This is a genomic window from Mycoplasma todarodis, from assembly GCF_965212735.1.
GTDB lineage: Bacteria > Bacillota_I > Bacilli_A > Mycoplasmatales > Metamycoplasmataceae > Mycoplasma_K > Mycoplasma_K todarodis_A.
Window position 1 is genome coordinate 57,672 of the sequence record NZ_CBDBYJ010000002.1, and the last position, 115,343, is coordinate 173,014.

The 115,343-nt window shown below is 30.5% G+C and carries 113 protein-coding genes and 14 tRNA genes (2 of these 127 cut by a window edge); 109 read left to right on the forward strand and 18 right to left on the reverse strand.

Annotation, left to right across the window (positions count from 1 at the left end; translation table 4 throughout):
- Together ftsH and ACOMC1_RS01610 are read left to right on the forward strand one after the other, a co-directional pair.
- Positions 1–375, forward strand: partial view of an ATP-dependent zinc metalloprotease FtsH gene (ftsH, locus tag ACOMC1_RS01605; RefSeq protein ID WP_420330902.1) — the 3' end only. It extends 1,809 nt beyond the left edge of the window; 375 of the gene's 2,184 nt are visible here — the last part of the coding sequence; its start codon lies off the left edge, out of view; its stop codon occupies positions 373–375.
- A 73-nt stretch (positions 376–448) separates the two neighbouring features.
- Complete coding sequence (locus tag ACOMC1_RS01610) at positions 449–952, forward strand: cob(I)yrinic acid a,c-diamide adenosyltransferase (protein WP_420330903.1); 504 nt, start codon at positions 449–451, stop codon at positions 950–952.
- Positions 953–984: 32 nt separating this feature from the next.
- On the opposite strand, the gene ACOMC1_RS01615 is transcribed toward ACOMC1_RS01610, so the two are convergent.
- Together ACOMC1_RS01615 and ACOMC1_RS01620 are read right to left on the reverse strand one after the other, a co-directional pair.
- Positions 985–1,560, reverse strand: coding sequence for a DUF402 domain-containing protein (locus tag ACOMC1_RS01615; RefSeq protein WP_420330904.1), 576 nt, complete (start codon positions 1,558–1,560; stop codon positions 985–987).
- A gap of 19 nt (positions 1,561–1,579) precedes the next feature.
- Entirely contained in the window at positions 1,580–3,451 is a 1,872-nt protein-coding gene (locus tag ACOMC1_RS01620; RefSeq protein ID WP_420330905.1) for an MYPU_1760 family metalloprotease, read from the reverse strand.
- Positions 3,452–3,597: 146 nt separating this feature from the next.
- On the opposite strand from ACOMC1_RS01620, the gene trmB reads away from it, so the two are divergent.
- The 5 genes from trmB to ACOMC1_RS01645 all read left to right on the forward strand — a co-directional run bounded on the left by trmB (position 3,598) and on the right by ACOMC1_RS01645 (position 9,300).
- Complete coding sequence (trmB, locus tag ACOMC1_RS01625) at positions 3,598–4,206, forward strand: tRNA (guanosine(46)-N7)-methyltransferase TrmB (protein ID WP_420330906.1); 609 nt, start codon at positions 3,598–3,600, stop codon at positions 4,204–4,206.
- A gap of 42 nt (positions 4,207–4,248) precedes the next feature.
- Positions 4,249–5,562 (forward strand): low temperature requirement protein A, encoded by a 1,314-nt coding sequence (locus ACOMC1_RS01630; RefSeq protein WP_420330907.1) that lies wholly within the window; start codon positions 4,249–4,251, stop codon positions 5,560–5,562.
- An 87-nt stretch (positions 5,563–5,649) separates the two neighbouring features.
- Complete coding sequence (locus tag ACOMC1_RS01635; protein ID WP_420330908.1) at positions 5,650–7,419, forward strand: hypothetical protein; 1,770 nt, start codon at positions 5,650–5,652, stop codon at positions 7,417–7,419.
- Between the two features lie 75 nt (positions 7,420–7,494).
- Positions 7,495–7,881 carry a tRNA (adenosine(37)-N6)-threonylcarbamoyltransferase complex ATPase subunit type 1 TsaE gene (tsaE, locus tag ACOMC1_RS01640; RefSeq protein WP_420330909.1) on the forward strand — a complete coding sequence of 129 codons (387 nt, stop codon included), beginning with the start codon at positions 7,495–7,497 and terminating at the stop codon, positions 7,879–7,881.
- Between the two features lie 102 nt (positions 7,882–7,983).
- Positions 7,984–9,300, forward strand: a complete 1,317-nt coding sequence (locus ACOMC1_RS01645; RefSeq protein ID WP_420330910.1) for a hypothetical protein — start codon at positions 7,984–7,986, stop codon at positions 9,298–9,300.
- Positions 9,301–9,326: 26 nt separating this feature from the next.
- On the opposite strand, the gene ACOMC1_RS01650 is transcribed toward ACOMC1_RS01645, so the two are convergent.
- The gene (locus tag ACOMC1_RS01650; RefSeq protein ID WP_420330911.1) at positions 9,327–10,721 is read right to left on the reverse strand and encodes a sulfatase-like hydrolase/transferase; all 1,395 of its coding nucleotides are present in this window, start codon (positions 10,719–10,721) and stop codon (positions 9,327–9,329) included.
- Positions 10,722–10,846: 125 nt separating this feature from the next.
- Between ACOMC1_RS01650 and tsaB the strand changes: the two genes are divergently transcribed.
- From tsaB to ACOMC1_RS01665, 3 genes are all read left to right on the forward strand, one after another.
- Positions 10,847–11,380: a tRNA (adenosine(37)-N6)-threonylcarbamoyltransferase complex dimerization subunit type 1 TsaB gene (tsaB, locus tag ACOMC1_RS01655; RefSeq protein ID WP_420330912.1), complete on the forward strand. Its 534-nt coding sequence runs from the start codon at positions 10,847–10,849 to the stop codon at positions 11,378–11,380.
- A 177-nt stretch (positions 11,381–11,557) separates the two neighbouring features.
- On the forward strand, positions 11,558–13,978 hold the full coding sequence (locus ACOMC1_RS01660; RefSeq protein WP_420330913.1) for a DEAD/DEAH box helicase: 2,421 nt from the start codon (positions 11,558–11,560) through the stop codon (positions 13,976–13,978).
- Positions 13,971–15,491, forward strand: coding sequence for a hypothetical protein (locus ACOMC1_RS01665; protein WP_420330914.1), 1,521 nt, complete (start codon positions 13,971–13,973; stop codon positions 15,489–15,491). Before ACOMC1_RS01660 ends, ACOMC1_RS01665 begins: the two co-directional genes overlap by 8 nt.
- Before the next feature lie 176 nt (positions 15,492–15,667).
- On the opposite strand, the gene ACOMC1_RS01670 is transcribed toward ACOMC1_RS01665, so the two are convergent.
- A complete protein-coding gene (locus tag ACOMC1_RS01670; protein ID WP_420330915.1) occupies positions 15,668–16,618 on the reverse strand; it encodes a glycosyltransferase family 2 protein in 951 nt (316 codons plus the stop codon).
- Between the two features lie 76 nt (positions 16,619–16,694).
- Here ACOMC1_RS01670 and ACOMC1_RS01675 point away from each other — a divergent pair, with 76 nt between their 5' ends.
- Positions 16,695–17,405, forward strand: a complete 711-nt coding sequence (locus tag ACOMC1_RS01675) for a LicD family protein (RefSeq protein WP_420330916.1) — start codon at positions 16,695–16,697, stop codon at positions 17,403–17,405.
- Between the two features lie 161 nt (positions 17,406–17,566).
- On the opposite strand, the gene ACOMC1_RS01680 is transcribed toward ACOMC1_RS01675, so the two are convergent.
- Positions 17,567–18,481 carry a glycosyltransferase family 2 protein gene (locus ACOMC1_RS01680; RefSeq protein WP_420330917.1) on the reverse strand — a complete coding sequence of 305 codons (915 nt, stop codon included), beginning with the start codon at positions 18,479–18,481 and terminating at the stop codon, positions 17,567–17,569.
- A 195-nt stretch (positions 18,482–18,676) separates the two neighbouring features.
- Between ACOMC1_RS01680 and ACOMC1_RS01685 the strand changes: the two genes are divergently transcribed.
- From ACOMC1_RS01685 to ACOMC1_RS01745, 13 genes are all read left to right on the forward strand, one after another.
- Complete coding sequence (locus ACOMC1_RS01685; RefSeq protein WP_420330918.1) at positions 18,677–20,095, forward strand: polysaccharide biosynthesis C-terminal domain-containing protein; 1,419 nt, start codon at positions 18,677–18,679, stop codon at positions 20,093–20,095.
- Positions 20,095–21,699 carry a hypothetical protein gene (locus tag ACOMC1_RS01690; RefSeq protein ID WP_420330919.1) on the forward strand — a complete coding sequence of 535 codons (1,605 nt, stop codon included), beginning with the start codon at positions 20,095–20,097 and terminating at the stop codon, positions 21,697–21,699. Before ACOMC1_RS01685 ends, ACOMC1_RS01690 begins: the two co-directional genes overlap by 1 nt.
- Before the next feature lie 59 nt (positions 21,700–21,758).
- Positions 21,759–22,130: a glycosyltransferase family 2 protein gene (locus ACOMC1_RS01695; RefSeq protein WP_420330920.1), complete on the forward strand. Its 372-nt coding sequence runs from the start codon at positions 21,759–21,761 to the stop codon at positions 22,128–22,130.
- Positions 22,131–22,247: 117 nt separating this feature from the next.
- Positions 22,248–22,526, forward strand: a complete 279-nt coding sequence (locus ACOMC1_RS01700; protein ID WP_420330921.1) for a hypothetical protein — start codon at positions 22,248–22,250, stop codon at positions 22,524–22,526.
- Positions 22,510–23,037: a hypothetical protein gene (locus tag ACOMC1_RS01705; RefSeq protein WP_420330922.1), complete on the forward strand. Its 528-nt coding sequence runs from the start codon at positions 22,510–22,512 to the stop codon at positions 23,035–23,037. Before ACOMC1_RS01700 ends, ACOMC1_RS01705 begins: the two co-directional genes overlap by 17 nt.
- A gap of 141 nt (positions 23,038–23,178) precedes the next feature.
- Entirely contained in the window at positions 23,179–24,279 is a 1,101-nt protein-coding gene (locus ACOMC1_RS01710; RefSeq protein ID WP_420330923.1) for a pyridoxal phosphate-dependent aminotransferase, read from the forward strand.
- Positions 24,263–24,946 (forward strand): sugar phosphate nucleotidyltransferase, encoded by a 684-nt coding sequence (locus ACOMC1_RS01715; RefSeq protein WP_420330924.1) that lies wholly within the window; start codon positions 24,263–24,265, stop codon positions 24,944–24,946. The genes ACOMC1_RS01710 and ACOMC1_RS01715 overlap by 17 nt, the downstream gene beginning before the upstream one ends.
- 51 nt (positions 24,947–24,997) lie before the next feature.
- Positions 24,998–27,142 (forward strand): hypothetical protein, encoded by a 2,145-nt coding sequence (locus tag ACOMC1_RS01720; RefSeq protein ID WP_420330925.1) that lies wholly within the window; start codon positions 24,998–25,000, stop codon positions 27,140–27,142.
- A gap of 73 nt (positions 27,143–27,215) precedes the next feature.
- Positions 27,216–28,244: a CDP-glycerol glycerophosphotransferase family protein gene (locus ACOMC1_RS01725; protein ID WP_420330926.1), complete on the forward strand. Its 1,029-nt coding sequence runs from the start codon at positions 27,216–27,218 to the stop codon at positions 28,242–28,244.
- 43 nt (positions 28,245–28,287) lie between these two features.
- Positions 28,288–29,970, forward strand: coding sequence for a polysaccharide biosynthesis C-terminal domain-containing protein (locus ACOMC1_RS01730; RefSeq protein WP_420330927.1), 1,683 nt, complete (start codon positions 28,288–28,290; stop codon positions 29,968–29,970).
- Positions 29,954–30,661, forward strand: coding sequence for a LicD family protein (locus tag ACOMC1_RS01735; protein WP_420330928.1), 708 nt, complete (start codon positions 29,954–29,956; stop codon positions 30,659–30,661). Before ACOMC1_RS01730 ends, ACOMC1_RS01735 begins: the two co-directional genes overlap by 17 nt.
- Before the next feature lie 36 nt (positions 30,662–30,697).
- Positions 30,698–31,765: a glycosyltransferase gene (locus ACOMC1_RS01740; RefSeq protein ID WP_420330929.1), complete on the forward strand. Its 1,068-nt coding sequence runs from the start codon at positions 30,698–30,700 to the stop codon at positions 31,763–31,765.
- A 17-nt stretch (positions 31,766–31,782) separates the two neighbouring features.
- Positions 31,783–33,720 (forward strand): hypothetical protein, encoded by a 1,938-nt coding sequence (locus ACOMC1_RS01745; protein WP_420330930.1) that lies wholly within the window; start codon positions 31,783–31,785, stop codon positions 33,718–33,720.
- Positions 33,721–33,864: 144 nt separating this feature from the next.
- On the opposite strand, the gene ACOMC1_RS01750 is transcribed toward ACOMC1_RS01745, so the two are convergent.
- A complete protein-coding gene (locus ACOMC1_RS01750) occupies positions 33,865–35,334 on the reverse strand; it encodes an alpha/beta hydrolase (protein ID WP_420330931.1) in 1,470 nt (489 codons plus the stop codon).
- 136 nt (positions 35,335–35,470) lie between these two features.
- On the opposite strand from ACOMC1_RS01750, the gene ACOMC1_RS01755 reads away from it, so the two are divergent.
- From ACOMC1_RS01755 to ACOMC1_RS01795, 9 genes are all read left to right on the forward strand, one after another.
- Positions 35,471–36,304, forward strand: coding sequence for an MAGa7180 family putative nuclease (locus ACOMC1_RS01755; protein ID WP_420330932.1), 834 nt, complete (start codon positions 35,471–35,473; stop codon positions 36,302–36,304).
- Positions 36,305–36,369: 65 nt separating this feature from the next.
- Positions 36,370–36,948, forward strand: coding sequence for a YaaA family protein (locus ACOMC1_RS01760; protein WP_420330933.1), 579 nt, complete (start codon positions 36,370–36,372; stop codon positions 36,946–36,948).
- 150 nt (positions 36,949–37,098) lie between these two features.
- Entirely contained in the window at positions 37,099–38,928 is a 1,830-nt protein-coding gene (locus ACOMC1_RS01765; RefSeq protein WP_420330934.1) for a GDSL-type esterase/lipase family protein, read from the forward strand.
- An 82-nt stretch (positions 38,929–39,010) separates the two neighbouring features.
- Positions 39,011–40,297 (forward strand): hypothetical protein, encoded by a 1,287-nt coding sequence (locus tag ACOMC1_RS01770; protein ID WP_420330935.1) that lies wholly within the window; start codon positions 39,011–39,013, stop codon positions 40,295–40,297.
- Positions 40,298–40,344: 47 nt separating this feature from the next.
- Complete coding sequence (locus tag ACOMC1_RS01775; RefSeq protein WP_420330936.1) at positions 40,345–42,087, forward strand: DUF2779 domain-containing protein; 1,743 nt, start codon at positions 40,345–40,347, stop codon at positions 42,085–42,087.
- A 196-nt stretch (positions 42,088–42,283) separates the two neighbouring features.
- Positions 42,284–42,360: transfer RNA gene (locus ACOMC1_RS01780), tRNA-Pro, on the forward strand.
- Between the two features lie 3 nt (positions 42,361–42,363).
- Positions 42,364–42,440 (forward strand) — tRNA-Ala (locus ACOMC1_RS01785).
- A 1-nt stretch (position 42,441) separates the two neighbouring features.
- A tRNA-Met gene (locus ACOMC1_RS01790) sits at positions 42,442–42,518 on the forward strand.
- 23 nt (positions 42,519–42,541) lie between these two features.
- A tRNA-Ile gene (locus ACOMC1_RS01795) sits at positions 42,542–42,618 on the forward strand.
- A 120-nt stretch (positions 42,619–42,738) separates the two neighbouring features.
- Here ACOMC1_RS01795 and ACOMC1_RS01800 read toward each other — a convergent pair.
- Positions 42,739–42,831: transfer RNA gene (locus ACOMC1_RS01800), tRNA-Ser, on the reverse strand.
- 142 nt (positions 42,832–42,973) lie between these two features.
- On the opposite strand from ACOMC1_RS01800, the gene ACOMC1_RS01805 reads away from it, so the two are divergent.
- The 4 genes from ACOMC1_RS01805 (at position 42,974) to ACOMC1_RS01820 (ending at position 46,481) form a co-directional block, all read left to right on the forward strand.
- Entirely contained in the window at positions 42,974–43,291 is a 318-nt protein-coding gene (locus ACOMC1_RS01805) for an FKBP-type peptidyl-prolyl cis-trans isomerase (RefSeq protein ID WP_420330937.1), read from the forward strand.
- Positions 43,292–43,433: 142 nt separating this feature from the next.
- Positions 43,434–43,868: a MarR family winged helix-turn-helix transcriptional regulator gene (locus ACOMC1_RS01810; protein ID WP_420330938.1), complete on the forward strand. Its 435-nt coding sequence runs from the start codon at positions 43,434–43,436 to the stop codon at positions 43,866–43,868.
- 107 nt (positions 43,869–43,975) lie between these two features.
- Positions 43,976–45,583 (forward strand): hypothetical protein, encoded by a 1,608-nt coding sequence (locus tag ACOMC1_RS01815; RefSeq protein WP_420330939.1) that lies wholly within the window; start codon positions 43,976–43,978, stop codon positions 45,581–45,583.
- Between the two features lie 67 nt (positions 45,584–45,650).
- Complete coding sequence (locus ACOMC1_RS01820) at positions 45,651–46,481, forward strand: DegV family protein (RefSeq protein WP_420330940.1); 831 nt, start codon at positions 45,651–45,653, stop codon at positions 46,479–46,481.
- Between the two features lie 87 nt (positions 46,482–46,568).
- Here ACOMC1_RS01820 and ACOMC1_RS01825 read toward each other — a convergent pair whose 3' ends face one another.
- Positions 46,569–47,120 carry an inorganic diphosphatase gene (locus tag ACOMC1_RS01825; RefSeq protein ID WP_420330941.1) on the reverse strand — a complete coding sequence of 184 codons (552 nt, stop codon included), beginning with the start codon at positions 47,118–47,120 and terminating at the stop codon, positions 46,569–46,571.
- A gap of 130 nt (positions 47,121–47,250) precedes the next feature.
- Between ACOMC1_RS01825 and hrcA the strand changes: the two genes are divergently transcribed.
- From hrcA to ACOMC1_RS01875, 10 genes are all read left to right on the forward strand, one after another.
- On the forward strand, positions 47,251–48,246 hold the full coding sequence (gene hrcA / locus ACOMC1_RS01830) for a heat-inducible transcriptional repressor HrcA (protein ID WP_420330942.1): 996 nt from the start codon (positions 47,251–47,253) through the stop codon (positions 48,244–48,246).
- A complete protein-coding gene (locus tag ACOMC1_RS01835; protein WP_420330943.1) occupies positions 48,246–48,770 on the forward strand; it encodes a hypothetical protein in 525 nt (174 codons plus the stop codon). The genes hrcA and ACOMC1_RS01835 overlap by 1 nt, the downstream gene beginning before the upstream one ends.
- Entirely contained in the window at positions 48,763–49,290 is a 528-nt protein-coding gene (locus ACOMC1_RS01840) for a DUF4231 domain-containing protein (protein ID WP_420330944.1), read from the forward strand. Before ACOMC1_RS01835 ends, ACOMC1_RS01840 begins: the two co-directional genes overlap by 8 nt.
- Positions 49,277–49,723, forward strand: coding sequence for a hypothetical protein (locus tag ACOMC1_RS01845; RefSeq protein ID WP_420330945.1), 447 nt, complete (start codon positions 49,277–49,279; stop codon positions 49,721–49,723). Before ACOMC1_RS01840 ends, ACOMC1_RS01845 begins: the two co-directional genes overlap by 14 nt.
- 67 nt (positions 49,724–49,790) lie before the next feature.
- A complete protein-coding gene (grpE, locus tag ACOMC1_RS01850; protein WP_420330946.1) occupies positions 49,791–50,447 on the forward strand; it encodes a nucleotide exchange factor GrpE in 657 nt (218 codons plus the stop codon).
- Positions 50,448–50,476: 29 nt separating this feature from the next.
- Positions 50,477–52,264: a molecular chaperone DnaK gene (dnaK, locus tag ACOMC1_RS01855; RefSeq protein ID WP_420330947.1), complete on the forward strand. Its 1,788-nt coding sequence runs from the start codon at positions 50,477–50,479 to the stop codon at positions 52,262–52,264.
- Positions 52,265–52,340: 76 nt separating this feature from the next.
- Complete coding sequence (locus tag ACOMC1_RS01860; protein ID WP_420330948.1) at positions 52,341–53,591, forward strand: MHO_1580 family protein; 1,251 nt, start codon at positions 52,341–52,343, stop codon at positions 53,589–53,591.
- Positions 53,584–54,006, forward strand: a complete 423-nt coding sequence (locus ACOMC1_RS01865) for an MHO_1590 family protein (RefSeq protein ID WP_420330949.1) — start codon at positions 53,584–53,586, stop codon at positions 54,004–54,006. The genes ACOMC1_RS01860 and ACOMC1_RS01865 overlap by 8 nt, the downstream gene beginning before the upstream one ends.
- Positions 54,007–54,013: 7 nt before the next feature.
- On the forward strand, positions 54,014–54,241 hold the full coding sequence (locus ACOMC1_RS01870; RefSeq protein WP_420330950.1) for a phosphopantetheine-binding protein: 228 nt from the start codon (positions 54,014–54,016) through the stop codon (positions 54,239–54,241).
- Between the two features lie 88 nt (positions 54,242–54,329).
- Positions 54,330–54,405: transfer RNA gene (locus ACOMC1_RS01875), tRNA-Trp, on the forward strand.
- 41 nt (positions 54,406–54,446) lie between these two features.
- On the opposite strand, the gene ACOMC1_RS01880 is transcribed toward ACOMC1_RS01875, so the two are convergent.
- The gene (locus ACOMC1_RS01880) at positions 54,447–55,271 is read right to left on the reverse strand and encodes a DegV family protein (RefSeq protein WP_420330951.1); all 825 of its coding nucleotides are present in this window, start codon (positions 55,269–55,271) and stop codon (positions 54,447–54,449) included.
- Positions 55,272–55,357: 86 nt separating this feature from the next.
- Between ACOMC1_RS01880 and tapR the strand changes: the two genes are divergently transcribed.
- From tapR to tyrS, 4 genes are read left to right on the forward strand one after another with little or no spacing between them, the layout of a single operon-like run.
- Complete coding sequence (gene tapR, locus ACOMC1_RS01885; protein ID WP_420330952.1) at positions 55,358–55,933, forward strand: TyrS-associated PheT N-terminal domain-related protein TapR; 576 nt, start codon at positions 55,358–55,360, stop codon at positions 55,931–55,933.
- A gap of 27 nt (positions 55,934–55,960) precedes the next feature.
- The gene (locus tag ACOMC1_RS01890; RefSeq protein WP_420330953.1) at positions 55,961–56,308 is read left to right on the forward strand and encodes a hypothetical protein; all 348 of its coding nucleotides are present in this window, start codon (positions 55,961–55,963) and stop codon (positions 56,306–56,308) included.
- Complete coding sequence (locus ACOMC1_RS01895) at positions 56,308–56,778, forward strand: hypothetical protein (protein WP_420330954.1); 471 nt, start codon at positions 56,308–56,310, stop codon at positions 56,776–56,778. Before ACOMC1_RS01890 ends, ACOMC1_RS01895 begins: the two co-directional genes overlap by 1 nt.
- Before the next feature lie 49 nt (positions 56,779–56,827).
- Positions 56,828–58,054 (forward strand): tyrosine--tRNA ligase, encoded by a 1,227-nt coding sequence (gene tyrS / locus ACOMC1_RS01900; RefSeq protein WP_420330955.1) that lies wholly within the window; start codon positions 56,828–56,830, stop codon positions 58,052–58,054.
- 83 nt (positions 58,055–58,137) lie between these two features.
- On the opposite strand, the gene rpsD is transcribed toward tyrS, so the two are convergent.
- Positions 58,138–58,743 (reverse strand): 30S ribosomal protein S4, encoded by a 606-nt coding sequence (gene rpsD / locus ACOMC1_RS01905; RefSeq protein WP_420330956.1) that lies wholly within the window; start codon positions 58,741–58,743, stop codon positions 58,138–58,140.
- A gap of 186 nt (positions 58,744–58,929) precedes the next feature.
- Here rpsD and ACOMC1_RS01910 point away from each other — a divergent pair, with 186 nt between their 5' ends.
- From ACOMC1_RS01910 to ACOMC1_RS01995, 18 genes are all read left to right on the forward strand, one after another.
- Positions 58,930–60,657, forward strand: a complete 1,728-nt coding sequence (locus tag ACOMC1_RS01910) for a septation ring formation regulator EzrA (protein WP_420330957.1) — start codon at positions 58,930–58,932, stop codon at positions 60,655–60,657.
- Positions 60,635–61,774, forward strand: a complete 1,140-nt coding sequence (gene thiI, locus ACOMC1_RS01915) for a tRNA uracil 4-sulfurtransferase ThiI (RefSeq protein WP_420330958.1) — start codon at positions 60,635–60,637, stop codon at positions 61,772–61,774. The genes ACOMC1_RS01910 and thiI overlap by 23 nt, the downstream gene beginning before the upstream one ends.
- A 42-nt stretch (positions 61,775–61,816) precedes the next feature.
- A complete protein-coding gene (gene dnaE, locus ACOMC1_RS01920) occupies positions 61,817–64,729 on the forward strand; it encodes a DNA polymerase III subunit alpha (protein WP_420330959.1) in 2,913 nt (970 codons plus the stop codon).
- A complete protein-coding gene (locus ACOMC1_RS01925) occupies positions 64,722–65,852 on the forward strand; it encodes a 5'-3' exonuclease (RefSeq protein ID WP_420330960.1) in 1,131 nt (376 codons plus the stop codon). Before dnaE ends, ACOMC1_RS01925 begins: the two co-directional genes overlap by 8 nt.
- Positions 65,853–65,885: 33 nt before the next feature.
- Positions 65,886–66,422, forward strand: a complete 537-nt coding sequence (locus tag ACOMC1_RS01930; protein ID WP_420330961.1) for a dephospho-CoA kinase — start codon at positions 65,886–65,888, stop codon at positions 66,420–66,422.
- Positions 66,423–66,472: 50 nt separating this feature from the next.
- On the forward strand, positions 66,473–67,357 hold the full coding sequence (locus ACOMC1_RS01935; protein WP_420330962.1) for a hypothetical protein: 885 nt from the start codon (positions 66,473–66,475) through the stop codon (positions 67,355–67,357).
- A gap of 6 nt (positions 67,358–67,363) precedes the next feature.
- Positions 67,364–68,191 (forward strand): ATP-binding protein, encoded by an 828-nt coding sequence (locus tag ACOMC1_RS01940; RefSeq protein ID WP_420330963.1) that lies wholly within the window; start codon positions 67,364–67,366, stop codon positions 68,189–68,191.
- Between the two features lie 140 nt (positions 68,192–68,331).
- The gene (gap, locus tag ACOMC1_RS01945; protein ID WP_420330964.1) at positions 68,332–69,324 is read left to right on the forward strand and encodes a type I glyceraldehyde-3-phosphate dehydrogenase; all 993 of its coding nucleotides are present in this window, start codon (positions 68,332–68,334) and stop codon (positions 69,322–69,324) included.
- An 80-nt stretch (positions 69,325–69,404) separates the two neighbouring features.
- Entirely contained in the window at positions 69,405–69,956 is a 552-nt protein-coding gene (yihA, locus tag ACOMC1_RS01950; protein WP_420330965.1) for a ribosome biogenesis GTP-binding protein YihA/YsxC, read from the forward strand.
- Positions 69,957–70,221: 265 nt separating this feature from the next.
- The gene (locus tag ACOMC1_RS01955) at positions 70,222–70,839 is read left to right on the forward strand and encodes a rhodanese-like domain-containing protein (protein WP_420330966.1); all 618 of its coding nucleotides are present in this window, start codon (positions 70,222–70,224) and stop codon (positions 70,837–70,839) included.
- A gap of 128 nt (positions 70,840–70,967) precedes the next feature.
- Complete coding sequence (gene rpsF, locus ACOMC1_RS01960; protein ID WP_420330967.1) at positions 70,968–71,390, forward strand: 30S ribosomal protein S6; 423 nt, start codon at positions 70,968–70,970, stop codon at positions 71,388–71,390.
- On the forward strand, positions 71,390–71,857 hold the full coding sequence (locus tag ACOMC1_RS01965) for a single-stranded DNA-binding protein (RefSeq protein ID WP_420330968.1): 468 nt from the start codon (positions 71,390–71,392) through the stop codon (positions 71,855–71,857). The genes rpsF and ACOMC1_RS01965 overlap by 1 nt, the downstream gene beginning before the upstream one ends.
- Positions 71,858–71,866: 9 nt before the next feature.
- Entirely contained in the window at positions 71,867–72,121 is a 255-nt protein-coding gene (gene rpsR, locus ACOMC1_RS01970) for a 30S ribosomal protein S18 (RefSeq protein WP_420330969.1), read from the forward strand.
- Positions 72,122–72,191: 70 nt separating this feature from the next.
- Entirely contained in the window at positions 72,192–74,156 is a 1,965-nt protein-coding gene (locus ACOMC1_RS01975) for a DHH family phosphoesterase (RefSeq protein ID WP_420330970.1), read from the forward strand.
- Entirely contained in the window at positions 74,137–74,574 is a 438-nt protein-coding gene (gene rplI / locus ACOMC1_RS01980; RefSeq protein ID WP_420330971.1) for a 50S ribosomal protein L9, read from the forward strand. Before ACOMC1_RS01975 ends, rplI begins: the two co-directional genes overlap by 20 nt.
- Entirely contained in the window at positions 74,567–75,901 is a 1,335-nt protein-coding gene (dnaB, locus tag ACOMC1_RS01985) for a replicative DNA helicase (protein ID WP_420330972.1), read from the forward strand. The genes rplI and dnaB overlap by 8 nt, the downstream gene beginning before the upstream one ends.
- Positions 75,901–77,115: a hemolysin family protein gene (locus tag ACOMC1_RS01990; RefSeq protein ID WP_420330973.1), complete on the forward strand. Its 1,215-nt coding sequence runs from the start codon at positions 75,901–75,903 to the stop codon at positions 77,113–77,115. Before dnaB ends, ACOMC1_RS01990 begins: the two co-directional genes overlap by 1 nt.
- Before the next feature lie 38 nt (positions 77,116–77,153).
- The gene (locus tag ACOMC1_RS01995; RefSeq protein ID WP_420330974.1) at positions 77,154–78,143 is read left to right on the forward strand and encodes a YitT family protein; all 990 of its coding nucleotides are present in this window, start codon (positions 77,154–77,156) and stop codon (positions 78,141–78,143) included.
- Between the two features lie 21 nt (positions 78,144–78,164).
- On the opposite strand, the gene trpS is transcribed toward ACOMC1_RS01995, so the two are convergent.
- On the reverse strand, positions 78,165–79,154 hold the full coding sequence (gene trpS, locus ACOMC1_RS02000) for a tryptophan--tRNA ligase (RefSeq protein ID WP_420330975.1): 990 nt from the start codon (positions 79,152–79,154) through the stop codon (positions 78,165–78,167).
- Between the two features lie 74 nt (positions 79,155–79,228).
- On the opposite strand from trpS, the gene ACOMC1_RS02005 reads away from it, so the two are divergent.
- Entirely contained in the window at positions 79,229–79,579 is a 351-nt protein-coding gene (locus ACOMC1_RS02005) for a hypothetical protein (RefSeq protein ID WP_420330976.1), read from the forward strand.
- Between the two features lie 10 nt (positions 79,580–79,589).
- Here ACOMC1_RS02005 and ACOMC1_RS02010 read toward each other — a convergent pair whose 3' ends face one another.
- Positions 79,590–81,437 (reverse strand): ribonuclease J, encoded by a 1,848-nt coding sequence (locus ACOMC1_RS02010; protein ID WP_420330977.1) that lies wholly within the window; start codon positions 81,435–81,437, stop codon positions 79,590–79,592.
- Between the two features lie 161 nt (positions 81,438–81,598).
- On the reverse strand, positions 81,599–82,150 hold the full coding sequence (gene def, locus ACOMC1_RS02015) for a peptide deformylase (RefSeq protein WP_420330978.1): 552 nt from the start codon (positions 82,148–82,150) through the stop codon (positions 81,599–81,601).
- A gap of 39 nt (positions 82,151–82,189) precedes the next feature.
- On the opposite strand from def, the gene rsmD reads away from it, so the two are divergent.
- The 6 genes from rsmD (at position 82,190) to ACOMC1_RS02045 (ending at position 86,647) form a co-directional block, all read left to right on the forward strand.
- Positions 82,190–82,735, forward strand: coding sequence for a 16S rRNA (guanine(966)-N(2))-methyltransferase RsmD (gene rsmD / locus ACOMC1_RS02020; RefSeq protein ID WP_420330979.1), 546 nt, complete (start codon positions 82,190–82,192; stop codon positions 82,733–82,735).
- A gap of 168 nt (positions 82,736–82,903) precedes the next feature.
- Positions 82,904–83,476 carry a guanylate kinase gene (gmk, locus tag ACOMC1_RS02025; RefSeq protein ID WP_420330980.1) on the forward strand — a complete coding sequence of 191 codons (573 nt, stop codon included), beginning with the start codon at positions 82,904–82,906 and terminating at the stop codon, positions 83,474–83,476.
- A complete protein-coding gene (locus tag ACOMC1_RS02030) occupies positions 83,477–84,208 on the forward strand; it encodes a PP2C family protein-serine/threonine phosphatase (protein ID WP_420330981.1) in 732 nt (243 codons plus the stop codon).
- Entirely contained in the window at positions 84,208–85,176 is a 969-nt protein-coding gene (locus ACOMC1_RS02035) for a protein kinase domain-containing protein (RefSeq protein ID WP_420330982.1), read from the forward strand. The genes ACOMC1_RS02030 and ACOMC1_RS02035 overlap by 1 nt, the downstream gene beginning before the upstream one ends.
- Positions 85,161–86,009 carry a ribosome small subunit-dependent GTPase A gene (gene rsgA / locus ACOMC1_RS02040; protein WP_420330983.1) on the forward strand — a complete coding sequence of 283 codons (849 nt, stop codon included), beginning with the start codon at positions 85,161–85,163 and terminating at the stop codon, positions 86,007–86,009. The genes ACOMC1_RS02035 and rsgA overlap by 16 nt, the downstream gene beginning before the upstream one ends.
- Entirely contained in the window at positions 85,997–86,647 is a 651-nt protein-coding gene (locus ACOMC1_RS02045) for a ribulose-phosphate 3-epimerase (protein ID WP_420330984.1), read from the forward strand. Before rsgA ends, ACOMC1_RS02045 begins: the two co-directional genes overlap by 13 nt.
- A 54-nt stretch (positions 86,648–86,701) precedes the next feature.
- On the opposite strand, the gene rpmB is transcribed toward ACOMC1_RS02045, so the two are convergent.
- The gene (rpmB, locus tag ACOMC1_RS02050) at positions 86,702–86,896 is read right to left on the reverse strand and encodes a 50S ribosomal protein L28 (RefSeq protein WP_420330985.1); all 195 of its coding nucleotides are present in this window, start codon (positions 86,894–86,896) and stop codon (positions 86,702–86,704) included.
- A 175-nt stretch (positions 86,897–87,071) separates the two neighbouring features.
- Here rpmB and ACOMC1_RS02055 point away from each other — a divergent pair, with 175 nt between their 5' ends.
- From ACOMC1_RS02055 to ACOMC1_RS02090, 8 genes are all read left to right on the forward strand, one after another.
- Positions 87,072–87,386 (forward strand): Asp23/Gls24 family envelope stress response protein, encoded by a 315-nt coding sequence (locus ACOMC1_RS02055; RefSeq protein ID WP_420330986.1) that lies wholly within the window; start codon positions 87,072–87,074, stop codon positions 87,384–87,386.
- The gene (locus tag ACOMC1_RS02060; protein ID WP_420330987.1) at positions 87,386–89,002 is read left to right on the forward strand and encodes a DAK2 domain-containing protein; all 1,617 of its coding nucleotides are present in this window, start codon (positions 87,386–87,388) and stop codon (positions 89,000–89,002) included. Before ACOMC1_RS02055 ends, ACOMC1_RS02060 begins: the two co-directional genes overlap by 1 nt.
- Before the next feature lie 16 nt (positions 89,003–89,018).
- The gene (plsX, locus tag ACOMC1_RS02065) at positions 89,019–90,005 is read left to right on the forward strand and encodes a phosphate acyltransferase PlsX (protein WP_420330988.1); all 987 of its coding nucleotides are present in this window, start codon (positions 89,019–89,021) and stop codon (positions 90,003–90,005) included.
- A 24-nt stretch (positions 90,006–90,029) separates the two neighbouring features.
- Positions 90,030–90,686: a ribonuclease III gene (rnc, locus tag ACOMC1_RS02070; protein WP_420330989.1), complete on the forward strand. Its 657-nt coding sequence runs from the start codon at positions 90,030–90,032 to the stop codon at positions 90,684–90,686.
- Positions 90,686–93,613, forward strand: a complete 2,928-nt coding sequence (locus ACOMC1_RS02075; protein ID WP_420330990.1) for an AAA family ATPase — start codon at positions 90,686–90,688, stop codon at positions 93,611–93,613. Before rnc ends, ACOMC1_RS02075 begins: the two co-directional genes overlap by 1 nt.
- A 37-nt stretch (positions 93,614–93,650) precedes the next feature.
- Positions 93,651–94,091 (forward strand): pantetheine-phosphate adenylyltransferase, encoded by a 441-nt coding sequence (coaD, locus tag ACOMC1_RS02080; protein ID WP_420330991.1) that lies wholly within the window; start codon positions 93,651–93,653, stop codon positions 94,089–94,091.
- A 61-nt stretch (positions 94,092–94,152) separates the two neighbouring features.
- Positions 94,153–94,836 (forward strand): winged helix-turn-helix domain-containing protein, encoded by a 684-nt coding sequence (locus ACOMC1_RS02085; RefSeq protein ID WP_420330992.1) that lies wholly within the window; start codon positions 94,153–94,155, stop codon positions 94,834–94,836.
- 37 nt (positions 94,837–94,873) lie between these two features.
- Positions 94,874–95,098 (forward strand): Smr/MutS family protein, encoded by a 225-nt coding sequence (locus tag ACOMC1_RS02090; RefSeq protein ID WP_420330993.1) that lies wholly within the window; start codon positions 94,874–94,876, stop codon positions 95,096–95,098.
- Positions 95,099–95,121: 23 nt separating this feature from the next.
- Here ACOMC1_RS02090 and ACOMC1_RS02095 read toward each other — a convergent pair whose 3' ends face one another.
- On the reverse strand, positions 95,122–95,895 hold the full coding sequence (locus ACOMC1_RS02095; protein ID WP_420330994.1) for a potassium channel family protein: 774 nt from the start codon (positions 95,893–95,895) through the stop codon (positions 95,122–95,124).
- A gap of 83 nt (positions 95,896–95,978) precedes the next feature.
- On the opposite strand from ACOMC1_RS02095, the gene ACOMC1_RS02100 reads away from it, so the two are divergent.
- The 7 genes from ACOMC1_RS02100 to ACOMC1_RS02130 all read left to right on the forward strand — a co-directional run bounded on the left by ACOMC1_RS02100 (position 95,979) and on the right by ACOMC1_RS02130 (position 98,250).
- Positions 95,979–97,586 carry a TrkH family potassium uptake protein gene (locus ACOMC1_RS02100; RefSeq protein WP_420330995.1) on the forward strand — a complete coding sequence of 536 codons (1,608 nt, stop codon included), beginning with the start codon at positions 95,979–95,981 and terminating at the stop codon, positions 97,584–97,586.
- Positions 97,587–97,746: 160 nt separating this feature from the next.
- Positions 97,747–97,821 (forward strand) — tRNA-Asn (locus ACOMC1_RS02105).
- Positions 97,822–97,823: 2 nt separating this feature from the next.
- Positions 97,824–97,899, forward strand: a tRNA-Glu gene (locus ACOMC1_RS02110).
- A 4-nt stretch (positions 97,900–97,903) separates the two neighbouring features.
- Positions 97,904–97,979 (forward strand) — tRNA-Val (locus ACOMC1_RS02115).
- Positions 97,980–97,982: 3 nt separating this feature from the next.
- Positions 97,983–98,058: transfer RNA gene (locus ACOMC1_RS02120), tRNA-Thr, on the forward strand.
- Between the two features lie 3 nt (positions 98,059–98,061).
- Positions 98,062–98,137, forward strand: a tRNA-Lys gene (locus tag ACOMC1_RS02125).
- 28 nt (positions 98,138–98,165) lie between these two features.
- Positions 98,166–98,250: transfer RNA gene (locus ACOMC1_RS02130), tRNA-Leu, on the forward strand.
- Between the two features lie 86 nt (positions 98,251–98,336).
- On the opposite strand, the gene ACOMC1_RS02135 is transcribed toward ACOMC1_RS02130, so the two are convergent.
- Positions 98,337–98,828, reverse strand: a complete 492-nt coding sequence (locus ACOMC1_RS02135) for a hypothetical protein (protein ID WP_420330996.1) — start codon at positions 98,826–98,828, stop codon at positions 98,337–98,339.
- 277 nt (positions 98,829–99,105) lie between these two features.
- Between ACOMC1_RS02135 and rpsB the strand changes: the two genes are divergently transcribed.
- The 14 genes from rpsB (at position 99,106) to ACOMC1_RS02205 (ending at position 110,193) form a co-directional block, all read left to right on the forward strand.
- A complete protein-coding gene (gene rpsB / locus ACOMC1_RS02140; RefSeq protein WP_420330997.1) occupies positions 99,106–100,134 on the forward strand; it encodes a 30S ribosomal protein S2 in 1,029 nt (342 codons plus the stop codon).
- Between the two features lie 9 nt (positions 100,135–100,143).
- Positions 100,144–101,016 carry a translation elongation factor Ts gene (gene tsf, locus ACOMC1_RS02145; protein WP_420330998.1) on the forward strand — a complete coding sequence of 291 codons (873 nt, stop codon included), beginning with the start codon at positions 100,144–100,146 and terminating at the stop codon, positions 101,014–101,016.
- Positions 101,017–101,206: 190 nt separating this feature from the next.
- Positions 101,207–102,454 (forward strand): serine hydroxymethyltransferase, encoded by a 1,248-nt coding sequence (glyA, locus tag ACOMC1_RS02150; protein ID WP_420330999.1) that lies wholly within the window; start codon positions 101,207–101,209, stop codon positions 102,452–102,454.
- A 169-nt stretch (positions 102,455–102,623) separates the two neighbouring features.
- Positions 102,624–103,085 (forward strand): hypothetical protein, encoded by a 462-nt coding sequence (locus ACOMC1_RS02155; RefSeq protein ID WP_420331000.1) that lies wholly within the window; start codon positions 102,624–102,626, stop codon positions 103,083–103,085.
- On the forward strand, positions 103,069–103,833 hold the full coding sequence (locus tag ACOMC1_RS02160) for a F0F1 ATP synthase subunit A (protein ID WP_420331001.1): 765 nt from the start codon (positions 103,069–103,071) through the stop codon (positions 103,831–103,833). The genes ACOMC1_RS02155 and ACOMC1_RS02160 overlap by 17 nt, the downstream gene beginning before the upstream one ends.
- 48 nt (positions 103,834–103,881) lie before the next feature.
- Positions 103,882–104,205: an ATP synthase F0 subunit C gene (gene atpE / locus ACOMC1_RS02165; RefSeq protein WP_420331002.1), complete on the forward strand. Its 324-nt coding sequence runs from the start codon at positions 103,882–103,884 to the stop codon at positions 104,203–104,205.
- Positions 104,206–104,209: 4 nt separating this feature from the next.
- Positions 104,210–104,758 (forward strand): F0F1 ATP synthase subunit B, encoded by a 549-nt coding sequence (gene atpF / locus ACOMC1_RS02170; protein ID WP_420331003.1) that lies wholly within the window; start codon positions 104,210–104,212, stop codon positions 104,756–104,758.
- The gene (locus ACOMC1_RS02175; protein ID WP_420331004.1) at positions 104,758–105,300 is read left to right on the forward strand and encodes a F0F1 ATP synthase subunit delta; all 543 of its coding nucleotides are present in this window, start codon (positions 104,758–104,760) and stop codon (positions 105,298–105,300) included. Before atpF ends, ACOMC1_RS02175 begins: the two co-directional genes overlap by 1 nt.
- A complete protein-coding gene (atpA, locus tag ACOMC1_RS02180; RefSeq protein WP_420331005.1) occupies positions 105,300–107,045 on the forward strand; it encodes a F0F1 ATP synthase subunit alpha in 1,746 nt (581 codons plus the stop codon). The genes ACOMC1_RS02175 and atpA overlap by 1 nt, the downstream gene beginning before the upstream one ends.
- Positions 107,045–107,896, forward strand: coding sequence for an ATP synthase F1 subunit gamma (atpG, locus tag ACOMC1_RS02185; protein ID WP_420331006.1), 852 nt, complete (start codon positions 107,045–107,047; stop codon positions 107,894–107,896). Before atpA ends, atpG begins: the two co-directional genes overlap by 1 nt.
- A gap of 14 nt (positions 107,897–107,910) precedes the next feature.
- Complete coding sequence (atpD, locus tag ACOMC1_RS02190; RefSeq protein WP_420331007.1) at positions 107,911–109,311, forward strand: F0F1 ATP synthase subunit beta; 1,401 nt, start codon at positions 107,911–107,913, stop codon at positions 109,309–109,311.
- An 11-nt stretch (positions 109,312–109,322) separates the two neighbouring features.
- The gene (gene atpC / locus ACOMC1_RS02195; RefSeq protein WP_420331008.1) at positions 109,323–109,739 is read left to right on the forward strand and encodes an ATP synthase F1 subunit epsilon; all 417 of its coding nucleotides are present in this window, start codon (positions 109,323–109,325) and stop codon (positions 109,737–109,739) included.
- Between the two features lie 282 nt (positions 109,740–110,021).
- A tRNA-Ser gene (locus tag ACOMC1_RS02200) sits at positions 110,022–110,114 on the forward strand.
- 3 nt (positions 110,115–110,117) lie between these two features.
- Positions 110,118–110,193, forward strand: a tRNA-Thr gene (locus ACOMC1_RS02205).
- 57 nt (positions 110,194–110,250) lie between these two features.
- On the opposite strand, the gene ACOMC1_RS02210 is transcribed toward ACOMC1_RS02205, so the two are convergent.
- Complete coding sequence (locus tag ACOMC1_RS02210) at positions 110,251–110,958, reverse strand: PQ-loop domain-containing transporter (protein ID WP_420331009.1); 708 nt, start codon at positions 110,956–110,958, stop codon at positions 110,251–110,253.
- A gap of 166 nt (positions 110,959–111,124) precedes the next feature.
- On the opposite strand from ACOMC1_RS02210, the gene ACOMC1_RS02215 reads away from it, so the two are divergent.
- The gene (locus ACOMC1_RS02215; RefSeq protein WP_420331010.1) at positions 111,125–112,081 is read left to right on the forward strand and encodes a phosphotransacetylase; all 957 of its coding nucleotides are present in this window, start codon (positions 111,125–111,127) and stop codon (positions 112,079–112,081) included.
- Between the two features lie 18 nt (positions 112,082–112,099).
- Here the strand turns inward: ACOMC1_RS02215 and ACOMC1_RS02220 are convergent, their stop codons facing one another.
- Entirely contained in the window at positions 112,100–112,822 is a 723-nt protein-coding gene (locus ACOMC1_RS02220) for a phosphotransferase (RefSeq protein ID WP_420331011.1), read from the reverse strand.
- A gap of 84 nt (positions 112,823–112,906) precedes the next feature.
- Between ACOMC1_RS02220 and ACOMC1_RS02225 the strand changes: the two genes are divergently transcribed.
- From ACOMC1_RS02225 to ACOMC1_RS02235, 3 genes are all read left to right on the forward strand, one after another.
- Positions 112,907–113,935 (forward strand): 2-hydroxyacid dehydrogenase, encoded by a 1,029-nt coding sequence (locus ACOMC1_RS02225; RefSeq protein ID WP_420331012.1) that lies wholly within the window; start codon positions 112,907–112,909, stop codon positions 113,933–113,935.
- A 225-nt stretch (positions 113,936–114,160) separates the two neighbouring features.
- Positions 114,161–115,087, forward strand: coding sequence for an aquaporin (locus ACOMC1_RS02230; protein ID WP_420331013.1), 927 nt, complete (start codon positions 114,161–114,163; stop codon positions 115,085–115,087).
- Between the two features lie 59 nt (positions 115,088–115,146).
- Positions 115,147–115,343, forward strand: partial view of a low temperature requirement protein A gene (locus ACOMC1_RS02235; protein ID WP_420331014.1) — the 5' portion only. It continues 1,072 nt past the right edge of the window; only the first 197 of its 1,269 coding nucleotides appear in the window; the start codon lies at positions 115,147–115,149; its stop codon lies off the right edge, out of view.

A 115,343-nucleotide genomic window follows, 5' to 3' on the forward strand; every position in this document is an offset into this window, starting at 1 on the left:
ACAATTAATGAAAACATGGATCTTCTAAAAGCAATCGCAAGTGCGTTATTAGAAAAAGAAACAATCGTTGCTGAAGAAATTGAGTACATTGTTGAACATGGAAAACTTCCTGAAAAAGTTGATGTTGTTGAAAAGAAAAAAACTGAGAAAAAATCACTTAAAGATTTAATCGCAGAAGTTAAACCTTCAAAAGCTAAAAAAGCTGCTCCTAAAAAAGAAGCTGAAGAAAAAGAAGAAGTTGTAGAGAAAAAAGAAGTTGCAAAAGCTACACCAGCTAAAAAAGCACCTGCTAAAAAATCTACAACAACTAAAAAAGCTGCTCCTAAAAAAGAAGTTGCTAAAAAAGACACAACTAAAGACAAAGAAGAAAAATAATTATTTAAATACAACCTAGTGTTGTATTTTTTTCTAACAATAAAACATTTTTAAATGATTTATAATTTAACAAATGATACATATATACTACGGATTTGGGAGAGGTAAAACCTCAACATTAAATGGAACTGCTTTAAGAGGACTTTCAGCAGGTAAAACAGTCGAATACATTAGATTCCTTAAAGGAAGACCAACAGGAGAAGATGAACAATTAGAGAAGTTAGGTATTAAGATTAAGTATTTCCATCATACAAGTAAGTTTGTGATGGAAATGACCCCCTCAGAGAAACAAGAAACAAGACGTATAGTCATTAATGGTTTAAATGCAATAGCAGCCTCTAAAGCGGACTTAATCCTTATTGATGAAGGATTAGACCTTATTGAAACAGGGTTAGCAACGGAAGATGAGTTAATTCTTGCATTACAAAAGCCTTTTAACAATAATGCGGATATATTAATATCTGGACACTATGTATTAAAAGACTTATTTGAAGTTGCTGGATTGATCACTCACTTTGAACCTGAGAAACATTATTACAACGAAGGTGTAAAAGCCAAAAAAGGAATTGAGTTCTAATATTGAACTCTTTTTTAATATAAAAAAAGCGCTTAGTACGCTTTTTTATCTTTATTAATTTTTAGACCAGTTTTTAACATCTTTTGTTCTTTAAGTTGTTCAACATAAGTATTGATAACATCATAATTAAAGATACCATCTCTTTGTTTTATATCTCTTAGAACATTCTTAATTGTTGAATCAATCTTATTAATTAGTTCTTGAGGATAATTCATTTTAATTTTATGTCTTTCATATTCTTCTTTATCAACAACTCTAGTCTTTTTATTTGGATACATTTTTACATCTAAATCGTAATCAATGTATTTGATAGTTCCATCTTCAAAGTGGAATGGACTAGAAAGGTTTGTGTAGAAGTAAGAACCTGATTCTCTTAATAAAACATTCGTATTGAAGAAATCATCTTGTGAAAAGAATCATAACATTGGTTCACGAATAATTCAACGTTGACCATTATCTTCAGCTACTTTTGTTTTAAAAGCAAATAACACAGTTACAAATGGAGAAGCTTCAATAACTTTTAATCCATTTCATTGTCTATATAATCTTCCATCGTGTTTAAATGCTTGCACATTAACAATTTCACCTAGTAAAGGTATTTTTTTCATAATTTCTCCTATTCAAATTCTAGTATAGTCTAATAACTAGTTTTTTACGACCCTTTTCAATATCTGTTAGATAACGGATACGAGGGAAGATATCCCCTTCATTTCAAGTTTGTCTAAATGTTGAAATAGGAAGAACCCTATTAATAACATCACTGTTTCTTACGCTTGAATGTTTATTGATGATTTCACTTGTTGTCTTCATCTCACCATCATCAACACTACCATTATTATTTTTATCTTCTCATCATCTAAATTCTAAGTTAGGATCATATAATCCACCTCTTGATTCTAGATATTTGTTAGTAGAGAATGGTAATCATTCTTCTCCTTTTTTTGAGAAAGGATTTGAATCTATTGTACTTTGTGCAAATACTGAATCTTTTCTATCGAAACTTCAAAGTTTTTTACGCTTCTCATCGGAATCAAACTTCATAAGTTCAGTATCTAAATCACTTGGGTCAATTTTACCATTATTATCTACATAACCATAATAAAGACCTTTAACACCTTTAGGGGTTCAACCAGTTATCTTAAATTTATGTTGATCTAAACCACCATCATCATAATTAGCGTATTTATCACCAGTCTCTTTATCAACGAAGGCATGAGTTTTATTCATCCCATAAATATTACTTATCATTTTGTGATAACCCATTGATTCACGGAAAGCATCGTATATATCTTCGGCTTTTTTTGTATTTGAGAATATTGAATCTCTATAGAATGCTTTACTTTCAAATCTATCATGATAACTATCGAAACGAATCTTTGCAGAAGCGGTTGCGTCAAGCACGAAAGAATCTTGATGTATTGTCATACCGCTATTTCGTTTAAGCATATTTCTAAAAGCATTAGAATCATTTAAGTATCCAGGTTCATAATCATAAACATGCATTAATTGTCCTAGTTGTCTAGTAACTATTTCATCAAGTGAGTATCTATAGTCAACATAACCTCTATTACCAGCACCATTACCAGCAAAATCATTTTTGTAACCAGGTAAACCAAATACTTGATGTTTTTCATTGTAGTGTATTTTGTTATCGGGGTTATTAGAGTTTGCGTTTCAGAATAAGTGATTTAAACTCACGCTAGATGCAATTGAAGTTGCTTTATATTCATCTATTCAACCTTGGTGGATAGAACCTTCTCTTGGAACATCAGGATCATTTTCTAATAAACCACCCTTACCAAATAAAAGTGTTTTATCATCATAGTGCAATGTTCTATAGAACTTCTCTGTAAATTCAGAGTTTCAGTTTGTTAAATCTCATGACCCATCAGCTTTTTGTGCTTCGGGAACATTACCATCATCACCATCTCATGCTTGGTTAGAATAAGAAGTAGTGAGGTACATGTTAGCTATATGGTGTCCATATTCATGTGTAACCGTAGAAATAATTCCATCAATCTTTTCTTTGTTTGTTAGTTCTGGATGATTTTCTCAAATACTAATATTGTAGAAAGTTTCTTTAGTAAGAGGGAAGTAAAGACCGTTACTATCTTTACCAATCATATTAACATCACCAAACACCATACCATCTAGAGTAGTTATCTCTTGTCCGTGATAAAGTTTTTTATGAATTGATTCTCTCAACTCTTTAATCCCATTATCATCAAGTCAGTATTTACCATTTTGATAAGGGTAAACTTTTATTTGGAAATCTCAACTAGGGTCAGCTGCATTATCGTCATTAAGGACACCCGAGTTATATCAAATTGTTTTTGGAGTTCCGAGTTCTACATAACCTTCAAAATTACCAGAATCTTTATGAATGGCTTTGTAGATGAAGTAAGAACCAAAACCAATTGAAGAGGCTGCAAGAAGCCCGACGGGAATGTATACAAGGAGGTTTAGTTTTGATTTCTTCGATTTCTTCGATTTTTTCATATCAATCAGCCTCCTTTTTTCTTAAAAATTATATCATTTAATATTTTATTTATTGGGAAATAAGAGTATAAATCACATATAAAAGACTAAGTCTTTAAGTATGGGGGTATGTTTCTTTGTGTTGTTAATAGTGTAAAATATCTTTTATGAGATTAAGAAACAACCCAAACGCACAAGTAGAACTTGATGCTTCAAAATATACAGTAAAAGAATATCCGTTTAAAGTAAACAAAAATGTAATCATAGAATTAGGAATGGGAAAAGGAGAAATGATTACTGAATTAGCGGCACAAAACCCTGATAAATACTACGTTGGAATTGAAAAATTTGCAACAGTAGCTCACAAAGCAATGAAGAGAGCTGAGAAATTAGAATTAAATAACTTCTCAATCATTGATAAAGATATAAAAGATCTTCCAGAATTAATTGAAGGAACAGTGGAAACTATTTGATTAACTTTTTCAGATCCTTGACCAAAAGCAAGACACGAAAAGAGGAGATTAACATACAAATCATTCTTAGATCACTATAAGAATATTCTTTCAGAAGATGGAGTGATTAACATGAAGACTGATAATGATAAATTATTCCTGTATTCACTTGAATCAATGCAAGAATATGGAATGGAAATTCTAGCAGTAACAAGAGACTTCCATAATTCAAAATGAATTGAAGGTAATGTGATGACTGGTTATGAAAAGAAATGATCTGAATCAGGTAAGAATATTAACTTTTTAAGAGCAAGGTTTAAATAACCTTCTTTTTTATTTTGCTTTTCCATGTGTTAAAATATATACATGATTTTAGGAAACGCATCAAGCTTTTGAAATAAGCCAAAACTAATTAAACAACAGCGTCCAGCTTCTTTACTGGAACTGTTCTTTGATATTGTTGTTGTTGCCTTAATAGGTGGTATTGGGCATAAGTTAATAACTGAATTCCAAGCACATGAATATTCATGACATTCGATTTCATTTGTTGTTCTTCAAACGCTTTCGGTATTACTAATTTGACGTACTATAACAATGTACAGTATTAAGTTCGAGGTTCATGATTTAAGACATAGACTAGTAATAATTTCTTGTATGTTGCCGATGTCATTAATGGCTACAGCGGGTTATGTGCACAACTCTCATAATGACTCTTATACAATTTACTTAAATACAATCTCATACGCAGTGTTGATGGTTGTAGTAGCTTATACATTACTATCTGCAGCACACTTTAATAAAGAAGATAAATTCTTCTATTGACACTTAATGATTAAAGGTCTAGCAAGAGTTGTTGCATTCATATTAATAATGATAAAAATAATAGTTCCAATAATTTCAGAAGGTCCAAGTTCATTGGGTGATGCAAAATGAACAGAATTCTTTGTTGCTATGTGGGCTTCCGAGTTCGTTGTTCAAATGGTTGCTGACATGTATTCATTTACTAAAAAATATATGTGTCACTTCCCAACTATTAGTCGTCACTTATTAAAAGAAAGATACTCAATTCTTTATATAGCTTTCCTTGGAGAAATGCTTATACAAGTTATTTCATCATTTGCTGGAGAAAAATCTCATAGTGCGAATTCATTTGTATTTTTATTAGGATCAATATTCCAAATATTCCTAATGTTCTGATTATATTTTGATTTATTAAATTACAACCACTTGAAGAAATCATATAAGTCAATGTGAATCTATACATTCGTAATGCTACTTCACTTCTTCTCAATGTTATTCATATCAGCTGGATTATCGTTAATTATTCAGAAACATGCAAGACCAGCCATCTTACTTCTAGCTGTTGGTAATGCAATCCACTGAACAACTTCAAAACTTGTTTTATACTCATTCAAAAGTTTCAACAGAGACACAAGATACTTGAGACCTAAATGATTCCATACTGTATTAATTGGAATGTTTATGATTGGTATTATTGCATCATCTGCATTAGCTTACACATACACATCCCCACACATTCTTATCTGAACTGTTATAGGGTTACAAATAAGTACTATTTTATTATTGGTTGTTACACTTAAGATTTCTATTAAGAAATATAAAAGTATGACTTTAGAGGAATTTGATAAAATCGTTCCAACTATAAAACAAGATTGATAAACAACCGATTAAAGGTTGTTTTTTTCTTTATAATTTATAAATTATAAATTTAAAAGTATGAAGTTTATTTAAGCAGAAAAAGGAGAAATGATGGAAATAGAAATATTAAATAATGAATTATATTCAAAGCAAAAAATAGAATTTAAAAAATTCACCTATATTTATGGGAGAAATGGTATGGGTAAAACAACTTTAGCTAAATTATTAGAGAGAGTTTTAGGGGAACACGAGGTGGAAGAAAAAGTATATATTGAAGATATGCCAAAATCAAAATTTATTGCGAAACTTAATGATGGTTCTATGGAGGAAAAAGTTTTTTTGAGTAAAAACGGATATGTGCGTTTTGATAAAACGGGCAATATAATTCAAAAAAGTAATTTGGGTAAATTTTATTTTATGTATGAAAAGGATTACACTGAACATTCAATTATTTCTTTACCGGATATGAGTAAAATGAGGGTAAAACTGAATTTATTGAAATACTCAAAATTCCTAATTGAAAAAATACCAGAACTTATAAAATCCATTCATGAAAATAAAACAAATAATTTGCTTGTGATTATTGATATATTAAAAAAATATAAAATAAATATTGAGGAAAAAATATTGAAAGAAAAATATAGGGATTTTTTAACTAGTTTATGATTTGATCTCGGCTTCCGTAATAAAAACTGATTTCAAACTATTAATAAAATCAAAAAATGGAATATTAGAAAATTAGAAAATTTAATTATAGATCTTAAATGTAGTACCTTTTCAACAATGTTTATAAAAAGCAAAAAAATATCTGAAGAATTAGCGGATAAAGAAATAAAGACGATAAGAGTTTTATTTTTATTCTTGCTCATTGCAAATGCTATGGGAACTGAAGAATACGGTAAAAGAAATAAAAAAAATGAGATATCTAGAGAAAATACTTTTTATTGGCATGAATTCATTAGTGATGAAATAAGTGAAAAAATATTTTTTGAAAGAGTATATGATGAAGAATGGGTTGAATTAAAAACACGCAGGCTTAAATTGAAATATAAAGAAATGATTGAAAATAGACAACAAAACGAAGAATTATCAAAAGATATATTGGCGGCTTTTGATTTAGGTGAAAAATATAAATACAACGATTCTGGATCATTGGTTTTGAAAGCTAATAATAAGAGAATTATTATGTTGAGTAAATCAGAACAAAAAGTATTTGATTTTATCAAAAAGATATCTGAAGCAAAAACTTCAAAACATAAACAAATAACATTTATTTTTGATGATCCTGTCGATTCTTTTGATGAAGAAAAAGCATTATTATGATCTCATTTATTGCCAAGGATAGAAAATATTATTAATAATAATTCATCGCACCAGAAAGAGGTTAATCTAATTGTTTTATCAAATCGTTGAACTTTTATTAATAATTTATTGAAAAATGGTTGAATTTCTGCGGAAGAAAAAAATAAAATACAAACTTTAACTATAGCGAAAAGACGAACAAAATCTTATTTAAAGAGTTTTAATTGTACAAGAAATGCAATTCCCGTTTTTCACTTTGAAATAATCGACAAAATAGCAAAGGATAAATACAAAAAAGAAATCCCGGCCAATTTCCCGAATTCTTTAAGAATATTCTTGGAATACTTGAAAATTCTTCTGAGTGAGAAACAAATTATTGAAGATATTTTCAAAAACCATAACAGTGAATATATTCATTTCTTATTAAATAGAGGGTCTCACGGTAGTATAAATGATTTTTTAGATTCACCTTTTATGGATGAAGAAAAGATGAGGTGGATAGCTCAAAGAATTACTGAATATGTCCAACAAAACTTCAAAAACTTCTACAATAATGCATTTACAAAAATGATATAGTTTCGCATAAAGATGAAGAATCATTTCAAACCTTTATTTTTTAAATATTAAATTGTTTTTCTTTATAATTCTTACATGAAACATATATCAACATCATTACAAGAAACAAAAACTATTGCTTATAACTTAGTTGAAAAAATGAAAGAAACAAAAACAAAGTTTATTTTATTCAATGGACAAATGGGTGCTGGTAAAACAACTCTTATTAAGTTTATGGCTGAAGCCTTGGGAGAAAAAAGTGTAGTAACTTCCCCGACGTTTAATATTATGAAAGTGTACGAAAAATTCATTCATATAGATGCTTACAAGATATCTGGAACGTTAGAAGAATATGAGGATTATTTTGAAGATAAATTTGTTTTTATAGAATGATCTAAGAATCTAGATGAAGACTTTGATGATTCAATAATGGTAGCTGCATCAATGAATGAAAAAAATGAACATATTTACGAGATAAAATAAAACAACTGATTAGGTTGTTTTTTAATCACATCTTAACCCTTAGAATTGAATATCCTAAGTCATAGGAGTATAATTTAATAGAGAGGGTTATAAGGTGAGAATATGAAGAAACTTAATAAAACTTGAACAATGATAGGTGTTGGAGCATTGGTTGTGGGAGTTGCAGCAGGAACTTCTACTGGTATTTGATATGCTTTAGATTCTAAAAAGGTTAATGATTCAACTGCTGAACAATTACAAAATGAAATTGATAATCTAGAAAAAGAAAAACAACAATTAGAAGCTGATGCCAAAGCTAAAGAGAATGAAATTGCTAAAAAAGAAAAAAGAATTGATGAACTTAAAAAGAAATTAAGTCAATACATTCCTATGAAGAAACTAGTTGCAACAGCTGATAAGAATGAATGAGAAAACTCATTAGTCTTTGAATTTAAACCAATTGTTAATGGTAAGCATACAAGTGATATTTCACTTTGAACAAGAACTATTGGTAATAAAGATGGATTGAATACTTTTGATAAAGTAACTGGTAAATTAATTCATCGTCCAGAATGAGATGTGGCTGGAGATTTTACTGGTGGCTTCATGTATCAATGACCAGATAAAACAACTCTTTTTGCAGGAACTAAAAACGGATTATTCATGGAAACAAAAAGAAAAGTTGAAAAGGTTCTTGATGGAGATTTTAGAGGATCTGCAATGATAAGATTCAATCAAAAAGGTAAAGGTGAAACTTTTGCTATTTATAAGAAGGGTGGTTTCTACACATTCGATCCAAATAAACCTGGATCAATTAGTTCAAACCCAATCTTATCTGTTGGTCACACTGTAAAAACAGCATTAATAATACCGGACCAAGCATTGGAAGATCGTTTACTACTTGGAACTGATAATGGATTGTTCTGAATTGAACCCGACATACAATCTAATTATGGATTAAAGAAAACTAAAATCTCAGAAGGAAGTTATCAGTTTATTTCTCAAGTTCCTCAATGAGAAAATGGGAAACTAAACGGTAAGATTGATTTATATATGGGTAGAAAGAAAGGGTTGGTTAAGACAACAATTTCTGATTCTGATAAACCATTGGAATTAAAAACAATTAATAAAAAAATTGACTTAACAGATGGTTTCGTTGGATATGTAGTTCCAACATTAGATGTCCCGGGTATTGTGTATGTTGGTACAGCAAGTACTGGACTTATGGAATTGGATGGAGAAAACTTCGAAGAAGTATGTATCAAACCTGATTTTTCTCCTGACTTATCATATGTAAAAGGTGGTTTCTTAGCTACTTCAGATGCAGGTACAATCATTGGTACAAAAACCGGTATATATGAACTTAAGAACACAAACCTATTTGGATTTAAACCTGATATCATACAATACAACCAATCAAGTGAATTGATATATAAATAATTAAAAAATGGCTTTGCGCCATTTTTTTAAAACATCTTCATTCAATTGTTTTGATTGTAATCGCTATATTCTCAATTTTCTTTTTTGTAAATATTATTAGTTACTCTAATTTGATCTTTTAAATGAGAATGGTTTTTCTTGTCATATTCAGGGTGTCATTGACTTCCTTGCACCGGGTATAAAGTAATTGTTCTATCTGTTGTTTGTTTTAAGGGTTTTTCCCTGTAAGAAACAAAATCTGCGCCATTTTTATTTGCAACATTAAAATCAAATGATTTATCGTATTTTTGTATTGCATTCTTAATTATTGCTGGAACATCATAATTAGAAAGTAAAAGTTTATTATTGAATTGTAAGGGGTGGCTTGCTTCGCCGTTATTCTTAAAAGGTTTAATCATCAGCGTAGGGTTCATTCTAGAAAGGTGAACATCTACGGTATTAGTCATATCATTAAATAGTCATTGGTTGTTCATATAATCTTCTTTATTCAAATCAGTCATTTCTTTTGAATTATTTTTTGTTAAACCATCTTTTTCTCTTGCTGATCCATGATCTGAAACAAAAATAACCATAGTATTATCTCATGCTTTTTGACTCATGTTCTTCACTTTCTTTGCGAAATCGCCAACATAATTGACGGCACTTATCGTTGCTTCATCGGATGTAGCTTTATCTGTGACTAATCCTGTTTTTGGATCTACACCAGCAAAATGAGAATGTGTAGCTTCATTACCTAAAAACTTGAACATAGGTTTTTTAGTTTTTTTAACCACTAAGTGTTCTTTTATTTCAAGAGAAGATTTTAAGTGTTCCTCCACTCAGGAGTATTTATTGGTATCTTTGTAATATTTATTTATCATTTGAGGATAAGTAACACTTAAATCCTTTTGGTTTGGATATCAATGTTTTACATCTTCTGGGTGTGCCGCGGCTTCATTCACATCTTTTGTGGCGTATTGCATAGAATGTCATTGTTGTGAATATCCAGCTTTCGACATCATATTCATCATTCTTTGATGTGCAGAATGTATAGATTCTCAATTAGTTTTATCCTTAAAGGTTCCAATGTCTTGATTTTTTAAGGTAAAATCTCAACCCCCTAACATAGCTGGTATTCCAAAGTTTGTAAATTGATTTGTGATTGTATTTTTGTATATTGTGAAATCCTGCAATTTATCTTGGATGTCTTTTCTTTTATTTAGCATTTCATATGCTGTATCCCCTGTAACCTCATCATTAAAAAACATAATTATATTTTTATGATTTTCTGATAAAGTTGAAATTCTTTTAATTGATTTTATTTGTTCTTCATCGCTTATTTTTAATTCTTTATTTGTGTTCTTTCCGCAAGATACAACACTCAAAATAGGTACTGCTGAAATTGCTAAAATACCCACACTTATTTTTAATTTCTTTTTCATTTTACATCCCCTTTAAAATAACTTTATATTTAAATTATACTTATTATTATATTGAATTTAATATATAAAAAAAGTGTATTTTGCAAAAGGTATTTCGTTGCAGGATTTAAATGTATAATATTTTTATGAAAATAATAATTGATACATCAAATAAAGATTTATATGTTGCACTTATCGATAATGGTAAAACTCTAAGATATAAATTACATGAAAATTTAGTAAAAAAAGCCGATGCACTTCCAGAAGTATTTCTTGAAGTTATGGGTGATATAAAAACAAGGGAAATAACAGATTTTTACATTACTTTAGGACCAGGTTCATTCACTGGCGCAAGAACAGGGTTGGTATTTGCAAGATCTATTTGCCAAATAACAAAAGCTAACCTTCATACAACAAGTTCTATCCAACTTATAGCGGGACCAAAAGACACTAAGAAAATTTATATTGATGCACGTAGTAAAAAGTCATATTTTGCAGAGGTAAAAGATGGTAAATTACAAAGCGAAATAACTTTAGTTCCTTTTGAAGAATCAACAATTCAAACATTTGATGAATTAATTGAAAACCCTAACTCATACCTTCCTTTATTTAAGCAAGAGGAAGATATTTTCCAAGTACACCCATATTACATAAAAGATGCCAAAATAGGTGGAAACTAGCCCTAAAAGGGTTATTTTTATACACTTTTTAGCTTTATGTGTTAAAGTTAATTAAAGTTAGTTAGATTTAAAAAACGCGTGATTGATAGAAATACTTTATACCTTAATAAAATAATTAGACAGATTGCAAATGAATAGAATCATTTAAAGACTACGAATAACAGGAAAGCAGGACAGATGAAGATATATTTAAATAAGATAATTTTAAATAAGAATTTTACAAAAAGAATTAAGCCAGAAATGCAAGAATTGATAGAAAAATTCAATGGTAATCCAACAGGAAGAGCGATGTTGGCATCTAATATTGGGTTGGTAACTAAAAAGAGTTCCGCAAACGAAGAGTTAAATGAAGGTGTTAATAACGTCATTATCTCTTTCAAGATAAATAAAAAGTTCCTTACTTTAGGGGGGAATTTATCTTACTCACCAGAAACAAAAACAGGTGTATTATTGTCGTTTTTTGGACATATCAATGAATCAGAATCATTCGAAGGTATTGAAGTTGAAATAGATAGAGAAACTGCAACTGAAGAACAATACTCATTTAACATAAAACAAATCATGGATCAATCAGATAAGATAAATGCAGATTTATCAGATCACAATATCGTAAAAGCACTTAGTGTTTATTCAGAGATTTTATCTAAAGAAGAGGAAGTTACTTCTATGGACATTCCAACCAATAAAATAAGATTAATTAATGGATTCTTAGTTGATAACTCAATATCAAAAGAAAGAGATAAAAGAAAATTAAGTTTCATTAGACACTTAGGAAGAAAAAGATATGTTGAACAAAAAGATGTTAAGCATGTTGATAGACAATACCTTTCACATGAAATTACAGTTATGGTTATTGAAGTAACTGGAGTTAAAAATGTTGGTGTAACAATTAAAGATGTTATTAAATCAAAAGGTCAATTACCAATGAGTGATAGAAAGAAATTTATCGCAACTGGCGATTACTCTGGAGTCTCTCCTCTTGACTTTGCTATAGCTGAATCAATTACAAGAAGACCATCGTTTAAAATCATGATTGATGGAAGACATACTTCTTTAAATAAATCACACTTACACATCATTAATGTTGCAAGTACAATCAAAAATAGAACAATCTTAAAAGTTGTTACTGACATTGAAAACGATACAGTAAGTAATAATGAAGTTTTCCAATACTTATTTAATAAAGGAAGATGAGATAACATCAAACCTTTACAAAAATGAATTCCTGATTTTAAAGCTAAACAATTCGCAAAAACAACTAATTTAAATGAATCACAAAGAAAAGCATTTAAAATCTGTTCAGACAATACACCTGTTGCTTTTGTTCAAGGTCCTCCAGGGACTGGTAAGACGCACTTAATTGAAAAGTTAGTGGACTTTTATGCTTCTAACAAAAAAAAGGTTCTAATAGCCTCTCAAACAAACGTAGCAGTAGAAAACGTACTAGACAAACTACACAAGAACAAAGAATTTCCATATTTACCTATAAAAGTTGAATATAGAAACAAGAGTTTATATTCCGAAGAACAAATTGGTGAACAAATTAGTAAGAAGATTGAAGATATCACAGGTTGAAATCTTAATGGTATGGATATTCCAAACATCAAAGAGATTCATGCACCTAGAGACTTTAGAGTTGTAGGTTCAACAACAACATCTTCAGCTATTGAAAATAAGAGATGAAAAGATTGATTGAAGCATCTTGATGTTTTGATTATTGATGAAATTTCTAAGTCAAATGTTCCTGAAATAATAAGGTTTACAACAATGGCTAAAAAAGTTATCTTCATTGGGGATCAAAAACAACTTGACCCAATGTCAGAAATCAATTGAAGTACTTTCGGCAGTGACTTTAAAAAAGAAAATGAAGACATTATTGCCAAATACATAAGTCTTTCAATCTTCGAAAACAAATACGAAGATATGAGAAAAAGAAAAAGAGCAGTTATGTTAAATATTAACTATCGTTCTGTAGAGCCAATCGCTAGACAATATGCTATGTTCTATAACAATAAACTTGAAATCGGTAGACAGACAGAATCTGTTATTAAATACAAGGGTGAACCAGCATTCAAACCATTTACATTTATTTCAGCTTCAGGTTCAAAAGAAGCATTTACTGGACCTTCAAATTCAAGATATAACTTACGTGAAATTGATATCATAAATGAAACACTTGAAAAACTACTAGGAACACTAGATGATCCTAAGAAATATTCGGTAGCAGTTATAACAACTTATGGTGCTCAAACAGAACAAATTCAAAAAAGTATAAACACGCACATGATGAGAGAACAATTCCAATCATTCAAAGTTAATACTGTTGATGCATTCCAAGGAGATCAAGCTGACATTGTAATTCTTTCAACTGTTGTTGCTGATAACTCTGGAAGTAAAGGGTTTATTAGTGACTTTAGACGTCTTAATGTTTCTATCTCAAGAGCGAGAGACTTACTAATTGTTATTGGTAGTGAAAATAAACTATCTTCAATTATGTATGAAGTGCCAGAATGTGAACCAAGAGCTTACCTAGCGGAAATGATTGAGTACGCAAAAGAAAACGACTCATTTATTAAACCGGAGGTGGACAATGATTAAATACTTATACAAAACTAAAAGGATGCAAACAACATTCAATTACACATATGAAATAGGTGCATCATTAGATCCGCTTACAAGGGAAGTTATTGCGTTAATAATGAAACAACCTAATGTTCAACTCAAAACTCTTTTAGAAGAGGTTGGTCTTATTGGGGATCTTGCTACATTCATAGAAAGAAGATTCAGTTCGATGATGAAAGGTTTCAACAGAAACACAACATTCAATTCTTACAAAAATAAGGACTTCTTAAAAAGAGTTTTTGAAGAAGAAGCAATGATTGAATTAGAAGATCAAAAATTTGTTATGGATGTTTATGAAGATCTTGGAGTAATCAAAGTTAATGGTGACCTAATCACTATGCCTGATAACCTAAGAAGATTTGTTTCACAACACCTTCAAGCTGATGGTGGAGTAAAAAGACTTAAGAATGTATCTGAAGGATATCCTGAAGGGAAGGTAGAGTTTATTAATGTAGGAATAGACTTTAGATTCAATGGTCAAATTGAAATTGATGGAGTGATGATTGAAACTAAGCACGAAGCTTACAATCAAATAGCTAGACAATTAAAGAAAACTGCATTCGATGCAAAAGAATTTAATGAACCACAAGTTACTGAAGAGGATATCGATTGTAAAGTTCTTACAAAAGAAGCGTTGAAAGAAATCTTTGCAGAAGAAGTTCTTTATAATGGTTGAAAAGAAGGTGCTAAAGATGGTGTCATCACTATTTCAATAAAAGATAAGCACTTTAAATCAACACACTTGCTAGTTTGAGATAAAACACCTTTATTCTATGAAAAAGTTTGACAAGAAAAAGAAATTATTACCAATGAATACAAGGATAGAATTTTAGAAGCTGCATTCTTAAATAATAAACTTGTAGATTCATTAACAAATAGTTTAGTTCTTGACTTGATTAATAAATATGCAAGTAAAAATCTTAATATGATTAACAATATCGTTAATAGGAGACCGCTTGTGTTTGAGAATATCGAAATTGCAAATGCAATCTTTGCATTAAACGATAATAAAACATTTAACTTTACAATTGGTGAAGAAAATATTATTAGAATATTACAGAATCTTCCAACTGAAATAAAAAGAATGTTCATGTCTTCATTAAACAAAAGTGTTATTACATCAATTGAAGATCAATGAATAATTAAATTCATCCTTGAAAACAATTTAAGTAATGCATTATTACCTCAACAAATTAAGAAATATGAATCTTGATCAAAAAGACAAGATGATATGCTTAAAAAATACTTTGATATTATTGCAAAGATTACTGAAACGGGTATCAACAATGAAAAACTTGAATTACTTTCATCTAAAGAATTAAATAGATTGAAAATTAATAAGCAATTTAAAAAATGAATTAATAGAAACATTGAAAATCCAAAGGGAGAAGCATTCAAAAGAATAATTCAACCTCCAGCAATCACTAAAGCAAAAGAGTGTTTAGTTATAGCTAACAAATGAGCAAGCTTCATTGAAGAAAATAATTAAAAAAAATTAAGAAAAACAAAATCTACATTCTAGATTAAAAGCACCAACATTTGTTAGTGCTTTTTTAATTTTAAATCACATTATTTGTTCGCCGTTTTTTAATTGAATTTAAGGTGTAAAAATCCGCACTCCTTTGTAGTGTGGACTATTCCCCTTGGTTTGAAGTATTTTTTTGATTAGTTTTTATGATTTAAAATTAAAGAACATAAGAAATATAATCTTAATTTCAAAAAGATATAAAAAATTCTATAGGAAAAAGGTAATTTTAATGAAGATGTTCTTTTGGTGAATTTCTCGTTTTTTAATTTCATTGTCTCAACGACTACTTTTTTAACATCGGATTTATGAATTTCATTTCCTATCGTTGTTATTTCCGTTAAACATTTAATTACTAAAAACTTATAATCGCGCTTCGAAATTAGTTTTTCATCCTTTATTTTATTTCAAAGTTTATTTCAGGAAAAGTGACATTTTAGTGATTTATCCAAAATCATCTCTTTATTACTTGTTCTTGAAAGAGAATTAATTTCATAGAAAATAAAAATTTCCATATCAATTTTTTTAGTTTTTATTTTTAAAGTATTTTCATAAGCTCATTTTATAAATTGAACATCTTCAAATAAAATTTTTTCGAAAGGCATTTTTAATGCTAAATCTACAGGCAGAATACCTAAACAAGCTGAGTTTTTAGTTGTATAAATATCCGCAAGATTCTGTTTGTCTTTTTGATTTCAAGAAGTAACTTCTTTACCATTTAAATAGTTAATCTTTTTAAAATATCCAAATTCATCAGGAGATAATTTCTTAAATTCAGAATCAATATTTGAACTTAAATCATCATCAGCATCTTTGAAAATTATGTGTGAGACATTTTTATTAACATTTTTTAAACCGGTTAATCGTGCCCCTGATAACCCTTTATTTTCTTGATGGACAATAAGGACGTTTTCTACACCTGAAAATGTTTTTTCTAAAAAATCCTTTGTTCCATCTGTGGAACCATCATTAACAAAAATAACATCAATTAATTTGTTAATCCTTAATAAATCGTGGACTTTTTCAAATCTTGTTAAAGGTAAATTGGTTATGTTATAACAAGGTATTATAATAGCAACTTTTTTATTCATGCAATTATTATAGCACTTGTGAAAAAAAGAAGTGTTTTATATTAATCAATAGCAATAAAAATGTTAATATTTTAATATGAATAGTAATAATAATAAAATTGAACAACTTTATAAGGATTTTTTTAAATTGAACTCCTTTTTTATGGAAAATGATTTAAAGTCTTTTGCAGTTGGGGGGACACTTTTAGGAGCTATTAGAGATGGTGGGATAATACCATGGGATGATGATATTGATATTGCAATTCCTGAGAAACATTATCAAAAATTTATAAATCTTATACCAAAATTAAAGAAAGAATTAGGTATAGAAAGTATATACAACGAAGAAGTTGGCGCCTTTAATTTCAAAGAAGAAAATAGAGATTTGCACATAGATTTATTTATATTTTATAATGTCAAGCAAAAATTAAGTAAGTTTACAAAAGTTAAAATTTATCTGTCAATTTTCAAGCAGAAAACATTTAAAGAAATATTAAAAATGAAATTTAGAAAGGATATCCTCGCAGGTTTTATTTTAAAAATAATTTCACACTTCACTTTTATAAGTAAAAACCCAACAAAAGGAGTGATTAACAAAATGAGATCTAATGATTCCGAATTTGTTTCTCAAGTAGCTAATCCAAGGTGACATAAGAGTAATTTAACTTTAGAAAAAGATTTTTGTAGTTCGGAAAGTGTTAAATTTGGAAATGGAAAAATATTTATTACCAAAAACCATATGGACATTATAGTTAGGGAATATGGAGAAAATTGAAAGAAACCCGTAGAATGGAAAGGGCATGAATAAATTTGTATTTAAAATTACGTAAGCATCAACTTTGGTTGGTGCTTTTTAATTATTTTATTCTTCTATAATTAGGTATTTACCTTCGTTCTATTTTGTATTTTTAAATAAAAAACTACACTCAAAAGAACGTAGTTTTTATCTATGTTATTTAATATTGTTTTTTATCTGAATTTCTTTGTTATTTTTGCTAAAAATACAATTAAAGAAAAAAGTAAAGATTCGCATTTAATTTTTATAAAGAAGAACATAATCTTTCTTTTGAAAGATAACCCTCTGGAAGAAATTTTAATTCGATTCGATTTAAAAAAATTTTTTATTTTTTTTCTGAAGCCCTTTAATGATATTAATTGCTCAATTCACAAATCGGATATTCATCTTTGTATGTCTTCTGAGTCCACTTTATCAAATGTCAAACTTAATTTATATGTTTTTAAAGTTTCTGATAAGAAATCATTTAATTTATTATCGTTCATTCCACTTTGGGTTATTGAATCAGGGTTAATCCTATAGTAATAAAATACATCATCATGCAATTCTGATTTCATTTTATAAGAATTTTTTATCGCAAAATAGAAATCCTCATAATATCTAATATCTTCACTGAAAAAAGAATTCCTATCATATCAAGGTGTTAGAAAGACACTTGATCTGATGGGTGTATTGCTTTCTAAGAATAGTCATTTATTCATTTCAACATTACGATAATTATTACCTATCTTTTTAACTAAAGTTGCAAAATGAAGTTTCCCGTCTCCTGAAGATAATTTTTCTAAATAATTTTCACTTACATAATCATCAGAATCAATAAAAAAGAATTGTGTACTTTCTTTGTTCATATTTTTTAAACCAATATTTCTTGCCTGACTCAACCCAACATTAACCTCATTGTCAATAAGTCTAAAATTTTCATTCTCTTTAATGAATTTAAGAGCTAATTCTCTTGAGTTATCAGTAGAACAATCATTTACGATTATAACTTCAAATTCTTGTTTATTTAAGGTTTGGTTGACCAAGGATTGTAAACACTCCTCAACAAAATTACTGACATTATACATGGGCACTATTACACTAATCACAATTCCTCCTTTAAGTTTATTAATTATACTACATATTAATTATTAATTAATCATATGCTATAATTCAATAAAATTATGGTATCAAAATTAACATTGTCACAAAAATCAAAAATGAATATATTGATTGGTGTAATTTCAACATTTGTAACATCAATAATGACTTTTTTATTCATAAGATTCACAATACAATTCTTTATGGATGAAGTCAATGGTTTTATAAGAGTTGCAACTTCTATTGTTTCTTATGCAAATTTAGCACAGGGAACAATTGGTTTAACGTTGGTGTTCTTTCTTTATGGTCCCATAGCTAGAAAAGAAACAGAAAAATCAAATGCAATATTTTCAATTGCAAATAAGTGAATGAAGATATTTGGGGGTGTTTATTTAATAATTTTATTAATCCTCTCTTGTTTATTGCCGTTAATGCTTTTTTCAAATGGCGGTGTGGTAGGTTTTCCTTTGTGAAAATTGATGATTATTGTTATGTTTATTGGGATTGGTGTATCATTTTCATATTTTGTTTCAGGAAAGTACTCACTCTTATTAACTGCGCAAAATAATAAATTTATAGTCACTGGATCGTTATTGCTTATAAATATAGCTACTATGGCTTTTGTATTGCCGATGATGTGGAAGTTTCATGGGCAAAATCACTTCATTATGTATGTTGCGCTGATTAATGCTAAAGTTGTTTTTTCAGGTATATTAATAACGATATATACAAAAAGAAAAAACAAATGAATTAAAATAATAAACATTGATAAAGCATTAGAAAAACAATTCAAGAAAAAAGCAATGGGATCATTGGTTCATCAAGTTGCAACTTTAATTGTATTTTCTACGGATGAAATAGTATTGGCGATTTATTCCAATCACGCTGGCTCAAAAGAAGCATTGATATTAATATCAATTTACTCATCATATTTGATGTTATCTAATTTTGCATTAACAATGATTTCGATGCTTATTTCTTCTTTTGAAAATCAAATTGGTTTAGAAAATAATGGTGAAGATTTTAATGTCGATAGATTTCTTGCATTTGAAAAAAAATCTATAATTTGAATTTCTTTTTCAACGATGGTGTTATTTTTATTGTTACCGCATTATACAAATTTATTATTTAATACAAATAATATAAACGGGTATTTTTCTTATAAAATCAGTTTATTGATCTCTATAATTCTAATTCTAAACACATTGAGAATACCTTCATCTATACTTGTTAATGTTAATGGGCATTTTAATGAAACGAAATGAAGAGCCATTATCGAAGCCACAATCAACATCGTTTTATCATTAATACTTGTGTGGTTTTTAAATATATATGGAGTTTTAATTGCAACTGTTATTTCCTTTTGTTATAGAACGATTGATTTCTTTGTATATAGTCAAAGGTTTCTCGATAATAAGAGTTTAAAATCTAGGGTAAGCATGCTCCTATTGATTATTATTCAAATAATAGTGATGATAATAATAACATTTGAATTTGCTTTTAAAATGAATGTTTGAAACCTTATTCTTTATAGTATTATCGTTTTTTGGATTATGATTATAATATATTCATTAATATTTGCGAAAATACATAGAATAAAGATGAAGAAAGAAGGTAAATAATGTTTATTATATTCCCATTGTTGTTAATCTTTTCAGTATTATCAATAAATACAATTTCTAAAAAAAGAATTCCTCACTTTTTTGCATTTTTAGTTATTTTTGTAACATATACAATCCTTACTTCAATGGCTGCTTCTATGCATGTTAGTGGTATTTATTCAATAAGTGTTCTACTGATTTTATTTATTGTACCGATACCTTTTGGGATTCAAAGGGTGATTATCGAAAAAAAATATAAAGAATGAGGAAAGAAGATATTATTTATAATTCCTGTAACTATTATTATTTCATTATTCTTTATGCTAAGGCCGACCAACATTTGAGTGGGTCCAGATTATAGGATGTACTTGCCTTTAGTGAACTCCGTATCAGGCAAAACCAACGCAGGTATGGATGTTAATTACTCAATGTATTCAAAACTTTCTATTTATCAATTTCTTGGTGTTTATAAATGAATGAGTATGGTCAATGTCCCAGTATTTGTCGATTGTCTTGTACCTATTATTATTGCAACTTTACTTTCTATTTTAATTTTAGATTTTAAAAGATTTAGATTATTTATGATTTTGGGGGTATTAACTATATTCTATATAAATAGATTAAGTAATTACTTACTTTACGGTAGCATATTTTGAGGTCCTCTTTTTATGGGTGCAGCTATCCTTTATTGTTTAAAAGGAGAAAAAATGGCTTCATCTTTTGCAATGGTTGCGGCGATGTATTCAGCAACTTATACCGGAATAGGGGTTTTAACTTTTACGCCATTATTTATAATTTTTTCTGTTTTAAGAGAGAAAACAATAAGTTTAAAATCTAATCTTGTTTATATCGCTACTTGAATATTGGCTATAGTTATTTCAATTGTGATTGCTAAAAGTTTAAACACTTACTTTATGGATATTGGATTATTTCTATTTGCATTATCAATCATCGGAGTATTAATTTTAAAGGGAGATTTTTCAATAAAAATAGACAAATATGTTGAAAAGGTTGCAATAAAAACCGAGAAACAAATCTTAATAGCTAAAATAGTTATGACCATTATCATGATCTCAATAGCGTTTTCTTACATTCTTATTTACAATAATGTGGATAATTACTATTTAGGTGGGGGTAATATATTTTATATTTTCAAGACAGATAAAATTAATTTATGAACTTTTGTCACAACAACCGCTATTTTAAATTTAATAATTATTTGAACATCAAATAAAATCTTGACTCCATTGCTATTAATTTCTTTTGTATTCGTTTGTTTTTCAGGGATTTTATTTCTATCATTTGTCAAGATAACTCCAAGTTATGTATATGTTAGGTTATTGAAAAGTGGTGTTACCACAGCATCATGAATAACACCTATGATTATTGGATTTGTATTGCAAACGAACAAAAAAATCGCAGAATCAAAGAAAATATATATTTACACAGAAATTATTTTTGACTTTATTTTATTGAGTGTATTGATTTGCTTCATGATTTCATTTCAACCAACACTTGCGGAGATTGGTAAATGACATGAGGGTCTATCACAAGCTCAAAAGGAATATTTAAGTGGTAAAATTTATGATGATCATATTAGGGAGAAACTAAAAATTAATGAATAAAATAAAAAAAACTTTTCTAAAGAGTTCTTTTTTATTTTAAGTTATAATTATTATACATTATGTATAAATTCTCATTAATAATACCAGCTTATAACATCGAAGAATTTAGCAAGCGTTTCTTTGATTCTATGAAAAATATCTCTGATGATGTAGAGGTTATTTTTGTTAATGATAAATCAACTGATAATTCAGAAGCATTAATTAATAAGTTTGTTAAAGATAAAATAAATATGAGGTTAATTAATCATAAAAAAAATAAAGGTCTTGGTGGTGCCCTGAACACAGGAATTGATAACATGAGTACTAAATGGTATTTTCACGTTGATCCAGATGATGTTATTACTAAAGATTTTGCTATTGAAATCAAGAAGAAAATAGCAAGTAACTCTAACGCTATGTTAATCAGGTATAAATTTATGTATAGAACGTAAGAAAAAACATTCAAACCTTCTATCATTGAAAGGAATTATTTTAAAATTGCCTTTGGGTGATCTTGTGGTATTAATATAGAGAAATTTGGAAAACCAAAATTTAAGGAACACTTTAAAATGGAAGATATGGATATGTTTGGAAGGATGTATTCTTCCAATGGTAGAGAAGAATTTATTAATAAATATTTAATTGAATACACGATAGATAGAGAAAATTCAATAATGAATAATATAGACTTGCAAACACTTGAAGATTGAAAAATTGCATTTAGTAATTTAGTTCAAAATAAAGACTACAAAGGAATTAAAGAAACATTATATAAATGAGTTGTAAAAAATAAAATTAGGAAACAATCTAAAAGAAATGAGGTTTTAAAAAATGAGCGTAATTCTTAGAATGGGTCAGGTTTTATTCAAGACAGAACTTAATAACACTAAGAAAATAATAAAATATCATAAAAAACTTATGAATGCTAAAAAAAGTTTTTTAAAGAATGTTTACCTCGGACTACAAATGAAGTGAACAAACAAAGCAGCTGCATTCATCAGCTCAACAGCAATTATTGGAGAAGGTACAATGTTCCTTCATGGGTGTCATGGTATTCATATAAGAACATCCAACATTGGTAAAAATTGCTTGATTTATCAACAAGTTCAAATTATAAGCAAAAAAGAAAGTGCGAATAAAACACAAATAGGTGATTGAGTTATTATGGGCGCAAACTCAATGATTATAGGTGATGTCAAAGTGGGGGATAATGTTACCATTGGCGCTGGTGCTATAGTTACAAAAGATGTTCCAAGTAATTCAGTTGTTGTGAATAATAATGAGATCATATCGGCTAATAATTCAAATAAGGAATATATCGAAGAATTAATAAAAAATACAATGAATACAGTTTTTTAATTAATACACGAAATAAAAATCATCGTTTAAGATGATTTTTATTTTCAAATTTATGATGCATAAAGTTTTTTTGGTTGATTTATTAGGTTATTTTTTTGCTTATTGTTTTATAGAAAGAAAGAATTATAATATAATATTTTTATGATTAAATTTAAACCAAGATTTGAAAAATTAGTTGAAGCTAATTTGCCAAATTCAAAAGAATTAGCTAAACAATATGGTTTTGACTATATTGTGAAGTTGAATTATAATGAAAATAAATTTGGAGCAACACCAAAGATTAAAGGATCTTTAAAAATAAACTCCTCAAATATATACCCAGAATTTAAAACACCTATTTTAAACGATAAACTTGCAGAAGTATTCGATATGAAAAAAGATAATTTCTATGTTTCAAATGGATCCGATTCAATCCTGGATCTTATACCTACATTATTTGCCTCGGCAACATTGGGCCAAAATATTATCATTCCTGAATTAACATATGGGCGTATTGCGCTTACTGCAACAATCAACAATGTGAACTTAATAAAAGTTCCTATGAAAAATTATGAAATTGATTTAGAAGGTATGCTAAATTCCATTAATGAAGACACTGCGATTATATATTTGGTTAATCCAAATATGCCTACGGGTACAGTTATTGGTAAAAAAGAATTAAAAGAATTTATTAAAAAAGTTCCTTCTCACATTTTAATTGTTATTGATAATGCATATTCAGAATATGCATTCGGAATCAAAGAAGCTTTTGCATTGGATAAAAGTATTGTTGAAGAATTTGATAATGTCATTATTACTCACACACTTTCAAAATTATTTGGACTCGCTTCATTTAGGATTGGATATTTAGTGTCTAATCCAAGAATAGTGGATTTATTTAGAAGAGCAGCTCAATACTTACCTGTAAATAAATACTCATTACAAGTATCTAGAATAGCTATGGATGATTTACCTTACTACGATGATGTAATTTCCAAAACAAATGTTGAAAAGAACTATTTAATGTCTGAATTTGATGCATTGGGTGTTAAATACATTGAATCAAATGGTAATTTTATATTTATCGAAACTATTAACGAAGAATATAAAAATGCTGAACTAAGAGAATACATTCTTAAAACAGAAGGAGTCGTTATTCGTAATGTTAGAAAAATAGGGTTGAGATTAACTGTGGGTACGCATGAAGAAAACTTAAAAGTGATAAGAGCAATGAAGAGGTTCATAAATGATAAAAGTAGATAATGCTATCATTTTAGCTGCAGGCAGAGGCAGCAGATTAAAACACTTAACTGCTGAAACACCAAAACCCTTATTAGCACCTAAAGATATTCCTTTCATTGAGGATATAATTCTAAAATTAAAAGAGAAAAATATAAATGAAATATTTGTTGTTGTTGGATACCTTGGTGATAAATTTAAATACTTAGAAAAAAAGTTTGGTATTAAAATAATTAAAAATACAGAATGAGATAAAGGGAATAACGTAACATCTATTGTAGCAGCTAAAGATTACTTAAAGAATACATTGATCTTAAATGGAGATATCATTTTAAAGGGTAATCCTATTAAAAACGAATACGAATCTTCGCTAACTTATGTTGAAGAAAATTTTAATATTGATGAATGAATAGTTAAGTTGAACGATAAAGGGAATGTTGTTGACTTTGAAAAAGACGGTTTGGGAAAAGCAGGTTTATATCAAAGAGAAATCATTTTTATAACAAAACCATTAGTTGAAGCTATGAAACAAAACTTAAAATCTTTTGATATGCAAGAGTATCAAGAGTATTTAATGATTGAATCTGCAAAACAAGCAAAAATAGATTTCAAGACTTTTAAGGTTCAAAAAAGAACTATTTTTGACCTTGATACAGTTGAAGAATTTGAAGAGTACACAAATAGTAAGTAATTACTATTTTTTATTTCAATGTATAATTATAAAAACAAGTAAGGGGAAGATATGGCTACAATTATAACGTTTTCAATATTGACATTAATTTGACCCATGGCGATGACCATCACATTGGGTAAGAGTAAAATAATTAAGTATATTGTAGGTATATTTATGGGATTCTTTTTAATTATCAATACTTCTGAAAGTTTGTTGAGAGGAGTTGTAGGTAATTCTAATTATTCCTTGCCCGCTTTATTCTCGATACTAATCATTTTATCTTTGATTCCGATGTTATATTTTGGATATAAGAGGAAATGTTGAAAAAAACAAAATATAAAAGAAGCATTCGGATGATTGTGAACACTTTATTTAATAATTATAAGTGCAACTATAATTAGATTATTCATCAACCATATCAATTCAGATACCATCGCTTATGCAAGGAATGCTGTTTATATAGAAAAGGGTGAAATTGGACAGCATGATTTGGAGTTTTGATATAAAACGCCAACATTTTATCATGCTGCAGGATTAATAAATAACCCGGTGGATTTCTTCACTATATACGGAGAAGTATTGCAAGTCATTCTATTTTCTATTGCGTTAAATCTAATAATAAGGGATATACCCAATAAAACGGTTGTTGTGCTAGCGTTGGTTTCCGTATTGGTAGGAGTGGCTTCTATTTACTCATTATCATTAAAAACATCAGGAGTAAACTGAAGTGCTGTAGCAATTACTCTATTATTTATACTTGCTTCACGTAAAAATATTATTTTATTACTGTTGATACCATTTTCAATGTCGATATTTTCATTCTCACCAATGCTTATGCTCCCTTTATCATTAATCTTTGTTGTATCATTAAAGAGATGAAAACTTAAAGAATTAATTCTTGCGGTCACAATAACGGGATCTTTAGGTGTGTTTATGCTTATGAATATGATTGATGTAAATTATAAATTATTTATTATATTCACGGCTTTATCTTTCTTTAATGTCGCTCTTTATCTAGTTATGAAAAAAGACTTCATAATTAAAGTTCCTGAAAAAGAAATCCAAAACCCTATTTTTAAAATGAAATGAACAAACTTAAAGAGATTTTATAATTGGAAGTACTTTCAAAGAATGATGTATGCAATCGCTATATTCTTATTCTTAGTTTCAGAACTTGTAATGATTCTTTATATTGTTGATGTCTTGCACTTTGCTAAGATTGTTGGTGCAAAAGAAACAACATTAATGTTAAGCATTCCAATAGCGGTATTTATATTTGGGATTGATTCAATCTATAATAAAAAACTTTCATATCAATTCGGATGAACCATTGCAATGGTATTTGTGATGATATTCTATGCAATATTGCAATTAATTCCTGGAGTATTGGGATATTTGGTTGATAGAGTATCTCTGCCATATTCGATGTCTATAATCCTTGTATGTTTACTAAGAGTTGTTGAGATAGAAAAAAGAAAAGTAAAAGAAACTGCATTTATGTTCGGTTCTGCTGCTACACTTTCGGTGTGTAATATTGCAATGATTGCTGGGGCCACAATGCCTTCTACCATCTATTCTCCAATGTCAACAAATATAGAAATGAATTATAAATTCATTACATCCCAAGAAAGAAAAGATATTCTTGATAATATGAAAAAAGATGATGTTATTTATTCAGATATAGCTATTTCAACTATTGGATGCATTTGAGATAAACATGCATTCTTCACTAATAGCATGAGAGAGATGTTCTTTCCAGAGATGAGGGATAGGCTTGCTGGGATAAGTGAAAACAACTGAGATTCAATACTTAAATACAACATCAGATATGTTAATAATCCAAAATATTGAGATTTTGAAAAAGATGACCTATCAAAAGAGGGTGAAAAGAAATTCAAAAAAGATATCGAAGACAAATGAATAATTAAAAAAGAAACGGAATATTATAAATTGGCCGATTCAATAGATATCCTTAAATATAGCGAAGACAATAAAAATATGATAGCTTCCAAAACTGATTTGAATAAAACAAAAACATGATGAGACATTTGAGATCAAGAACATGTAACAAATAAAGCGAAAGATGCTAAAAATGTTAATGTTTTTATGTTTAGAAGAAAAAAATATGCAGACATTGTTGCAAAGCATTATGCTAAAAAATTCACCATTGAAAGAAAACAAACTAAAAGTATTTATATAGTTAGAATTAAATAAAATAAAACGCAAAAGCGTTTTTTTATTTTCATATATAAAACTTTTTTAAAGGGATATGTAATATAATTATTTTATGCTAAAAAATAATTGAACTAAATGAATAAAAATTAAGAAGTTATTAATGATGCTTAATATCATTTATTATCAATTCTTTAAGTTTCTAAATCTAAAAAAAGAATATATAGTATTCAGATCATTTTTAAATAATGAATGAGGTGCTTATGAAGAAGCTATATTTGAAGAAGTTTATAAGAGATACAATAAGACTCATAAAATAATTTGAATTTCCGCAGTATTGCCAAAAAAACACGCAAATAAAGAAATTGTACTTGTTAATCCTTGATCCTTAAAAGCTGTAAAAAGTTTATCCAAAGCTAAATATTTCATCTCTGGTACATATTCTAAAATGCCATTCCTTTCAAAGAAGACGGAAGTATTTTATTTAAATCATGGGTATAGTGTTAAAACGATGGGTAGCGATTGAATTAATGAAGCTAAAGGTCTTAAAAGAGTTGTACGTAAATTAGCTGCAAATAACCAAAACAAACAAATTGATATTTGTTTTGCTCACGATGAATATGATGTGCTTGCATACCAAAGAATTTTTAGTCATAATGGAAAAAAACAGACAAAATTTTTAAGTAATGGATTCCCGCATTTAAATACATACGAAAAAGGTGAAGACTTATTATTTTTACCCTCATGACATGAAAAGTCTGAAGTTGTATTTCCAAATATTGAAATGGAAAATAAATACGTTTCTCCACACCCTAGAACAAAGTTAATAAATATTCCAGAGGGGTGAACAATCATTACTCCGGAAGAAAGAAAAAAGTTAAAAATCAAATATGTAATTTCAGATAATTCGGCTGCACCTATTGAATATATAAAATCAGGAATTCAAGTTTATTGATTGGATGGTAAGTATGATAGGGATATTTGTCAAGATTTTAGAATGGAATACAAAGAATTGGTTGTCGATTCAAATAATTTTAAACCCCTTAACGATAACAAGTATAAAGAAGTTGTAAAACAAATAATTAACGCTCCGTATGGTAAAGAATCAGCAAAAATAACGGTTGATGAAATGAACATTAAATAACTCCAATGTGGGTGTTTTTTTAATATGTTGTTATAATTAATCTATGCCTTCTAAACAAAAAACTTTTAAATTGGATAATGAAATCCACATAGAAAGAAAACACAGAAATCTAAATATTGTTTCCGGTTTAGCAGCCACTTTGATAACTGCGTTGTTAGCCTTTGTTTTCACTTTCTTTTTAATAAATCATATAGGGACAACTATAAATGGAAAACAAAAGTTGATATTAACCATCGTATCCTATTTCTCATTGGCTGAAGGTGGTATGACTATAGGGATCGCTTCAAAACTCTATAAACCACTTCGTGATGGCAATCACGAAGAAGTTACTAGAATATATAATGGAATGAAAAAGATGTACAAGCTTATTGGTTTATTTTATATAAGTATTGGGTTAATAGGAGCTATTGCGTTTTCATTGGTTTCTAGCGGAATAACCGATTCATCAAAAATTCTATTTGTATTTGCTTTATTCATGATTAATGTTCTACCAGGTTTCTTGGATTATTTCTTTTTGGCTAGATATGTAACATTATTGCAAGCTGATAACAAAAGTTATCTAATAAATATGGCATTAGCATTCTTTAAGATTTTTTCATATACTATCGCAATATGTTTGGTTGTATTTGTTTTTAAAGAAAAAGATCTAATTATTAATTCGCATGATATCACTGGTATTAATGAAAATCACACCGTTAAATCAACAACATTACCAATAAATAAAAAAGCAATAATTGCTTTGGTGGCAATAGGTATTGTTGAATTTGCCAATGTTGTAGTTTATGCAGGTGTTTACTTATTGAAAAGACACTACTTTCAGAATATGTTGGTCAAAGATGTTAAAGAAGCTCAGAAAATACATGCAATTATTCTCTATACATTTATTTACAAGTTATCAACTATGGTAGTATTTTCAACCGATGCCATTACATTATCATTTGCATCACATGATCAATCTAAATCATTTTTATTATTAACACTTTATAGTTTGTATAGTTCTGTTGTTTCGATATTTAAGAATATTTTTGTTGCGATGCTAGATAATACACGTAGTTTTGTAGGCCGTAACATGAGTTCTCAGAAATATAAAGATAAAATTATCAGAGACTTATATGGAACTTCAATATTATTCGCATGTGTTATCTTTATGGCAATTACTGTGATTTCACCAATTGCTATTGATTTGGTTTTTAATAAAAATAAATATTTTATGCCAACAATATCATTACTATTAGCTGTTACTATGTTTCTTTATTTATTATCCACTCCTTCAAGGATTATTGTAGAAGCAAAAGGTGACTTTAAGGGAACTTGAAAGATAATAGCCGCAGAGGCCGTCATCAACCTAGTCATTTCAATTGGCTTAGTATTTAAATTTACTATTTATGGAGTAATTATCGCAACTATCATATCAATGACGTTTAAATTAATTGCGTTTGAGATATACGCGTATAAAAAATGAGGGTTTACACTGTTCACAAAGCCTAATGCGAGATGAATACTTATGGTAATCTTTACAATTACATTTGTTTCAATATCACAATGATGATTATTGACGCATTATGAAAGAGGGTTTGACTTTACAAATGGATGGATGAAAACTTGATTAAATCCAATCCAATTATTTATAGTTGGAGTTACTGGATTGATTTCAATGTGAGCAATATGATTTATATTATTTAAAAAAGATGCAACTAAGGGAGGAAAAAATGAAATCAATTCATAAGAAATTATATAAATACCTGGATACAATAAGGGATTTTTACGAAGAAAGAGGGCTAAAGTTGACTGCAACAGCAGGAACATTGCTAGGAGCGATTAGGGACAAAGGGATCATCGAGTGAGATGATGATATTGATCTGCAAATCACCGAAAAGGATGCTAAGAAATTTCTTAACATAACTAAAGAGTTTGAGGAAAAAGTTGGTTGAAACTGTTATTGACATGAACCAATTAATGGATACAAATTCTTAGATAAGAAAGGCAAAGAAATACCTGTAGACATTTTTGTACTTAGACCTACAATCAAAAAAATTAGCTTATTTAAAAAAATAAAAATAAATCTTATTTTAATTAAAATTATTAAAATGTCTAGTATTAAGTGTTTTAGGAATAGAAAACACAAAATTATCACTAGAATGGCAAAACCATTTGCACATATGTTAATTCGAGGCAAAAAAACATATTCCGATATAGAAAAACTCATGAGAGATCAATATTCAGAAGTATATGCAGAATTATCCTCTCCTATTGTAAGAAAAAAGACCTTAATTAACTTTAAAGATACTAAAGAGGTGATTGAAGTGCCTTTCGGAGAAACAAAGATATATGTTTATAAAAATTTTGAGAAAAAACTTGAAAGAGAATATGGGGATTGAAAAACACCAAAAGTATGAGCAGATCATGGGAATGAATAATTCTCATTTTTTCTTTTTTAAATATATAATTAAATTATGAAAAAAATTGCAATTTTACATTATTCTCTTGGAGGAACAGGTGGACTATCAAGAATGTCAACTACTTTAGCAAATTATTGAGTTAATCAAGGTCATGATGTTATTAGAATCGGTCTTGATCAACCTGTTATTGAATCGCCTTACTTTGTAGATGAAAAAGTGGTGCAGACCACATTAAGGAAAAATAAAGAAGTAAGTACTAATAAATTTAGTTTCTCGCCAACTTTTATTTGAAGGATAACAACCACATTAATTCCAAATGGATTGATAACAAAAAAACGTTTGAATAAATCCTTGGAAGATAGAGATGTTATTATTGTTCAAAACCCACTGATTTTAAAATGATTATCAAAAAAGAATAAGCAAAAAACCACTTTATATCTACACCACCAATACGGAGGTGGGGCATTGATGGGTAGGTTAATTAATTTTCAAAAACACACCATTAATAAGAAGGTGAAAAAAGTGGTTTGTTTAGATCCAAAAACCGAAAAGATCCTTAACAACAAATTTAAAAATGTCGAGTTTAAGTTTATCCCAAATTTCTTGAATGGTGAAATGAAACCATTGAAACCAAAAAGACAAAATATAACATTTATGGGAAGGATTGCGCATATAAAAAATATTGATTGAATCGTTGCTGCATCAAAAGAAATAAAAAATGACATATATATTTATGGAAATATTGCGGATGACTATAAAAAAACTTGAGATTCCATGGAGAAACCAAGTAACTTAAAATATATGGGAAGAACCAATAATGCTTTGGAAGTGCTTGCCAACTCCAAAATAGGACTACACACCGGTTCAATTGAGGGTTATAGTTTATCAATGATAGAATCCGCTTGTGCTGGTAATTTATTGGTTAGTGCACCTTCATGGGACTCATTTGATGAGAACATAAAAGATATCATGTATATAGCGAATAATAAACAAGAGTTTATCTCACAACTTAAAAAAGCTATAGAGGCACCTTTACCTACAAAGAAACAAGTTGATCGAATCAAAGAATATTATTCATTCGAAAGATACATTCAAATATTGGAAGGTTATATCTTTACTTAAAAAGGTATAATTTTTTTATGCTAATTTTATTCATAATATCAACTTTATTAATGCCTTTCATGGTTTCGCTACTTTGAAAGAAGCAACATGTGGTAAGTATATATGTTGTTTCTTTTGTTTCTGTATTGTTAGTCATTAATGTATTAAATTCCTGAGTTATTAACATATGAGTTATTAGAATTCTTTTCATCCTTGGTTATGCGTTTCTTTACTCATTCCTTGGCTTCGTAGCTATTAAAAATAAAAAAATAAATTTAGAGAATTTGGTAAAGACATTTAAATGAATATTACCTTTATATGTTTCAATGGGATTGATGTTCTTTGTGAGATTATGATTTACAAGAATGAACACAGATGCTCTGTGATATGCAAATATTTCTAACTACATTCAAGGCAATAAAATGATAACTGACGATCCTGTATATAAAATCACTTCTTTTTATAGTTTTGCAGCGTTATTCCCAAAACCAATAAATGTATTCAGTTTTGGAGGAGATGTTATTGTGATTTCAATATTATCGACGGCATTATTCAAAATAATTGATGATGCGCGAGAAGAAAGGGATTGATTCACTTGGTTAATAATTGTTATTGTGTCGCTAGTAGCTTCCTTAACACTTCCGTTTGTCACATCATCATTAAATTGGGTAATTGTTTCTTTAGTTATCATTGTGATGTTCGCTATTAAGGATGATATAAAATTATTCTTGTTGACTCCTATTGCATTCACTATATTCTCATTCTCTTCAATGTTATTATTGCCAGTTGCATTGATTTATGTATTGCTTGCTAAAAAGTTTACATTAAAAAATATTATTGATATTATTGTGGTATTTGTGATGTCAAACGTTATATTTGCGATCGCATTATTAAAATTATCTAATAAATTAATGATAATTCCATTTTTATTAACTCCAATATTATTCTTATCATATACAAGGTTTATCAAAGAAATAGAGATAAATGGTTTAATACTATTAATTCAAAATAGAATCGTAAAACAAAAAGACCTTCAAGAGAAGAAGTGAACAAAAAAACAAAAACATATATCATTGATAATTTCGGTTGTTATTGGTTTGATGGTTATTTCAGCAATAATTTACTTCACAGATCGTCGCAATAGTTCCTTGAGGACGTTTTCAAAAATAATAACAGATTACTATATATGAATGATCCCTTGCTTTATTTGAATTATTTTAAATTCATTATGAAATAGAAAGATGACTTCATGAGTAAAAATTATAGTGAGTTACATATTAACTATAACTTTCTACAGCATTGTTATTAAAATTTATTCACGAGTTCCATCTTACATATTTTATAGAACGGCCGAGCCAGTAAGTTTGATGGTATTGTCATTATTTGTAATATTCATATATGAAAATTATTCATGAAAGAAATTCAATTGAAAATTATCTGCAACACTTGTTGTTTCAACTCTATTACCTGTGGGATTAGTTGTTGAAGTTTCAATACCAAAATACTTTTATTCAAATCCTTCAACTAATATTGAAGAGAATTACAAATGAATCAAAGATAGTGAATGGAAGACTATTGAAAAGTTCACTTCAGATAATCCAAACAAAAAAGTTTATTCTGATTTACCTATTTTTATAATGGAAACAAAAGGTAGAAAGAAAAATACTATAATGACTGCTACTGGACAAAGAGAGTTGTTCCACGGAGATATGTTCGTTTCGATGAAGGGTAGAATAAAATACCTTGAAGAGAATCTTGAAAATATTCAAAAAGATGTTGATAATGATGGTATTTTCAAATGAACCATCGAATATGCAGAAATGTATGGTGATTGAAGTAAAATAAATCCAACTGATACATTTATATTTAGACACAAGGAATATGCTGATAGAATAATCAAACACTACAAGACTTCAAGAGCGAATAAGCCATTGGAAATAAAAAATCTCAATGGTTTATATGTAGTATCAATGTAAAAAGCAATTATTTGACTTTTATAAAAAAACCTATATAATAATTAAAGTGTTATAGAAGGAAGTAACCGCCCAGGCTTGCCTGGGTATTCTCCCCTACTTAACACGGAGCTTCGGCTCCTTTTTTTATGCAATAAAAAACACCAACTAAATTGATGTTTTACCATATTGTCCACTTACGAATTTATTGACACCAGCAACAAACTCTTTTATATACTCTCTACCTATCTTAACGTGTCCAGCTTTTTTCATAAATAAGGCTGAAGTAGGAAGGGATTTATTTTCTTGTCTTTTATTTCATAGGTTAGTTCCCATTGATGGAGGAACGATGAAATCTTTACCACCGTGAATAATCATTAATGGTTGTTTAACTAGATTGATATCTTTTAAGAAATCTCTTTCACCTCAATATGTTCCTGTAAGGAATCTATATAAGGGGAAGGCTTGAGGCATAACAATTTTGTGTGATACTTTAAATTGATCTGTCATTGCTGCTAGCTCTGCTTTTGGTGATGTATATCCTGATTCTTCTATTAACTTAACATCTGTTTTAGAATTTTCAATTGTGCCTTGGTATTTAGTTCCGAATGAAATTGTTGTTGCTGCACCATTTGAAATACCGTATATAAGTAGATGCGCTGGTGAGTATTGTTTAATAACTGCTTTAAAGGCATTGTTTAGATCATCTGCCTCTTTAAGTGCATATGTTCTGTGAAGGTCTCTATTAGCTCCAAATCCACGCATATCAAATGAAAGCATTTTATATTTCTCGGTTGTAACTTTATTTGACTTATCTTTTGATTTAATATCATTGTAGAAGATTTGTGCATATCTCATAGCTGTATAACGTGTACCATTTAAACCATGAACAAATAATACAAGGTTATCATGTTTTTTAATTGGGTCAGCTTTTGGTGCTCATTCATAGATATTTGTAACATTTTCATCAATCTTAAATGTAGCTGGAGATTTTTTTGGTTCCACATCTCAATTTTTACTAAAAGGTTTGTACCCCATCTTTTTATCTAACTTAGCGGTTGCTGTTATATTTTCAGCTTTACTTGCTGCTAAAGAAGGACGTTTAATAAAGATTCAAAGTATTGGGAAAATTATTGAAGTTAAAAGCATTCAAGCTGCAACAATAATTGTAAGGATAAATACTGTTAAAGAAACTCCTTTTGGAAGCCCCTTCATTTTTTTTCAATGGAAATGTTCGAACAACACGAGTCCTATTTGGAAAGGTATTAATATAAATAGTGTTGTATAAGATATAACACCATATAAAGGAGATTTAACTGATACGAGAATACCCAGTGTACAAATTAACACCATTATAAATGCAGCGACTTGTGCTTTATAGGAGTGTGTATTCTTTACTGGTATTGAAATCATAGTCGCTAATCCAAATGTAGCTGATACAGCAAATATTATTCCGCCAATAAAGTTAATGACACCCGCGGGTATTTCATCAATCTTGCTATATACAAGACCAATAGTTAATGAAACAGCAAATATTTCAATAAGTATTTGGAATGTATAAAGAATTAATAGTGATCTTTTACTTGGTTCTACGATATGTTTTGACTTTATTTTTTCTGAAGTTTTTTGTTCGTTCATGTATGTTACCTTCTATCTTATAAAGTATTATATTCCCATTTGATAGTAAGTTGTCAAAAGAAAGTAATAATTAACATGGTATTACATTTATTTTAAATATTAGATAACCCAACAAGTTAAAAGGTATAATAAAACTATGAATATTAAAAGACACTTTTATAACGGAAGAGAGTATTCTCTAGATACTGAACAAAAAGTATTAAGATTACTGCCAAACTTCCACGAAAAACTAAAAAATAAAAACTTATGAGGGAGATTCGGATTTAAAAAAATGGGTGGTTCATCAGTTGGTGATGTTTTAGAAACAGACCAATTTAAATCACCATTCAAAGCATTTGCAAGAATGTCTTGATTAGATATGCCTATTTTAAATAAAAAGTATATCAATGCTGGGGTTGCAGTTGAACCTAAGGTTCTTGACTTAATAAGATCTCAACCGGGAGTGCAATCTGTAAAAGGGTTTGATGCAAAAGAATATAACTATGATTACTTTGCAGGTAAAGATGATATTATCGGGGGACTTCCTGACGGTCTTGCTCAACCTGGTAACGTTGTTATTGAGGTAAAAACAGCGGGTGCTAAAAAACTAGAACAATGAAAACGTTTTGGTGTTCCCGAATCATACTTAAAACAAGCTCAACTATATACATACTTAATGGGATTAGAAACATATGCTATTGTCGGAACTTTCTTAGAAGAAGAAGATTATGCAATTCCTGAGTTATACCCAATTCAAGAACGTAAAACTAAAACTTGACCTTTTAAAATTAATAGAACACAAGTTGAAGATGATATAAACACTATAAAAACTTGATATAGAAAATATACACAAGCCGGTGTTTCACCTCAATACGACGAAAGAAGAGATAAAGATTTAATTGATTTCTTACTATGTCGTGATGAACTTGAATGAAAAGCTCTTCAAGAAAAATGATTAGCTGCAGGTAAAATAGATCTTGCCTCACTATAAACTAACATCAGTTAGTTTTTTTATTTTCCATAATCACACGTTGATATATTTTGTATAATTTTTACATGAAAATTATTATAGGACCAGCAAAGACTTTTAACTTAGAAAATCCAGTAGATGCAACAGCACCAAGACCTATGCACATTCTTACTGCAAAAGAGATTTTCCCACAGTTTAAAGCTCTTTCATTAGAACAACATAAAGAACTTTACGGTTTATCAGACAAAAAGACACAAGAAGTTTATGACATGCATCAAGATCACGGTAAAAAACTTTACTATGCAATAGAAATGTATGCAGGACATGTGTATAAAGAATTAAAATTAGATGAATATGACAAAGAATGACTAAATGAACACGTAGTTATCATTGATTCTCTATATGGAATCATTAAACCTTATGATTTAATTGCACCTTACAGACTTTACTTCAATCTTAAACAAGATATCGTTGATTTAAAAGAAAAATGAGCAGATAAAATTAATGATTACTTCAAAGATGAAGATGAAATTATTAATTTAGCATCTAAAGAGTATTCTCAATTCATTAAAAAAGAAATGACTACTTTTGAATTTGAAGGTACAAACTTCAAACTTAAAGAAGCTAGAGGAAAAAAATTACACGAATTAATTAAAAAGAAATAAAAAAACTCTTATTACTCGGAAATTCCGAGTTTTATTTTTTGTTAATATAGTTTCAACCAAAAACTTTTTTCTTGCTTTTTTGTTTTTTCTATATATAATAAGTAGGAGTATAGTTTCAAATATATACTATTTTATATAAGAGGAGAAACGATGAGAACAAATAAAAAGTTTGTGTTAGGGATAGCTTCAACGGTAGCTGTTATAGCTATTCCTGTAACAACTGCAATTGCTTGTGGTTCTAAGGAAAAAGAAAGCCATCACAGAAGAGGAAGGGGAAAAGCTGACCCCAACGCTAGTGAAAAATTAATATCACAGGAAGAACGCAATAAAAGAATTAAAGAAATCAAGAAATATGAAGCATTGATAGCAAAAGCAGATGACGATAAAGAAAAAGTTATTGATTCCAAAAAAATAAACTTAGTTTCTTTAGGTGATTCTGTCGCATCTGGATTCACATTGCTAGAAGGTCTATCCGATAAACATAGAGGCTTCTATGATCCAAATACAAAAAAAGTAAGTGGTATATCATATGGTTCTTACTTAGCCAGGGCATTCCAAGAACAAAATATTTTGGGTGATTTCAATAACTTTGCAATTGCTGGTTCAACTACTGAAACACTATTGAATGTGGTTGACCCAACATACAAGCTTTCTAAGAAAGGTGAAGCTAAGAAAATCGAACTTGGATTTATAGTTTCTCCGGAAGAAAAAGAAAGATTTAAAAAAGCGCAAAAGAAAATCAAAGAAGCTAATTTAATTACTATTTCAATTGGTGCTAATGATATATTAGGTCGTCTAAAACTTGGAGGACTTTCAATAATGGAATTAATGACCAATCCTCAAGGTCTTGACTTCAGCAAAGGATTAGATAATCTTATAGATTTTGGTTCAGAAGAGAAGATGAAAGAAATTATTCAAGGCGCAAGATTAAATCTATTGCATACAATTGCAAAAATAAAAGAGGTTAACCCAACTGCAAAAATTGCCTTAGTTGGTTATCCAATGCCGGTTGCTCAATTAGGGCCATTATTACAATTGGTTGAAACCACTGATGAAGATGGAGTGACACAAAGTGTTGCTAATAAATTATTGGGTATGTTAGCATCTGTTTCATCATCAATATCATCGAAGTTTAAAACAATAGATTTCATTGATGCTAATGTTCCTGAAGAGTGGCGTGGAAAAGCTTTATCACTAGCTCCTAAATTAATGGATATACATCCAGGTCCAAAAGGTTATAGAGAAATGGCTGGAACTATTTTAGCTAATCTTACAGGATCATCAAAATTACATTCTCAGATTCCAAATAATGGAGACATTGAGAAGAGACTTAATAAGAATTACAAAGACATAATATTAAAATACATTGAAAAAGATAAAAACAACAATTTTAAAGCTACGCCATTAGGTAAAGAAGCCAAAGCTGTACAAGACAAAGCTACGCCAGAAGAGTTATTAATGGTTGCATCTAAAATGATTGATGGGATAGTTGGTTCGTTATTGAATTCCAATTCACCAGCACCTTCAGCAACAGATTCAACTGATAACTTGTACAACAATTACACAATGGATATAGGAAGTATGTTAATTAAACTTCAAAAAGTAGAACCACTATTTATTTCATTGTTAAAATCAGCGGAAGCTGGAATTCAAAATAAAGATAAAGAAATAAGTGAAGCATCCGATCAAAATGTTAAATATCTTTTTGCTAAAATAACGGATTCAATAGTGAAATACGTAGGAGCACAAGGGGAAGATATACAAAACGGCGCTAAATTATTGATTGGTGATTTAAGTAAAGCAAGTATTCCTACAGCGAAGGCAATATTAAAATTTGCTTTTAGACATGCTAAAGATTATATAGATAATGAAGCGGGATTAAGTTCATTAAAAACATGACTATATCAAGAAGACAAAGACGGAAAAGTACTTAAAGAAGTACTTAATAAAGGTGCGATAATACCTAAAAAGTATCAATAACAATCGCCAATATTTCAAAAAAGTATAATAAATCAGTGTTGATAGAAAACACATAAAATAAGAAATTCATAAGGGAGAGAATATGAACAAAAGAACAAAAATATCATTGGGTGCAGCTAGTGCACTAGTAGCGGTGGCAACACCAGTAGTTACAGCAGTTTCTTGTGGAAAAGAAGCAAAAACATCGAAGAAAGAATCAAGGCACGTTAAAGGTATTGCAGCAACACCTGGGGTAGAAAGTGTTAATGCGAAAATCGATTTAGATAAAATTTTCAAAAAAGCTAAAAAGAATTCAACTGATTTGAATATTAAAAACAAATTAGTTAAAACAGCTGGACCTTTAAAATATTTTGATGCACAATCAGATAAATATGTTGATCCACTATACTACACAGTTGGAAGTGTTATCGAAGAATTAATGACATCAATGTCTAAAGATGCACCTAAAATAAAACCTATTTTAAATAAATTGAAGAAGGATAATGGACTTTACAATATTTCTAAAGATATCATCCAAGGAATTTTAGATAAAAAAATATTGAAATTATATAATCCGAGTTCTGATAGTAAATCTGCAGAACTTAAAAAAGCTTCAATTAACGAAATTATAACTGCGCCAAGTGGACAAGGTGGATTATTAGGATTTGGTCTTGCGACAACAGCAATCCTACAAAGTCCATTAGCACTTATAAATGATGTAATTCAATCAGTTTGAAAAAACACAAAAGATGATCTTGAAAAAACAGGTATCACTGTTGGAGAAGTTGCTTCTTTATTAAGGCAAATTGATAAATCCAAAATTACAATTTCTTTAAAGAGTAACGGCAAAGAAATAAAATTACTTGACAAGAAACAAGTGAAAATACCTGATATGCTTTGAATAGTTTTCGGCGAAGGTAATAACAACTCTTTAGCAAAAACATTAGATGTATTAATGCCTAATTTGGATGCAGTTCTACCAAAATTATTCGGTAAACTTCCTGAAGAACCAGTTGGAAATTTAATTAGAAAATTATTATCAATGGAACCACTGGATACATCAAAACTTTCTAAAGCGGATAAAAAGAAATTAAAACCACAAGAAGATGCGAAATCAATATATCAAACTTCAAATAAAAACCAACCAGGTTTAAGTGGTGGTATTGGTGGACTTATGGAATTATTCAAAGATGCCACTATAGGTAAAATTAATGCCGCAATTGTAAGAATTGCAAGACACGATGTTTCACCAATAGATCCTAGATTAAAATTAGAGGCTAAGGATGTAGAAAAATTAATGAAACTACTTCCAATACCAACTAAATATAAATCAATGCTTGGATTAACTCTTTCTATAATGGGTAGAGTAGCTGATCTTTACCAAGCTTAATAATTAATAAACAACCTTACGCGGTTGTTTTTCTTTATAATTGAAACATGGAAAAAATAGAAGAAAAAATAACATTTGCAAAACTTAAGAAATTACTAACTAGCCAACCATATTTTGTTTGACATTCAATCGATGATTTAGGATTCGATAAAAATGAAGATGACAATGATCAATTTACATTCCAAATACCTGGAATCATTGATATTATTGCTCCAACGATAACTGAAGTTCAAACAAAAACATTCCACAGAGTTAACAGAGAATTCTTTGAATATGTTCGTTCTATGGGTAGAGCAGCTTGAACACCAAAAATGATGTCTATGGAAGAAAGAGCCGAAGAAACTAAAAAGATGATGAGGAACCCTGGTATAGATATAATCTTTGAACCAGTTTTCCAATATGGAGATGCTTTCTCTGTTCCAACTCTTTATGATAAAAAACAGAAAAAGATTTCAAACTTAAAAATTTCTTCTTCTACTAAAAAGATAGACCTTATCAAACCATACTTCGATTATCAAATTGCTGATAAATGTAAAGTTCCAGTTAATGAAATTTCATACTTTGTTTTAGATACAAAGAAATATAAAGCTTTTGAAATAGGATTCTATGAAACTTTTAAAGTTAATACATCTTCAACTGCAAGAAATGATAAAAATGCAAAAGATCATAATGATTTTGTAACAATGCGTAAAAAGAAAACTGGTAATGGAGTTAATAAGAAAGGTGTTCACGATGAACCACATACAATATTTGATATTGTTGCTTGTGCAGTTCCGTTCGGACCTAAAAAGAACCCTATTATATTCGAAGGTATTGATTATTACTTAAGATTGATTAGAGAAGCTAAAACTGCTGAATTCCAAAATGGTTTAACGGCAGAAGACAACGGAAGAATGGGTCCAAACCCAATGTCTTCAACAATAATAGAATACTTACATCCTGAGTTCTTAGGATACAATGGTAAATTTGTTAAAAAGAAAGATATTCAAGAAGGTAAAACACTTGAACAAATAGCACAAGACAGTGTTCTTGTTGATGCACTATTGAATCGCTCTCTTTCAATCACCGATAGAGATGATGCAATGTCTTATGTAACTAAACTAGATAATTCAAGAGTTATTTGATATGACTTTGAAGGATTCTCATTACCATTCCCAACTATTGATGGATTTAACCCATTCCAACAAGCTACATTCCAAGTTTCGATAATTGAAACAAATAAAATGGAAGAAACTTCAGGGATAAACTACATCTTTGACCCTAAAACATTCTCTTACACAGACTTCCCTAAAATGATAGATATGATTTATTCTGGTGGAGCAGATTACTATGTTGTGTTTAATGCTGGATATGAAAATCCAAGAATGTTAGAAATGGTTGCAACATTAAGAGATATGAATTACCCCGGTTGAACAGAAGTTCAAGATAAAGTTTATTGAATTATCGAAAGAACAGTTGACCTTGCAAAACCATTCGCGGCTGGTTCAAAAGATGGGTTACCAGTTATATTCATTCCAGAATTAAAAGGTAAACACTCAATTAAATTAATTGAGAAATACATCACAAAACATAAATATTGATTTAAAGATATGATCAAACCATATAAAGATTTAACTATTCAAAATGGTGGTATGGCAATGGATGCAGCTATCCAAAGAGCTATCAATGTTATTGGTGATGAAGAATGAGAAGAAAAACAAATTGTATTAAAAGAGTATTGTGAAAATGATGTTCGTGCAATGATAATGGTTTACACATTAATAAAAGAATTATTGAAAACAACTAAGTAAGTTGTTTTTTTAATTACCTATATTAATTAGGTTATATTATTGGTGTTTACTTCCTCAGAATGAACTTTATACATCTAATAAAAAAAGATAAATAAGTAACTTTAATGAAAAGAATATTTTTTTTACAAAAAAGTCATTTTTTTATATATAATAATAAAGCACTATATGAAAACCAACATATATGTGAAACAACTGTGGAGAAGTAGCTCAGCTTGGTAGAGCGCTACGTTTGGGACGTAGTGGTCGAAGGTTCAAATCCTTTCTTCTTCACCATTTGGGGGGGTAGCTCACTTGGCTAGAGCACCTGCCTTGCACGCAGGGGGTAGTGGGTTCGATTCCCATCCTCTCCACCATGTCACGGTAGCTCAGTTGGTTAGAGCATCCGGTTCATACCCGGAAGGTCGAGAGTTCGAATCTCTCTTGTGACACCAAATGGAATTATTCCGTCGTACGTGGACCTATAGCTCAGTTGGTTAGAGCACTCGGCTCATAACCGATCGGTCACAGGTTCGAGTCCTGTTGGGTCCACCATATCATCCTTAATAGAGGATGTTTTTTTTCGCAAAAATTCACCACCATAAAAGAAGTGAACAATAATCATTTATAAAAAAGGCAAAGAAAAAACCAGGCTTTAGGCCTAGTTCCTACAAATGGCGGGCAAAGAGGGATTCGAACCCCCGCGGGCCGTGAAGCCCCTGCTGGTTTTCAAGACCAGTCCCTTCAGCCAGACTTGGGTATTTGCCCATTTGTGAAGTGCCTTATTATTATAATATAAAAAAACATTTTTTTGCAAGAAATTCTTATAAATATTTTTTTAGGTAAAAGCACTTGGTTAATCATTGGTATTTATATTGTGTATAATTTAAAAAAATAACAAGGAGTATATATGTCATTACAAAGAGATAACAGAGCATTAATTAAATTTGAAGGAAGAATTGGTGGAGACACATATGAAACATCAACAGCTTTCCCAGGAGGAACATCAACAAGAGTATATCCATTAATCATTGGATCTAACTCATTCATCGGCGCAGGTAAAGATTTTACAACAGGTAAAGACTACAAAGGGTTTGAAGAACAATTAATAGGTATGGAAAAAGGGGAAACAAGAATTATTGAAGTTATTTTCCCACAAAACTACCACGCAGCAGAGTTTGCAGGTAAAGTTGCATTCTTTAAAGTTGAACTAGATGATTTCTCATAATTAGGTCTTAGACCTTTTTTTATTTGCTTTTTATATGTTAGGTTTTCATAACATAGAATAAAAAAACAAAAAAATGCACTGAAATAATAAAAAACATACTTTTTTGTGTAAAACACTGTGTAAAACACTATATAATATTTTTATGAACGCACAACAAACAAAACAAATAAGTAACGTATTTTTAACTTTTGAAACTAAAGTACAACAAGTACAACAACAAGAACTGAAAAAACGTGGTCTAAAGATTTCACATAGAGAATTAATTTACATCGTTTTCATCAAGAACAACGAAGGTAAAAGAATGTTAGAAATCGGTAAAAAAATGGGCTTAAGTAAAGGTGCATTTTCAAACACTGTAAAAACTCTAGTTGAAAAAAAATTAGTTAAAAAACAAAAAAATGCAGAAGATAAAAGAATCATGATGCTAACGCTTGACGAAAAAGGCGAAGAAGCTTATGCAATACATGGTAAAGCAAGAAAAAGAATCACAAAATCAATTGGTAACATACTTACTGATCAAGAAAAAGAAGGATTTATAGCACTTTGTGACAAATTAGTCGCATCTTGAAAAGAATAACAATTATAGTTATCTTTTTTTATACCCTTTTTATTTGTGAAATATGTTAAAATTATATTTGTAATATGGTTTCAACATAAAACCATTATTAATAAAAAGGGGTAAGGATGAAGAATATGCCAGTGAAAAAGAAAGTCTCCATAATACTTTCGATAATAACTGTTATTTTAGCTTTGGTAACATTGATGATAAGTATTGCTTTTATAGTTAGTGCTAAGAATACCATTAATGAACAAATGGAAAGTTACAGTGTAAATCAAAAAACAATTATGTGAATTGCAGATCTAGGAAAACCATTCTTTGGTAGTTCAACTGAATTTGCGATATCAGCCATAGCATTATCAATTATTGCTTTAATGGTTATATCAATAATATGATTAATTATTTTATTGAGAAAGAAGAAGAAATCTATTGCATTCAATGGTTCGAAAACAGTGGTGATTGCCTCATCATTAACAGCTCTTGCTGCAGTAACAAGTCTTGGGGTTGCTTCATATGCAACAGCAGACTTTAATAAAAATACGGACATGACTAGAGTATCAACATACTTTGAAGCTAATGCAAATAAAATAGCGGAAAATAGAGAAGAAGCGGCGAAAGCGGGATTGTTATATGTTTTAGCTAACAAAAATGATTTATCCGCATTTTCAAATGCATCTGCATTACAAATGTCTCTATCAACAACTGTATTTGCTTCAGTTAAAGCCGAAATCAAAAATAACAATACTAAGATTATTTCTGAAATAGAAAAATTTTCTAAAAAGAATCCTGAATTATATGAACCAGTACTTGGTCAATTCAAAGGAAAATTAATTAAAGGTGATGCAACTAAATCTGTAGGTCAAAAATGAATTGAGAATTTTGATCTAGGTAAGATGGCAACAACCTCAAATGGAACAACTATTCATGCTGCAAACATATTATTAAATAATGATGCATATATAGATTTAATCTCTGGTGATTATCCAGCAATACAATCTTTAGTAAAAACAACATTTGATAATAATGAACCATTCGCAACAATACCTTTCAGCAGTTTCCCAGCTAAAGTTCAAAAAATAATTAAAGAAGCTGAATATTACAATACTACTGAACACCCAGGTGAATATGATACTGAGATATTTGAATGATCAACAAAGATTAGTGTGGAATCAGCTAAATTCGAAAAACGTGTTCTTGGAACAATAGCCAAATTATTCAAGATGCCTTACACAACTAAAGAAGAACAAGTTAAAGCCAGAATCACAATTTTAGAATGATTAAATACAATCATCAATGGTATTGATTACATTTCTAAAGATGAAGTAATTAAAGTTCAACAAAATGTTAAGAATGTTTATGGTAAAAACATTTCAACAGCAGACACAATATACATGCCAACAACATCAACAAATGGTACATTTTCAATTGATAAGACTGAAGATAAAATTGTCGGTAAAGCAGGGGATAATGCTTACGATGTTAAATTAAATATGATGAAATACATCCTAAAAGAATTGCCAAAAGCTAAGGGTGGAATAATCGAAAAACTACTTGAGAGACAAAAAAATATAACGCCTGATTCATTCATTGAAAACATCTTAACTTCAAAAGGTCTTGAAGAAATGACAAATCAATATGCAATGGAGAATTCTTACATTGATGATAAAAACAATTATCAAGATGAAGAGAATATTATTAATATCGTAGACAAAATTGAAAATTTCATTAAATAATAATCAAAACACTTTTTAAAGGTGTTTTTTTATTGTTTCAAATTGAAATGTATGTATAATTTATAATATGAAATTAGGAATAATAGTAGACTCTGCATCTGGTTTATCGGAAAAAGAAGCGAGAGCAAAAGGATGAGGTTATTTACCTCTACATATTTTTATGGATAATATTGATTATGCAGAAGGAAGAGACATTACTGCTCAAGATGTATATGACAAATTAACAATTGATACAGTAACAAGAACTTCATCTTCTTCATCAGCTGATATTCTTGAAGAATTTGAAAGAATGTCAAAAGAATACGATCACGTAATTTTCTATCCATTATCTTCAGGTCTTTCTGGACAATATTCAACAACATCAATGTTTGCTAAAGACTTTGACAATGTTCATGTTTTTGAATCACACTCACTTTCACTACAAGCTAAATGAAGTGCTGAGTATGCAGAAAAACTTGCATCTGAAGGTAAAACAATTGAAGAAATACTTCAAGCGTTAGAAGAAACAAAAGATAATGCATTTGCTATTATCGCACCTGGAACACTTGACTGATTAGTTAAAGGTGGAAGAGTTAAGCAAAATGTTGCTTCTATGGCTAATATGCTAAAGATTGTTCCAATGATTAAATTTGAACATGGAGAATTAAATAAATACGGAAAAGGTAGAACTTACAACAAAACGATAATCAAAGCTATCAAAGGTGTTCAAGAGCACTTTGAAGGCGAAGAATATAAGTTACTTGTAATTCACACTTCTCACCCTGATTTAGATAAGCACGTAAAGGTTGCTGAAGAGCTAACTGGTAAAAAAGCGATAGTTATATCATTACCAACTGTAATTACAATGCACGTTGGTTTAAAAGCTATTGTAATTGCTGGTGTTAAAAACTTTGAATAAGAATCCTTGATAGGATTTTTTATTTTGACAAAATAGGTATTAAAAAAAGATAAGCGTTTTGCTTATCTTTTAAAATGTGAATAACAATTAAGCTACGTATTTTTCTGGGTGTTCTTTCATCATTTTAGCGATGAATTCTTTTTTATCCATTTTTCCGTATTTATTCATTAGTTCAACACATTCTTCATATTCTTCTTTTGCTCATTCTTTACCTTCAAAACCAGCAACTGAAGTAATACCTTCACGTTTTCAGTTTTTGTAAGTAGAGAAGAATGTTTCAACTTCTTTTAATCATTCTTTTGGTAAGTCATCCATTGACTCAATGTTTGCAAGTCTGTAATCGTCAGCGTGAACTGCAACAAGTTTTGTGTCAGTTTCTCCGTCATCGATCATTTTCATTGCACCAATAATTCTGGCGTTAACTTCAACACCTGCTTGGAATACTTCATCTGAGTAAACTAATACATCTAGTTCATCTCCATCTCAATCAAGAGCTTCTTCGATGAAACCGTAGTTAGCTGGATATGTGAATCCATCTCTTAAAATTCTATCTACGACAATTTTACCTTTCGATCTGTCGTATTCATATTTAATGTTTGATCCTTTTTGGATTTCTATAGTTACGTTTAAATTTTTCATACCAATATTATATATTGTTTTTAGTGGTTAAAATGCATGAAATTTATTGAAATAACTTAGAATTAATATATCGATTAGCACCCTAGTATATAAGAGTGCTAAAAAGAGCCCTTTCATATATAATAATATTATGAATAATTTAACTAAAAGACAACAAGAATATCTACTCTTAATAACAAGAGAATATATATCAAGCGGTAACCCAGTTGGTTCAGCTTCTTTAATAAAAGAATTTGCACTTGACGTATCACCAGCAACAGTACGTAACGAGATGGCAGCACTAGAGAAAAAAGGATACTTAGAAAAATGCCATACATCATCAGGAAGAATACCATCAGCAGAAGGATTTTTACTATATGCCAATCATTCTAAAAATACTGATGTATCTGTAGAAATACAAAAACAACTTAAAACAATATTTGCCAAAAGAACAATTGGTATTGATCAAGTTCTTGAAGAAGCTGCAGAAGCTATTTCAACAATCACTGATTTAACATTGGTTACAAAAACTGATGCAGCTGATGAATTATGTAAATCAATTCAATTTGTTCCTTTAAACGAACAAAACGCAACAATTGTTATTGTTACTTCAACTGGTAGAGTGGAATCAAAACTAGTATCTGTTAAGAATGGTGCTCAATTAGAAGATATACGTATTGCAGTTAGAGTCTTAAAAGATAGATTAGTAAATACTTCAATGAAGAATCTTGCAATTAAAACGGAAGCATTGACAGGTATTGTTTCAGAAGAAGTTAAAGATTTTGAATTTGTTATCCAAGAGATGGTTACAAAAGTATTCGACTTCCATACAAAACAAACATCACATGTTTATGGAAGAACTAATATTATTAAAAAACCTGAATTTAAAGATAGAGAAAAACTTATTAATATTATGGAAAGATTGGAAAGTAAATCAATTTGAGAAACTATTGAAGATCAAGCTGATAACGAAGATGAAACATTGAAAATTTCAATATTAGATAATCAAGCATTGATTTCTAAGAAAATTCAAATTGGAACAGGTTCTATGGAAATCTCTGTTGTCGGATCTGATAGAGTTGACTATGAAAAAGCGCTTCCAATCTTAAAACTACTAGATGACCTAGTTAATGGAGGGAAAAAATAATGTCTACAACACAAGAAATTAAAACAAGCCCTGTAAATGACAGGAAGGGTATTGGGAGTTATGTTAAAAGAGAACTTTCAAAATTAGAAAAATCTAAAAAGAAATCAAGAACATGATGAACAATTGTTACGTCATTAGTTGGACTTTGTAATATATCAATAGTTGTTATTGCTATTTATGCTTTAATCGGAATTTCATTTAGAAAAGTTGGTGCTGATATCTTAGTTCCAGCTTCATTGGTTTGTTTAATTACAATCACATTATTCTTTATGGGATTTGTTCTTGCTTTATATCAAAACTTCAAACAAGATCATAAGTACAAAAAAGCAATCGACACTATTCAAAATGAATATATGAAATATAAAAGTTCTTCATACATTTATAAAGGTAAAAGCGAAAAAGAACAAACTGAGCTTTTAAGAAGTCAAATCCAAGAAGATTTAATAAATATATTTAAGGTTAAAAAGAAACCAAGTGTTTCAAAAATTATTGTTAAAACATTGATTGGAGATAAAGATGAGTAAAAAAATAAGAAAAAGTATTTATCATCTTCACGATACACCAATGGAATATGTTGAAGCGCGTAGAAAACACTCTAAAAGAGATTTAATAATTTTTAGACAATTATTTATTTGATTGAATGTTGCGATTGCTATAGCCGCTGCAACAATGGCGATACTAACAGCATTAATATTCTCACTATTATTATTTGGTGGAAAAAAACCTGCATGATTCTTCTTTATGGTTACTGGAGTTTCCGCAACTACAACAATGCTAACTTCATTCATTAACTTCTTTGTTATTAAAGGTAGATACCAAGAAGCTATGAAAATCAATCAACGTATTAGAGGACAAATTACTCTATATATTAATAAAGCTGGATTCTATTCAGAAGATTCTGAAAATAGAGAAATAACTCTTTACACAAGAGTCGCACAAATTTGTGGAAATTACGATGCTATTGGCGAAACAGATGATAACGTCAAAGAAGTAGAAGAATTAATTAAGGAAACACGTAAAAGGAGTAAAAATGCAAAAAAATAAAATAGTTGAAATACTCCAAAAAGATGAAGGAGTTATGCATATTTGAAATGTATTTAATACACAATACAGAAAAACAAGATTCTACAATGTATTAATAAACAGTTCTATATTCATCCTTACTGCAACATTGGTACTAATTAACCTTTGAGCCATGTTAACGCTTAAAAACGCTCCTTATAATACTCATGATTGACAATGAGCAAGGAACTGTTTCTTAGTAATGGCTATTATTACAGCGTTCACAGGATTACTTACATCAGCATTATCAATATTTAAGTTTAAAGATAAGACTAGACAAATCAAAGATGCTATCTCTTCTATTAAAGAAGAGTATAAAGAATATAAGTCAAAAGACGGAAGATATTCTGAGTTCAAAAATAAAGATCAAGTATTCATTGAATTTGTTTCTGAAGCAGCATTTATAGAGTTTTAAAAGGCACATGTGTCTTTTTTTAGCACTCTTATGCAACAAGTGCTAAAAAATGTGATATGATTTGATTATGTCAGATAAAAAAGATAAAAAAATTAAAGACGAAACTACACAAAAAGTAGAAATTAAAATAGAGCAAAAAAAGGAAAAGAAAACTAAACAATGTAAAGATTGTCTAGATAAAAAGAAACTTGAAAAAGAAATCAAATTATTAAAAGAAAAGAATTCAAACTTAGAAAAACAAATAATTGATTTAAAACAAGAAAACGTAAAAGCTCAAGAAGCATTCTTGGAACAAGCTAAAACATTCCAAAGTAAAGCTAAAGAAAAAGTTGAAGAATTTAAAAGTGAACATAAAACAAAAATGGATGAAGAAGTTTCACACATTAAGAAATATGCAACTTCAAAATTCTTTAAAGAAATGACAGAACCTTGATTGAATTTACAATTAGCAGTAGAATTCGGTGAAAAACAAGATGATCCAGGTGTTCAAAATTACGTAGTAGGATTCAAAATGTTATTAAAACAAATTGATTCAATTATGGAAGGACATGGTTTAACTAAAATCGCACCAAATGTTGGAGAAGACTTTAACCCAGAAACAATGGATGCAATCTCAACAACAGAAAACGAAGAAATGACTGACAAAGTAATGGAAATTAAGAAAAACGGATTTAAACATCATGACAGAGTAATAAAGCCCGCAACAGTAGTTATAGGGAAATAATAAAAAATAGGAAACTAGGAGAAAATATTATGGCAAAAGAAATAATTTTAGGAATTGACTTAGGAACAACAAACTCAGTTGTTTCAGTAATTGAAGATAAAGAACCAAAAGTTCTTGAAAACCCAACAGGGAAAAGAACAACACCATCAGTTGTATCATTTAAAAATGGAGAAATCATCGTTGGTGAAGTAGCTAAAAGACAAATGGAAACAAACCCAGATACAATCGCATCTGTAAAACGTCTAATGGGTACAGATAAAAAAGTTAAAGCAAATGGTAAAGAATATACACCAGAAGAAATTTCAGCAATGATTCTTGGATACATGAAAGAATACGCTGAGAAAAAAATGGGTGCAAAAATTACTAAAGCTGTTGTTACAGTTCCCGCATACTTTAACAATGCAGAACGTGAAGCAACTAAAAATGCTGGTAAAATCGCTGGACTAAACGTTGAAAGAATTATTAACGAACCAACAGCTGCAGCTCTAGCATTTGGACTTGACAAAACTGATAAAGAACAAAAAGTTCTTGTTTACGATTTAGGTGGAGGAACATTTGACGTTTCAGTTCTAGATCTTGCTGATGGAACATTTGAAGTTCTATCAACATCAGGAGATAACAAATTAGGTGGAGATGACTGAGATGATGCAATCGTTGAATGACTTGAAGCTAAAATTAAAGAAGAAAATGGAGATGTACAATTAGATAAAATGGCTATGCAACGTCTTAAAGATGCTGCTGAAAAAGCTAAAATTGAATTATCAGGTGTTACTGAATCAACAATTTCATTACCATTCTTAGCTATGACTGCAAACGGACCATTAAACTTCGAAACATCATTAACAAAAGCTAACTTTGAAAAAATGACAGATCACTTAGTACAAAGAACAAGAAAACCAATTGAAGATGCTCTAAAAGAAGCTAAATTATCAGCATCAGACATTGATGAAGTTCTATTAGTTGGTGGTTCAACACGTAACCCAGCTGTTCAAGAATTAGTTGAACAAGTTCTAAACAAAAAACCTAACCGTTCAATTAACCCAGATGAAGTTGTAGCACTTGGTGCTGCTATCCAAGGTGGAGTTCTAGCTGGAGATATCGATGACGTTCTATTACTAGACGTTACACCTCTAACACTAGGTATTGAAACAATGGGTGGTGTAGCAACTCCTCTTATCCCAAGAAACACAACTATTCCTGTAACTAAATCACAAGTATTCTCAACAGCAGTTGAAAACCAAGATGCAGTTACAATCTCAGTTGTTCAAGGTGAAAGACCAATGGCTAACGATAATAAACGTCTAGGTCAATTCAACCTTTCAGGAATTGAACCAGCACCTCGTGGTGTTCCTCAAATCGAAGTTTCATTCTCAATTGATGCTAACGGTATTACAAAAGTAACAGCTAAAGATAAGAAAACAGAAAAAGCTCAAACAATTACTATCGAAAACTCATCTTCACTTTCAGATGATGAAATCGAAAGAATGGTTAAAGAAGCTGAAGCTAACAAAGAAGCTGATGAAAAACGTAAAGAAGAAGCAGAAACACGTAACCGTGCAGAAGCATTAATCAACCAATTAGAATCTGGTATGGCACAACAAGGTGACAAAATGGATCCTAAACAAAAAGAAGAAACTGAAAAACAAATTAATGAATTCAAAACATTACTAAAAGAAAACAAAATCGATGAGTTAAAAACAAAACTTGACGAAGTTGAAGCTCAAGCTAAAGCATTTGCAGACCAAATGAAACAAGCTCAAGCTGGTGCACCAGAAGATGGACCAATCAAAGGTGATGTTAAAGAAACTGAAAAATAACCCAAGTGGTTGTTTTTTTTATTTTATTTTTATAAGTAATTCCCTTTCATACATATAAAGATGAAAGGAGATGAAAATGATACCAATTTTACTTGGCGATATGCCAAAAGAGATTCCTAAAAGTAAGGTTGTAGAAAGAGAGGAACTTAATTATTCGATAAGTATGTCTCACACTGATTCTTCGGGCGTTAAAATAGCTAAAAACCCTAAACACATAAAGATGGAGGATCTTGTGGATTATCCAGGAGTATATATTGGGATAAGAAGACATCTGCGTTCCAATAGGTATTCTATTATTATTAAGTTTCTTGAACACGATTCTCAATATGAATTATCATACGCAAGAATAAACGGGAAACTATATAAAGAAAGTGAATTAAGTTACCTTAAGAATCCAAATGGGTTTTATCAAATTCATCCCGATAGCGGACTAGAAGGTTGATCAAGTGATTTAAAAGATTTTTCTTCAATAGTTTTAATAGCTACCAACAATATTACAGAATCCAAAACATTACGTTTCAGTTTTAATTTAAAATCTCATAAAAATACGGAAAATAAAAAAGTTAATATGAATAAAAATCCAATAGATTTGGAGAGTGTTAATAATTCAAATTTCTTCTTTTTTTACAAACCAAACACAGGTGAATTTGTAGAAGAACATTGAAATATGTATAACCACTTAATACTAAAACCGCTTCCTATTAAAAATAGGGTCATTAAAGATATTTACGAGATTTACTCATATAATGATTCTATTGATCCAGAAAAGAGGAAACCTGTTCAAGGAACTCCGATTGATAATTTTAAGTATATGCTTATGCAACGATATTTTAATCAGCATAGTGAAGATGAATCTTTGGAAAGAGATTTTGATTTTCATCAAGGGAAAATCGGTGGTTTAAAAGCTAATAAAAAAACCGAAATGGAAACATGGATTAACGTTGATAAAAAAAGTAAATATAACCTTGGTAAAATGTCCATAAAAAATTATTCGTATTACAATTTCAAACAAAAGAAAACAATAATAGAACCAAATAAAAGATCAGTTAAAGGGTATATTTTTCCTCTTAATGAAAAAGGTGAGTTAAAAACACACTTAAGTTTTTCTCCGAATGCTGCATATAAAAAATTAGAGGTTTATAGACAATATAATATTGAGGATAAAGTGCTGGATATGTATGAAGGTTTGGTCTCTTTAAAGATTACGAACCCCAAGAAAACAAGCCTGCCAATTAAAAAAACAATGATTTTCAATAAAGAATCATTCAAAAAGATAATTTTAAATGATTTATCGCTTAAATCACTTGAGAGAATAAGTGATGAATAAAATCAATAAAATCATTATATTAAGTTCTCCTGTTTTTATTTCTGGGATGGGTGTTGGTATTTATTATATTGTTAAAAATAATAAAAAAGATAAAGTTATCAGTAAACCCAACACAAGAAATGAAGAAGAAATATACAAACCTAGTTCCAAAACAATTTTCCCTTCTATAACATTCGACGAAGTATATGATGAAATTGTAATAGATGGTAAAGTTGCGATAATAAGCGATGAAATGATAGCTAAAATGATTAAGTTAGTTTTTATGAGGATTAACACTTCACAAGGAGAGATAAAGGTGGAGATTGGTTATAGAGATAAAACCAATGTTGAACTAAAGTTCTCATGGATTTGCAATTCCAAAATTCAAGAAACAAAAATATATAATATGAAGTTGAAGTTTCAAGATTTGGTATAATAACAACATGAATATTAAAGAACAAATTATCAAAACATTATCTAAAAACACAAAAATCAAAGTTACTGAAGCAACAAAGATTTCTGACTTAGGAATCGATTCATTAGATCTAATGGATTTAGTGATTGAAGCGGAAGAACAAATTGGTGGAGAATTAAGTGAAGAAGTAATAACATCACTTAAAGAAAAAACTGTTGGAGAGATAATCAAAGAGCTAGAAAAAGTTGCTAAATAGCATCTTTTTATTTTTTGATTTTATAAAAAATTAAAATAAATAGACCAAATGAGTCGTTTTTATTTTATAATTATTTAGCATTACACGTAGGGGTGTAGTTCAATTGGTAGAACAGCCGGCTTCAACCCGGCATGTTGTGGGTTCAAGTCCTGTCACCCCTGCCATTTTTTTTCGCCTTTTTTTACAAAACAAAAAATAGGTTTCCCTATTTTTTTAATGCCATAATTCCAACTGCTTCTAATCCAACATGCAATGCTATTGCTGAAGGTAAGTATATTTCTATTGGCTTTTTACCAGTTGCAGTTTCAATACGTTGTAAGTGTTCTTTTATGTCTTTGTTCCCAACATGATATACGTATAGGTCACAATTATCAGCTCCAAATTTATTAATAGTATCTTTAGCAGCTTTTGTTACTGTTTTTTGGAAGGTTCTACCTTTTCCATATTTATTCAGTTCTCCTTGTGCAAAAGAAATCATTGGTACAATTTTCAACATTGTAGCCATTGAAGCTACAGTTGATCCTACTCTACCACCTTTCACAAGTCAATCAAGTGAATGAGGAAGTAAAACAGCAAAATAATCATCTCTTGAATTATGTAGAGTATCTAATATTTCTTCTATTTCTTTTCCTTCTTTGGCCATTCTCTCTGCTTTTTCACATTGGACAACATTAATCTTTGAAAGACCATGCGACTCTATAATGTGTATATTTGAAAATTCTTTAGCAAACATTTTTAAATTATTTGTTTGACTTGAAAGTTCTGAAGATAAAGGGTAAACAATGATGTGGTCATATTTATCAGTCATTCTTTCGAATTCTGCTAAAACTTCCCCTGGTGCTGAAGCAGATGTTCTAACCTCAGTTTCCAATGTTAATTTATCATAAACTCCTTGTGTTGTGATATCAATACCATCAGCGTAATCTACTTTATCTAAAAAAATGTGTAAAGGGATGAAACCTCAGCCCCTATCTTCTGCTTCCTTTTTTGAAAGACCAGAAGACGAATCTACTATTATTCCTAATTTCATATAGACATTATAACAATTACTATCAAACTATGAGTATTTTAATAACTTTATCTCCAACAATTTTTGCATTCATATATAATAAATATATGGCTTTAATATATTGAAATAAGACATCTTTACAAGATCAAGCAATAATTTGATTTAAAGATTCAAACAAAGAAAAAATAAACGTTGAACAACATGATGGTTTCACATTAATTAAGGAAGAAAACGAAATCGTTGGGGTTAACATACAAAACGCATCATCTATACTAAAATTAAAAGAAGGTGCTCAATCAATTACAGATGAAATGATTACAACAATGAACGAAAAATTAAAACTAGATATTTCAGAACTTAACACAAGTTCAATGTTAGTTGTTGGAGAAATATTAGAAAGAAAAGCACATCCTAACTCAGATAGATTAGCAGTGCTTAAAGTTCAAGCACACAAAGAACTAAAAATTGTAACTAACACTACAAACTCTGTTGAAGGAGCTAAGATTGTTGTTGCAAAACTTGGAGCGATATTACCATCAGGAACAATGATTAAACCTGCTAAGGTTATGGGTGTAGCTTCTGAAGGAATGTTATGTGGTGGAGAAACTCTTGGTTTAGAAAAAACAAATGGAGCAGCATACATTGTTAAGGATTTAAATCCTGGAGACGAATTCGTTTTATAAATTTAAAGAAATGAGAGGTATAAATATATGTCAATAGCAACATCAGTTCTAATTATTGTCGCAATCATAGCAACAATATTACTTATATTTGCAATACTGTATGCGATTGCTGCATTTAGAAGAATGTCAATCACTTACAAAAAGGTCGATTACTTAATTGAAGATTTAACTTATAAATCAGAAATGTTGAATTCGACAGTTGAAACAATTTCAAAAACAGCAAACTACTTGGATGCTTTTGAAGTTGTCGCTAAGAAGAATGTTAAATCAGCAATTAAATTAGCTTCAAGAAATAGAGATACTATCTATGCTGTAGCTGAAAGATTGAAAGATCTTGCAACTGGTGAAACAGAAGAGAAAAAAGGAGGTAAATAATGAAAGTAAGTACATTATTATTTTTAATTGGTGCAACTGCCATTGGTGTTCATTTACAATCAGAAGAGGGTGAAGAAAACCGTAAAAAGCTGAAAGAACAAATGGATAATTTATCTCCTGTTGTTAATGATATCTTTAAAAAACTTGAAGCAGCTCTTACAGGTGCTGAATCAATCAAGTCTGATGAGATTAGAACTAATGTTGAAATGAGAGTTAACGAAGTTAAGAAACAAATCGCAAAAGTTGATGCTAAGAAAGTTGGAGACGCAACTGAAGAAGCAATTAAAGTAGCATCTAAAAAAATTAGAGATATTAGAACTCAAATCGAAACAGCAGAACATTACACAGATAATTACGATGAAATGACTGTTGCAGAACTAAAAGAAGAAGCTAAAAAGATGAAGGTTACAATAGCATCTAGAGATAAAAAAGCTGATATCATTTCAAAACTTAGAAAAGCAGAAAAATAATTAATTTGAATAATAGTCTTAATAGACTATTTTTTTATATAATTAGACTATGAAATTAATTAACGAACTAAAACAAAGAGGAATCTTAAAAGATATTACGAACGAAGAAAAGCTTGCAAAACTACCTAAAGATGCAAGAGTTTACATTGGATTTGATCCAACAGCAGACTCATTACACTTAGGTAATTACGTTCAAATTTCTATTCTTAAAAGATTCGAAAAACACGGAATAAAACCAGTAGCCGTTCTTGGAGGAGCTACAGGTATGATTGGTGACCCTTCTGGTAGATCTGAAGAAAGAAACCTTCTTTCAAAAGACGATTTATTAAGAAACAAAAATGCTATTAGAAAACAACTAGAATCATTCGGACTAGAAGTTATTGATAACTTTGAGTTTTATAAAGATATGAATATCTTAGAATTCTTGAGAGATGCAGGTAAATTATTAAATATCAATTACATGCTTGCAAAAGATGTAGTTAAATCAAGAATTGATTCAGGTATTTCATTTACAGAATTCTCATACCAACTAATTCAAGGTTGAGACTTTAAGAAACTATATGACGACCATAATGTCATGGTTCAAATTGGTGGTTCAGACCAATGAGGAAATATTACATCAGGAATTGAAATTATTAGAAAAACTGTTGGGGATAAAAACTTAGCTGTTGGTATGACAACAAACTTACTTACAGGATCAGATGGTAAGAAATTCGGTAAGTCAACAGGTGGTGGAGCATTATGAATTTCAAAAGAAATGTGTTCACCTTATAGACTATACCAATACTTAATAAACTCTTCAGATGAAGATGTACAAAAACTATTATCATGATTAACAAGATATTCAGTTGAAGAAATTGCTGATATTATGAAAAACCACAATGAAGCTCCTTACAAAAGAGAAGCTCAAAAAATACTAGCTAAAGAAATCATTACTGACATCCATTCAAAAGAAGATTTTGAAAGTGCACTTAAAATTTCTGAATCTTTATTTGGTAAATCAGATATAGCGGAATTAACAAATGAAGAACTTATGCAATTAAATGGTTCATTACCAACAGCAGAAGTTACTTCAAAAACAATCGTAGAACTTTTAGTAGATTCAAAAGCCGTTTCTTCAAACAGAGAAGCAAGAGAATTCATTAAAAATGGAGCGATAACAATTAATGGTACAAAAGTTACTTCTGAAGAAGAAAATATTCCTTCTGCATTTGAAGATAAACTAGCAATAATTAAAAGAGGTAAGAAAAACTACTTCTTAGCAATTAGAAAATAATTCGCATTGCGAATTTTTTTATATCCTTTTGACTAAAAAAAGACAAAGAAAAAATAACCCGAAGGTTATTATGAATTTTCTTATTATTTTGAGTAGTACTCAACGATAAGTGCTTCATTGATTTCTGAGTTAAGTTCTTTTCTTTCAGGTAATCTTGTTAGTTTAGCTGAGAAAGTAGCTTTATCAAATTCAATTCATGCAGCAGGAGCTTTAGCTTCCATAGCTTCAACGATTTGAACGTTTTTTCTTGATTTTTCTTTTAGAGTAATAACATCTCCAAGTTTGATTTGCATTGATGCAATATCAGCTTTTTTACCATTTAATGTAAAGTGACCGTGGTTAACAAGTTGTCTTGCTTGACGTCTTGTAGCAGCCATTCCCATTCTGTAAACAACGTTATCTAATCTTGTTTCTAGCATTTGTAGGAAGTTAACCCCGGCAACACCACGTAGTTTAGAAGCTTTTTCAAATGTTTTTCTGAATTGTTTTTCATTAATTCCGTACATGAATCTAACTTTTTGTTTTTCATGTAAGTGTAGACCGTAGTCTGACATCTTAATTCTTCTAGCTCCATGTTGTCCTGGAGGAGTTTGTCTTTGTTTTCCTTTTGCGAATTCTTTTCCTGTTTCTAGGATTGAGAAACCATATCTTCTTGATTTCTTAAATGTTGGGCCTGTATATCTTGCCATAAGTATCTCCTTTAGTTTTCTTTTTATATGCATAACTAAGGCTTAATTTCTTTAATGATGTGTTGACACAAATAGGTTCGGCGTCCAGCGAGCTTACTACTAATCCTGTGTTGACAACGCTAATCAAAAAATAATTAAGTGCTGTATATGCTCCTTTATTTTACACTATTTTTATATAATGTAACTATGGAAATGTGAAAAGTAATTTTATTATCAGTTGGAATTCCAGTAATTATAATCATAGGAATAGCATTAATAGTGCTTATTACAAGGATTATGTTCCAAAAAAAACACGAAGATTTGGTTAAGTCCACATCTACTTTTGTTGAGCGAGAAAGATTGAAAAAAGTAGAGATAATGTACCAAAGAATTTCTATTATTGCAAAAACCAATGCAAAATATGAAAAATTGTTTGAAGAACTTTCAAAAGATTTTGATCAAATAGATGAAACTTTTAAACTACTTGATAAAGAGGTTTCAGAATTACAAATTACATATAAGAAAATGAACTCAAAAACACTAAGTGTTGAGTTAGAAAAAATAGAATTATTAAATTCAAAATTAACTTCAAAAATTTCTAAAATATCGAGAGTTGCAAATAAGGTTCTTAAACAAGAAGAATTTTTAAGAAACGAAATGTCATTATTTAGAGAAAAAGGAAGAATGATTTCAAATAGTTATTCAAAGAAAAGAATTAGACTAGATAAGGTTTCTGCAAAAATTGATGCATTGAATAATCAAATAACTCAAAGAACTAAAAAATTCGATCGTTTAATTGAAAAAGGAAAAACAAGAGAAGCTTCTGATTTAATCGAAAAGATAAGAGAAGACATTATTAAATTCGGAATAATAATTAATGAAGGTCCAAAGATACAAGCTACACTATACGATGCAATTCCTTCATACATCAAAAAATTAATTGGAATTTACCAACATGCTGAGACATCATTAAAGGTTGACTTATCTCACATTGATTTTACGAACTCAGTTAAACACCTTTCTTCTAGTTTTAATAAAGCAAAAGAATTATTCATCGAATTAGAATTAGAAAGTGTAAAGAAAGAAGTAATTTATTTAATTAAAAATATAAAAGCTATTGAAAGAATTATTAATTCTGAAATTAAAGCACGTAATATATTTGTTAAAGAATTCATGACTTCTCAAAATATAGTTGCTTCCACACTTAAACAATATGTTCAAATTCGTAAAGAAGTTAAGAAACAATCTCAAAAAGGAACAGTTCTAAATGCTGAAATTACTGAGATTATGACAAATCTAAAATTCGAAATCGCAGATTTAGATGAAACAGTAATGTCATTCTCTAATTTAATTTCTGATAAAAATATTCCATTCACTTCAAAATTATCACGTATGAAAATCTTATTAAATAAAAATATTTCCGCAGTAAATATGATGAATGAACTTTATGAATTATTATGAAGAGATGACTTAACAAAAAGAACTATCCAAAATAAATATATGCAAGCTGAACATGCAATGATCTCATTAAGAGCTAAAGTAATAGATTCAAATATATTATTATCTAGTCAAGAGGAACAACAATTGATAGATATTGAAGAAACAAAAGAATTATTAAAACAAACATTATCAATCGCACCTTTCAATGCTAAGAAAGCTGAACAACATTCTAAAAATCTTATGGAAAACGTAGCTTCTTATTATAAAGTTGTTGGTGGAAAAATTGAAATGTCTAAAATGATTAGAAATTTAATTAAAGAATTTGCTCCAAATAGGGCGATGGATGCTAAACTTAATATAGCATTTGTACAAGGAGAGAAACAATTCTTGGCAGGTAAATACGCATCATCATTAAGAATAACAATCGATGCTGTTGAGGATTTATTAGAATCATCAACCAAAAGGAGAAAACATGTACGGAACAATACTAATTAGATTTGGTGAACTATCAACCAAAGGAAAAAATAAAATGTCTTTCGTTAGACAATTAGAAAAAAATATTAAGAAATTAATGGGAGTAGAACCTGAAGTTCTTTTCGACAGAATGTTTTTAGAATATTCAGAAGAAAATATGGAAGGTCTACAAAGAATCTTTGGTATTTCATCTTACTCACCAGTTATGACTGTTGATACTGAAATGGAAACAATTAAAGATGCGGCTTTAAAGTTAGCACAAAAATTCCCTGAAGCAAAAACATTTAAAATAGCAGCAAGAAGACACTGAAAGAAATTTGAAAAAACATCGCAAGAACTAAATGGATTACTTGGTGGACACATTTTAGAAAATACTGATTTAACAGTTAATGTTAAAAAACCTGATCTTAAAATTGAAGTTGAAGTAAGAAATGGTAAATCATATGTATTTTGTGAAAGAACTCAAGGACTTGGTGGTTACCCAGTTGGAATCAATGGGAAAGTGCTACATTTAATTTCAGGTGGAATTGATTCACCAGTTGCAGCATTCGAATTAATGAAGCGTGGACTACATGTTGATTACTTATCATTCATCACTCCTCCTTTTACAGATAACAAAACAAGAGAGAAGATTTCTGAAATTGTTAACTTACTTAATAAATATCAAGGTAAATCATATATCTACAGATTAACTTATACAGATTTAATGCACACAATTGGATTAACTTCTAAACAATCATATAAAATCACATTAATGAGAAGATCATTCTATAGAATCGCATCTAAAATTGCTGAATCAAGAGGATTCCTTGCAATTGCTAATGGTGAAAACATTGGGCAAGTTGCTTCTCAAACACTTGAATCAATTCATACTATTCAAGAACAAGCAACATTACCTGTTTTAAGACCAATCTTAACAGCTGATAAAATCGAAACAATTAATAAAGGTATTCAAATTGGTACATATGAGATTTCAATTGTTCAAGCATCTGAAACATGTGAACTATTTGCACCAAAGGCACCAGTTACAAAACCTACACCTAAAGAGGCATACAGATTAGAAGAAGAATTCGGTAATTTACTTGAATTAGAAGATAAATGTATGGAAGGTATGGAAATCGAAAGAGTAGAGTTATAACTCTATTCTTTTTATATCCATTATATTTGTTAAAATATAAGTATGTCTAGATACGTAAACTTACACACAAATACTGAATATTCATTGTTGGAATCAACAATTAAGATAGATTCATTAATAGAATATGCAAAAGAAAACAAAATGGATACCCTTGCAATAACAGATCACAACGTTATGTATGGTGTTGCCGAATTTGTTGATAAATGTAAAAAAAATGGGATTAAACCAATAATCGGTTTAGATCTTGATGTTGAGGATTTCAGAATGGTTCTTCTTGCTAAGAACTATAATGGATACTTAGATTTAGTGAGACTTTCATCAAAAAGAGTTCGTAATGAAGAAATCAAAATCAAAGATATACCTGTTAAAGACCTCTTCTTAATAGATCACCCAACTTTAGGACACTATGCAACTAAAGGTGAAATTTTACAACTTCACAATTACTATGTTGGTGTTGAAAAAGGTGAACATCCAAACGGAGTAGCCATTTTTGAAGCTAGAACATTAAAGGAAGAAGATAATAAAGCTTTAACTATTTTAAATTACATTAAAAATTCAGAACAAAAAGACTTTAATATGAAACCTTATAATTACAACCCAATGGGTGTTAGTTCTCTTATGATAGAACAAGCTATTGCTATCGCTAAAGAATGTAATGTTGTATTTCCGGAAGTTAAAAACATACTTCCTAGTTTTCCAACACCAGATGGTTTAACATCACCAGCATACTTAAAACATATAATCCAAGACAACATTGGAAAAAGATTAAAAGAAAAAGCTTTTGATGCTGAATATGTAAAAAGAATTAGATATGAAGTTGGTATTATAGAAAAATTAGGTTATTCAGATTATTTCTTAATTATTTGAGATTTAATTAAATGAGCAAAAGAACAAGATATAGCTGTAGGTCCTGGTAGGGGTTCAGCTGCTGGTTCACTTGTTTCATACATTCTGGGTATTACTGATATTGATCCAATAAAATTTGAACTTATCTTTGAGAGATTCTTAAACCCTGAACGTGTTACTATGCCGGATATCGATATTGATATTCAAGATAGTAGACGTGATGAAGTTGTTAAATATATGTTTGATAAATATGGTGAAAATAAAACTGCTTTAATTATCACATTCTCAAAATTAGGTGCAAAAATGGCCTTAAGAGATTCAGCGAGAGCTATGGGGATTACTCCAAGAGAAGTTGATGTTCTTTCAAAAATGATTAGACTTGGGGAAACATTAGAATCAACATATAGAAAAGTTTCTGCTTTTAGAGCTCACATTGATAGAGATCCAAAGATGCAAGAGTTATTCTTTGCTGCAAAGAGTATTGAAGGTCTTCCAAGAAATCATGGAACACATGCTGCTGGTGTAGTTCTTTCTAAAAATGATATTTCAAATTCTGTTCCAACAATTAGTGGAATAAATGATTATAACCAAACACAATATTCAATGGATTATATGGAAGCAAATGGTTTACTAAAAATTGATATCCTTGGGTTAAGAAACTTAACAATAATACAAGACATCCAGAAAGAAGTTTACGACAACTACCAAAGAAGATTAGTTCTTGAAAAAATTAAGTTAAATGATAAAACAACAAATAAATTACTTTCTGATATTGATACTAATGGTGTATTCCAATTAGAGTCTTATGGAATGAAAAACACATTAGCATCAGTAGGTGTAGCTGGTATTGATGATATAACTGCTATATTATCTCTTTATAGACCAGGTCCAATGGAATTTATAAAAACATATGCCGCTAGAAAAAAAGGCTTAGAATCAGTTCCAAGTGTTTCAGTAGAGTTTGATAAAATCACAAAAAGAACATATGGTATTATTGTGTACCAAGAACAGATTATGCAAATTGCTCAAGAATTTGCTGGAATGTCTTTTGGTCAAGCAGACATTCTTCGTAGAGCAATCAGTAAGAAAAAAATGGCTTTAATTGATGGACTAAAAAAAGAATTTACAAATGGAGCATTAGTAAAAGGGCAAACACAAGAATCAATTGATAATGTATACCATTCAATAGAAGCCTTTGCATCATATGGTTTCAATAAATCACATGCTGTAGCTTATGCTGTTATTTCATATAGAATGGCATTCTTAAAAGCAAGATTCCCATTAGAGTTTTACACATCTCTATTAAATGCATCACTTGATTCTCAAAAAGCTGTATTAACTTATGTTAATGAAGCTAAGAAAAAAGATATTGTTGTGAATGCACCTGAAATCAACCTATCAGAAACAAGAGTATTCAATAAAGAAAAACAAATTTACATGCCACTTAAACTTATTAAAGGGTTTGGTAATGTAGCTTCTAAAAAACTATTGGATGAAAGAGATGCAAATGGTAAATTTAAAGACTTCTTTGATTTTGTAGCTCGTGTAAAATTATCAGGTCTTGGTGAAGCAGCAATAACATCACTAATACAATCAAATGCTTTAAGAAATTTTGCACACATGCAAGTTCTTCTTGATACATTACCTTCTGCAATAAGATATGCTGATATGATCACATTTAAAAAAGAAGGTGAAAAAGTTCTTGATTTCGATTTAATTGCAAAACCTAAAATGGTTCATAGTGAAAGAAACATTAAAAATGAGATTATCTCTGAAAATAAATTCCTAGGATTTAATTACAATGTATTCTTTACAGATCCATATGCCACAGAAGAACGTATTAAAGATCTTGAAACAAAAGACACTGTTGAAATAGCTATTTATGTAGATAAGATTTATAAGAAAAGAAATAAAGACGGAAAAGAATTTGCGGTTATACTTGCGCATGATTCTTCAAATAAAATTGAATTCACTGTATTTAATAGAACATGAGAGTTTATTCATAAGTCAAGAGACAAAAAAGTATACATAGCAAAAATAAGGGTAAACATGTTCAATGACAAGAAAAATTACATTCTTGCACAACCTTGAAAGGAAACAAATGAATAAAATTTTATTAATAGACGGGAACTCACTTACGTATAGAGGATACTTTGCAACTGCATTTTCAAGAGCTGGTATCTTAACAACATCAGATGGAATTCCTACTAATGCAGTTCTTTCTATGAACAATATGCTTTCTAACATAATATATACAGAAAGCCCAACTCACATCTTGATAGCATTTGATGCTAAAAAGAAAACAAGAAGACACGATATATTTCCCGACTATAAAGGTGGACGTTCAAAAACTCCACAGGAATTAATTCAACAATTCCCAATAGTTAAAGAGATGATTGAAAAGATGGGGATAAAATGATATGAAGTTGAGGGTTGAGAAGCAGATGATATTATTGCAACTGTTGCAAAACAATCAAGTGAAGCTGGACACAAAGTTCAAATCCTTTCATCAGATAAAGATTTACTTCAATTGGTAGATGAGAATATCGAAGTATTATTTAATAACAAAGGTGTTAGAGATCTTAATGTTATTACTAACGATAATTTCTTTGAAACACAAGGGCATTTCCCAAATCAAGTTGCAGATATGAAAGGTTTAGTTGGTGACTCATCAGATAACTTACCTGGTGTAAAAGGTATAGGTATTAAAGGTGCCAATAAATTATTAGAGAAATATGGAACAGTTGAAAACATTTATAGAAATATAGAAGAAATCACTGGAGCAACTCAAACAAAACTTATTAATGATAAAGAAATGGCTATGATGTGTAGAGATATTGCAACATTGAAATTTGATGTTGAAATTCCTTATACATTTGATGAATTAGCTTATAGGTTTAGAGTAACTCAAGAATTAATCGATTTTTATCAGAGATATGAATTGAAATCATTAGTTAATAAATTTTCAAAATATAAATCAAATACTTCAAATGAAGAAAGTATTTCTGAAAATGCACCGGAACTTCCTATGGAGGAATTAACACCGATGGATATTCCTGCGATTGAAACTCCTTCAATGGAAGAAATACCTCCACTAGATATTCCTACAATAAACATTAGTTCTTCACAAGAATCATTACCTATAGAAGAAATTCAAGATGATATTTTCGAAGAAGAGAATCCTACTGAAAAAGAAAAGGATGAAGTTAAATACAAGAATATAATATTTTAAAAAAGGCGATGCCTTTTTTTATATAATTCATTTATGATAGCAATAATAGGAAATCCCAATGTTGGAAAGACAACATTTTTAAGAAAATTAAAAGAATACGGGTATTCAACCTATGAAACCGATGCATGAGTATTAGAACAATACAATAATGAACAATCAGAAGTGTTTAAAAAGATGATTGATGAATTTGGTGAAAGTATTGTTAATGACAAAAAAATTAATAAAAACGCATTAAAGAAACTAATAAGTGAAGATTTTGATATTTTAAAGAAAATTGAATTAATTGTTCACCCCTTTATTAAGCAACATTTAGAGGAAAATAAGTATGATTTTGTGGAAATTCCGATATTAAAATGATCTCCTGTTAACTTTATCGATTTATTTGATATGGTCTTTAATTTAAAGGGTTTAACCCCCAAAAATAAAATTAGTAATGTGGATAACTTTTCCGATACGCTAATAGACACTAATAAAAGGGGTTTCAGGACATTTGATACTGTGGATATCTATGCTAAAAACACACAAAATATAGCTGAATTTTTAAAAAAATATGGGATTGCTCCTCGATAAATCTATAATAGTATTACCACTTAATCACTGGGTCAAAATCGGAGGAAATAATGAATCAATATATAGTAGAAGCAAACGAGTATGTATCACAGGATGATTTAAGGAATATTAGAACACTATATTTACCAATTATCGGGAATAAAGCTGTATCTTTATACCACGCATTAGCTGATGAGGCAATCGAAACTTTTAAAATAGATTTCAGACACTTATCATCATTAATGAACTCTCTTAAATTTAATAAAGAGGATTTACTGTCAGCAAGAAAAACATTAGAGGCAGTAGGTTTAATGAGAACATATGCACAACAAGAAAGATCAACATTCTTATTTGCCATTTCAAAACCATTAGACATTAAGAAGATGCAAAATAATAAACTACTTCTTAATAAACTAAGAAACGCCATTGGTGAAGTAGAGCTTGAAAGAATCATCTTTGAAAATAAAACACAAACTGTTGATAAATCAGGTTATGTTGAAATTTCAGCAAAATACCATGAGATATTCGATATTGAACTTACTACTAAAATTCAAAAGACTTCAGAAATTGCAATACCTTCATTCGAAAATAAAGAAGAAGCAATTAAGGGACTTTCAGCAGAAATGTTTACAAAATTCCTTACAAACGATATTGCAGGACCTACATTATCAAGAACATTTGATACATTAAGAAGTTTAGGATTCTCAAACCAATCATTAAATACAATTCAAAATTATTCATTTGAAGTAAATAACAAAGTTGTTGCTAAATATGTTGAAACAATTGCTTACGATTTCTATAAATCAGACATCACATCTTCAAACGATATCGAAAAAGAATTAAACAAAGCATCAGCTTCTAAAAAACATGAGGTTAATGTACAACCAACTTCAGAAATAATATCGGAAGGAGGAGATATGAGTTTAGATGAAATATTCTCAGACTTATTCTCATAATTCACTATGACAAAACAAGAAATTATAGATAAAGCTTTAGCCATACCTCGTGTTGCGGCTAGAGTTTTAGAGCTTAAAATAAATTTAGAACAGTTAGAAAGTGGAATGATCATACTTTTAGAGATACTAACTGAGCAAGAACAAGAAGTGGAACCAAAATATATCACTTCTTTTAATCTTGCACCAGATGGATCTTTAGTAATGTCTAAAATCCTTTCTGAAAGAGGTAAGAAATTGTCTATAAATGACAATATCATTACTCAAACAATGTCTCCTATTAATGAAACTATTAGTTTTGAAGATATGGAACAAACAAGAGAACGTATTGAATTTGGTTTATTCTTTAAAAAATTTAAACAAGAAGTTGCTGAAGAAACTAATCCAAAAGGCTTTTTCTTATATGGGAAAATGGGTATTGGTAAATCATTCATTGCTCAAGCTATGGCTAACACATTAGCTAAGTCGGGACATAAAGTAGCATTCTTAAATGTTGCTGAACTTGTTTCAATAATTAAATCAAAATTTAAAACAGGATATGAAGAGTTTCTAGAAGATTTAAGAACTGTTGATTATTTATTTTTAGATGATATAGGTGCTGAAACGGTAACTGCATGATTTAGAGATGATATTCTTCTTGGCGTTTTATCAACAAGAATGAATAATAAAAAAACTACTTTCTTCACATCTAACTACTCTATGGAAGAGTTAGAGAAAATAGAATCAAGAACACAAGGCGCAAAATATCCAGATAAAGCTAAATCAGCTAGATTAATGGAAAGAATAAGAGCACTTTCAACTCCTGTTGCAATTAGTGGGCACAATCGTAGATACTAAGTATCTGCTTTTTTAATCAAAATACTTGCTTTTTCTTTAAAAAATTGTATAATTTTAATGCAGTTCAAGACTGCAGTATACTGCCTTACAAGCACAATAAACATTATAAAAATTATAGAAAACTAAAAAAGGAAATTAATATGAAAAAAATCGCAATTAACGGTTTTGGTAGAATCGGACGTCTAGTATTTAGACAAATGATTGAAAACAAAAACTATGAAATCGTTGCTATCAACGACTTAACATCACCTGCTATTTTAGCTCACCTGCTAAAATACGATACAGCACACGGAAACTTCAACGGAACAGTTGAATCAACAGAAGACTCACTAATTGTAAACGGCCAAACAATTAGAATCTACGCTGAAAGAAACCCAAAAGATCTTCCATGAGCAGAACTTAACATCGACGGTGTTGTTGAATCAACAGGATTCTTCGTTTCAAAAGAAGCATCAATGGCACACATCGAAGCTGGAGCTAAAAAAGTTGTTATTTCAGCACCTGCAAAAGGTGACTTAAAAACAGTTGTTTACTCAGTAAACGAAGAAGTACTATCAGCAGATGACCAAATCATCTCAGCTGCTTCATGTACAACAAACGCTTTAGCACCAGTTGCTAACGTTCTAAACAAAGAATTCGGTCTTGTAAAAGGATTCATGACTACAGTTCACGCTTACACAGGTGACCAAGGTACTCAAGATAAACCACACGGTGACTTACGTAGAGCCAGAGCTGGAGCAATGAACATCGTTCCTACAACTACTGGTGCTGCTGTTGCTGTTGGTAAAGTTCTTCCAGAACTAAACGGTAAACTAGATGGTATCGCTGTACGTGTACCAACAATTACAGGATCACTTGTTGACCTTGTTGTTGAATTAGAAAAAGACGTAACTGTTGCTGACATTAACAAAGCAATGGAAGCTGCTGCTTCAGATTCAATGGCTTACGTAGTTGACCCAATCGTTTCTTCAGACATCATCGGAGCTACACACGGAACTCTATTTGATTCACTAATGACTAAAGAAATGTCAGTTGACGGTAAAAAATTATTCAAAATTATTACATGATACGATAACGAAAACTCATACGTTTCACAATACGTAAGAACATTCGATCACTTCATCAACCTATAATAGTTGATAAAGAAAATAGGCAATTTGCCTATTTTTTGTTTCGCCCTTTTTATATTGCAAATATAAGTTATAATGTGTTTATGTGAAAATTTATAGTATCAGCATCAAAAAAATCGAATTGATTAAATACACACGCAAAAGAAGTGTGTTTCGTAGGTAGATCAAATGTAGGTAAGTCATCACTTATCAACGCATTAGCTAATCAAAAAATAGCTAGAACATCAAATACACCTGGGCGTACACAATTAATTAACTACTTTGAAAATGAAGATGGAAAAATGATTGTCGATTTACCTGGGTATGGTTTTGCTAAGATGCCCAAAAAAGAATTAAAGAAAATGTCTGAAATGGTTGAGGAGTATTTCGGAGAAAGACGTCAATTAATCATGACTTTTTGTCTAATTGATTCTAAGATAGGTATAACATCAGATGATTACGATATGTTTGAGTATTTAGAGGCTGTAGGACGTCCTTACTTTATTGTAGGTACAAAAGCCGACAAAGCTAAACAAACAGAAATCTCAAGTACCTTAAAACAAATTCATGAATTAGGAGTTGATTATTTAATTACTTCAGCTTCAAAAGGTAAAAATATTAATAAACTTAAAGCAGTTATTAAGAAAATATTTTAAATAATTGTAAAACAAAAAAACAAGGTTACTTGTTTTTTATTTTGGGTAAATTGTTGTCTAATAAGGGTGGATTTTAAGGTGGAAAAAATGCAAAAACCCTAAAAAATCTTGTTTTTTTAATTAAATCTTAAAAAGTGTATTTTAGGCCTTAAAATTATTATTTTTTTAACTTTTTAATTAAAATATTTTAAATTATAATTTTGTAAAATTTATTCCTATATAATATTATTGCTCGGTATTAAACCGGAAATGAAGGAGAATAATTATGAAAAACGAACCCGCATTATGAGTACAAGAAAATGCAGAAAACATTGAATTAATCGATGTTAGAACACCTGCTGAGTTTGCAATGGCTCATGTTAAAGGAGCTATAAATATCCAAAAAGATGAGCTAATTGCTAATCACGCCAAATATCTAGAAAAAGATAAAGCATATTACATCATGTGTGGTTCAGGTGGTAGATCACAATTTACTATTACAAGCCTTTTCTCACAAGGGTACAACATGACAAATGTTGCAGAAGGAATTAGTGGAATGGATCCAGCAAAATTAATAATGGAAGCAAAACCTGAAACTAAACAAGATGGTAGATTAATTCTAGATCACTTAAAAAATACAAAAATGAATTTTGTAATTATCTTCGCTGAAAATTGTGGAACATGCGACATGCTAAAACCAATTTTAGAATCACTTGATGAAAGATATAAAGATGTATCAACAACAGCCTTAAAAATCACTGATTACCAAGAAATCGCTGAACAAGAAAATGTTGTTGGAACACCAACTACATATGCTTTTATAGAAGGTAAAGAAGTATTTAATTTTAAAGGTTACCTTCCTGAAACAGAGATTCTTAAAAAGATACAAGAACATAATCAATAATAAAATGCGAGTTAATCGCTTTTTTTATTCACGTAGTGGTTTATATTATGTATTTTCTTGTTATAATACTTTACGAGTAAGTAATTACTCCTTGGCAGTAATGCCCAGAGACCAAAAGGAGGCCCAATATGGCTAAATATGAAATTATGCTAGTTCTGGACCCTAAAGCTGACTCAGCAATTATCGAAAACCAAGCAAAAGAAGTTTTCGGTGGAGCAGCTGAAGTGAAAAAACTAGAAAATACAGATCTTGCTTATGAAATCAACAAATCAATGACAGGACAATTCTTCCTGTTAACTGTTGAATCAGAAGGTTCAAACATTCAAGAATGAAACCGTAGATCAAACATTGTAAAAGAAATCTGAAGAAACTTAGTAATCAACTTATCTACAGAAGCTGGTTATGATAAACCATTCGTAGAAAACAAATTCTCTAAATACCCAAGACTTAGAAAAAAACAAGCTGAAAGAAAAGCTGCAATGGAAGCTCGTAGAGCTGAAAGAGCTGCTTACCAAGCTAGACAAAACGCTTCTAAAACAGAGGATAAGTAATGAATAAAGTTCTATTAGTAGGGAATTTAGTTAGAGACCCAGAAACATATCAAACAGCATCAGGAATCAAATATACAAGATTCACAGTTGCTATAAGTAGACAATTTGGAGAAGATCAAGCTGATTTCGTTCCTATTGTCGCTTGAAGACAAACAGCGGAATTTATCGAGAAATACCTAACAAAAGGTTCTAAAGTATCAGTTGAAGGAAGATTTTCTTCATCAACATACAAAAATGCTCAAGATGAAACAGTAACTCGTTATGAAGTTACTGCTGATAGAGTTCAATCTCTTGAATCAAGAGCTCAAAGAGAACAAAGAGCAGGACACGTTGCAACAGAAGTTAAACCTTCAGTTCAACCTACTCCTCAACCAACTAATACAACACACAATTCATCAGTTCAAAAAGACGAGATAGCTCAAACAAAGGATGTCCCTTTAGACGTTCCTTGAGAGCTTGACTTATAGGAGGCCAAAATGGCAACATTTAATAGAAAACCTAAGAAAGTGGTAAGAAGAAAGAAACCTTGTTTCTTCCACTTAGAGAAAATTAACTACATCGATTACAAAGATACAGAATTATTAGGAAGATTTATCAACAACCAAGGTAAAATCCTTTCTGCAGGTGTAACAGGTACTTGTGCTAAACACCAAAGATCTCTTTCTACAGCAATCAAAAGAGCTAGACTAGTAGCTTTATTACCATTCGTTAAAGAAAGAATTAGACGTTAATTAAATAACGTTTTATAAAGAGATAGTATATAATACTATCTTTTTTATATCTTTGTTATATAATTATTCTATGAATAAAAAACACAAAATATTTTTGCTGAGTTTATTAACTTTAGCAGCCGTAACATTGGTAGTCGGAATGACACTAATTGGAACACAGTTAACAGGTGGGAATAGGACCTTATTATTAATACTATTTACAACTGTATCTATTGTTTCATTAATTCTAGTTCTAGGTTCTATAATTGGAATCAGAAGACAAAGAGTTGAAATTAAGAAATCATTCGATTACTACATAGAAGAATTAATATCTTCATCTGGTATTGGTACAATTATCTTTAACAGTGAAGGAATTATTATCTGATCATCAAAATTTATTTCAGAAAGATTTAATAATAGATTGATTGGTAAAAACGTAGGAGATATTTCGAAAGAATTTCAAGATCATTATCACAACAATAAAACAGATTTCACATTTAAACACAACAACATTTTTTATGAAGCAAGTATTATTACTAAATCAAATTCTATAATTCTAAGAGATGTAACTGAAAAAGCTTCTATTTTAGAACAATATAAAAATGAAAAATCTGTAGTTGCTGAATTGGATATTGATAACTTCCAAGAATACCAATCACTACTACCTGAAGAAGAGATTTTCGCAATTCAATCAACAATTATGAAAATGTTGGATTCACTTGTTGATAAACATAACATTATTTATCGTCAATATGTAAATGGTAAATTTATGATTTTCACAGATAACGAAACTTTAGATAAATTAATAAAAGATGAATTCTCAGTATTTACGAAAATTAATACAGCATTATCAATTAATGGTGTTAAATTAACAGTTTCAGTTGGTATTGGTGTTGGTTCAACATTACCTAATGAATTAATGAGTCTTGCAAAAGAAGCTATTACACAATCACAAAACCGTGGTGGTGACCAAGTTACTGTTGCATATCAAAATCAAGATTACAAATACTTTGGTGCTGAGACAGAAGCTGTTTCATCATCATCAAGAGTTAAGATTTCTCAAATTTCAAAAATCATTGTTGAAAGATTGAGTGATCCTAAAATTAAGAACGTTATTGTTTATGGTCATAAATTCGCTGACCTTGATGCACTTGGTGCAACAAGAGGTATTGTGGAAATGGCAAGAGCATTTGACAAAAAATCATACATTGTTAATGCAACATTCGATAACACAACTAAAAAGGCTATTAAACAACTTGTTAAAAGTCCAAAAGAATTATTTATCAAACCAACTCAGGCAGATAAGTTCTCTAAGTCATCTACATTAGTATTTATATGTGATACTGCAGAACCTACTCGTACTGAGAACCCTAATGCTTTAAAAGGTTTTGAAGAAAGTAATATATTTATTCTTGACCACCATAGGGTTACTAAATTACCTGAAGGAATCCATAAATCACATACTTATGTTGATACAGCAGTTTCTTCAGCATCAGAAATTGTTGCAGAGATTATTCAATTCTCAAAAAGAAATATTAAGATTTCCCATGAGACAGCTCAATTACTATTGGCTGGTATCTATCTAGATACAAAACAATTCCAAAAACAAGTTTCTTCAAGAACATTTGCTGCCGCTTCATGATTAGAGTCATTTGGAGCTACGGCTAATGTTGCAACAAACTTATTGAAATTATCAGAAAGTCAAACAACAACAATTAGAAAAATATTAACTGAATTAATTGAAGTTAAACCGGGGTACTATTTAGCCACATATGATGGCGAAGCTGATTCGGATGTTATTTCCGTAGCAGCTGATGAAATTCTTAGAACAGAAGGAAGACGTGCAGCATTCGTTATTGCTAAAATTCCAGGTTCTAAATTATATAAATTATCAGCTAGATCAATAGATGTTAATGTCCAACTTATAGCAGAGAGAGTTGGGGGTGGAGGACACTTCGCTGCTTCAGCAGCAGTTTCAGAAGAGTCATTATCAATCTTTGCAGATAACCTAATACAGGCGATTGTGAGTGTGAAAAATGAAAGTAATAATAATTAAAGATTGTAAAAATGGTAAAGTCAACGACGTTGTAGACGTTGCTGATGGATATGCAAAAAACTTCCTGATTAAACAGGGGTATGCTTTACCTATAAACAATTCAACAAAAAGACTTCTAGATAAAAAACTAGAAAAAATTAAAGAACAAGAAGCAGCAGATTTAGCAACTGCTAAAGAAATGAAGAAAAAGTTAGAAGAGATAACTCTTGAATTTGGACTTAAATCAATTAACAATAAAGTTCATGGTTCAATCACTAATAAACAAGTGACTAAACAATTAAGAGAAAAAGGTATAACTATTTCTAAATATGCATTACCGCATATACATATTGCTTCAATTGGAATCACAAAGGTTACAGCTACTCTACATAAAGATGTTGAAGCTATAATCCAAGTTAAGGTGGTTAACAATGGCTAAAGAACATAGTGCAATAGAAATTGAAAAAGCAGTCTTAGGTCTGCTTCTTTCTAATCAACATTTAATTGGTAATACTCTTGGTTATATTACAGCTGAAGAGTTTTACGATAAAAGACATAGAATAATTTTTGAAACATTAGAAGAATTAGCAGCTGCAGATATAACTATTGAAATTGCTGCTATTATTAACAGACTTAAAGAAAAAGGACAATTTGTCGAAATTGGTGCAGAAGCATATTTAGGGACTTTAATCGGTTTAGCTGCTTTGGAATCAAACCTTACAAAATTCATAAAGGTAATTTCAGAAAAAGCTCACTTACGTAAAGTTAAAGCTGTTGTTACTCAACTTGGTAAAGATCTTGATAAAGAAGATGTTGATGCTAATGAATTAATTGAAAAAGTTGAAACAGATATCCTTGCTTCTACAAGAGATGTTGCTATGGGTGAATTCGAAGACGCTGCGACAATTATTAAAAAGACAATTAAAAATATTGAAATGCGTCAATCTTCAACAGAGCTTGCGGGTATTCCAACGGATTGAACAGACTTCAATGCTATGACTTCTGGATTCCAAAAAGGAGACCTTGTTATATTAGCTGCTAGACCTTCAATGGGTAAAACAGCTTTTGCTCTTAATATAGCTGCTACAGCCGCTAAAAAACATAGTGTTGCATTCTTTTCACTTGAAATGCCAAAAGAACATCTAATGGCTCGTGTGCTATCTTCTGTTTCATATGTTGATGGATACAAATATAAAAAGAATGTTATGACTAAACTAGATTGAGAGAAAACAAATCTTGCAGAAGAAAAAATTTCGCAAATGAAATTATATATTGATGATACTCCAGGTCTTACATTAGCTGAATTAATGTGAAAAGCTAAGAAGCACCACAAGAATCATCCTATTGATATGATTATTATCGACTATATGCAACTAATTGCAGGACCTAAAGGTTCATCTGGTGATAATAGACAAGCGGAAGTTTCTGCAATCTCTCGTGGTCTAAAACAATTAGCGCGTGAATTAAACGTTCCTCTGATTGCTCTATCTCAACTATCTCGTCGTGTTGAACAACGTGAAGATAAGCGTCCAATGATGTCAGATATCAGGGAATCAGGAGCTATCGAGCAAGATGCCGATTTAATCGCATTCTTATATAGAGAAGCTTATTATAAAAAAGCTGAAGAAACTTCAGAAGAAGACTTAAGACACCAAACAACAAAAGTTATTGTTGCTAAGCACAGAAATGGTGCGATTGGTGATATTGACTTAGCATTCGATCCTTCAATAGGATTATTTACTGATAAAGCTAAAGGAGAAAATTAATGAGTACGTCCCTTATAATCGGTTTAATAGCATTATTGATTGTACTAATACTTTTATCTTCAATGTTTTCAGCAGCTGAAACAGCATATTCATCTGTTAACCCTGCAAAGATTTCATTAGAAGTGAAAAAGAAAACAAAATCAGGGAAGTTATTAAAAAAACACTTAAATACATTTGGTTGAACACTTGCAACTATATTAATAGGGAATAACCTAGTAAATATTGGTGCTTCTGTTTTAATATCTTATATACTGGGTACTTTACTTAACTCAACGGAAATAGCAACATTGGTTTCAATTTTAGTTATGACACCTATCATTGTTATCTTTGGTGAGATACTCCCTAAAGTTTTAGCAAGAAAATATGCTTTTGGATATTTAAAGAAAATTGTATTTTTAATGGAATTCTTAAATTACTTATTTTTCCCTTTTACTTATCCAATAAGTAAAATCAATATCGGTAATGGAATAACTAATACTGAAAATGAACTAAAACAAGTTCTTGACACTGGTAGAAAAGAAGGTGTTATTGAAAAGAGGGAAGCTACACTTGCTTCAAATGCACTTGATCTTGATTCAACTCGTGCTGGTTCAGTTTCTACTAAAAGAAAACAAGTAATAACAATCACAGAAAAAACTTCATTAGATGAGGTAAAAGATATATTCGATTACACAGGATATTCTAGATTACCTTTTATCAAAAATAAAAAATGAATTGGTACAGTTCATTTAAAAGATATTATTTTTATGACGGAAGGAAAACCTGAAGAAATGGTTGCAGAAGTTCCTTTTGTTTCAAAGAATATGATTTTAACAAATGTATTGGAAATTATGCGTTTAAAGAAAACACATATTGCATTTGTTACTGAAACAAGTAAATCTTCAAAAGTGGTTGGTATCATAACTTTAGAAGACATCATCGAAGAACTATTTGGTGAGATTTATGATGAACATGATGTTACTGATTCAGTAAGACAACTAGGACTTCATAAGTGAACAGCTGATGGTACAGATGAAATGTCTAAAATTTCTGAAATCACAGGATATCATTTTGATGATGTTGAAGAAGGAATAAATCTACAACAGTGATTGAAAAAACGTATAAATAGACACATCAAAGAAGGTCTTATTTATGTTCATAAAAAGAAAATTAGGATTAAAGTTATTTCCAATAAGAGGGGTTTACCTACTCAATATGAAATTAGTGAAAAATAAAAGGCTTATTTAAGTCTTTTTTTTGTTATAAATAAACTATGAATAAAATTTTAGTAAAAAAATGGACTGGGATAATTTTAATCCTAATCATTTCATCATTTTTATTTTCTTTTGGATTAAAGATGTTTGTATCATCAGCAAAAACATTCTCATCAGGATTAGGGGCGCTTCCTCAATTCCTTACATATATAACTGATTTAGATCAAAAGTATTTCTCAATTCTTTATTTTGCATTTAATATTCCTTTTTTAATTGTGTTCTTCTTTTTAGTTAGAAAGAAATTTATTATTTTAACTTTCGTTTGATTATTATTCCAACTATCTTGAGGACAACTTATGGAGGTTATTCCAGGTATTAGTGATGCAGATCCATTCCACATAGGTAAGTGAGCTGTTGCACAAGAAGGAAAAGAGACTACTGTAGGGCTTGTTAAAGAAAAGTGAGCTATTATTGTTCAACCTTGTGTTGGTGCCGTAATAACAGGTACTGGTACAGCATTAGCATGAAAAACTGGTGGTTCATCAGGTGGTGCTGACGTTATTACTTATTACATTTCAACAAGAAAACAAAAATCTCCTGGAGTAGTTGCTACTCTTGTATCTCTATCAATTGCTTTAACAATGATCGTAATACAAACTATAATGAAAAATGTTCCAGTTGGTGATGATCCTGCTCAAATGCTTTTCGGACCAATAACTTGAGGAACATTAGGTTATATATTCATATCTTCAACAATCCTTTCAAAAATTTATCCTAGATATAAAAAAGTTGAAGTTGTTATTTCTTCTACAAAGGTAGATCAAATAGTTACTTACTTTAAACACACTGGATATGTTCATGGTTACAATGTTTCAATGATGAAATCAGGGTTTACAGGTAAGAATGTTAAAACAATTAGAACTGTAATGCTATTCCTTGAACTAAAACCAATCATCAAGAAATTAAGAGAAATAGATCCAAATGTATGGATTTCAACTACTGTTGTTGCTGGAATAATCGGTAACTTCAATCATAAATCAGTTGAATAAAAAAAATCGCTTATGCGATTTTTATTTTAATCCAAGTTTTCTTTCAAGTTTTCTTACATTTCTATGAGCGATGTAACTTGCTTTTTCAGCACCAATTTTTGCTATCTCATCAACACGTGATCTAGCTTCATTAAATCTTGATTGAATATTAATTAAGAATTCTTTAACAACTTCGGCAACTTCTTGTTTGAATTCACCATAGTTAGAATCTTTGAAGTGTTCTTCAGCTTCGCTAATTTTAATATCTTTTAGTCCTGCATAAATTGTTAATAAGTTTGTAACCCCAGGTTTTTCTGGTGATGCATAAACTTTGTTTTCTGAATCAGTAACAGCTTTCTTGATTTTGTTAGCGGCAACTGCAGGATCATCTAATAGAAGAATGTGTGATTTTGGTTGAGGAGAAGATTTAGACATTTTTGAACTTGGGTCAGTTAATGACATTATTTTTGCACCTTCTTTAGCGAAGTAAGGTTCAGGTATTTTAAACATTTCACCATATTTATTATTTATTCTTGTTGCAATGTTTCTTGTAAGTTCTAAGTGTTGTCTTTGATCAGCACCAACAGGAACAACGTCTGGGTTATATAATAATATATCTCCAGCCATAAGTGTTGGATAAATTAATAAACCTGTTGGAATCATTTCTGTACCATTAGAGTTTTTAACTTTAGAAGATTTATCTTTGAATTGAGTCATTCTATTTAATTCACCAATTGTTGTTTGAGTTGTCATAAGTCATGACATGTGACCATGTTCCAATACATCTGATTGATTAAATAGGACTGTTTTTTCTGGATCTAATCCACAAGCAACATATAATGCCATAATATCTTTTTTATTTTTTCTCAATTCCTTTGGGTCTATAGGTGTTGTTAATGCGTGTAAATCAGCAACAAAAATAAACATTTCAAATTCATCTTGTAACTTAACAAAGTTCTTAATTGCTCCAAGGTAATTCCCGATTGTTAATGTACCTGTAGCGGTAATACCACTTACTATTCTTTTTTTCATTCTATTCTCCTTTTTTAAATATAGTATAATTTTAACACATGTTATAATAAACAAAATATATATAAGGGGTTAAAATGACTACATCAGACAAAATAAAGATTGTTCTACTAACAATAATCACATTAGGGTTAATTTGAATTTGAATCAATAAGAAACAAACATCAAATAAAGAGTTGACTGTTGATACAAAAGTTAAGGTTAATATTAACTCTATTATCGATTACATCGGTGCTGATAATATTACAGAAATAACAAATACACATCAAAGAGTTAAAATTCTTTTTAAAGATAGAAAAAATGTTAATAAAGAAGGTTTAGAAAATCTAAAGGGAGTATCTGGAACAATGTTCACATCTACTTCGGTTACTTTAGTTGTTGGTAAGTCAGCTGCTGAAGTTGCAAAACAAATGAAATTAAAAAAATAAGCTATTAAGCTTATTTTTGTTTAACTTGTGGTTTGTTAACTACAGGTTTTGTATTTTGATTTGGTTTTTTATTATTAGGTCTTTTGTTATTTGGTTTATTTGAAGGTGTTTTTTTAGCTACTGGTTTCTTATTAGGATTTGCCTTATTAGAAGGTGCTTTCTTTTTAGAGTCATTAGCTTTTTTAGGTTTATCTTCAACAAACATAACTACAGGAATGATGATTGGTCTTCTACGTTTTACTTTATAGAATAAAGGTTCTAATCTTTCTTTGATTATTGCTTTAACATCATTAACAGTTCAATCTTTTTTATTTTTGATTGTGTATAGTGTTGAACCGTGAACTAATCTTTGAGCTTCTTTCATTAAATCTTGAGAAGATTTAACAAATAAAGTTCCACGTGAGATTAATCTTGGTCTACCAACAATAACATTCTTTTTCTTGTTAATAGCAACTACAACATTTACGAAACCTGAATCAGCAAGTTTCTCTCTTTCAGCAATAACTTTGTTTGTGCTTTTTGAAGCAGTTATTCCATCAATATAAATAGGACCTGGATCAATGAATTCTCCTGATACTCTAACTTTTCTATCTACCATTTCAACAACTTGTCCGTTATCAATAATGAATACGTTTTCTTCAGGAACTCCTGATTCGATAGCAGTTTGAGCATGAGCTACTGACATTCTATATTCACCATGGAATGGAATAAAGTAAGAAGGTGTAGCTTTTCTGAATACTGTACGGTGTTCATCTTTATAAGCATGTCCAGAAGTATGTAATCTTCCATCAATACCATTTTCTTTAATGATGGCACCTAGTTTTGTTAATTGGTTAATTAATAATTCGATTTTCATTCTGTTACCTGGGATAGCAGATGATGAGAAGATGATTAAATCATCTTTTTCAATTGTAACTTGGTGGTGTTGTCCTCTAGCCATTCTTGAAAGAGCAGCCATTTCTTCACCTTGTGAACCAGTTGTTAAGATAAAAATTTCATTAGCATCATATTTAGCTATTTGTTTTTTATCAATAATAGTATTTGGTTTAACTTTAATGTAACCAACTCTTGAGGCTATTTTTATACCATTTACCATTGAACGTCCAAATGGACAAACTTTTTTACCTAGTCTCTCAGCCATTTCTATAATAGCTCCAACTCTTTCAATGTTTGATGCAAAGGTAGTAAAGAAAACTCTCTTTTTACCTTCTTTGATTATTTTTTCAATATCTTGAAGGATTCCTTGCTCTGTTGGTGAGTGGTCGGGTCTCATAGCGTTTGTTGAATCAGAGAATAAGATAGTTAAATCTTCTTTTCCAATTTTTTCTAACTTGTCAAAGTCTGTATGAGCTCCAATAGGTGTATAGTCAATACGGAAATCTCCTGTATCAGCTACTGAACCGTTTGGCGTTGTAACTCTAACTCCAAATGCATCTGGAATTGAGTGTTGAACTGTTCAGAAATCTACTGTGATTTGATCGTATTTAACTATCATATCTTTATCGATTTCAACGAATTCTGTGTTATGTTTAATTTTTCTTTCAGCTAATTTAGCTTTAATATATTCGCAACCTATTTTAGGTGCGTAGATTTTAGGAATATGCAGTTCTTGTAATAAGTAAGGGATTGCACCAATATGATCTTCGTGACCATGAGTGATGAATATTGCTTTAATTTTGTGATTATTGGCTTTTAGGTAAGTATAGTCAGGGATAATTCCTTGAATACCTGTTTGTCATGAATCAGCAAATTTAATTCCTGAGTCAATAATTACAATTTCTTCACCATGTTCAATAACGATGGCTGCCTTACCAATTTCTTGCATACCCCCAAGACCGAAAATCTTGGTTTTTATCATGTATGTCTCCTAATTATTTTTCTGTGTTTTATATGATCGAAGCAAACTATGTTGCTACAACTCTTTTTTATTATAAAGGAAAACCAGGGTATAAGAAATATAAAATAAATTAATAAAATCTAACATTTATTAAAGAAAAATAAAAAAAGCGATAAAACGCTTTAAATTAATACTTCTTTATCTTTTTTTACTCATGGTTTCTTTTGATCTATTCTGTCATAAAATAGCCCAGCATTAATGTGATCCATTTCGTGTTGGAATACGATCGCTTCGTAACCAGTTTTTGTAATCTTAACTTCTTTCTTTTGTAAGTATGAGTAACCTTTAATGATAATTTTAAATTGTCTGTGAACTAATCCATCAGTGTGTGCTCAGTTTTCAGGAACAGAAAGACAACCTTCTCCACCTTCTAAAGCTGCAGGAATGTCTCCTTTAGCGATGAATTCAGGGTTCATTAAGAATTCTATATAGTTTTCTTGTTTTCCACCTAAAGGAATGTTTACATAAAACATTCTTTGGTCCACACCGATTTGGTTGGCTGCAATACCAACACCAGCTCTATCTTCGAAGCCTGGCAGTTGTGATTTATCTATGTAATCAATCATTCAATCTGCTGCTTCAATTGTTTCTTTTGAAAGAGGAAACTCAACATTTTCTAATCTTTTTCTTAGGATTTTTTTATCTCCTGGTATTTTTGTTATTTTAAAATTCATAAATCCATTATATAACAAGTGTGCTATTATTTAAATAATATGTTAAGAATAATCGCAGGAAAATACGGTGGAAGACAATTGGAACAACCAAGTCTTGACACTACCAGAGCCACAACAGATAGAATTAGAGAAGCAGTTTTTTCATCTATTCAATTTGATATAGAAGGAGCTATAGTTCTAGATTTATTTTCTGGTTCAGGAGCATTCTCATTTGAATCAGTTTCAAGAGGAGCTATGAAAGCTATAGCTATTGAAAAAGATAAAAAAGCAGCGGGGATAATCGAATACAATAAAGCTACTATTTCAGCAAATAATGTTGATATTTTTAGAATGGATGCAATCTCTTATATTAAGTCAAAAGCTGGAGCAAAATTTGATTTTATATTTGTTGATCCACCATATGAAGAAACAGCGCTTTACAATGAGACTTTAGCTTCTATTAAATCATCAGATTTATTAAATTCTAATGGTTATATAATTCTTGAAACAGATGACCCTAAAAAATTAGAAATACCAGAAGGTTTCATGATTCAAAGGTCAAAAAAATACGGTAAAGTAACGGTACTATTCATAAGTAATATTTAATTTATTTATTAACAGTATAAAAACGTAAAAAAAATAGCAATTCATTAGAAAAAAATGTTTCTAGTGAATTTTTTAATTGCACTTAGTAAAGGCTATAAATAAAAAAGTAGTATTTATATCAATAATATAGTTAAATGATTTGATATCTAATGTATAATATTTCTAATTATGAAAAAAGGTAAATTAATCGTTTTCACAGGCCCTTCAGCAGTTGGAAAAGCAACTGTTGAACAACATTTATTTGACAATCCTGAATTAAAAATAGGTTTTTCAGTTTCAGCAACAACAAGAGCTCCAAGAGAAGGGGAAGTTGATGGTAAACATTATTTCTTCTTAAGTAAAGAAGAATTTGAAGAAAAAATAACTTCAAATGATTTTATTGAATGAAATGAACATTTTCAAAACAAATACGGAACACTGAAATCTGAAGTAAATAGAATATTAGAAGAAGGTAAAAATGCTTTCTTAGAATTAGAACCTTATGGAACTATGAATGTTGTTAAGCATTATGCAGATAATCAATCTGACTTAATCACAATATTTTTAGCACCACCTTCAATCGAAGTTCTTGAAGAAAGAATGAGATCAAGAGGAACAGAAACAGAAGAACAAATTAGAGTTAGATTAGCACGTGCGGAAGAAGAAATTTCTTTTGCTCCAAAATTTAATCATGTAGTTATTAATGACGATCCAAAAAGAGCAGCAGATGAAATTGCTGAACTTATTTTAAGGAGAGGTTAAATGGTTACATTAGTTAAAACTGACGTCGGAGTAGTTAGAGCAGAAAACCAAGATAGAGCAGCCATCTTTGAAAAAGATGGTATTGTTCTTTCTATTTTATGTGATGGTATGGGTGGACATGCCGGAGGTTCTTTTGCTTCTAGTTTAACAATTGAAGCTGTTGAAAGAGAATTTCATAAGCACACACCATTAGATCCAAAAGATCTTTTTCCTTGATTCAAGACAGCCTTAAAAAGAGCTAAAAAATTAATGGAGAAAGCATCGAAAAACAATAAAGCTTTACTAGATATGGGTACAACAGTAACTCTTACACTTATTTATCCAAATGGAAATGGTTATATATTTAACATAGGAGATTCTAGAACATATATTTATAATGGTCTGTTACATCAAGTAACTGTCGATCATAATCTGAGAAATTATTATATAAATGAAGAAGGTCTTTCACCTGAAAAAGCAGCCAACATTTTAGGTGGAGCAGCATTAACATCTGCTCTTGGTCCAAAAAAGACAACAAGAATAGATGCGTTCCAAGTTTCTATTGAAGAAGGAACAAAATATATTATTCAAACAAGTGATGGTATTCATGATTACTTATCAAAACCTCACTTTGAACAAATCGTTGGTAACGGAAAAACATTAGAACAAATTTGCGATGAACTAATTGAAACTGCTATCAAAGGTAGATCAGGAGATAATCTTACCATTGCAATAGTGAAGGTAGGTAAATAATGGTCGAAAAAATTGACGATAGGTATAAGGTAATTTCAAAAATTGGTCAAGGTGGTATGGCTGAAATTTATCTTGCGGAAGACATGTTTGATCGTAAAAGAGTTGCAATTAAAGTATTGCATCCAGATAAGAAAAACGATGTAGTTGCCACTAAGCGTTTTAACTCTGAAATGACTTTGACAAAAACTGTAGATTCACCATATGTAATTAAAATTTACGATTGAAAATTTGATGATGAAGTTCAATACATTGTTATGGAGCATGTAGAAGGTTCAATTTTTAAAGATTATATTGAAAGAAGAACAAAATTAACTGTTGATGAAACAATAGAGTTTTCAAAACAATTAGCACTTGGTTTTGCTGAAATTCATAGAAGAGGGATTATCCATAGAGATATTAAATCTTCTAATATTATGATTTCTGATCATGGTAAAGTTAAGATTATTGATTTTGGTATTGCACTAACTGAAGAGTCAGATAGATTAACAAGAGCTGATAGTATTATTGGTTCTGTTCAATATTTAGCGCCTGAAATTTTAGATCAAGAAAAACCAACGCGTCAATGAGACATTTATGCATTGGGAGTTCTGATGTTCGAGATGTTAACTGGAGCATGTCCATTTAATGAAAAAGATGCTATATCTACAGCACTTAAACATAAATCTTCAGCAGTTCCACATGTAAATAAAATTGTTGATTCAGTTCCTCAATCTGTTGCAAATATAGTAATAAAAGCAACTGCTAAAGATAGAAGTAAAAGATACAACACTATGAATGAGTTTTATAATGATCTTAAAGATTCATTAAGTAATGATAGATTATATGAACCATTAATTAATCTTGATGGTAAAAAGAAAAAAGATTTTTTCTCAATTATGAACTCTAGATGAACACTTGTTGGTATATTATCAGCAGTTATCATCATAATGTTAGCAGTTATAATTGGATTAGTATGGGGGTTACAATAATGCGTGGACAAGTAATAAGAGTTAATGCAGGTTTCTATGATATTGAAACTGAAGGTAAAGAATACAGAACAAGAGGTAGGGGAAATCTAAGAAATTTAGGTATTAATCCAGTTGTTGGTGACATAGTTTCTTTTGATCCTGATGGATTCTTGAATGAAGTTCATGAAAGAAGAAATTCATTAGTTAGACCAAAAGTTGCGAATGTTGATCAAGCAATTGTTATTACTTCAATGGCGGAACCTAAATATTCTTCACTATTATTAAATAAGTTTTTAGCTATCATTGAATACAACAATATTAAGCCAATTATTGTTTTTACAAAATGTGATTTATCTGAAGAATCATATTTAGAAGAATATAAAGAACAAGGTTATGAAGTTTATGAAATTTCTAATCCTAATAAAGATGGTATCGAAAAATTAAAACCAATATTTAAAGATAAATTATCAGTGTTTACTGGTCAAACTGGAGCAGGTAAATCAACAACAATTAATTCTCTTGCAGATTTAAATATCAAAACTCAAAAAATTTCAAAAGCCCTTGGAAGAGGTAAACATACAACAAGAGTTGTAGAAATTATTGATTGATTTGGTGGTAAATTAATTGATACTCCCGGATTTTCTTCATTAGAGTTTACACTAACAAAAATACAACTTGCACATTCATATGCAGATTTCAGAGAATTATCTAAACAATGTAAATTCAGAACATGTATTCATAATAAAGAAAAAATATGTGCCGTTAAGGTGGCGATTGAAGAAGGAAAAGTATCAAAAACAAGATATAAAGATTACCTAAAACTTTTAGAGGAGGCTTTAGAATGAGAAAAATAGCAGCATCATTGCTTAATGTTGAAAACAACGAAAAAGCAAATATTACAAATAAATTAATTGAGAATGGTATGTCATGAGTTCATTACGATATCATGGATGGTATTTTCGTTCCGGCAACTGCATTAACTTTGGAAGATGTAACTAAAAATGTAGAATTAACAGAAAAGCATTTTGTGGATATTCACTTAATGGTTTCAACTGCAGAAAATTACATCGAGAAATTTAAGGATGTAGCTGACCTTATTACTTTCCATCATGAATCTGAATCATATGAAGTTGGTTTAGAAATAGTAAAAAGTAATAGCAATAGAGGATTCAAACAAGGTATTGCTTTTAATCCTAAAACAAATGTTGAACAAATATATGACTACATACCATTTGTAGATGTTGTTCTTGTTATGTCTGTTCAACCAGGAGCTGGTGGACAAAAATTTAATGAAAATGCTTTAGAAAAAATTACTAAACTAAGAAAATACATTGATGAAAGAGGATTAGATGTAATTATCGAAGTTGATGGTGGTATTAATAATATTACTGGACCACAAGCATTCGAAGCTGGAGCAGATGTTTTAGTTTCTGGTTCATTCTTATGTTCAGAACCTACAAAAGAAAGATTAAATTCTATAAAAGGAAAATAAAAAATGAGGAAACCTCATTTTTTTATGCTTTTTTTATATGAAATAAAAAAAGAACTAAGCAACAAGTCCTTTTTTCTTAAGAGTTTTAGCTGTTTTAGCTGAAACTTTAATTCTTTTCTTTTGTCCGTTTTCGATGATAGTAACTTTTTGTAAGTTTACTCCGAAAGTTCTTTTTGTTGAGTTCAGAGCGTGTGATCTATTGTTACCTGACATTGGACCTACTCCTGAGATTGAACATCTTCTTGCCATAAGTTCCTCCTTTATATTCTATTATTGTTATTACAGATTAGGTATATTTATTATAAACTAAAAACCGAAAAATTATCCATTAAATTATAAAACTCTATCACTAATAAAATATATATACTAGTATATATATGCTAATAATGGTATAATAGTTTAGATTAAACAAGGAGGTTCGGAAATGACAGAAGAACAAATCAACGAATTACGTGAAGGGATTGTTAATTCAATCAGCACAGTACCAGGTCTTGTAGGACTTGTTAATAAAGAGTCACAAGCACAAACTTTAAGAGTTTTAACAGAGACAAATTATGGAAAGGGTATTGATATTATACCTACATCTAAAGGTGTAGAGATTAAAATATTTATTATCGCTTCTTTAAACGTTAGAACAGAAATAGTATCAAGAGAATTATCTTCTGCAGTCGAATCTTATTTCAAAGCAAACAATCATAAAATATCAAAAATAAACATTTACATTAAGGGAGTTAAATAATGAAAACAATAAACGGTAGAACATTAAAGGAAGCATTAACATCAGGTGTTAATGCAGTTCGTAATGATGCGAATAGGATAGATGCACTTAACGTTTTCCCAGTTCCAGATGGGGATACAGGATCAAACATGTCAGCGACTGCTAAATATGCAGCAGAAGAAATTTCAACTTTAGAAACTAATTCAATTTCAGAAATTTCAGCTAAATTTGCTAGAGGAATGCTTTTAGGAGCTAGAGGTAACTCAGGAGTTATTCTTTCTCAAATCTTAAAAGGATTCTCTGTAGGATTTAAGGGTCTTGAAGAAGCTAATGGATTTGACATTGTTAAAGCATTTGCAGAAGCAAAAGAATATGCATATAAATCAGTTATGAAACCTGTTGAAGGAACAATCTTAACAGTAATTAGAGAAACAGCTACATCACTTGAAGCTAAAGTTACTCCTGCAATGACTGTTGTTGAAATCTTTACTTTAGCAGCTAACGAAGCTAGAAAATCTGTAAATAATACACCTAACTTATTACCAGTTCTTAAAGAAGTTGGTGTTGTCGATTCAGGTGGAGAAGGGTTATTCCAATTCTTAAATGGTATGGCTGAACACTTAGAAGGACGTCCAACTGTATTCTCAGAACCAACAGGAGAAGCTATTCTTCTTTCAGAAGAAACATTCGATGGTGAATTTGGTTATTGTACAGAAGCAATGGTTAACTTAAAATCTAAGAACACATTCAAAAAAGAAAAATTTGAACAAGGTCTTAATAAATTAGGAAACTCAGCTGTTGTAGTTGTTGATGAAGAAATTCTTAAAGTTCATATTCATGCACTTAAACCAGGAACTGTTTTAAACTTCATTCACAAATTTGGAGAGTTCTTTAAAATTAAAGTTGAAAACATGACTGAACAAGCGACTGAAAACAAAGCTGCTTCAAAAACACAAACTTCTAATAATGGAAACAAATCAGTAAATATTGGTGTTGTTTCATGTAACGTTGGTCAAGGAATTATCAATGACATGAAAGAATATGGTGCTGACTTTATTATTGAAGGTGGTCAAACAATGAACCCTTCTGCATCTGATATCATAAAAGCTATTAATGCCGTTGATACAGATAAAGTTATCATTCTTCCAAACAACTCTAATATTATTCTTGCTGCACAACAAGCTGCACAAACAATCACAGATAAGAAAGTTGTTATAGTACCTACAAAAACACAAATGCAAGGTATTTCAGCGATTATTAATTTTGATCGTGATGGTTCATTAGAATCTAATAAAGAAGAAATGACAGAAGCTATTTCAGCTACAAAAACTGTTCAAGTTACAAAAGCTTCAAGAACTACAAAAATTGAAGGAGTTAAAGTTACTGAGGGTGAATACTTATCAATTGCAGATAAAACAATCTTAGGAACAAATCCTTCTTCAGTTAAAGCAGCTATTAAAGCTCTTAAATCAGTAATAGATGAAGATGCTGAAATTGTAACAATTTACTTCGGGGATGACTCAACTAAGAGTGATGCTTCAGAAATTGCTAGTTATTTAGAAAATAATTTTGATGTTGAAATTGAAATTAAAACAGGTGACCAACCAGTATACAACTTCTTAATTGCAGTTGAATAAGAGAGGAAGTAAAATTATGACAACAATAGCCTTTGACGTAATGGGAAATGACAACGGGGTAAAACCCGCTGTTGTTGCTTCATTGCGTTTTATTAAGAAAAACCCTAATTACAAAGTTATTTTAGTTGGGGATAAAAAACAAATTGATAAAGTTCTTAAAGAACAACATGACAGAATTGAGATATTAGATGTTGCAAATGTTGCTGATCCTAAAAGGGGAGCAATGATTGTAAGGGATAGAACAACCTCAATGTATAAAGCAATTGAATTAGTTAAAAAAGGTGAAGCGGAAGTTGTTTTATCAGCTGGTTCTTCAGCTGGATATATAGCTTATGCAACACTTTCACTTAAGAGACTTCCAGGAGTTTCAAGGCCAGCATTTATGCCTGTTTTCCCAACAAATCAACCAGGGAAAAGATTTGTAATGATGGATGTTGGTGCAACATTAGAAGTTGATGGGGAATTACTTTACCAATGAGCAAAAATTGGGAATGTATTTTCAAAACACATTTTAGGTGTTCAAAAACCAAGAGTTTCTATTGTTAATGTAGGTGCCGAAAAAGGAAAAGGTATGCCTTTCCATAATGAAGCATATGACTTACTCGAAAAAGATAAAAAGATTAATTTCCAAGGTTTTGTGGAAGCAAGAGAATTATTAACAGCAGCAACAGATGTTGCGGTTGTTGATGGTTATGCAGGAAATATGATTCTTAAATCAATGGAAGGTACAGGATTAACTATTGGTAGAACACTTAAAAAAGCTATTAAGAAAAATCCGATTCGTATCTTAGGGGCACTATTAGCCAGGGGTGCATTGAAAAATCTTAAGAGTACATTAGATTTCCGTACAGTTGGAGCAGCATGAGTTATTGGTGTTGATGGAATCGTTATTAAATCACACGGTTCTTCAGATGAAAAAGCATTTGCCGGTGCTTTTGGTCAAATTCAAGAAGCTATTAACAATGATGCTATGAATAAAATAAGGAAAGAAATCCAAAAATAATAATTACATAATAAGGAGAGAATTATGAAAGAAATCTTAGAACAGTTCGGGATAGAACCAAAAGATATCGATCTTTATTATCAAGCGTTTACACATCAAACGTTTGCTAATGAACATAGATACAACCTCACATACCAAAGGTTGGAATTTGTGGGTGACGCCTTAATTGATGCGGCGGTTGGAATATATCTATTTAAGAATTATAAAAAACTAGATGAGGGTGAAATGACACTTTTAAGAGCAAAAGTTGTAAATAAAGAGTCATTTGCAAAACTATCAAGAAGATTAAATTTAGGTCAATTACTCAGAGTAGGTAATGGAGCTAATGAGTTAAAAGATAATGAATCGATACTTGCTGATTTATTTGAATCTTTTACAGCAGCTATCTACCTAGATCAAGGTCAAGATATTTTTGAAGCATTCTTAGATGCAACAGTTTTTGAAGAAATAAGAAAAAATGTTTCTTCTGAATTGAAAGATCCAAAAACATTACTTCAAGAATTTTTACAAACTGAGTCAAGAGAAGCTATTCAGTATAAAACACATAAAGATGGTGGACATTTCTTTGCAAAAGTTCAACACGATGGACATTACTTCGGTTCGGGTAAAGGATTATCTAAAAAAGAAGCGGAACAAAATGCTGCTAAATCAGCATTGAAAATTTTAAAAGGAGCGAAATAATGAGATTAATTAAAGTAATTGCACATGGATTTAAATCTTTTGCAGACAAAACAGTTTTAAACTTTGATGGTGGTGTTGTGGGTATTGTTGGACCAAACGGTTCAGGTAAATCAAATATCAATGATGCTATTAAATGAGTTCTTGGAGAGCAATCTTCAAAATCATTACGTGGAGATTCAATGGAAGATGTTATTTTTGCTGGTTCAAAAACAGTTCCTGCTATGAACTTCGCTGAAGTTACATTAACATTCGATAATAGTGAGGGTAGAGTTTCTTTACCACATAAGAAAATCTCTATTACTCGTAAATTAACACGTGGTAAAGGTGGAAATCAATATTTCATCAATGGCGACATTGCAAGATTAAGAGACATTAAAGAAATAGCGATGGAAACAGGGATGTCAAAATCTTCACTTGCTATCATTTCACAAGGAACAATTTCAGATATTGCACAAGCTACACCAGAAGAAAGACGTGGAATTTTTGAAGAAGCTGCTGGAATATCAAAATATAAATCAAGAAAAAAAGAAGCTATTAAAAAATTAGATAATACAACAGAAGCTTTAGAAAAAGTACAAACAGTTGTTTATGAACTGGAACGTCAATTAAAACCTTTAAGAAAACAAGCTGAAAAAGCGGAACTTTACTTACAAAAAACAGGTGAATTAAAAGATGTTGAAGTTGGTTTAATAGTTGAAGATGTTGCTTATTTTAGAGAACAATTAGAAGAACTTAATGAAAAATTATCTGACGTAATTGATACTAAAGATGATTTAGAAACAAGGATTTCAAATTCAGAAAAAGATATTGAACAAAAAACAGCATACAAATTAAATCTTGAAAACGAAGTTCTTAATCTAAACACTAGATTCCAAGAAGTTTCTGAATCAATTAGAGACTTAGAGCTTAAAGATTCAATTACTTCACAAAGACGTCAAATGATTATAGATGGTCAAGTTACAACTTCAGAAGCTGCCAAAACAGAAGCGATGAAAGAACAACTAGAAGAACTTTCAGCTAAATTAGCTCAATACAAAACATGAATTGCTCGTGCTGAAGAAGATGTTAGAAGCAAAAAGCAAGATGCATCTGAAAAAGAATTAAGAATTTCAAAATTACAAAGTAAAAAAGAACTTGATGCAACTAAATTATTCAAAATAAAAACAAAAATTGATATTTTAGAAGATCATAAAAACAACAAAACAAATTTATTCCAAGGTACTAAAACAATTGTTGAAAATAAGGGTACTTTCCCAGGTGTTAAAGGGATTGTTGCGGATTCAATAGAAGTTCCTGAAGAATATACAACAGCTGTTGAAACAATCTTGCAAAATGCATTACAACACATCGTTGTTGATAATTCAAAAACAGCCGTTGAATGTGTTAACTTCCTTAAAAGAAATAGAGGTGGACGTGCTACTTTCATTCCTTTAGCTTCAATTCAACCAAAAAGTATAAGAGAAGATCATAAATTAGCACTTACATCACAACCAGGATTTATCGGTGTTGCCGCTGATTTAGTTAATTCAAAACCACAATATAACATTCTTAAAAAATTCTTATTAGGAAATATTATTGTTGTTGATTCAATCGAAAATGCAACACAAATATCAAAACTATTGCAACAACGTTATATGGTTGTTACTAAAACAGGAGATATTATTCGTGTTGGTGGAGTTATTGCTGGTGGACAAGCTGGTAAAACTAGAGATCTTTTAGGTGTTGACAAGCAAATTGATAAACTTAAAGCTGCAAGACCACTTATCGAAAAAGAAGTTGAACAAATTACCGCTGAGATTTCTTCTTTATCTAATGTTATTTCAGAAGATAGAGCAATAATTGGTGAACTTTATGTTGAAGTTGCTAAGACAAAAGAAAAAGAATCTAATGTTAAAGAACAATACTTATATTTAAAAGATAAATATGAAGTTGCTGCAAATGAAAAATTTGATATTTCAAAAACTCAAGAGATTTCACTTGGTTCAGTAGAAAACTTTGAAGCTGAAAAGTCACAACTTTCTGCAACATTAAAAGCAAAACGTGAAAAAATCATGGCTATTAATAATGAACTTACACAAGAGACTTTAATGAAAACAGAGCTTGAAAAATCACTTCGTCAAATTATGAAAGATTCTTCTGAAAATATGACTAAGAAAAATCAAGCTGAATTCTATGTAAATACAGCTACAAAACGTCTTGCTGAAGAATACTCAATGACAATTGATGCTGCAGCAGAAGAATTCACTCTTGAAATCGATAGAGAAGAAGCTAGAGAATTCGTTTCACGTATGAGAAAAGAAATTAATGAAATTGGTCATGTAAACCTTGATTCAATTAAATCATTTGAAGAAGTTAATGAAAGATTCACTAAATTAAAATCTTCAGAAGAAGAATTATTCTCAGCACAACAAACAATCTTAGCTGCTATCAATGAAATGGATAAAATCATTATCACTAAGCTTGACACAACTGTTAAAGCCACAAGAGAAGAATTCCAAAAAGTATTCGAAACAATGTTTGGTGGGGGTACTGCTGAAATTAAATATACAAACCCAGAAAACCTTCTAGAAACAGGTATTGATGTTATTGCACAACCTCCTGGTAAATCAGTTAGAAACTTAAAACTATTCTCAGGTGGAGAAAAAGCAATTATTGCTATCTCACTTCTATTCGCAATACTTAAATCAAAACCACTTCCATTATGTATTCTTGATGAGGTTGAAGCTGCACTAGATGAAGCTAACGTATTGAGATATGCTCAATTCCTACAATCACTAAAAGAATCTACACAATTTATTGTTGTTACACACCGTGTTGGAACAATGGAAAATGTTGATCACTTATTCGGTGCTACAATGCAAAACAGAGGGGTTACATCATTCTTCTCAGTTAAATTAGATACAGCAAAAGAATTAATTGAAAGCTAATGCTTTCTTTTTTTTATTATTTTTATATAATGAATGTATGAAAAAAGCAATTTATCCAGGTTCATTTGATCCATTCCACAAAGGACATTTATCAATATATGAGAAAGCATTGAAATTATTTGATGAAGTAATCATATATGTTACCAATAACGATACCAAGGAAAACCAAACATCTTTAGAACTTAGGGAAGAGGCTATCAGGACTCAACTACCTAATTGCAAAATGATTGCTGCTGATAAACTAACAGCATTGGTGGCACAAGAAAATGATGCACTTTATATTGTGAGAGGTTTGAGGACATATGATGAAGTTGAATATGAATTATTGATTGCTTCAATTAATAAAACGCTTAATAATAAAGTGGAAACTGTAATTATTTTTTCTGATGAAGAATTAAAAGAAATTTCTTCTTCAACAATAAGGGAATTACAACAAAAATATAGTGAAGATTTTAATAAGCTCACAAACACTAAGTAGTCCTGTCGTGTGATAGGACATTTTTTGTATTAAAATGGCACTATTTTTATATAATTGATGTATGGCATTAAGAAACACATTACAAATTTACTTCATTACAAATAAACAGAGAGAAGAGTATGAAACATTATCTGAAGTTTGAAGAACTTATTTCAATATTAAGACTTACTATATTTCAGAAAAGAACGCCGCATCATTAATTGGTAAAAAGGTAGATTTCCTTTTCATTGATAATGATATTAAGAAAGATACAATCACTTGAGAGTATCTAAATGAAATTAGAAAATTTAACCCATATTTTAAAAACGTATGATTCCATGATATCTTTTTCAAAGATAGAACATATGAATTCCTAAAATCTGGTGCTGATGATATTATTTATTTTGAAGCTGAATTTGAATACATGAAATGAAAGACCATTGCTCTATTGAGACGTAGGTGAGAAACACACTCAAACGACAATGTTGTATTTCACAGAGGACTTATTGTTAACAATGTTAATAATGAGTGCTTCCTCAACGACAAACACATAGAATTATCTAAAAAGGAGTTCCAAGTTCTAAAAGTGATCGTGGAAGCAGAGCCAGATGAGTTCGTTCAAAGACAACACATCTATAAAACAGTATGAAAACATGATGATAATGATCCAACTAGAGTTGTTCAACAAATCATCCAAAACCTTAAACGTAAAATTGGTAAAGATTATTTCGAAATTGTACGTAATAAAGGAATTAAACTCGCCTAAAAAAACACATTAGTGTTTTTTTCTTTATAATCTTTATATGTTATATTACGATTTACACGGATTAAATGAAGAAGAAGCTATTCAAGAAATTGAGATGGCTATACTTTCTTTCGAAATGAATGAGTATGAAGATGAGATGGAAATTGTAACTGGTCATGGTACAGGGAGGATCAAAGCCGTAGTTGAAGATATATTATATGAATATGGTTTTGCATGACATCATAGAAATAATAATACTGGTGCTTATATAGTTACAAAGTAATAAAAAAAATCCTAAACAGGATTTTATTTTTTTGCTTTTGCTTTTTGTTTAATCATTTTCTTTGTAACAACTCTTCTTAATGTTTTATCAGCAACTTTACTTTTTCTAACTTCAAGTGTTGCTTCATAACCATTAGCTTCTTCAAATATCTTTGTGATATTTTGGATTTTACCAATAACAGTAATTTTGTCATTTTCTTTCATAACTAAGTTACCTTGAGGAAGAATAACTTTTGAATTCCTATTTAATGAAACAACAGAAACTCCCATGTTAACAAATCTCATATCTTTAAGTTCTTGGTCGAATCATGAAGCATTTTTAACAATTGTAGTTCCAATTGCATATCCATCTCCAACTTCTTGAAGTCCTTCTGAATATTTAATGAATGATGAGTTTGTTGCTATGATGGCTGTACGAATTCCAGCTTCAGCTTCAGGTCTAACAATGATATCTACACCAATTTGTCTTAAAACACGTTCGTGTCTAATAGATTTAGCTTTCGCAATAATATGTTTAACACCAATTTCAAGAAGTGCAGCGATAATCTCAATGTTATCTGAGATACCAACGATAACAGTATCGAACTTTTCAAGACCTAATCCTCTTAAACCTTCGATATCTGCACCATCAGCAACAGCAACAGAGTTGGCCATCCTTGATACTTCAATAATATTTTTTTCGTCAGCATCGATAGCTAGAACATATCTATTCATACTAACTAATTGCTCAACAACAGCTGTACCAAAACGACCTGTTCCGATAACGGCTATATCTTTTTTATTTGCTTTTTTACTCATTTCTTCTCCTTTAAAACAAAGCTTATTTAAAACTTTTGATAAATATATTATAAGTGATTTTGTTTTTTTACTATAATTTATATATGCTTTTTAAAAACAAATCAAAATTAAAGAAAAGAAAACGTAAAAATTTATCTCATCATAACTATGTCAGCCCATGGTATGAGAGGATAATCTTTAAGTTTAAAAACCTTTCTTTCATAAAACATATTCTTATATTTTATTTATTTATTACATTTATAGGTTCAGGAATCTTAATGCTTCCCTTCGCTCATAACGGTTCAATAAATTATGTGGATGCTTTATTTACTTCAGCTTCAGCTTTCTCTGATACTGGATTGGTAACATTACAAACTTCAACAACATGGACAATGTTTGGACAGGCTGTTATAGCCGTCTTAATTCTTGTTGGTGGTATTGGATGATTTGCCTTAAAGATATTCTTATTCAATATTCTTTTTGGTAGATCGATATCTCTTACATCAAGAGCAGCATTATCGGCTGAGCGTGGAAACGTTCGTATTGGAGAAACTAGACAACTTATTAAAGTTTCAGTTATTGCTATTTTCACAATGATGACAATAGCAGGTCTAGTGCTTTCTCTATACTTCTTCTACTCTGATTCATTCTTTGTTGGGGTTCAAGGTTCAGGGATGGGTGTAAATCCACATGGTGATTGAGCTCTTTCAATTAGATATGGTGTATTCCATTCTATATCTGCTATTAACAATGCAGGGTTTGATATTATGGGTGGACATTCAATCGCTCCTTACTTCTCAGACTACTTTGTTCAAATTATCTTTATTGTATTATTTGTATTCGGTGGTATTGGTTACCCTGTTATACATGATGTGTGACAATACTTTGTTGCAAAACGTAAAGGCGAAAGATTTAGATTCTCATTATTTACTAAAATTTCATGTATTACCTATTTATTAATATCGTTGATAGGAATAACTTTAACCTTCTGGATTGAAGCTACAGCAAAATCAACAACAAACAATCCTTCATTCTGGAATTCAACAGAATTATTATTTGATGGTCAAAAAGTTGGGATGGGTCAGCAAATGACAACCAGCAATAAAGTTATGGCTATTATATTTAATACTTTATCTACACGTAACGCGGGATTCGGTACAGTTAACTTCCATAACTTCACTTCAGCTACATTAGTTGTACACTCAGTTATGATGTTCATCGGATCTGCACCATCTTCTACAGCTGGTGGTATTAGAACAACAACATTTGCAATAGTTGTAATGTCATTCTGAGCTAAAATCAGAGGTAAATCATCAGTTAGGGCGTTTAATAGACGTATAGCGAGTGATACAGTGTGAAATGCTTACGTTGTAACAACCGTCTCTATATTTATGGTTATAGTGGTTACATTGATCGCTACAACCTCATTTAACACTTACGGTGGTGAAATACCATTCGGAGCTAACTATAAGAATGAGGTGGATGCTCAATACGACTTTACTGATTTATTCTTTGAAGTCTCCTCTGCGTTCGGTACTACCGGATTATCAACTGGTCTAACATCGAAGTTAAATATAGCTTCAAAAATAACCTTAATACTAATTATGTTCATTGGACAGCTCGGTGTTTCTTCAACAATCTTTACTTTTGGGAACAAAAAACAAAGATCAAGACACTACAAATATATTGAAGAAGACATCACAATTGGTTAAAACACCTTATTTATGGTGTTTTTTTATTTGCAATTTAGTCAATAATGGGTTAAAAAAGCCCATAAAATAAGCTTTTTCCATTAATTTAGAAAAAAAATAAAAAAAGTTGGTTAAAGTTCCGATTTTTCACTTATAATAATTAAGCACATTCATCAATGTTGCCGATTTAGCTCAGTGGTAGAGCAGCTGGCTGTTAACCAGTTGGTCACAAGTTCAAATCTTGTAATCGGCGCCAATGGCCCGTTGGTGAAGTGGTTAACACACATGGTTTTCATCCATGCATTCACGGGTTCGAGTCCCGTACGGGTCACCATTTTGGAACATTAGCTCAGTTGGGAGAGCATCGCCCTTACAAGGCGAGGGTCGTGGGTTCGAGCCCCTCATGTTCCACCATTCGCTGGTTTAGCTCAGTTGGTAGAGCAACGGTCTTGTAAACCGTAGGTCGTAGGTTCGACTCCTATAACCAGCACCATACGCGCCCTTAGCTCAGTTGGTAGAGCAAATGGCTTTTAACCATTGGGTCAGAAGTTCGAATCTTCTAGGGCGTACCAAATGTCCACGGACACCATTCGATACCCTGCGCGGGTGGCGGAATTGGCAGACGCGCTAGTTTTAGGCACTAGTACTTTACAGTGTGAGGGTTCAAGTCCCTCTCCGCGCACCATATCATCCCAATAAAGGATGTTTTTTTTCGCTAAAATATTATTTTAATAAAAAAAGATAACTCATAACGAGTTATTTTTTTAATCCTTATAATATGCTGTGACTAAGTGATCCTTCAAGTGTGCTTCTTAATTCATTCGTTGCATAGAAGAAGTAAGCAGATATTCCAAAAAGAATAATACTTAAAATTACCATTGCTAACATAAACTTTGTTACTTTATTTATTACATGGATTGGTTTTTCCAATGTTGCGAAGTATACCCCTAATGTCACTGCACTCAATATAATTGACAATGAGAATAATGTGATCAGAACCGCATAACATCCTCTAGCTTCTTCAGCGTGAGTACCAATAATTGGTGAATCCGCTCAATCCGCAAGTTTTATATCAAAGTTTTTTGTAGTTTTGTTAGGGTCTCACCTTCCGCCAGTAACTTGTTGGAACTCTATCGAGAAAGCAAAGAGGAACAATGAAGATATTAGGACTATAGCTAGGAAAAATCCTACAGCTATACCTACTCTTGTTTGCATCTTTAAACTTGAATTCTTTATTTTTTCTATAAAACTATTTTTACCCATTTCTCTCCTTTAAATATTTTTTATATGTCAATTATAATTATTTGTTTCAAAAAGGTGCATAATGATAATTAAAAATCACACAAAACAAAACAAAAAAACTTGCATTTTTTGTATTGTAATTGCTTTAAACAATAGTTTATATGATAAAATACTTAAGAATTAAACCCACATTGGGAAATTCATCAATCACTATAGAGGATTCGCTAGGGTGTGCTCGAGAAGGGTGCTTAGCGTTAGAAACTATAGGCAGAACAACAAACACTAAGGAGAATATAACATGGCAGAAAATCAAAAAGTAGAAGCAAAAAAAGAAATTGTTTCTAAACAAAAACTTCTAGAAGCTGGAACATACTTCGGTCACAGAACAGCTCAATGAAACCCAAAAATGAAACCTTATATCCATATGGCTAAAAAAGGTACACATATTATCGACATTCAACAAACACAAAGAACATTAGAATTTGCTTACCAAATCATTAACAAATTCGCTTCAAGAGATGCTTCATTCATCTTTGTTGGAACAAGAAAACAATCAAAAGTTGCAGTTAAAGAAAACGCTCTAAGAACTAGACAATCATACGTATCAGAAAGATGATTAGGTGGTATCTTAACAAACAACAGAACAATCTTCCAAAGAGTTAGAAGAATGCAAGAACTTGAAAGACTACAAGAAGGTGGTTTTGCAGGTTACACTAAAAAAGAAGGTGTTCTATTCACTAAAGAATTAGAAAAACTACAAAGAAACCTTAACGGTATCAGAAACATGAAAGGTAGACCACACGTAATGATCGTGGTAGACCCACAACACGATTTAAACGCTGTTAAAGAAGCAAGAAGATTAGGAATGAAAATCGTTGGTATTACAGATACTAACTGTGATCCTTCACTAGTTGATATTGCTATCCCAGCTAACGATGATTCAGCTAAATCAGTAACATTAATCTTAACAATCCTTGCAGATGCTATTGCAGCAGCTAAAGGTGGAAAAGAATTATTTGCTTACAAATCAGACGATGAAATCGTTCTTCCTGAAGAACCTAAGAGAGAAAGAAAATTCCCTCAAAGAGGACCAAGAAGATTTAACGACAACAGAAGACCAGCTTTCAACAGAAACACAAGACCAGCAGCATCTAATGCAGCTCCAAAAGCTGAAGCAACAACAGAAGCTAAACCAGCAGCAAAAGCTGAGAAAAAAGGTTTAGAAGCACATACAGTAGCAGAATTAAGAGAAATGGCTAAAGCTAAAGAACTTAAAGGTTACTCAACACTAAAAAAAGCTGAGCTTATCGAAGCTCTACAAGCGTAAGGAGATAAAATGGCAGTTACAGCACTACAAGTTAAAGAACTTAGACAAAGAACAGGAGCAGGAATCTTAGATTCTAAAAAAGCTCTTGAAGCTACAGACGGAGACGTTGATAAAGCTATCGAATGACTACAAGAAAGAGGGCAAGCAAAAGCCGCTAAAAAAGAAAGTAGAATCGCTGCTGAAGGTTTAGTAGCAACAGCACAAAACGAAAAAGCAGCAATCATGGTTGAAATCAACTCTGAAACTGACTTCGTTGCTAAGAATGCTCAATTCCAAGAATTAGTTAAAACAATCGCAAACGGACTTCTAGAAGTTGAATTCTCAACAGATGAAGAAGCAGCTAACGCAATCGTAAATGGTAAAACAGTTACAGAACTATGTGTAGAAGCAACTTCTACAATCGGAGAAAAAATCTCATTCCGTAGAGCGAAGAAAATCGTTAAAGCTGATAACCAATTTATCGGTTCATACACACATGCTAATGGACAAATTTCTTCATTAGTTGTTATTGAAGGTGGAAATGAAGAAGCGGCTAAAAACGTTTCAATGCACGTTGCAGCTATGAATCCAGAATTCCTAGATGCAGATGCAATGCCTCAAGAAACAATTGCAAAACACAAAGCAGAAATCATGGAAGAGTTAAAAGATGTTAACAAACCAGAAAAAATTAAAGAAATGATGGCTGAAGGAAAACTTAGAAAAATCCTTTCTGACCTAACACTTGTTGATCAAGAATTCGTTATGGAAAAAATGCCAGTTTCAAAATACCTAAAAGGACAAGGATCAAAAGCTATCTCAATGGCTAGATTCCAAGTTGGAGAAGGTATTGTTAAAGAAGAAGCAGATTTCGCAGCTGAAGTTGCAGCACAAATGGGTGCATAATTTAAAAAATAATTTTAAACAACCTTGATGGTTGTTTTTTTATTTGTTGAATGTATTAAAATATATTGGTAATATTAATTAGTAAAAAATGGAAAAGGTAAGCCCTTAGTTATTTTTTTCTCATTAAGTTTTAAATGAAAGAAATAGTCATTATAATTTATAAAAGAATATTCTTTTAAAAGGAGAAAATATGTACAAAAAAATCGAGTTAGAAGATAAGTTAATTGAAAACGCTATTAATCAAGAGTTGAAAAGACAACAGTCACACATCGAACTAATTGCATCAGAGAATTATGTATCAGATGACGTTATGAAAGCTACAGGTTCAATATTAACAAATAAATATGCGGAAGGATACCCAGGAAAACGTTACTATGATGGTACTGAATTTGTTGATATTGTTGAAAACGCAGCAATTGATAGATTGAAAAAGTTGTTTAATGTAGAATATGCAAATGTTCAAGCACATTCTGGTTCTTCAGCTAATGCAGCAGCAATAGCGGCAGTTATAAAACCAGGAGAAAAAATTCTTGGTATGTCATTGGATGCTGGTGGACATTTAACACATGGTTATAAAATTAATTTCTCAGGTAATTTTTATGAAACAGCAACTTATGGTGTTGATTCTAATGGACTTATTAATTATGATGAAGTTTTAGAGATTGCAAAGAAAGAAAAACCACAACTTATTATTTGTGGAGCATCAGCATATTCAAGAACAATTGATTTCAATAAGTTTAAAGAAATAGCTGATGAAGTTGGAGCTATATTAATGGCTGATGTTGCTCACATTTCAGGACTAATTATTGCTGGTCTACATCCTACACCGGTAGGTTTAGCAGATATTATTACTTCAACAACTCACAAGACACTTCGTGGGGCAAGAGGTGGTGTTATCATGACTAATGATGCTAAACTTTCTAAACAAATTGATAGGTGAATCTTCCCTGGTTACCAAGGAGGACCACTTCTTCACTCGATCGCTGGTAAAGCGGTGGCTTTTGGGGAAGCTTTAAAACCAAGTTTTATTGATTATCAAAAACAAATAGTTAAAAATGCTCAAGCATTTGCAAATTGATTCATTGAAAATGGATCACCAGTAATTTCAAATGGAACAGATAACCATTTATTCATCGTTGATGTTAAAACTGGATATGGAATTACAGGTAAAACAGCATCAAGCGTGCTTCAATCTATAGGTATTACTATAAATAAAAATACAATTCCTAATGATACAGAATCTCCTTTTGTAACTTCTGGTATTCGTCTTGGAACACCTGCAATGACATCGAGAAATTTAAAGGAAGAAGAATTTATTGAAATAGCAAAAATAATTGATTCAGCATTAACAAATTACAACGATAAAACCGTTATTTTAGAGTTGAAGAACAAAGTTTTAGACATTACTAATAGATTTCCAATTGTAACTAAATACTAGTTACTTTTTTCTAACTTTTATTTTAATTAATTACTTGATTTTTAAACAAAAAGGAGTAAAATTAAATTGGGTATTACAAAGTAATATTATAACTTTCACAAGACTTCGGCCTTCGTACCGTGTTTTTTGTTATTAAAAAATGACTTCCTAAATATACCCGGAGGCAAAAGTGCTAAAAGATAAAAATATTCGTAAAAGTATGTTTACACTTGCTATTATCAGTACGATTTTGATAATAGCTTTTGGTATAGCATCAATATGAAATTACACTCTTTTAATTGGATTTGTTGTAGGACTTATGGTTTCTGTAACAGCATTCATATTCAATGCCTTCTCAGCTAAATTATTACTCTCTAAAAGAAGAAGTAAAAGATTAGCTTCCTTTCTTGGAATAGTTAGAATAACTTTTCAGATGACATGATACGTCATATGGGTATTCGCTATCATTGCAATTGATAGTGCAGTACAAGGTTATGGTTTTGGAGGCGGTGGTTCCCACTCAGTCTTGAAACCTATAAACCTATTAACATTCATAGTAGGAATTAGTATGGTGGCTATAAGCATAGTCGTTGCTCACATCCCAAGTTTCTTTAAGAGACATAAGGAGAGTGAAGATGGACAAAGTAGCTAAAAACATTAACAAATGATGACAACCACAACTTGTTTCACTAGTATTGGTAACTATCTTACTAGTAGTTATCGCAATAATCGTATATAGTAAAGTTAAAAAAATCAAACCAAACGAAGCACCGAAAGGTGTGGCATTCGTTGCAGAACAATATGTAATGGGAGTTGACAACCTATTTAAATCTGTTGCCGGAAAAGATAAGCTACAACCAGTAGCACCTTATATCTTTACACTATTAACATTCTTAATGGTGGGTAACTTATTTGGACTAATCGGTCTAGAACCACCTACAACATCATATTCAGTACCACTTACTTTAGGTATGGTATCTTGAATTGGTATTTATGTTGTTGGGATTATCTATCAAAAACATAGATTCTTTAAAAGGTTCGCAAATCCTCTAGAATTAATTGGACAATTTACACCACTTATTTCAATCTCTTTCCGTCTATTCGGAAATATGATTGGTGGTGCAACAATCATGTTCCTAGTCTATCACTTGACTGGAGCCATATGATCACACGTTCCATATCTAGGAGAAATAAACTTATTAGGATCGCTATTAGCACCTCCACTACATTTCTACTTTGATATATTTGACGGTATTATTCAAGGATTCGTATTTACATTGCTTACAACAGTGTATTGATCACTTGAAGCCACTGCAGACGATGAACGTCCTGTAGAAAAAGATGAAAAAGTTATTGCATTCGCTAAACAAAAAGGAAAATTAAAAACAAATAAAGCCTAAGCGCTTTAAAAACAAATAAAGCCTAAGAGCTTATATAAGGAGAAAATTATGACATCACAAATAATTGAAGGAATTAATAAATCAGTTGCCTCAGTAGGTAAAGTTGCGGCAGAAAAAGGTCAAGAAGGAATTTCAACAGGTGCTGGTCTAGCATATGGTCTAGTTGCCGTTGGTGCTGGTCTTGCTATGGTTGGTGCTGCTGGTGCTGGTGCTGGTCAAGGTATTGCTGCTGGTAGAGCTGCTGATGCTGTTGGTAGAAACCCAGAAGCAGAAGCAAAAATCCGTACAATGATGATCGTTGGTTCAGCCATCGCTGAATCTGCAGCTATCTATGCTCTAATCGTTTCAATTCTTCTAATCTTCGTTTACTAATTAAATGAACAAAATTTTAATTGCAACTCAAAATAAATCAGCAACGTTATCAGATGAACTAAATGATAAATTTAGTGCGTTGTTCCCATCTTGAGTAACAATTGTAGCTACTGTTTTAGCATTTACAATTCTTTTAATTGTTCTTACACTATTAGTGTGAAAACCAGTTAAAAAGATGGTTAAAAGCAGACAAGCATACATTCAAAACAATATCGATGAAGCAACAGCACAAAACACTGAAGCTTCTAACGATAGAGAAAAAGCTAATCAAGAGTTAGTTGAAGCAAGAGTTGAAGCAGCACAAATTGTTGCTGATGCTAAATTTGCAGCTGAAAAAAATAGAACAGCTATTAAAAAGCAAGCAAAAGAAGAATCAGAAAAAATTCTTGCAAATGCTAAAGAAGAAATCGAAGCAGAAAAAACTAAGTTAGCAAAAGAAACAAAACAAGAAATTGTTGAAGTTGCTTTAGCTGCAGCTGCTAAGATTGTTGAAAAAGAAGTTGATTCAAAAGTTAATAGAAAACTTATTGAAGACTTCGTGGCACAGCCATAATGCAATTACATATCAATGGATATTCACTTGCATTACTTGATATAGCACAAGAAGAAAAGAAACTAGATAATTATAAAGAACAAGCGATGATTATTGTTGAGGTTTTAACAAAGAACCCGACATATATTAATATTCTTGGATCATACGCAATCGAAACCCAAGAAAAATTAGCATTGGTTGAAAAAACATTCGCAAATAAAATTGAAGAATGTTTAAAAAATTTCATTCTGCTTTTAGTAGAAAAGAAAAGAGTGAAGTATTTAATACCAGCATTGAAGAGATTAATCTCATTAATTAATGAAGAAAAAGATATTCATGAAGGTATAGCATATTCAGTTAAAAAATTAACAGCTAAACAACTAAAAGATATTGAAGCAACAACTTCAAAAACATTAGGTTTAAAAGTTACATTAGTTAACAAACTTGATTCTGAATTAATTTCAGGAGTTAAGGTCGTTGTTGGGGATCAAGTAATTGATAACTCAATAGCCACAAAAATACAAAATTTAAGACAACAACTATTAGAAGGGCAGGTACAATAATGGCCTTAAAAGCAAGCGACATTAGTGCTGTAATAAAGTCACAGATCAAAGCATACGGATCTAAAATCGAAACTGCGGAAATTGGAACAGTTATTTCTGTTGGTGATGGTATTGCTCTAGTATCAGGTCTTGACAAAGCAATGCTTGGAGAACTATTAGAGTTCGAAGGCGGAGTTTATGCAATGGCACTTAATCTAGAAGAAGATGCTGTCGGAGCCGTACTTATGGGTTCAGACATAAACATTAAAGAAGGGGACACCGTTAAAAGAACTGGGAATGTTATTTCAATTCCAGTAGGTGACCAATTACTTGGACGTGTAGTTAATGCACTTGGACAAGCACAAGATGGTGGAAAAGCTATTGACAAGAAAGTACAAAAGGAAATATTCAAAATTGCTCCTGGTGTAATGTCTCGTAAAGAAGTTAATGAACCATTAGAAACAGGTATTGTAGCGATTGACTCAATGATTCCTATTGGAAAAGGTCAACGTGAATTAATTATCGGAGATAGACAAACTGGTAAAACAGCTATTGCTCTAGATGCGATCATTAACCAAAAAGGTAAAAACGTAAACTGTGTTTATGTTGCTATCGGACAAAAAAACTCAACAGTTGCTCAAATTGTTGAAAAACTTAAAGCTGCTGGTGCAATGGAATATACAACTGTTGTTACTGCTACAGCTTCAGAATTAGCTCCTCTACAATATATAGCTCCTTATTCAGGTGTTACAATTGCAGAAGAATGAATGGAAAACGGGAAAGATGTACTTATTGTATATGATGATTTATCTAAACATGCTGTTGCATATAGAACATTATCACTACTATTAAGAAGACCACCTGGTCGTGAAGCATATCCTGGAGATGTTTTCTACCTACACTCTCAATTATTAGAACGTGCAGCTAGAGTTAACGAAGAATATGGTGGTGGTTCAATTACTGCATTACCAATTATCGAAACACAAGCTGGAGATATTTCAGCCTACATCCCAACAAATGTTATTTCAATTACTGATGGTCAAATATTTACAATGTCTGACTTATTCAATTCAGGGCAAAGACCTGCCGTAGATCCTGGTTTCTCAGTTTCTCGTGTTGGATCAACAGCTCAAATCAAAGCTATGAAAAAAGTTTCAGGTTCTCTAAAATTAGAACTAGCTCAATATAACGAAATGGCAGCATTTGCTCAATTTGGTTCAGATCTAGATCAATCAACAAGAGAAATCCTAAATCATGGTGGACGTGTGCTTGAAGTACTTAAACAAGGACAATACGCACCTATCAATCAAATTGATCAATCAATCGTTTTACTTGCAGTAAAAGAAAGATTAATCAACCCAATCCCAGTTTCAGAAATGGGTAGATTTAAAAATGAACTAATTAAATTCTTCTCAACTGATTCAAAAGCCAAAGGACTTAGAGATGCATTAGCATATACTAAAGAGTTTGACGACCTATTAGAAGACAACATCAAATACATCATTTATGAATTTGTACAAAAATTCATAAAAACAATCGAAAACTACAACGAAAAAGACAACGACAAATTACCAGAAGTTGCAAAACCAGGTACATATAAAGCTCCAGTTAAAAAAGCAACTGCTAAAAAAACAGTAGCTAAAAAAGCTCCAGCTAAAAAAGCAACTGCTAAAAAAGCACCAGCTAAAAAAACTACAGCAAAAAAACCTGCAACTAAAAAAGTTACTAAAGCAAAAACAACAACAAAGAAAACTACTAAGAAATAATGGCTTCATTACAAGAAACAAAAAGTAGACTAACTTCCGTAAGTACTACAAAGAAGATCACAAAAGCAATGCAACTTGTTGCAACTGCTAAATTAAGAAAAGCAAAAAGTAACTTAGAATCAATTCAAGAATATTACACATCAGTGTATGAAACATTCCAAAAACTATTGAACAATGTTTCAGATGTTAAAAAACTATTTCCACAAAATGCAAAAGAATCAACATTACATATCGTTATTACATCAGACCTTGGTCTATGTGGTGGATATAACTCTAATGTTCTAAAACTATTAAAATCAGATATTAAACCATCAGATAAAATAATTGTTTTAGGTAATAAAGGTATTTCTCATCTAGGAGCAGTTGCAATCCCTACTTTTAAAGAGTATGCAAGTGTTGGAGATGAACCTAATTATGATTATGCATCAGGTATTGGACAAGAAGCAATTTCTCAATATCTAGCGGGTGAAGTAAATAAAGTTAAGTTAATTCATACAAAATTTATTAACTCAGTTACATTTGAAGCAGAAAGTACTCAATTACTTCCAATTGAGAAACCACAAAATAGCGAAACAGAAGCTCCACAAACAGTTAAAGTAATGACTGAATTTGAACCTTCACCAGAAATTGTTCTTAAAAAATCAATTCCTCTATACGTTTCAGCTATGATCTTCGGTTCAATGGTGGAATCAAAAGTTTCTGAAATGTCATCGCGTCGTACAGCAATGGAAAACGCCACAGACAATGCAGAAGAGTTAATCAAGAAACTAAATCTTGAATACAATAGAGCCAGACAAGCAGCAATCACTCAAGAAATTTCAGAGATTGTTGGTGGATCTGAAGCTCAATAATTAAAGGAGACATTATGGCAAAAAATAAAAATATAGGTAAAGTAGTCCAAGTTCTTGGACCCGTAATTGACGTTAGATTTGAAAGCGATAAATTACCAAATCTACTTAATGCTCTAGTAATTACAAAAGGTAAAGAAACATTCGTTGTTGAAGTAGCACAACACATTGGTGATGATACAGTTCGTACAATCGCTATGGGTGCAACTACAGGTCTTGTTAGAGGATTAGATGTTGAAGATACAGGAGCTCCAATTTCAGTTCCTGTTGGTAAAGAGGTTCTAGGACGTATGTTCAACGTTCTTGGAGACCCAATTGATGAAAAACCTGCTCCAAAAGGTGCAGTAACATCTCCAATTCACCGTGAAGCCCCTTCATATGAAGAACAAAGATCATCAGCTGAAGTACTTGAAACAGGTATTAAAGTTGTTGACCTACTAGTTCCATATGCAAAAGGTGGAAAAATCGGTCTATTTGGTGGTGCTGGTGTTGGTAAAACAGTTCTTGTTCAAGAACTTATTAACAATATCGCTACGCAACATGGTGGACTTTCAGTATTCGCTGGTGTTGGTGAAAGAACTCGTGAAGGTAATGACCTTTACCACGAAATGAAAGCAGCTGGTGTTTTAGATAAAACAGCACTAGTGTTCGGTCAAATGAACGAACCTCCAGGGGCTCGTATGCGTGTTGCCTTAACAGGACTAACAATGGCTGAATATTTCCGTGATAAATTTGGACAAGATGTTCTACTATTTGTTGATAACATCTTTAGATTTACTCAAGCTGGTTCAGAGGTATCTGCCTTATTAGGTCGTATGCCTTCAGCCGTTGGTTACCAACCAACATTAGCTACAGAAATGGGTGCGCTTCAAGAACGTATCACTTCTACTAAGAAAGGGTCAATCACATCAGTTCAAGCTGTTTATGTGCCTGCCGATGACCTTACTGACCCCGCTCCTGCTACAACATTTACTCACCTAGATGCTAAAACAGTTCTAGATCGTAATATTGCTGCGTTAGGTATCTATCCTGCTGTTGATCCTTTAGGATCAGCTTCAAGAATGCTTGACCCAGAAGTAGTTGGACAAGAACACTATGATGTTGCACGTAACGTTCAAAAAATCTTACAAAGATTTAGAGAGTTACAAGATATCATTGCTATTCTTGGTATGGATGAACTTTCAGAAGAAGATAAGAAAGTTGTTGCTCGTGCTAGACGTGTGCGTAACTTCCTTTCACAACCATTCTTCGTTGCTGAAAAATTCTCTGGTATCGAAGGTAAATTCGTTAAACCAGAAGATACAGTTCGTGGTTTCAAAGAAATTATCGAAGGTAAACATGATGATTTACCTGAATCTGCATTCTTATATGTAGGAACAATCGAAGAAGCTATTGAAAAAGCTAATAAGAAAAAATAAAGGAGAATTATATGACAGAAGATAAAAACAGAACACATCTGAAAATAATTACTCCTGAAGGAATATTCTATGATCAACCAGTTTCAATCGTTACTGTTAAAACATCAGAAGGATATATTGGTCTTCAAAGGGGCCGTATTCCTATTGTTGGATCTATAGAAATTTCACCATTAATCATTGGTACAAAAGGACAAGACAATTATATGGATTGTGCAATCGCTGGTGGTTTGTTATATGCTGATAAAGAATCAGTTACTATCATTACTGATGCAGTAGAAGAAAAATCTAAAATTGATATTAATCGTGCAGCTAAAGAGAAACAAAAAGCTGAAAATGCATTGAAAGCTCAAAAAGATGCCGCTGAAATATTGAAACTTAAATTTTCACTTCAAAAAGCTATTAACAGAATTAATGTAGGTAATCTATAATGGATTATCCTTCATGAGCGAAGATAATCACATACTTTCTAGCTATAGGTATAGTTGGGTATGTATTGCTCGCAGTAGACTGAACTAAGATGATTAAAGGAACACACAAATCCTTTGGAATTGCCTTATATATAATCGTATCTTTAGCACTTGGATATGGTTTAGGAAGTCTTGTGGTCAAAATTGTAAGTTTGGCCATTATTTAAAAAAAGAAACAGCCTTTTCCAGCTGTTTTTTTATTTGCGATTTTCATATATTGTATAATTCATAAGATGAATCAAAGGGCGATTACTCAAGTCTGGCTGAAGAGACAACACTCGAAATGTTGCAGGGGCTTCACGGCCCGCGGGGGTTCGAATCCCTCATCGCCCGCCATTTGCCGTCTTAGCTCAGTAGGTAGAGCGCATCCATGGTAAGGATGAGGTCGTGGGTTCGATTCCCACAGTCGGCACCATATGTCAAAGACACACAAAAAAAGCGATTATTCGCTTTTTTTACTTGAAAATATGAATTAATCTATATTTTGCTTTAAAGTTATGATGTTTTTAATTTTTATAATTGTTATAGTTATCATTGATAATACGGATATTGAAGTAAATATTATTCCTGCAATGTATTTCATAACATCATCATTAACAGCTTGAATCATTAAGTATGTAATCATAAGTGAATTACCAAGAATGAATGCCAAACATAAATTCAATGAAGTTGCTTTTGTATCTTGTGTTTTTACGGTTTTGATTGCTTGAGGTAAGAAAGAAAGACCTGTGAAAGAAGATCCTATTAATGAAATAACTAATATCATTTTATCTTCACCAATTTTATCTTTTTCATTAATTGCTAATATTGAAAATGCAATACATGTAACTATTAAAGTAAAGATGATTGCTACCATGAAGACTCTTAAGGCGAATAGAGGTTTACTGAAGTGTTCTTTTTTATATTCACCATCAGTTTTTCTGTTTCTTAAAATATAGTAAATAACAGGTATTGTCATTAAACCACAAAGTCCTTGACCTATTGTTAAAACTATTCCACCGTGATTGCTTAAAAGCATTCCATAGACTATTCAAATGATTCTACCAATCATATTTACAGTTCAAGAAGTTAACGACAATCCGAATGAATGTTTTTCTGTTCAGATTTTTACTATTTGAAATAAAAATGATGCATCAAGTATTATCATTCCTATGATTAAAATTATTAATAAGTTATCCATAGAAAATATTTTACTCTAAAATCTTTTTAAATTTACTTATTTGCAATAAAAAATCAACTTATAACTTTAAAACAAAAAAATAAGTATTGCTTTTTTAAAAGATAAATATCTTTTGTGTTGTTAAAGTGTTTATAATTTATGTAATGAATGATGTTAGGAGTGTAATATGGCATTTAGACAACAAATAATAGAATTAGTTAAAAATTTAGATACAAAGAAACGCATCTTATTGCTTGATGGTGTTGAAGAAAGAAATTTGAAAGCTGCAATCAAACATACAAAAGATGGGATTGTAGAAACTATTCTTTTATTAGAGGAACACAATACTGAAATAGAATCTCAGATAAAAACAATTGTTATTTCTGATTATAAACACAGAAAACAAGAATTTGTAGAACTGTATTTAAGTAAGAGAAATGGTAAAGAAACCATAGAACAAGCAGAACAAGTTATATTCCAGCCTAATTACTTTGGAATGTTGTTACTTGAGTTGGGTGAAGTTGATGGAATTGTTGGAGGATTAACACTCCCAACTTCTCAAATATTAAGTCCTGCATTCAAGATTATCAAACCTAAAGAAGGTGTTAAAACTATTTCATCTGTAATGATTATGGAAAAAGAGTCTGAACACTATCTATTCTCTGATATATCAGTTGTGCCAGAACCAACACAAGATCAATTAGTGGATATTGCAATTAATGCATCTAACTTTTCTAAAAAGGTTGGTATAAAAGATAAAGTTGCTTTCCTTTCTTTCTCTACTTCAGGTTCTGCTAATCATGAATCTGCGAAAAAAGTTTATAACGCTAAAGAAGAATTCAATAATAAATTCCAACCTAGCTATAAAGCAATAGGTGAAGTACAATTTGATGCTGCGTTCAATCCTGAAATTAGAAAAAGTAAATATAAAGAAGAAGGTTTTGAAGATAAAGCAACAATCTTTGTATTCCCTTCATTAGATTCTGGGAATATTGGATATAAAATCGCACAAGGTATGGGTGGTTTTGGAGCTATCGGTCCTATAGTGACGGGTTTAAATAAACCAGTTAATGACTTATCAAGAGGTTCAACTATTGATGATGTCTACAATACAATATTAATAACTGCATTACAAGGAAAATAAAATAAAGAGCAATGCTCTTTATTTTTTATGTAAATTTTCTATTATTGGCTTATCACTGAAAGGTAATTCCTTGAATCTATGCATTCATACAAGTGTTAAATAATTAACAAGTATTTTTGCATCTTTTAGTTTATCTTCATCGTATTCACCGTAAGCTTCAAGGAATACTTTTTCTTGTTCAATAGAAAGGTATGAACCATCTATAGTAAAAGCTAAATCAAAATGCTTATCACCTAAACTCGCATACTCTCAATCAATTAAGTAAACTTTTTCATTTGAAAGTACAAAGTTATTCATTCATGGATCGTTATGTAAAGGTGTTGTATCATCGAAGTTAGCGATTATGCTTTCTGCTTTATTGTAGAATGAATGAACTTCACTAGGTATGTCATTTTTGTTTTTAATTTCTTCGAAATATTGCTCTAATCTCGCTTTGTGATTTGATGAAGGTAGTTCTACATTTGAGTTGTGTAATGCGTATAAGATTTTAGCCATCTTTCGAAGATTAACATCATTTAAAACTAAATCTTCTTTTTCTAAAAACTCTCACACTAATTTTTCTTTTGTTTCTTCAAGTAATGTTGGTACATATTCTAACTTAGAAACTTCAGAATATTTAACTTTATGATTAAAGCCATCAAATCTTTTGATTTTCATAAAGTAATTCCCTTGGCTATTTTCAATTTTGTAAGTTTCGTTCTTGTGGCCTCCAAGAACTTCGGTCTTTTTAGTATATTCCATATATAAATAATATCTTATTTTAATCATTTTTTTGTATAAGTGTATAATTAAAAGGTATTTAACAACATCAACAAGGAGATATATATGAAAATAGCATTTTTCGATACTAAAAAGTATGACGAAACTACATTTGCAGAAGCAAATAAAAACGGTCATGAATTTAATTTCATTACTGAAGGACTTTCAATGGCAACAGTTGAAAAAGCAAAAGGTTCAGAAGCAATCTGTGCATTTGTTAACTGTGATGGTTCAAGAGAAATTCTTACAAAATTAGCAGACCTAGGAATTAAATACTGATTCCAAAGATCAGCTGGTTACAACAGAATCGATCTTAAAGCAGCAGAAGAATTAGGAATTAGAGTATTCCGTGTTCCTGCTTACTCACCAGAAGCTGTATGTGAATTTGCAATGACACTTCTAATGTCAATCAACAGAAACATCCACATCGCTTACAAAAGAACAACTTCAAACAACTTCGCACTAAACGGATTAGAAGGTAAAGTTATCAACAACTCTACAATCGGTGTAATTGGTGCTGGTAGAATTGGACAAGGATTCATTAAAATAGCTAAAGGACTTGGAGCAAACGTTATCGTTTTCGATGAATATGCAGAAAAGAACTTCCCAGATACAGCTAAAAACCTAGGATTCACTTACGTAACAAAAGAAGAAGTTTTCTCTAAATCAGACTTCCTTTCATTACACGCACCTTTATTACCATCAACAAAATATATTGTTAATAAAGAAACACTAGCAATGATGAAACCATCAGCAGTTATTATTAATACTGCACGTGGACCTTTAATTAATACTGAAGATCTACTAGATGCATTAGACGCTGGAAAACTAAGAGGAGCAGGACTTGACGTTTATGAAAACGAAGCAGGTGTATTCTTCTTCGATAAATCAAACGAAGTAATGTCAGATGCACTTCTAACAAGATTAAGAGCTCACCGTAATGTAATCCTTACATCACACCAAGCATTCTTTACAGATTTAGCTCTAGCTCAAATTGCTGGAACTACAATGAACAATGTTGAACTTGCAATCAAAGGAGAAGATGGTCAAACAAGACTTATCCTTCAAGAAGATGGAAGAGTAACAAACGGATAATCCCTCATGGGATTTTTCTTTTGCATGTTTTTAGTAATGTGTAAAATACATAAAATAATGTGTAATAACACGTTATTTTTTTATTGAAGCTGAAGGGTTGCATAAACTTAAGAAAGTATTGTTTTAGCAATGAAATAATACTTTGTTTCATTTTTTTATTTTTTTGTATAATTAGTCTATTAAATAATATAAGGATTTATAAAAAATATAAACGAAAGGAAAAATATGAAAGTTTTTAAGTTTTTTAAATTAAGAAAACAAGATAGATTCAATGCTGAAGAACCTAAAGATAAACTTACATGAATGAAACATGGTTTCTCTGAATTTTTTGGAACTATTCTTCTTTCATTAAGTTTAGCTGGTTTATCAACTATTGTTGCCGGTACAGACAAACCTGCAGAACTTTACTTTTTACACCCAGTTCTAGTTGGTTTCTATGCAGGATTCATCGCTGTTGGTGCAGTACTATTTATTTTCTTAAGATGATCATGTGATTTGAACCCAGCCGTTACAATCACAAGAATGTTAAAAGGAACAAATACAGTAAGATACGGAATCTTTAAAATTGTTATCCAGATGACTGCTGGAATATTAACAGGTTTAATTATTTACGGATTTGGTAAATTAGGAGAAGGAGCAGCTGCTAACCACGCTATTTCAGCTATAGGTGCTTCTAATAAATCATTTACAGGAAAAATTGGATTAGGAAACAGTATATCTGCTGGAGCAACATGAATCTTTTTTGTTGAATTAGTAATGACAGGAATTCTATTATTCCCAATCTTCTCAGGAATGATTTCTGATAAATATAGAGATTTTGGAATTATGTTTATTATTTCTCTATCAGTATGAATGGGTATTCTTTGTGGTACAGCTGCTATTAACCCAGCTAGAGGTATCGCTCAACAAGTTCCAGGATTATTCTTCGGTCATGAAGTTGGTCATTCTGCAAGTTATGCTGATATTGTATCTGCAACATTAGCGATGCAAGCTGGAACATTTATGGCTCCATTCTTCTACGTTCTAATGCAAGGTGTATTAACAGAATATGTTAACCCAATTGTAGTTAAAATTATTCACTTTAAAAATTACAGATCATCAAACATGAAAGTAAATTCTAAAGATGAGATTACAAAGAAAACTAAGAAATAGTCTTAGTTTTTTTAATTGCATTTTTATTGTTTTTATAAGGTTTTATATATAATACTTTTATGTTAAATTACTTCGTATGTAATAAAAAGAAAAATGCATCAACTTCATTAGAAATATTTTTTGACTTTATAGTTGTTGCAACTGTTTCAATGATATTTAATGGGTTTATACTTAATTCTCATTCTGCACCTCCATACCAAAAGGTATTTATGGTTTTCAATACAGGTTTGATAACAACATATTGATACTCGTATTC